This is a genomic window from Shewanella septentrionalis (genome assembly GCF_025370265.1).
Classification (GTDB): domain Bacteria; phylum Pseudomonadota; class Gammaproteobacteria; order Enterobacterales; family Shewanellaceae; genus Shewanella; species Shewanella hafniensis.
In genome coordinates this window covers 57,672-151,310 of the sequence record NZ_JAMTCC010000009.1, presented here as the reverse complement: position 1 = coordinate 151,310, position 93,639 = coordinate 57,672, and the positions used below count along the sequence as shown (strand labels likewise).

Annotated in this window: 91 protein-coding genes and 1 pseudogene (1 of these 92 cut by a window edge); 47 read left to right on the top strand and 45 right to left on the bottom strand. The window is 45.9% G+C overall.

Features of this window, described 5'->3' with window-relative positions; all coding sequences use genetic code 11:
* Positions 1-42 precede the first annotated feature (42 nt).
* The 3 genes from NE536_RS07285 to NE536_RS07275 form a co-directional block, all read right to left on the bottom strand.
* Positions 43-507 (bottom strand): YehS family protein, encoded by a 465-nt coding sequence (locus NE536_RS07285; RefSeq protein ID WP_006080239.1) that lies wholly within the window; start codon positions 505-507, stop codon positions 43-45.
* 152 nt (positions 508-659) lie between these two features.
* The gene (locus NE536_RS07280) at positions 660-1,934 is read right to left on the bottom strand and encodes an Nramp family divalent metal transporter (protein ID WP_261272282.1); all 1,275 of its coding nucleotides are present in this window, start codon (positions 1,932-1,934) and stop codon (positions 660-662) included.
* Between the two features lie 151 nt (positions 1,935-2,085).
* Entirely contained in the window at positions 2,086-2,625 is a 540-nt protein-coding gene (locus NE536_RS07275) for a PH domain-containing protein (RefSeq protein WP_261272281.1), read from the bottom strand.
* Between the two features lie 243 nt (positions 2,626-2,868).
* Between NE536_RS07275 and NE536_RS07270 the strand changes: the two genes are divergently transcribed.
* The gene (locus NE536_RS07270) at positions 2,869-5,427 is read left to right on the top strand and encodes a TonB-dependent receptor (protein ID WP_220591093.1); all 2,559 of its coding nucleotides are present in this window, start codon (positions 2,869-2,871) and stop codon (positions 5,425-5,427) included.
* Positions 5,428-5,586: 159 nt separating this feature from the next.
* Positions 5,587-6,219, top strand: coding sequence for a glutathione S-transferase family protein (locus NE536_RS07265; RefSeq protein WP_261272280.1), 633 nt, complete (start codon positions 5,587-5,589; stop codon positions 6,217-6,219).
* Positions 6,220-6,329: 110 nt separating this feature from the next.
* Here NE536_RS07265 and NE536_RS07260 read toward each other — a convergent pair whose 3' ends face one another.
* From NE536_RS07260 to NE536_RS07240, 5 genes are all read right to left on the bottom strand, one after another.
* Entirely contained in the window at positions 6,330-6,830 is a 501-nt protein-coding gene (locus tag NE536_RS07260; RefSeq protein ID WP_106651586.1) for a DUF4447 family protein, read from the bottom strand.
* Between the two features lie 30 nt (positions 6,831-6,860).
* Positions 6,861-7,268 carry an SMI1/KNR4 family protein gene (locus tag NE536_RS07255; protein ID WP_261272279.1) on the bottom strand — a complete coding sequence of 136 codons (408 nt, stop codon included), beginning with the start codon at positions 7,266-7,268 and terminating at the stop codon, positions 6,861-6,863.
* Positions 7,269-7,442: 174 nt separating this feature from the next.
* A complete protein-coding gene (locus tag NE536_RS07250) occupies positions 7,443-8,228 on the bottom strand; it encodes a RelA/SpoT domain-containing protein (RefSeq protein ID WP_261272278.1) in 786 nt (261 codons plus the stop codon).
* A gap of 220 nt (positions 8,229-8,448) precedes the next feature.
* Positions 8,449-10,533: a M13 family metallopeptidase gene (locus NE536_RS07245; protein ID WP_261272277.1), complete on the bottom strand. Its 2,085-nt coding sequence runs from the start codon at positions 10,531-10,533 to the stop codon at positions 8,449-8,451.
* A 262-nt stretch (positions 10,534-10,795) separates the two neighbouring features.
* The gene (locus NE536_RS07240) at positions 10,796-11,350 is read right to left on the bottom strand and encodes a sugar O-acetyltransferase (protein WP_261272276.1); all 555 of its coding nucleotides are present in this window, start codon (positions 11,348-11,350) and stop codon (positions 10,796-10,798) included.
* A 77-nt stretch (positions 11,351-11,427) separates the two neighbouring features.
* Here NE536_RS07240 and rsuA point away from each other — a divergent pair, with 77 nt between their 5' ends.
* Positions 11,428-12,180, top strand: coding sequence for a 16S rRNA pseudouridine(516) synthase RsuA (gene rsuA, locus NE536_RS07235; protein WP_006084084.1), 753 nt, complete (start codon positions 11,428-11,430; stop codon positions 12,178-12,180).
* Positions 12,181-12,256: 76 nt separating this feature from the next.
* On the opposite strand, the gene NE536_RS07230 is transcribed toward rsuA, so the two are convergent.
* From NE536_RS07230 to NE536_RS07220, 3 genes are read right to left on the bottom strand one after another with little or no spacing between them, the layout of a single operon-like run.
* Positions 12,257-13,213, bottom strand: coding sequence for a DUF4097 family beta strand repeat-containing protein (locus tag NE536_RS07230; protein ID WP_106651581.1), 957 nt, complete (start codon positions 13,211-13,213; stop codon positions 12,257-12,259).
* On the bottom strand, positions 13,210-13,794 hold the full coding sequence (locus tag NE536_RS07225) for an anti-sigma factor (RefSeq protein WP_261272275.1): 585 nt from the start codon (positions 13,792-13,794) through the stop codon (positions 13,210-13,212). Before NE536_RS07225 ends, NE536_RS07230 begins: the two co-directional genes overlap by 4 nt.
* Positions 13,794-14,327 carry an RNA polymerase sigma factor gene (locus NE536_RS07220; protein WP_261272274.1) on the bottom strand — a complete coding sequence of 178 codons (534 nt, stop codon included), beginning with the start codon at positions 14,325-14,327 and terminating at the stop codon, positions 13,794-13,796. Before NE536_RS07220 ends, NE536_RS07225 begins: the two co-directional genes overlap by 1 nt.
* 437 nt (positions 14,328-14,764) lie before the next feature.
* Between NE536_RS07220 and NE536_RS07215 the strand changes: the two genes are divergently transcribed.
* Positions 14,765-16,627 (top strand): methyl-accepting chemotaxis protein, encoded by a 1,863-nt coding sequence (locus NE536_RS07215; protein WP_261272273.1) that lies wholly within the window; start codon positions 14,765-14,767, stop codon positions 16,625-16,627.
* 182 nt (positions 16,628-16,809) lie between these two features.
* Here NE536_RS07215 and NE536_RS07210 read toward each other — a convergent pair whose 3' ends face one another.
* The 3 genes from NE536_RS07210 to lolB all read right to left on the bottom strand — a co-directional run bounded on the left by NE536_RS07210 (position 16,810) and on the right by lolB (position 19,370).
* Entirely contained in the window at positions 16,810-17,757 is a 948-nt protein-coding gene (locus tag NE536_RS07210; RefSeq protein ID WP_006080255.1) for a ribose-phosphate pyrophosphokinase, read from the bottom strand.
* A 112-nt stretch (positions 17,758-17,869) separates the two neighbouring features.
* Positions 17,870-18,724, bottom strand: coding sequence for a 4-(cytidine 5'-diphospho)-2-C-methyl-D-erythritol kinase (gene ispE, locus NE536_RS07205; protein WP_261272272.1), 855 nt, complete (start codon positions 18,722-18,724; stop codon positions 17,870-17,872).
* A gap of 1 nt (position 18,725) precedes the next feature.
* Positions 18,726-19,370 (bottom strand): lipoprotein insertase outer membrane protein LolB, encoded by a 645-nt coding sequence (gene lolB, locus NE536_RS07200; protein ID WP_261272271.1) that lies wholly within the window; start codon positions 19,368-19,370, stop codon positions 18,726-18,728.
* Between the two features lie 253 nt (positions 19,371-19,623).
* Here lolB and hemA point away from each other — a divergent pair, with 253 nt between their 5' ends.
* From hemA to prmC, 3 genes are read left to right on the top strand one after another with little or no spacing between them, the layout of a single operon-like run.
* On the top strand, positions 19,624-20,874 hold the full coding sequence (gene hemA, locus NE536_RS07195) for a glutamyl-tRNA reductase (RefSeq protein WP_012090153.1): 1,251 nt from the start codon (positions 19,624-19,626) through the stop codon (positions 20,872-20,874).
* A gap of 14 nt (positions 20,875-20,888) precedes the next feature.
* Positions 20,889-21,980, top strand: coding sequence for a peptide chain release factor 1 (prfA, locus tag NE536_RS07190; protein ID WP_261272270.1), 1,092 nt, complete (start codon positions 20,889-20,891; stop codon positions 21,978-21,980).
* A 2-nt stretch (positions 21,981-21,982) separates the two neighbouring features.
* Positions 21,983-22,831: a peptide chain release factor N(5)-glutamine methyltransferase gene (gene prmC / locus NE536_RS07185; protein WP_107403806.1), complete on the top strand. Its 849-nt coding sequence runs from the start codon at positions 21,983-21,985 to the stop codon at positions 22,829-22,831.
* Positions 22,832-22,965: 134 nt separating this feature from the next.
* On the opposite strand, the gene NE536_RS07180 is transcribed toward prmC, so the two are convergent.
* Positions 22,966-23,379 (bottom strand): GNAT family N-acetyltransferase, encoded by a 414-nt coding sequence (locus NE536_RS07180; protein WP_106651574.1) that lies wholly within the window; start codon positions 23,377-23,379, stop codon positions 22,966-22,968.
* A gap of 118 nt (positions 23,380-23,497) precedes the next feature.
* On the opposite strand from NE536_RS07180, the gene NE536_RS07175 reads away from it, so the two are divergent.
* The 6 genes from NE536_RS07175 (at position 23,498) to NE536_RS07150 (ending at position 29,779) form a co-directional block, all read left to right on the top strand.
* Positions 23,498-23,893 carry a SirB2 family protein gene (locus NE536_RS07175; RefSeq protein WP_006080263.1) on the top strand — a complete coding sequence of 132 codons (396 nt, stop codon included), beginning with the start codon at positions 23,498-23,500 and terminating at the stop codon, positions 23,891-23,893.
* Entirely contained in the window at positions 23,893-24,681 is a 789-nt protein-coding gene (locus NE536_RS07170) for a SirB1 family protein (RefSeq protein ID WP_115333920.1), read from the top strand. Before NE536_RS07175 ends, NE536_RS07170 begins: the two co-directional genes overlap by 1 nt.
* A gap of 153 nt (positions 24,682-24,834) precedes the next feature.
* The gene (locus tag NE536_RS07165; protein ID WP_261272269.1) at positions 24,835-26,082 is read left to right on the top strand and encodes a DUF819 family protein; all 1,248 of its coding nucleotides are present in this window, start codon (positions 24,835-24,837) and stop codon (positions 26,080-26,082) included.
* Positions 26,083-26,146: 64 nt separating this feature from the next.
* Positions 26,147-26,995, top strand: coding sequence for a 3-deoxy-8-phosphooctulonate synthase (gene kdsA, locus NE536_RS07160; RefSeq protein ID WP_071938555.1), 849 nt, complete (start codon positions 26,147-26,149; stop codon positions 26,993-26,995).
* A 228-nt stretch (positions 26,996-27,223) separates the two neighbouring features.
* Entirely contained in the window at positions 27,224-28,096 is an 873-nt protein-coding gene (locus NE536_RS07155; RefSeq protein WP_261272268.1) for a DMT family transporter, read from the top strand.
* A 165-nt stretch (positions 28,097-28,261) separates the two neighbouring features.
* Positions 28,262-29,779, top strand: a complete 1,518-nt coding sequence (locus NE536_RS07150) for an EAL domain-containing protein (RefSeq protein WP_261272267.1) — start codon at positions 28,262-28,264, stop codon at positions 29,777-29,779.
* Positions 29,780-29,946: 167 nt separating this feature from the next.
* Here the strand turns inward: NE536_RS07150 and NE536_RS07145 are convergent, their stop codons facing one another.
* The 4 genes from NE536_RS07145 to NE536_RS07130 form a co-directional block, all read right to left on the bottom strand.
* Positions 29,947-31,260, bottom strand: a complete 1,314-nt coding sequence (locus NE536_RS07145) for an ammonium transporter (RefSeq protein WP_261272266.1) — start codon at positions 31,258-31,260, stop codon at positions 29,947-29,949.
* Positions 31,257-31,595: a P-II family nitrogen regulator gene (locus NE536_RS07140; protein ID WP_006080270.1), complete on the bottom strand. Its 339-nt coding sequence runs from the start codon at positions 31,593-31,595 to the stop codon at positions 31,257-31,259. The genes NE536_RS07145 and NE536_RS07140 overlap by 4 nt, the downstream gene beginning before the upstream one ends.
* Before the next feature lie 351 nt (positions 31,596-31,946).
* Positions 31,947-32,885, bottom strand: a complete 939-nt coding sequence (locus NE536_RS07135; protein ID WP_261272265.1) for a ketopantoate reductase family protein — start codon at positions 32,883-32,885, stop codon at positions 31,947-31,949.
* A gap of 49 nt (positions 32,886-32,934) precedes the next feature.
* Positions 32,935-33,297 (bottom strand): VanZ family protein, encoded by a 363-nt coding sequence (locus tag NE536_RS07130; RefSeq protein WP_006080272.1) that lies wholly within the window; start codon positions 33,295-33,297, stop codon positions 32,935-32,937.
* Positions 33,298-33,452: 155 nt separating this feature from the next.
* Between NE536_RS07130 and NE536_RS07125 the strand changes: the two genes are divergently transcribed.
* Entirely contained in the window at positions 33,453-33,938 is a 486-nt protein-coding gene (locus tag NE536_RS07125; protein ID WP_006080274.1) for a YajQ family cyclic di-GMP-binding protein, read from the top strand.
* 121 nt (positions 33,939-34,059) lie between these two features.
* Here NE536_RS07125 and NE536_RS07120 read toward each other — a convergent pair whose 3' ends face one another.
* From NE536_RS07120 to NE536_RS07105, 4 genes are all read right to left on the bottom strand, one after another.
* The gene (locus NE536_RS07120) at positions 34,060-35,475 is read right to left on the bottom strand and encodes an AmpG family muropeptide MFS transporter (RefSeq protein ID WP_261272264.1); all 1,416 of its coding nucleotides are present in this window, start codon (positions 35,473-35,475) and stop codon (positions 34,060-34,062) included.
* Between the two features lie 316 nt (positions 35,476-35,791).
* A complete protein-coding gene (locus NE536_RS07115; protein WP_107949078.1) occupies positions 35,792-36,112 on the bottom strand; it encodes a hypothetical protein in 321 nt (106 codons plus the stop codon).
* Positions 36,113-36,185: 73 nt separating this feature from the next.
* On the bottom strand, positions 36,186-36,770 hold the full coding sequence (locus NE536_RS07110; RefSeq protein ID WP_261272263.1) for a peptidylprolyl isomerase: 585 nt from the start codon (positions 36,768-36,770) through the stop codon (positions 36,186-36,188).
* A gap of 29 nt (positions 36,771-36,799) precedes the next feature.
* A complete protein-coding gene (locus tag NE536_RS07105; RefSeq protein ID WP_261272262.1) occupies positions 36,800-37,366 on the bottom strand; it encodes a YajG family lipoprotein in 567 nt (188 codons plus the stop codon).
* A gap of 146 nt (positions 37,367-37,512) precedes the next feature.
* Here NE536_RS07105 and NE536_RS07100 point away from each other — a divergent pair, with 146 nt between their 5' ends.
* From NE536_RS07100 to NE536_RS07060, 9 genes are all read left to right on the top strand, one after another.
* Positions 37,513-38,076, top strand: coding sequence for a porin family protein (locus NE536_RS07100; RefSeq protein WP_107949071.1), 564 nt, complete (start codon positions 37,513-37,515; stop codon positions 38,074-38,076).
* Positions 38,077-38,298: 222 nt separating this feature from the next.
* Entirely contained in the window at positions 38,299-39,330 is a 1,032-nt protein-coding gene (locus NE536_RS07095) for a DUF2804 domain-containing protein (protein ID WP_261272261.1), read from the top strand.
* 143 nt (positions 39,331-39,473) lie between these two features.
* Positions 39,474-40,340: a sterol desaturase family protein gene (locus NE536_RS07090; protein WP_261272260.1), complete on the top strand. Its 867-nt coding sequence runs from the start codon at positions 39,474-39,476 to the stop codon at positions 40,338-40,340.
* A 169-nt stretch (positions 40,341-40,509) separates the two neighbouring features.
* Complete coding sequence (locus NE536_RS07085) at positions 40,510-41,133, top strand: hypothetical protein (protein ID WP_006080282.1); 624 nt, start codon at positions 40,510-40,512, stop codon at positions 41,131-41,133.
* Between the two features lie 198 nt (positions 41,134-41,331).
* Positions 41,332-42,726, top strand: a complete 1,395-nt coding sequence (gene mpl, locus NE536_RS07080; protein ID WP_261272259.1) for a UDP-N-acetylmuramate:L-alanyl-gamma-D-glutamyl-meso-diaminopimelate ligase — start codon at positions 41,332-41,334, stop codon at positions 42,724-42,726.
* A 1-nt stretch (position 42,727) separates the two neighbouring features.
* Positions 42,728-43,387, top strand: coding sequence for a flavin prenyltransferase UbiX (locus NE536_RS07075; RefSeq protein ID WP_212599735.1), 660 nt, complete (start codon positions 42,728-42,730; stop codon positions 43,385-43,387).
* 7 nt (positions 43,388-43,394) lie between these two features.
* Positions 43,395-43,925 (top strand): hypoxanthine phosphoribosyltransferase, encoded by a 531-nt coding sequence (gene hpt / locus NE536_RS07070; protein ID WP_011845844.1) that lies wholly within the window; start codon positions 43,395-43,397, stop codon positions 43,923-43,925.
* A gap of 206 nt (positions 43,926-44,131) precedes the next feature.
* A complete protein-coding gene (locus NE536_RS07065) occupies positions 44,132-45,070 on the top strand; it encodes an ABC transporter ATP-binding protein (protein ID WP_261272258.1) in 939 nt (312 codons plus the stop codon).
* The gene (locus tag NE536_RS07060; RefSeq protein WP_261272257.1) at positions 45,067-45,837 is read left to right on the top strand and encodes an ABC transporter permease; all 771 of its coding nucleotides are present in this window, start codon (positions 45,067-45,069) and stop codon (positions 45,835-45,837) included. Before NE536_RS07065 ends, NE536_RS07060 begins: the two co-directional genes overlap by 4 nt.
* A gap of 186 nt (positions 45,838-46,023) precedes the next feature.
* Here NE536_RS07060 and asnC read toward each other — a convergent pair whose 3' ends face one another.
* Together asnC and rluA are read right to left on the bottom strand one after the other, a co-directional pair.
* On the bottom strand, positions 46,024-46,485 hold the full coding sequence (gene asnC, locus NE536_RS07055; protein ID WP_006080290.1) for a transcriptional regulator AsnC: 462 nt from the start codon (positions 46,483-46,485) through the stop codon (positions 46,024-46,026).
* 95 nt (positions 46,486-46,580) lie between these two features.
* On the bottom strand, positions 46,581-47,258 hold the full coding sequence (rluA, locus tag NE536_RS07050; RefSeq protein ID WP_220591068.1) for a bifunctional tRNA pseudouridine(32) synthase/23S rRNA pseudouridine(746) synthase RluA: 678 nt from the start codon (positions 47,256-47,258) through the stop codon (positions 46,581-46,583).
* Between the two features lie 216 nt (positions 47,259-47,474).
* On the opposite strand from rluA, the gene NE536_RS07045 reads away from it, so the two are divergent.
* From NE536_RS07045 to NE536_RS07035, 3 genes are all read left to right on the top strand, one after another.
* Entirely contained in the window at positions 47,475-49,391 is a 1,917-nt protein-coding gene (locus NE536_RS07045) for a peptidase U32 family protein (RefSeq protein WP_259527341.1), read from the top strand.
* Positions 49,392-49,589: 198 nt separating this feature from the next.
* Complete coding sequence (locus tag NE536_RS07040; RefSeq protein WP_106651556.1) at positions 49,590-49,964, top strand: PH domain-containing protein; 375 nt, start codon at positions 49,590-49,592, stop codon at positions 49,962-49,964.
* A gap of 32 nt (positions 49,965-49,996) precedes the next feature.
* Positions 49,997-50,764, top strand: a complete 768-nt coding sequence (locus NE536_RS07035) for a CPBP family intramembrane glutamic endopeptidase (RefSeq protein WP_261272256.1) — start codon at positions 49,997-49,999, stop codon at positions 50,762-50,764.
* A 3-nt stretch (positions 50,765-50,767) separates the two neighbouring features.
* Here NE536_RS07035 and NE536_RS07030 read toward each other — a convergent pair whose 3' ends face one another.
* Positions 50,768-53,257 carry a toxin-antitoxin system YwqK family antitoxin gene (locus NE536_RS07030; protein ID WP_261272255.1) on the bottom strand — a complete coding sequence of 830 codons (2,490 nt, stop codon included), beginning with the start codon at positions 53,255-53,257 and terminating at the stop codon, positions 50,768-50,770.
* 180 nt (positions 53,258-53,437) lie between these two features.
* Here NE536_RS07030 and NE536_RS07025 point away from each other — a divergent pair, with 180 nt between their 5' ends.
* Positions 53,438-53,755 carry a cupin domain-containing protein gene (locus NE536_RS07025; RefSeq protein ID WP_261272254.1) on the top strand — a complete coding sequence of 106 codons (318 nt, stop codon included), beginning with the start codon at positions 53,438-53,440 and terminating at the stop codon, positions 53,753-53,755.
* A gap of 27 nt (positions 53,756-53,782) precedes the next feature.
* Here the strand turns inward: NE536_RS07025 and NE536_RS07020 are convergent, their stop codons facing one another.
* The 4 genes from NE536_RS07020 to NE536_RS07005 form a co-directional block, all read right to left on the bottom strand.
* The gene (locus NE536_RS07020; protein WP_261272253.1) at positions 53,783-54,955 is read right to left on the bottom strand and encodes an AAA family ATPase; all 1,173 of its coding nucleotides are present in this window, start codon (positions 54,953-54,955) and stop codon (positions 53,783-53,785) included.
* Positions 54,956-55,038: 83 nt separating this feature from the next.
* Positions 55,039-56,205 (bottom strand): dipeptidase, encoded by a 1,167-nt coding sequence (locus NE536_RS07015; RefSeq protein ID WP_261272252.1) that lies wholly within the window; start codon positions 56,203-56,205, stop codon positions 55,039-55,041.
* A 187-nt stretch (positions 56,206-56,392) separates the two neighbouring features.
* Complete coding sequence (locus NE536_RS07010; RefSeq protein ID WP_261272251.1) at positions 56,393-56,839, bottom strand: SufE family protein; 447 nt, start codon at positions 56,837-56,839, stop codon at positions 56,393-56,395.
* Positions 56,840-56,920: 81 nt separating this feature from the next.
* The gene (locus NE536_RS07005; RefSeq protein WP_261272250.1) at positions 56,921-58,270 is read right to left on the bottom strand and encodes a cysteine desulfurase; all 1,350 of its coding nucleotides are present in this window, start codon (positions 58,268-58,270) and stop codon (positions 56,921-56,923) included.
* Between the two features lie 347 nt (positions 58,271-58,617).
* Here NE536_RS07005 and NE536_RS06995 point away from each other — a divergent pair.
* Positions 58,618-60,318 (top strand): annotated as a pseudogene (locus NE536_RS06995) (methyl-accepting chemotaxis protein).
* A gap of 58 nt (positions 60,319-60,376) precedes the next feature.
* Here the strand turns inward: NE536_RS06995 and NE536_RS06990 are convergent.
* Positions 60,377-60,706, bottom strand: coding sequence for a ClpXP protease specificity-enhancing factor SspB (locus tag NE536_RS06990; RefSeq protein ID WP_261272247.1), 330 nt, complete (start codon positions 60,704-60,706; stop codon positions 60,377-60,379).
* Between the two features lie 458 nt (positions 60,707-61,164).
* Here NE536_RS06990 and NE536_RS06985 point away from each other — a divergent pair, with 458 nt between their 5' ends.
* Complete coding sequence (locus NE536_RS06985; RefSeq protein ID WP_261272246.1) at positions 61,165-61,608, top strand: hypothetical protein; 444 nt, start codon at positions 61,165-61,167, stop codon at positions 61,606-61,608.
* Between the two features lie 406 nt (positions 61,609-62,014).
* On the opposite strand, the gene NE536_RS06980 is transcribed toward NE536_RS06985, so the two are convergent.
* Both NE536_RS06980 and NE536_RS06975 read right to left on the bottom strand, forming a co-directional pair.
* Entirely contained in the window at positions 62,015-64,291 is a 2,277-nt protein-coding gene (locus tag NE536_RS06980; RefSeq protein WP_261272245.1) for a TonB-dependent receptor, read from the bottom strand.
* 54 nt (positions 64,292-64,345) lie between these two features.
* On the bottom strand, positions 64,346-64,642 hold the full coding sequence (locus NE536_RS06975; protein ID WP_261272244.1) for a hypothetical protein: 297 nt from the start codon (positions 64,640-64,642) through the stop codon (positions 64,346-64,348).
* A gap of 444 nt (positions 64,643-65,086) precedes the next feature.
* Between NE536_RS06975 and NE536_RS06970 the strand changes: the two genes are divergently transcribed.
* The 4 genes from NE536_RS06970 to NE536_RS06955 are packed head-to-tail and all read left to right on the top strand — an operon-like array spanning position 65,087 to position 68,315.
* Positions 65,087-65,926: a MipA/OmpV family protein gene (locus NE536_RS06970; RefSeq protein WP_261272243.1), complete on the top strand. Its 840-nt coding sequence runs from the start codon at positions 65,087-65,089 to the stop codon at positions 65,924-65,926.
* A gap of 10 nt (positions 65,927-65,936) precedes the next feature.
* The gene (locus NE536_RS06965; RefSeq protein ID WP_261272242.1) at positions 65,937-66,320 is read left to right on the top strand and encodes a DUF3019 domain-containing protein; all 384 of its coding nucleotides are present in this window, start codon (positions 65,937-65,939) and stop codon (positions 66,318-66,320) included.
* A gap of 1 nt (position 66,321) precedes the next feature.
* On the top strand, positions 66,322-67,026 hold the full coding sequence (locus NE536_RS06960; RefSeq protein WP_006080306.1) for a response regulator: 705 nt from the start codon (positions 66,322-66,324) through the stop codon (positions 67,024-67,026).
* Entirely contained in the window at positions 67,023-68,315 is a 1,293-nt protein-coding gene (locus NE536_RS06955; protein ID WP_261272241.1) for an ATP-binding protein, read from the top strand. Before NE536_RS06960 ends, NE536_RS06955 begins: the two co-directional genes overlap by 4 nt.
* A 97-nt stretch (positions 68,316-68,412) precedes the next feature.
* Here NE536_RS06955 and NE536_RS06950 read toward each other — a convergent pair whose 3' ends face one another.
* The 3 genes from NE536_RS06950 to NE536_RS06940 all read right to left on the bottom strand — a co-directional run bounded on the left by NE536_RS06950 (position 68,413) and on the right by NE536_RS06940 (position 71,084).
* Positions 68,413-68,871, bottom strand: a complete 459-nt coding sequence (locus NE536_RS06950) for a CC0125/CC1285 family lipoprotein (protein ID WP_261272240.1) — start codon at positions 68,869-68,871, stop codon at positions 68,413-68,415.
* Positions 68,872-68,892: 21 nt separating this feature from the next.
* A complete protein-coding gene (gene ompV, locus NE536_RS06945; protein ID WP_261272239.1) occupies positions 68,893-69,666 on the bottom strand; it encodes an outer membrane protein OmpV in 774 nt (257 codons plus the stop codon).
* A 377-nt stretch (positions 69,667-70,043) separates the two neighbouring features.
* A complete protein-coding gene (locus NE536_RS06940; protein ID WP_261272238.1) occupies positions 70,044-71,084 on the bottom strand; it encodes an NADP(H)-dependent aldo-keto reductase in 1,041 nt (346 codons plus the stop codon).
* Positions 71,085-71,538: 454 nt separating this feature from the next.
* Here NE536_RS06940 and NE536_RS06935 point away from each other — a divergent pair, with 454 nt between their 5' ends.
* The 6 genes from NE536_RS06935 to nqrF all read left to right on the top strand — a co-directional run bounded on the left by NE536_RS06935 (position 71,539) and on the right by nqrF (position 77,470).
* Positions 71,539-72,912 carry a Na(+)-translocating NADH-quinone reductase subunit A gene (locus tag NE536_RS06935; protein WP_261272237.1) on the top strand — a complete coding sequence of 458 codons (1,374 nt, stop codon included), beginning with the start codon at positions 71,539-71,541 and terminating at the stop codon, positions 72,910-72,912.
* Complete coding sequence (locus NE536_RS06930) at positions 72,912-74,144, top strand: NADH:ubiquinone reductase (Na(+)-transporting) subunit B (RefSeq protein ID WP_261272236.1); 1,233 nt, start codon at positions 72,912-72,914, stop codon at positions 74,142-74,144. Before NE536_RS06935 ends, NE536_RS06930 begins: the two co-directional genes overlap by 1 nt.
* Positions 74,134-74,940 (top strand): Na(+)-translocating NADH-quinone reductase subunit C, encoded by an 807-nt coding sequence (locus NE536_RS06925; protein WP_261272235.1) that lies wholly within the window; start codon positions 74,134-74,136, stop codon positions 74,938-74,940. The genes NE536_RS06930 and NE536_RS06925 overlap by 11 nt, the downstream gene beginning before the upstream one ends.
* Positions 74,937-75,557 (top strand): NADH:ubiquinone reductase (Na(+)-transporting) subunit D, encoded by a 621-nt coding sequence (locus tag NE536_RS06920; protein ID WP_006080314.1) that lies wholly within the window; start codon positions 74,937-74,939, stop codon positions 75,555-75,557. The genes NE536_RS06925 and NE536_RS06920 overlap by 4 nt, the downstream gene beginning before the upstream one ends.
* Positions 75,558-75,566: 9 nt before the next feature.
* Positions 75,567-76,175, top strand: a complete 609-nt coding sequence (gene nqrE, locus NE536_RS06915; RefSeq protein WP_261272234.1) for an NADH:ubiquinone reductase (Na(+)-transporting) subunit E — start codon at positions 75,567-75,569, stop codon at positions 76,173-76,175.
* Between the two features lie 77 nt (positions 76,176-76,252).
* A complete protein-coding gene (gene nqrF, locus NE536_RS06910) occupies positions 76,253-77,470 on the top strand; it encodes an NADH:ubiquinone reductase (Na(+)-transporting) subunit F (protein ID WP_115333946.1) in 1,218 nt (405 codons plus the stop codon).
* A gap of 134 nt (positions 77,471-77,604) precedes the next feature.
* Here nqrF and NE536_RS06905 read toward each other — a convergent pair whose 3' ends face one another.
* Positions 77,605-77,922, bottom strand: a complete 318-nt coding sequence (locus NE536_RS06905; RefSeq protein WP_261272233.1) for an ankyrin repeat domain-containing protein — start codon at positions 77,920-77,922, stop codon at positions 77,605-77,607.
* A gap of 167 nt (positions 77,923-78,089) precedes the next feature.
* On the opposite strand from NE536_RS06905, the gene NE536_RS06900 reads away from it, so the two are divergent.
* Together NE536_RS06900 and NE536_RS06895 are read left to right on the top strand one after the other, a co-directional pair.
* Entirely contained in the window at positions 78,090-78,407 is a 318-nt protein-coding gene (locus tag NE536_RS06900) for a hypothetical protein (RefSeq protein WP_173497308.1), read from the top strand.
* A 252-nt stretch (positions 78,408-78,659) separates the two neighbouring features.
* The gene (locus NE536_RS06895; protein ID WP_261272232.1) at positions 78,660-79,862 is read left to right on the top strand and encodes a serine hydrolase domain-containing protein; all 1,203 of its coding nucleotides are present in this window, start codon (positions 78,660-78,662) and stop codon (positions 79,860-79,862) included.
* A gap of 117 nt (positions 79,863-79,979) precedes the next feature.
* Here NE536_RS06895 and NE536_RS06890 read toward each other — a convergent pair whose 3' ends face one another.
* From NE536_RS06890 to yjjX, 3 genes are all read right to left on the bottom strand, one after another.
* Positions 79,980-82,442, bottom strand: a complete 2,463-nt coding sequence (locus NE536_RS06890; RefSeq protein ID WP_261272231.1) for an ankyrin repeat domain-containing protein — start codon at positions 82,440-82,442, stop codon at positions 79,980-79,982.
* Positions 82,443-82,683: 241 nt separating this feature from the next.
* Entirely contained in the window at positions 82,684-83,733 is a 1,050-nt protein-coding gene (locus tag NE536_RS06885; protein WP_261272230.1) for a bifunctional helix-turn-helix transcriptional regulator/GNAT family N-acetyltransferase, read from the bottom strand.
* A gap of 4 nt (positions 83,734-83,737) precedes the next feature.
* Entirely contained in the window at positions 83,738-84,298 is a 561-nt protein-coding gene (gene yjjX, locus NE536_RS06880) for an inosine/xanthosine triphosphatase (RefSeq protein WP_261272229.1), read from the bottom strand.
* A gap of 700 nt (positions 84,299-84,998) precedes the next feature.
* Between yjjX and NE536_RS06875 the strand changes: the two genes are divergently transcribed.
* Positions 84,999-86,294 (top strand): aromatic amino acid transport family protein, encoded by a 1,296-nt coding sequence (locus NE536_RS06875; RefSeq protein WP_261272228.1) that lies wholly within the window; start codon positions 84,999-85,001, stop codon positions 86,292-86,294.
* A gap of 126 nt (positions 86,295-86,420) precedes the next feature.
* Here the strand turns inward: NE536_RS06875 and NE536_RS06870 are convergent, their stop codons facing one another.
* A complete protein-coding gene (locus NE536_RS06870; protein WP_107949002.1) occupies positions 86,421-86,864 on the bottom strand; it encodes a GNAT family N-acetyltransferase in 444 nt (147 codons plus the stop codon).
* A 212-nt stretch (positions 86,865-87,076) separates the two neighbouring features.
* Here NE536_RS06870 and NE536_RS06865 point away from each other — a divergent pair, with 212 nt between their 5' ends.
* Positions 87,077-87,373, top strand: coding sequence for a hypothetical protein (locus NE536_RS06865; RefSeq protein ID WP_261272283.1), 297 nt, complete (start codon positions 87,077-87,079; stop codon positions 87,371-87,373).
* A 207-nt stretch (positions 87,374-87,580) separates the two neighbouring features.
* Positions 87,581-88,915: a dicarboxylate/amino acid:cation symporter gene (locus NE536_RS06860; protein WP_107948999.1), complete on the top strand. Its 1,335-nt coding sequence runs from the start codon at positions 87,581-87,583 to the stop codon at positions 88,913-88,915.
* A gap of 109 nt (positions 88,916-89,024) precedes the next feature.
* On the opposite strand, the gene NE536_RS06855 is transcribed toward NE536_RS06860, so the two are convergent.
* A complete protein-coding gene (locus tag NE536_RS06855) occupies positions 89,025-89,441 on the bottom strand; it encodes an META domain-containing protein (protein WP_220591044.1) in 417 nt (138 codons plus the stop codon).
* A gap of 71 nt (positions 89,442-89,512) precedes the next feature.
* Between NE536_RS06855 and NE536_RS06850 the strand changes: the two genes are divergently transcribed.
* Positions 89,513-89,743: a hypothetical protein gene (locus NE536_RS06850; protein WP_106651524.1), complete on the top strand. Its 231-nt coding sequence runs from the start codon at positions 89,513-89,515 to the stop codon at positions 89,741-89,743.
* Positions 89,744-89,814: 71 nt separating this feature from the next.
* Here NE536_RS06850 and NE536_RS06845 read toward each other — a convergent pair whose 3' ends face one another.
* Positions 89,815-90,831 (bottom strand): GGDEF domain-containing protein, encoded by a 1,017-nt coding sequence (locus NE536_RS06845; protein WP_261272227.1) that lies wholly within the window; start codon positions 90,829-90,831, stop codon positions 89,815-89,817.
* A 168-nt stretch (positions 90,832-90,999) separates the two neighbouring features.
* Here NE536_RS06845 and NE536_RS06840 point away from each other — a divergent pair, with 168 nt between their 5' ends.
* On the top strand, positions 91,000-91,542 hold the full coding sequence (locus NE536_RS06840; RefSeq protein ID WP_261272226.1) for a GNAT family N-acetyltransferase: 543 nt from the start codon (positions 91,000-91,002) through the stop codon (positions 91,540-91,542).
* A gap of 80 nt (positions 91,543-91,622) precedes the next feature.
* Entirely contained in the window at positions 91,623-91,973 is a 351-nt protein-coding gene (locus NE536_RS06835; RefSeq protein WP_261272225.1) for a hypothetical protein, read from the top strand.
* Between the two features lie 38 nt (positions 91,974-92,011).
* On the opposite strand, the gene NE536_RS06830 is transcribed toward NE536_RS06835, so the two are convergent.
* Both NE536_RS06830 and NE536_RS06825 read right to left on the bottom strand, forming a co-directional pair.
* Positions 92,012-92,416 carry a GNAT family N-acetyltransferase gene (locus tag NE536_RS06830; RefSeq protein WP_259565902.1) on the bottom strand — a complete coding sequence of 135 codons (405 nt, stop codon included), beginning with the start codon at positions 92,414-92,416 and terminating at the stop codon, positions 92,012-92,014.
* Positions 92,417-92,792: 376 nt separating this feature from the next.
* Positions 92,793-93,639 carry the 3' portion of a hypothetical protein gene (locus NE536_RS06825; RefSeq protein WP_261272224.1) on the bottom strand. Its footprint extends 470 nt past the window's final position, so only the last 847 of its 1,317 coding nucleotides appear in the window; its start codon lies off the right edge, out of view — the gene reads right to left on this strand; it ends in the stop codon at positions 92,793-92,795.

Here is a 93,639-nt window from a genome sequence, read left to right as displayed (position 1 = left end):
GCAGCCTAAGCTGCGTTTGATATGAAAAACTGATGTGTTGCGTTATTCACCGCGATACTTAAGTGATAAGCCGCGAATAAAGTTACGCAGGATTTGATCGCCGCACTCTTTAAAATTCTTATGATCCGGATTGCGGAACAGTGCGCTCAGTTCTGATTTTGACATTTGCACTTCGGCTAGAGCCAAGGCTGCAACTATGTCTTCTTCACGCATTTCGAGTGCCACTCTGAGCTTTTTGAAGATTAAGTTATTGTTTAAACGCGATACTGGCGCTGGGATTTCTGCACCTTCACGTAGGCCACGCTTTTCGATGATAAGGCCGTCTAGGAACTGACATAAAGTGGTGTCATTACAGGCTTTGTAACCTTCTTCCTCTTCTTTGTGCAGCAGAGCAATGATCTCTTCTGTTGGCACTTCTCTTCCAGCTTTGGCAAAAATTTTAATCATTTTGGCATTGTTGAAATCAAACACGAAGCGCAAACGGCGCAAAATATCATTATTAATCATGGTCATCTCTTGGCGCGGCTGCGCTGTCTGGTTTAAGAGGCGGTATTATATACCCAAACCGCCTCAAAAGCAGAATTTCGCAGGAATTTAACGCAGCGTAGCAAATGCAATTTATGACTCTGACATAAATTGCTGCCATGCCATCTTAGCAATCAACCTTTAATGACGTTGTACCAATAAATAAACAGCGCCGCGAAAATCAGTAGATAACTTAGGCCAAACCAAGAGAGTAGCTTCATCTTAGAGCCGTATCTATCGGCTTCGGGGAGCTGTTTGCTGGTCATTAAGCGGTAGTTTAACCAAGCAAAAATGACTGTGGTCATAAAGGCCAAGATCATCACAAACTCAAGCAGCGGTAACAGTGCGCCTTTAAAGAAGAGGATTAGCAATAAACCAAAGGCACTGATGGCGAGCATGATCCCAGTGAGGCGTTTGTCTGAACTGGCCTTTGAGGTGAGTAACTGCCAGCCCATATCTAAGGTGCGGCTGTAGCCATCGATAACGGTTACTGTGGTGCTAAAAATACAGAGAAAAGCCACAATCCCAATAAGATAACGACTTTCACCACCCATCACTTGGCTGTAAAGGTTGATCAATTGATTAGCAAATTGTGCGCCTGAATCAGAAAAGTGCTCACCACTGCCGTGCATCACTAAGGCGCCCAAGGACAGAAACACGATCGCGAGGATCGCGGTGATGATGTAGCCTAAATTAAAGTCGAGCAGCGCTTGCGCTTTTGTGACTGTCTGGCTTTTTTGTTTTTCGAGCAACCAGAGGGAATTCCAAGCGCTCACTTCAATCGGTGCCGGCATCCAGCCCATCATGGCGACTAGGAATCCCACATGGGCCCATTGCCAAGGTGAGGGAGAAACAAAATTGCTCGCTAATGGCTGAGCATGATCCCAAGCTAAGGCCACGGCAATTAAGGTCGTTAGCGTTAAGGCGAACATGATGATCTTAGTGAGTCTATCGAGTAGTTGATAATGACCTAAGATCAGCAAAGCCAATGAGCTCAGCAATACCAGCAGGGCTAACCAATCGATGGGAAGCGGAATAAATTGGGTCAACATAGCGGCGGTGAGCATGCAAACACCCGCAGTGCTCGCGACGGCGGCAATCACATTCAGTCCAGTAAACAGCAGCAAATAACCTCGGCCCTGTTTGAGGTAACCGTGCAGTAAACTCTCCCCTGTGGCGGCGGTGTAACGTGCGCCAGCGGCAAAGAAGGGATACTTAAGTAAATTTACCCCTAAAATGACCCAAGCCAGTTGCCAGCCAAATTCGGCGCCGGCCCGAGTCGAGGCAACTAAATGCGATGCGCCAATCGCCGCTGCGGCCATAAGCACACCTGGCCCCATAGCTTTAATGCCAAGCGTCAGGTGCGTCATCCAAGAGGATGAAGAAGAGGTTACCGAGGATTCTGTCATGTCGTTATCAAAAATACCTATTGAAAATTAATCTTGGGAATCGAACACGCCCTTATGTTAAGGCTGTACTCAAGTTAAAGCTGAGCTAACGCTAAGATAGTTGTTCAACATTAAAGGTAAAGTGATTGAACTGAAAGTCGTTTTATTTAATTTATCTATTTAATTGTTGGCTGAGCAAGGCTTCAATTCGTTTTAGGCTTGCTGCGATTTCGACTACGTTTTGTAATAACGCATCATCAGGTTGTACCGATGGGCTCGTTGAATGTAAGGGCATAGCAAGAAGCTCTTTTTGTTCTAATACGCGGGTTCTAAATTGAGGCGCATCAACTATGCCGACTAAGCTTATCAAGGCACCCGCTCCCGATTGCCCTGCGGTTTCTACCGTGAGTTTATGCAGACCAAATAGGCGCATAATTGGACCTTGGATCAATGCCATATCGGTAATTTTGTCCAAAGGTACTGTATTTTCGGTACGAGTTAATATTCCGCGGCGCACGATCAACTTATTATTGGTGAGCTCAGCACTCATATTGCGAATATAGCGGCGAGTTCCCCACAGCCCGATTGGAAACCAAAGCAATAACAAGGGAATACCGGCTATGCTGAGGCTGAAATAGGCGGCCCCTGAAAGCAACCAATACAAACCTAGATTAGCGGCAAACTCTGCTCGATGAATGATCTTGTCTTCCATGTATCTTCCTTAAATTCTGATATTCAAGCATCACGATTTGTCACGTGAGTGGAATGTTCTAGTGCCTAGACTTTTTTGATTCTCGCAGAAGGAAAGCATATTGTCTCAACATGTAACAAAAGTTTAACTTTCATTGTGATCCCATTGACTTTGGTTTGTAACTCATTACCTTGTGTATTGTTAATTTATGGTTTTCTAATGGTTAATATAATTTTAATAAAATAGATAAAACAAGGGATATGTATGAACAGACCTCAGATTCTACCCAGTGCTTGTGCCATCGCGATTGCTTTAGCATTTGCGCCAACAGTAGTCCATGCAGCCGATAAAGGCGCAGAAAAAGTTGAACGTATTGAAGTAACGGGTTCTCGTATTAAACGTACAGATATCGAAGGCCCTTCCCCGATCCAATCGATCAGCAAAGACGATATTGCTAATATGGGGTTCGATAACCTACAGCAATTGCTCGAACGTATGCCTGCGAACGGTGCTGGTGCGTTTTCTACCCGTGGTAATAGCCAAGATTCAACTGCCAACGGCGGTGCATCTATCAGTCTACGTGGTTTAGGTCCTGATGCTACCTTAGTCTTGATTAATGGCCGTCGTGTTGCTGCGAGTGCTTTTGCTGAAGGTATCACTAATTCTTTCGTGGATATCAATAATATCCCTGTTTCAGCTATCGAACGTATTGATATTCTTAAGGATGGTGCCTCGGCTATTTATGGTTCTGATGCGATTGCGGGTGTGGTCAACATTGTCCTGAAGAAAGACATTGAGGGCATTGAAGTCAACCTAGGCTACGGTGATGCTTCAGGTACGGGTTACAATGAAACTACGGCGAACATGGTTTGGGGGATGAAATCCGATAAGGGCAGTGCCTCTATCATTCTCGACTATTTTAAAAATGATACTTTAGCAGCAACGGATTTAGGCCGTTTTGGAACTGCAGATCAGAGTCCTTACGGCGGTGAAGATTCGCGTTCTTCCCGTGGTTTTCCTGGATATTTTTATGTGGATGGGGTGCCGACAGTTGACCCAGCTTGTCCTGCCGATCGTAATATAGACGGTGAAGTTTGTGTCTTTGATTATGGTCCGTATAACCTTGTTGTGCCTGCTGCTGAACGTGTGGGTGCTATTGGTCAATTCGAATATCACTTTAATGATGATTTAACCGCTTTTCTCGAGTTAGCTGCCCAGCACAATACATCGGAAGCGGGCGGTGCGCCGACGCCACTTGATGAGAAAGCTGGCTTAACCGTACCTGGAACTCATCCAAATAACCCTTGGGGTAAAGATATTGAAATCGGTCGTTTCCGTACTGTTGATGCGGGTGCGCGTCGTTGGGATATTGAATCTGATACTCTACGTTTAGTTGCAGGTTTACGCGGTGTAGTTAAAGACTGGGACTGGGAAGCTTCGGTGCAAAAGGGGCGCAGTGAGTCAACTCAAACGGGTGACCGCAGCCAAGGTTGGGTCAGAACCGATTACTTGCAACGTGAAATCGATGCGGGTCGCTACAATCCTTTCGGTGGCACCATGAACTCCCAAGATGTCATTGATGATATTACCACTAGTCTAGTGCGCCAAGGTTTGTCAACCATGACTTCTTATGCGGCGAATATCTCAGGTCAAGCATTTACCCTTGCCGATCGCGATATCATGATGGCGGCCGGAGTTGAATATCGTGAAGAAGCCATCAGCGACGAGCCGGATGAGCAATTTCAACGTGGATTGATTTTTGGTACCGAAGCTGTTTCAGCTAAGGGCGATCGCGATCAATGGGCGGCGTATACTGAATTTTCTATCCCTGTAACGGATAACTTCGAGCTGCAACTTGCGGGTCGATATGATCACTACAGTGATTTTGGTTCAACCACTAATCCTAAGATTGCTTTCCAATGGGGTATTAGTGATGAAATAACGGCGCGTGCCTCTTGGTCTACTGGGTTCCGTGCGCCTTCATTAGCGCAAATTGGTTTGGGTCCATCTGAAGAAAGTAGTTTCCTAATTGATAAATATCGCTGCGCAGCCGACGGTCAAGGTTGTACCTTGTCTGATGAAACGACTGAGTTTGCAGGTAACCCAAAGTTAAAGGCTGAGGAGTCAGAGACTTGGAATATCGGCATGATATGGGCGCCAAGCCAGAAGTTCGATATTGGTTTCGATATCTACAGCATCACTCAAGATAATAAGATTGATAAGTTGTTACTGCAGGATATTTATGACGCTAATTGTAACGATCAGAACAGCACTGTGTGTGTGCGCCTAGCACCTCAAGCTGGTCAAACATTTGGCGCACTAGATGTGATCCGCTCAAGCTTTGTTAACTTAGGTTCGCAAGAAGTTCAGGGGATGGATGTGTCGACCCATTATGGATTCGAACTCGATAGTTATGGCGACCTTAAGTTCGGTCTTGAATGGAGTTATCTGCATAACTTTGAAAAAGATGATACTCATCAAGTGGTCGATTATACCGGAGAGTATAAGTATCCGAAGAATCGTTGGTTAGCGACAACCAACTGGACTATGGATAACTTTGCCGCCAATTTAAATTTGAGTTATATCGGTGAGTTTGAAGATTTCAACAAAACTCGTACAATTGATGCTCAAATTTTAGTGGACATGTCAGGTACTTATCGCTTCAATGAGATGTTCAAGCTGACATTAGGCGTGAACAACGTATTTGACGAAGAGCCACCATTCGCTATCGGTGATGGTGATACCGACCTCTACGGTTACGTGACATCAGTACATAACCCAATGGGTCGCTACATCTACACTAAACTCTCAATGAACTTCTAATATCAAGCCTACGAGTTCTATTGCTCAGTGTTTTATATCAAAGTGTAGTGAAATCGAAACGGCGCATTAAGCGCCGTTTTTTATGGGCAGATTTGCACTAACGCAAACTCAGTGTATCTTCGTTAGGACACGAATTAACCGGACTAAAAGGACGTTGCAATGATCACTTTATATGGCACACCGCGCAGTCGCGCATTACGAGTTGCTTGGGTGTTGGAAGAGTTGGGCGTTGATTGGGATTTTTCCTTTGTGGATATGACCAAAGGTGAGCATCGCAGCGTGGCATTTTTAGCGATAAATCCCTGCGGTAAAGTGCCTGTGCTAACTGATGATGAGTTAGTGTTATCTGAATCAGCGGCGATTTGCCTTTATCTAGCAGAAAAGTATGGCGAGGGTAAGTTGTTGCCACCCGCAGGGAGTAACGCATCGGGTTTGCACCATCAATGGGTGAGCTTCATCATTACTGAGCTTGAGCAGCCGCTTTGGACTTTGGGTAAACATAAGTTTGCCTTGCCTGAGGCGCAGCGTCATCCGCAGATCATGCCTTGTGCGGTATGGGAGTTTGATAAGGCGGCGGCATTGGCCGAAGCCATGTTGCCTGAGAGTGATTTCTTGCTCGGTGATGACGTTTCGGTGGCGGATATTTTACTGGCCCATACCTTAATGTGGGGCACATTGTTCGAACAAGCCATTCCACCTAAACTCGCCGCTTATCGCGATAGGTTGTCTGCGCTGCCGTCGCGTCAATCGGCTTTACAGAAGATGGATGCTGTGGTGGCAGCTAAGGGGTAATCATTCTAAGTCACTGATTATCTGAGAATCATTATGAAAATATAAAAATGGCAGATAGTGATATCTGCCCTTACTGTTAATGCGAGTGCTAAGCTTCTGGATTTGCACGCTTATAGCTGAGTCGCGGCCCATTTAGCACGGCTTTCGCGGCTTTCGCTCATTTTGGTCGGTTCACGGAAGGCTTTATAGGCTTCCACGTCCAGTGCGATTAAGCTGACGTCGACTTCTAGGACCAGTTTGCACTCTTTCTTGATGCGCCAAGCTGCCGTGTTGTACAGCTCAGTAAAAGGCAATGAACTTAAAAATTCGGGGTTGTATTGAGTGTAAATGGCTTGAGTGGGGTACACCACAAAAGCTAAATGACGCTTAGGTTCTTTTTTAAATAGTTCTTCGATACCATCGCAGGTGTTGAGCACTTGCATCTCAATGATGTCATCAATATCAAGCAGTTTCTTTTGCGCCAGCTCAGGTGCTGCTTGTTCGCCACTTTCCCAGGCTAATACATCGGCTTCGCTATGGTTAGTTAGCGTGCCAACTTGAGCCGCACTTAAGCTCAATGATTGGCGTAAGTAGCTCATTTCGATGGCATTCAAGCCAATGTTTTTAGACATAATCGTGTTCTCAATGCAATAAAAGTAAAATTAGTATTTAATCTTTAGCCAGATTTCTTCAACCCATTCCCAGAACGACTCCCAATAGATATCGGTAAAGACGCCGTTTTTCCAGAAATGCACTTGGCCATCTTGGTCTATACAGTAAAAAGCATCGCCTTGCTGACAAATGGCAATCATGTCCCTTGGCATACCGATAGACCAAGCATAACAAGTGACCTCAGGCAGATAGGTGTGTGAGTAAGGATCCGATGCAGTTACTGGCTCTATCGTGCCGTAAATCACATCACTGGCATACAGCAGGTATTCTTTTAGCTCCCGTGGTAATGAAATCAGGATTTGCTCTTCAACTTCGACGAGCTGCTCAAATGTGGGTAATTCGAGTGGTACAGGAACAGTTTCGCTGCGTTCTTGGAGTTGCTCAATGATGTCGTGCATGGCGTTTCCTGCTGATAGGGCTATGGCGCGGGATTATATACTTAAAAAGACGTTCGATGCGAGAGAGTGCTTTTTTCAGCTGATTTTTAATATGGTTTTTCAGGCGCTGTAAAATATAAAAAAAGCGCTGGCACCTTTGCAGGAGACCAGCGCAAGAGTGGAAGCGGTTGTGGGTTAAGCGACTGAGACTCTTAATAAACTGGCTTCATCGACTCGCTTATAGTTAAGCCATGCTTTGTGGTACAGCTTGTGTGATTCTTGGCGTAATTGGGCAATCTGTGCCAGCTCAAACTCACTGAGTGATCTTTGCTGTTTACGGGCATTGGCCTCAATCCTTTGCACTTTTTCATATACCTTGTGCTCTGGGCCACTTTTGATATCGGCGATTTCCTGCAAGTGTAATTGCACCTCGGCAATCATCCCCGATTGGGGTAAACGTACCAGCAAGTTGAGATCGCGATAGCCTGAGGCTTTAGGTTCAGCAAAGCGGTTTTTTTGTTTAACCACTTGGGTCTGTTCGTTCAAAGTTTGATAAGCCTTCATCAGATCTTGAATGCTGTCGGTCACGATACTTGCCCTTGCAAGGTCGGTGATTTGACTGGCATCACCGTTAAATTTTGTCGCCACTTTGTCGGCAGCTCTTTGATAACTTTTCACCGGAGGAATAATCACTTGCGTCTGTGAATGATGGCCAATTCGGGTAAGCAACTGAGCCAGCTCAGCCTGAGCATCATAGGCTTGGTGATGGAGAACAGATAAGTCATTCGAGGCTTGACGAGGCGCATCAAAGGTCTGACTGCTGAGTGCGTATAGACCTTGTAGATCGTGGCTTTGTGCCTGCCGTGCACTGTAATTACCACGTTCTGTTTTAGTGTCACTGACGTCGAGAGAATTTGCTACACCAGCGCGGCTCGATAATAAGAGTAGAAAAATAAAAAAGGTACGAAATAACTTAGTCATGCGGCCTACTTCCTTATGGGTGAGTGGTACAGGTCACACATCCACCATAGGCTTCTTTTGCTTAATTAAAGCTGAATCAATCATGAAGACTTGTTCATCTTGCGCATGGGGTCACTTTCATAACTCAGTGGTTTAAGGAAATAAAAATGGCGCCACCTGTGACAGTGAGCGCCATTGTTGTTGCTCAGCTTATGCAGCCGAGCGGCGATTTAAATTAGGCTTACCAAATTTTTACGCGTTTTTCAGGGGCGATATACATAGCATCACCGGGTTTCACATCATAGGTGGTGTAGAACTCAGGCATGTTAGATAGGGCACCCAGAGCGCGGAATTCCGCAGGTGAGTGTGGATCGGTCGCTACGCGATTACGCATGGCTTCTTCTTTGGCCTTTGCACGCCAAATTTGCGTGAAACCGATGAAGAAACGTTGATCACCCGTTAAGCCATCGATGACTGGCGCTTCTTGACCATTGAGTGATTTTTTATAGGCGCGGTATGCGATAGTCACGCCTGATAAATCACCAATGTTCTCACCTAGCGTTAAACCACCGTTGACGTGCAAGTCGTCAAACACATAGTAACCATCGTACTGTGCGATCAGCGCTTGGCCGCGAGCAGAGAACTCTTTTAAATCTTGCTCTGTCCACCAATCACGCATGTTGCCTTCGCCATCGAACTTAGCGCCTTGGTCGTCAAAACCATGGCCCATTTCGTGACCGATTACCGCACCAATACCACCGTAGTTGACTGCATCGTCAGCCGCCAAATTGAAGAATGGTGGTTGCAGAATGGCCGCAGGGAAGACGATTTCGTTCATGGTTGGGTTGTAGTAAGCGTTAACCGTTTGTGGGGTCATGTGCCATTCGTCTTTGTCGATTGGCGCGCCCAGTTTGGCTAATGACTTAGCATGTTCAACTTCGCTGGCACGAGTAGCGTTACCGATTAAGTCGTCAGCTTTAATGCTCAGCTTACTGTAATCTTCCCACTTGTTCGGGTAACCGATTTTCGGGTTGAATTTTGCTAACTTATCCGCCGCAGCCACTTTAGTGCTGTCGCTCATCCAGGTTAAATCTTTGATGCTGTCGCCGTAAGCGCCACGAAGATTTTCCACCAGTGCTTGCATGCGGTCTTTGGCTTCAGGGGTAAAGTGACGTTTAACGTACACTTTGCCGACAACTTCACCCAGCATACCGTTAACAGAGGCTACGCCGCGTTTCCAACGTGGTTCTTGCTCTTCTTGACCGTTTAAGGTTTTAGAGAAGAAATCGAAGTTTTCGTTGTCCAGCGCTTCACTCAAATAGTTCGCCGCATGCGTCAGCACTTGCCATTGCATGTAGGTTTTCCAAGTAGCTAAATCGGTCGTTTTTAACACCTCGTTCAGACCTTGGATATAGCTAGGCTGGTTAACAATGATGTCGGTTTGCTTATCCGCACCCAGCGCTGTTAAGTAAACAGTCCAATCGATATCCGGTGCCAATGTTGGCAGATCTTTCACTTGATATAGATTGTAAGTTTTCGTGCTATCGCGGTTTTCAACCACATCCCAATGCTTAGAGGCAATTGCTGTTTCTAGGGCAAGAATAGACTCAGCGCTGGCTTTAGGATTAGCAAGACCCGCAAGAGTAAACATCTTTTCTATGTGGGCTAGGTAAGCCTTACGGATATTAACGAAGCGTTCTGACTCGTTAAAGTAGTAGTCTTTTTCTGGTAGGCTTAGGCCATATTGATAGAGATGAGTCGCGTAACGGCTAGAGTTTTTCGCATCGATATCGATATAAAATGCCATAGGTGTACCCGCACCAGCGATTTGGCTGTGGGCGAAGTACTTCACCAATTCATTCTTATCTTTTAAGGCGTTAATGGCATCGAACTCACCTTGGATTGGTGTCACGCCCAGTTTGTTGAGTGTGTCAGTATCCATAAATGAGCGATATAAGTCGGCTACTTTTTGCTCGTCTGTACCAGTGGCGAGATTTGGCGTTGCTGCCACTTCTTCGATAATGGCTTTTACATCGTCACGTGATTTTTCACGTAAATCGTAGAAAGCGCCAATGCTAGTGCGATCGGCTGGGATCTCAGTGTTTTTCAACCAAGTGCCGTTAACATATTTGTAGAAATCGTCCTGTGGACGAACCGCTTTATCAAAATTAGCGAATTCAATACCAGAACCCAGTACTTGAGTTACAGCAACTGCGGTGGCTGTTTTAGCGGTTTCAGGTGCTTTAACGTCGGCTGGCTTGTCATTACAGGCAGTCAGGCCTGCGATAAGTGAGGCACACAGTCCCCCAATGAGTACTTTTCTCATGTCGTTTCCTTCGAGTTTATTATTGTGCCCATTATTGGGGCTGTTATTTTTTGCAAAATGGGATTGCTTCAGGCGCAATGAACTATGTTAATGCCTTACTAGGAATCTAAACAAGGTCATTACAGTGTTTATCGCGGATTTATCTTGAGTCATATGTAACTAAAGGTTACCAATTACAGTCTTAAGCTAATTAGCGGCAAAGTTACCGTATGCAAGCCTTTTCAGGTAAGCGAGCACTTAGCTTTCTCTTTTTTACCCGCGATCAAATTAGCTGCCTGATCGGCTTCGCGGGATTACCTGCGACCACGGTTTTGGCGGCTACATTTTTTGTAACTACGGCGCCAGCGCCTACGATGGCGTCATCACCAATAGTGACGCCTGGCATTATGATAGCGCCGCCACCAATCCATACCCGTTTACCGACCCTAATTGCTTTCGCGGTTTCTATACCTGAGCAACGCAGCTCGGCATCGAGTGGGTGACTCGAGGTATAAAACTGTGCATTGGGGCCGACCATAGTCTGCTCACCAATAGAAATAGGTGCATTATCCTGCAAGGTGACATTCACATTGATAAACACTTTGTCAGCAAGGGATAGGTTGGCGCCATAACTGATAAAAATCGGCGTGGATATCGTTGCGGCTGGTGATTTATGGGGAATTAGCTGCTGACAGAGTTGGCTGTACTCTGGGGTATCTTGGTCAATTATTTGATTTAATTGTCGATTCAGCCGTTGCTGTTGAGCTCGTAAACTTAATAGTTCGCTGGCAAGGCAATCATATTCTTGGCCAGCGATCATCTTTTGGAATTCAGTCATGTCATCTTTCCCTAGGGTGACTGTCGTAAATGCGTAAGGGCTAAATAGAAACACATCGCGTGCTGAGCAGCAATTCTTTGCCCTTTGAAGTGGTCGGCCTCATAATATGGCAGTTTTCTTTATTGAAGTTGAGTATTAACGTGCGTTTAGACAAATTTATCTGTGAGAGTACCCCACTGACTCGCTCATTAGCGAAAAAAGCCCTGCATCGCGGTGATATCACTTGCGATGGCATAGTCGTCAAAGACTCGGGCTTTAAAGTGACTGAAGGTATGCGTGTTTGTCTCGAGGGCGAGCCTATCGCCTTAGTGGGTGTACGTTATTTAATGCTTAACAAACCGGTCGATACGATTTGTTCAACGATTGATGAAACCTATCCATCGGTATTGAGCTTAGTGGATGTGCCAAAGCCTGAAACCTTGCACATTGCCGGTCGCTTAGATGCCGACACCACAGGGCTAGTGCTGATCACGACCGACGGCCAGTGGTCGCATAAAATTACTTCACCGAAGAAAGAATGCGGTAAACGCTATTTAGTGCAACTCGCCGACCCTGTGGATGCTGGCTTGATTGCTGTGTTTGCTGCTGGTGTTGAATTGCGCGGTGAAGATGGCTTAACTAAGCCTGCATTGCTGGAGATTATTGAGCCGCAATTAGTGCGACTCACCATCACTGAAGGTAAGTACCATCAAGTGAAACGTATGTTTGCTGCGGTGGGCAACCACGTGCAAGGATTGCACCGTGAAAGTGTCGGCCAAATTGAATTGGATCCCGCCTTAGCACTGGGTGAATGGCGATATTTGACGGCTGAAGAGATAGCATCAGTCTAACGAGTTTAATATAAAAAATGCCGCCCGAGTTTGACTTGTGGCGGCATTTTTTATTTGTGCTAACAAGCTTTTATTATTACTGTTTCTTTAAAATCAGATTACCGCTGATGGTATTCATCTTCACGTTTGCTGCGCCAGAGCCTGTTTGAAATGACAACTCGGCGCGTGGCACGTATTTCTGCTTTTTAGGCTCATCTTGGGTTAAGGTGTTTTTGATCTTGCCACCTGGACCACCGTCTAAGTCAAAGCTGGCATCTGGCATATCGGCAAACGTCACTATGATATCGCCGCTCACACTTTCTAAATTGGCTCTGTTGAAGTTTTTCGCCAGTGATACTTTTGAGTCACCGCTGACGGTTCTGAGTACGATTTCCTTTGCGAGGCTAAAGTTAGCATTCACTTCGCCAGAAACTTGTTCCACCGTGACTTTTTCTGCCTGAGTTTGGCTATTTAAGTCGCCGCTAACGAGGCGATAGTTCATTTCCCCTTTGCTGTCAGTGTCTTGAATCGTGCCGGATACGGTTTCTAATTTGATTTTCCCATCAAGTGCTTTGGTTGTGATATCGCCAGAGACGGTATTTAACTCAGGTTTACCACTGAGGTTGTTAGCTTTGATATCGCCACTGACGGTATTTAAATCGAGTTCACCTTGGGCTTCGGCAACTTGCAGATTCGCTGAAATAGTGTCTGCATTGAGTTTTACTGTTTTTGGTACTTTAATGGTGAGCTGCGAGCCCTTGTCATTATTGCCATTATAGTGGCGAGGCATCTTGTCTTCGATATTCAGACTGTTTCCCTGTTGCTCGAACACAAAACCTTCACTCAATTCATCGAGTGTGCCTGTGACACTGACTTCACTCTTATCCCAGGTTTGAATCGTCACATCGCCGCGCTGGACTTTGATCTGCAGTTGGGTGTCGCTGCCAATACTAAGCTGTTTATCAATGCTTTGCGCTGCAAACACATTGCCCATTAAACCTAAATAGAGTGTCGAAACTAATAGACTGGTTTTAGTGAGATTGAGGTTACTCATAGGGTATTTCCTTGTGTCGAGTTTTTAATGGGTAATTTTTGGCCCTGTTGTAATAGGTCGAGCTCACGCTGCTGTACCCAAAGCCAGAGTTGCCAAAGTTGTTTATCGGTTGGATTTGCTTGTAAAGCTTGGTAAATCTGAGTTGCCGCCCGTCTTAGTTCAGCCAAACCTTGCTCAACGGGCGCGCTAAAGCTGCTGGTCTGCCAAGCTAGTGCATTCGTTGTTTGCTCTAGGTTATCCACTTGCACTTGGTGCGATGCTGCAATTTGAGTGAGTAATAACTGTAAGGCCGCATCCCCTGGTTGCGCTGGCATAGCTGAGTTCTGAGCAAGCTCTGTCTGCTGCGTGGTTAATGGATTGAAATAGGGTAATTGGGTATACCCCAATGCCACCAGAAGGATAAAGGAGGCGGCTATTGCCCACTGTCTGCCGTGCTGGGATTGGCGCGTTGGCGACATAAGCAGTTTGTCCATGCGCTTTTCAATGCCTTGCCACAGATCATGGCTGGGCGACATTTCTTTGGGGGCGCTATTGATCAGTTGCTCAAGCTGTTGTTCACGGGAAAGCGGCGTTAACGTCATTACAGCATCTCCTGTAGTAGTTGCTTAGCTCTATGGTATTGGGTCTTGCTAGTACCGACCGCAATGCCAAGTAAGTCAGCGATTTCATCGTGTTGATAACCTTCAATGGCGCAGAGTACGAAGACTATGCGAGCCCGCTGCGGCAGTTTGAAAATCAACTTGTCTAATCCGCTATAACTTTCATCTGAACTCATAGGTTCAGTTTCATTTTCAAGTGGGATAAATCGTGCCCAAAATGATTGTTGTTTACGAATACTGCTCAAGGCTTGATTGACACAAATACTGTGTAACCAAGTGGAAAACCGACTCTCACCTCGAAATTGCGGCAACTTCTGCCACACTAAAATAAAGCATTCTTGGGTAATGTCTTCCGCCATGGTTTTATGACCACAAAGGCGCAGTGATAGGGCATAGATACGTTGGTGATGGCTTTGATACAGCAGTTTAAATGCGGCTCTGTTGCCTTGGCTGGCTAAGGTGGCTAGTTCAAAGTCAGACATTGCGCTATTGAGTGGGAGTATCCCTGCTGTCACTGTCATTCCCTGCCATAATTATTAAGTGTTGTAGTTTTGACGCACTGAATGCAGCAAAAGGTTTGGAGTCGTAAAAAATATATTTTATTAAGATTCATTATTCAGCGTAACATTTTTGTAATCTGTAGTAGAATCCGCGCGAAATTTACAGTTAAGTTGATGAAGTTATTCATTTTATACCAATTGGTACTTTAACGTTTTTATCGGCGTTTAAACGGTATCGTTACCAAGGTTAACACGCATTACTTTGTAAACTATGCCGACAGTATCTTGATGAACTAAGCTAGAGATAATGAGGTGCTCACGGTATGGGAGCTTAAATCCACAAATTGTCAGAGTATTTGATATGAACTTTTCATGTATTGCTACACTTGCGCTGTTAAAGGCCTAATTTCCAGCTATCTTTTTAAGATAGATTATTTATTCGGGGACTTTCTATGTTTATCCGCTCAAAGTTGTTACTCAGCGCAGCTGTGTCTATCTCGGCATTAGTTGCCATGTTTGGATTACAACTCCATTCAAATTCGGTTAAGTCTGAGCTCTCCCATGCCGTTCAAAATGTGCTTGAGTTAGAGCGCGATGTCTTAATTCTGCGTAAAAACGAAAAGGATTTCTTCGCGCGTAAGGATTTAAAATATGCCGAGCTACATAAGCAAAGCCACATGGTAATCGACAGTATTGTCCCAGAATTAGAGAAAGTCTTTAAAGAATACGGTGTGTCCAAGGCATCGCTTGAAAGTTTTGATAGTAATTTAAATCAGTATCAAGCTGCTTTTTCTGAAGTGGTGCAGCTACAGCAGGAAATTGGCTTAACGCCTAAAACAGGTTTGTACGGCACATTGCGTTCGGCGGTGCATAATGTTGAAACGCTGCTGAAGCAATACAATCAGCTCGAACTCGAAGTGGCTATGCTGCAACTGAGACGTAACGAAAAAGATTTTATGCTGCGTCGAGAGCTAAGTTATGTTGAAACCTTCGATGCCAACATTGGCAAGTTTAATGACAAGCTACGTTCATCGAGCTTAGATGCCGATACCCAAAATAAAATTGCAGAGCTTATTACTCAGTATCAGAAAGATTTTAAAAGCTTAACCAATAAAGAGCAGCAACTCGGTTTAACCGAGAAAGATGGCACTATGGCGCGTCTTGTCGCTGCCAACCTACAAATTGAAAGTAGCGCGAATGACTTACATAACCTAGCGCTTAAGGCGATTGATGATGCTGAGAGCAGCAGCGTTAATGTAGGTATTGCTGTGTTTATCTTTATCACGTTGCTGCTATCTATCATTACCTATTTGATTATCCGCAGTATTATCGCCCCGGTTGAGCGCATCACGCAGATCATTGCTCGTATCGAAGTGAGTAAAGATCTGACCTTGAGATGCGATGCATCAACGCAAGATGAACTTGGCGAAATTGCGCAGCATTTCAATAGTATGGTGAGTAGCTTCCAGCAATTGATTGAGCAAGTGATTGAGTCGGTCGCAACGATTAACACCTCCTGTAAGCGCGTATCCGAAAATGCCATGCTTGCCTCTGAAGGCGTAGGTCAACAGCTCAATGAGACTGATATGGTTGCAACGGCGATAACAGAAATGGGCGCAACCATTGACGAAATTGCTAAAACAACTGAGTTAGCGGCATCAAAAGCGGGTCAGACCCACGATAATGCGCAAAGCGGCCAATTAGAAGTTGAGCAAACGATTCATAAAATCCAGTCACTTGCTGAGCAGCTCAATAGCTCGGCTGCGGTCGTTAATGAGCTGGAACGTGACAGCGAGACAATCGGTAGCGTGTTAGATGTGATCCGCGGCATTGCTGAGCAAACTAACCTTTTAGCCTTGAATGCCGCGATTGAAGCTGCACGTGCAGGTGAACAGGGCCGTGGTTTTGCAGTGGTTGCCGATGAAGTGCGTAACTTAGCGATGCGGACACAATCGTCAACCCAAGAAATTGCGAACATTATTCAGACCTTACAGACGCGGACTCGCTCGATTGTGCAATTGATGGAATCGAGCCAAAAACAAGGTGTTGAGAGTGCGGAGCAAGCGGCAAGTGCTGGTGCCTTACTCAAGCTTATCAATACAGATGTGCGTAACATCATGGACATGAGTACTCAAATTGCCGCGGCGATTGAAGAGCAAAGCATGGTGGCGGCCGAAGTGAATAAGAACGTGGTGGTGATCCGCGACATCGCCGAAGAATCCTCCCATGCGGCAGATGCGAATGCGTCGGCATCGGATGAGCTGAAAGCGCAGGCTGAATTCTTATTCCGTGCGGTCAGTAATTTTAAAATCTAATATTTAAAAGCCAACTCTAATCTAATGAGCAGAAGCTAGCTTAGAAAATACACTAACAAAAACGCACTCCGAGGAGTGCGTTTTTATGTCCGAGTGATTAGCTCTGCAAGCTTAGTGATTCGTTAAAACAGCACACTGTGTGGAACCACTCAGATTAGTCAGAACGTTCAGTGACAGAACTATTAGTGACGGAACATGGCAGAAATAGACTCTTCGTTGCTTACGCGACGAATTGCCTCAGCCAGTACCGCAGACATAGTTAACTGAGTCACTTTAGCCACTTTTAACATTTCTGGGCTTAAAGGAACAGTGTCAGTCACAATCACTTCATCAATCACTGAGTTAGCGATATTTTCAGCCGCTTTGCCAGAGAACACTGGGTGAGTTGCGTAAGCAAATACGCGGTTCGCACCATGTTCTTTTAAGGCTTCAGCCGCTTTACACAGAGTGCCGCCTGTGTCGATCATATCGTCAACGATAATGCAGTCACGACCTTGAACATCACCAATGATGTGCATAACTTGAGCAACGTTTGCTTGTGGGCGACGTTTATCAATGATCGCTAAATCAGAATCATCCAACAGTTTTGCTACTGCGCGAGCGCGAACAACACCACCGATGTCTGGAGAAACAACGACTGGATTATCTAAGTTCTTCGCTAACATATCTTCTAGCAGCACTGGGCTACCAAATACGTTATCAACAGGAACATCGAAGAAACCTTGGATTTGCTCAGCGTGCAGGTCACAGGTCAGAACGCGGTCAACACCCACGCTAGACAGGAAATCGGCAACGACTTTTGCAGTAATAGGTACACGGGCGCTACGAACGCGACGGTCTTGACGAGCATAACCAAAGTAAGGAATAACGGCTGTGATACGGCCAGCAGATGCACGGCGCAGCGCGTCAACCATCACGATGAGTTCCATCAGGTTGTCGTTTGTCGGCGCGCAAGTGGATTGGATGATGAACACATCGGCACCACGTACATTTTCGTTAATTTGGACACTGATTTCACCATCGCTGAAACGACCAACCACTGCGTCTCCGAGTTTGCAAAATAGACGATCGGCTATCTTTTTAGCGAGACTGGGGGTGGCGTTCCCAGCAAAGAGCTTGATGTCGGGCACTGTATGAACCTCAGGCGTTTGCTTTATATTTTAGTGGCTAGAGTAACGACGATATAGGGACGGGAGGAACCCGAGGCGTTATCGTTAAGTGGTTACTCTAGAAGAAAGTAGTTTAAGGGTGACTGAGTCGCGTGATGAGCGGCGAAAGATTCATCCCTTGTGCAACAAATCCTTGCATTTCAGACGGTAATTTCGCCAAGGCTGCGAGAGCTTGTTGCTGTTGTGTGAATTCCCCGAACACGCATGCGCCTGTTCCTGTCATTCTCGACGGCGCATATTCTAGCAGCCAGCCTAATGCCTTGGCAACTTGAGGGTATTTAGAAACGACTAGTTTTTGACAATCATTTTCCCAAGGTTGGCTCATTAAGGTATCTATGGCCAGTTTCGGGGTATCACGCGGTAAAAGTGGATCTTGGAATACGTCGGCGGTGGAAACATGGGCATCGGGTGCTATGACTAAGTACCAAGGCTCACTCGGATTTACCGCTTGTAAGCGTTCACCCACACCTTCGGCAAAAGCGGCGAAACCATGAATAAAAACAGGAATATCGGCACCCAATTTAAGGCCGATTATTGCCAATTCTTCGGTTGATAATTGGGTATGCCATAACTTGTTCAATGCCACTAATGTGGTGGCTGCATCGGACGAGCCGCCACCTAAACCGCCGCCCATGGGCAGCCGTTTATCCAGCCAGATCTCAGCGCCGCCTTTAAAGCCTGTGGTTTGCTGTAATGATTTTGCGGCTCGCAGAATTAAGTTATCGCTGTCAGCGACAACGCCCGACATATTGGAGTGCAAAATCAGTTCAGGGGTTTCAGTGACCTTAAAATCGAGCATGTCGCAGCAATCGATAAACTGAAACAAGGTTTGCAGTTCGTGGTAACCGTCGGCGCGGCGGCCATTAATGTGTAAAAACAAGTTGAGCTTGGCTGGCGCAGGCCAATTGCGGGAAATTGCAGTGGGCATCTTAAGGTTGTTCTCCGACTAAGATCGCGGGCTTGCCAAGAGCTTGCCATTGATTCAGCTGTAGTTTGAGTTGTAAATCGCCACGTTCAAGCTTTAATTGATGGGGCACGTTGGCGCCGCTCTGGGATTGCCAACTTAAAAATGCGACCTGCCAAGGTGGCGGGGTTTGAGTATTGGTGAGCTGTTTAGGTTTACCTTGGCTATCGCGTTCGACGATCTCATCGTTGGGGCCAATTTGGCCTGTGATCCACAAAGGTAAATCGGCCAAGGGGATGGACCAACCGCTGACGCGCTCGAGTAAACGCTGGGCGTTATCATCGCGAAAGTCTTTGCCATCGATATGCAAATGGGCCGAGTTCGGGGTTGAGTTAAGCGTCAACACAGTCGTACCCAGCATAGTGGTGAGTGTCAGCTCATCGCGATCTTCACTGTGGCGCCAGTAGATATTCGCGCTGAGCTTATCGTCAGGGGTTTTTATCGCCAGTTTACCCTGCAATTCCCAAGCTGTTGCTTGGCGCGCATCCGTGACTGTGATTGGGCTTAGGTCAGTCATCGGCGGCAAGGTTTCACACCCCGTCAGCAAAAGTAGGGCGCTTAAGGTAAAACAAGAGAAAATGGTTTTTGTGAGGCGCTTCAAATTATTCATCTATGACTGATATACCAAAGTCCTTATGATACGAGGGCTTGGAAAGAATACCAATGCCAAACGTAAAATTTCCATCGGCGGTCACTTAGATTTGCTCCCTTGGGACAAATTTTGCCTTACCTATTATTGATAGAAAATTTAGGTAAGAAGTTAGACCTTTATTCGGTTTTGTTAAGCGTATTCTGTTTTTAGTTGGGCCAATTCAGTAGAATGCCCTTATTAAGAGAGTCGCCAAGAATCTAGAAAGAGTCAGATGAGCCTTGTAGCAATCGGTATTAACCATAAAACAGCCACGGTAGACCTGCGTGAGAAAGTTGCCTTCTCTCCGGACAAAATTCATGACGCTATGAAGAGTCTGGCCAGTCGTACACGCTCAGGTGAAGCCGTTATTGTCTCGACCTGTAATCGCACTGAGTTGTATTGCAACAACGGCGATGAGGCCGATATTATTGCGTGGCTTGAAGAATATCACGGCCTTGATCATAAGGACGTCGCGCCTTGTCTCTATAATTATCACGGTCAGGATGCCGTCAGGCATTTGATGCGTGTGGCTTCTGGGCTCGATTCGTTGATCTTGGGTGAGCCGCAAATTCTCGGTCAAGTTAAGCAAGCGTTTGTTAAGGCCAAAGAGGCTGGAACGGTTGCGCTAACCATAGATAGACTCTTTCAGAATACTTTTTCAGTCGCTAAGAAAGTCCGCACCGACACTGAAATTGGCGCCGCTGCAGTGTCTGTCGCATTTGCGGCTGTTAGCATGGCGAAACATATTTTCTCATCGATATCGACCACTAAAGTACTGTTGATTGGCGCAGGTGAAACTATAGAACTGGTTGCGAAGCATCTTAAAGACAACGGCGTGGCTTCAATGGTCGTAGCAAATCGGACGTTAGAACGTGCCCAAGGCATGTGTGAGGAGTTTGGCGCAACAGCAATTACACTGGCGCAGATACCAGATTATCTCCCAAAAGCCGATATCGTGATATCCTCTACCGCCAGCCCTCTGCCTATCCTAGGTAAAGGCATGGTCGAAAAAGCGCTAAAGCAGCGTCGCCATCAACCTATGTTATTGGTTGATATAGCAGTTCCCCGGGATATTGAGCCGGAAGTCGCCGATTTGGATGACGCGTTTCTGTATACAGTGGACGACCTGCATAGCATTATTGAACAGAATATGGCTTCTCGAAAAGAAGCCGCCGAGCAAGCTGAAGTAATTACTGAAGAACAATCTTTCTTATTTATGGATTGGATCCGTTCTTTAGAGTCGGTCGACAGTATTCGCGAGTATCGCAGCCAGAGCATGGCGGTAAAAGATGAGTTAGTAGAACGTGCCCTGAATAAACTAGCCCAGGGCTCAGACACTGAGCAGGTATTGATTGAACTAGCCAATCGCCTGACTAACAAACTTATCCACGCACCGACACAGGCCCTCACGGCAGCGAGTCGTCAGGGCGATTTGAATACTCTCGGTCAGTTAAGATCAGCGCTTGGATTAGATAAACACTAAGGTTAGCGAGTTAAATGAAGGAATCCGTTATCCGCAAGCTGGAAGGCTTGCTCGAGCGCAATGAAGAAGTCATGGCTTTGCTGGGTGATGCTAGCGTCATTTCTGATCAAGACAGGTTTCGTGCGTTATCAAAAGAATATGCCCAGTTAGAAGACGTTGTTGCTGGCTTTAAAGCCTATCAGCAAGCGCAGGCTGATCTCGATTCTGCCAAAGAAATGCTGGAAGAAGACGATGCTGAAATGCGTGAAATGGCGCAGGAAGAGATGAAAGCCGCTAAGGCCAAACTCGAGCAGCTCGAAGACGAATTGCAAATTCTATTATTGCCAAAAGATCCTGACGACGATAAAAATGCCTTCGTTGAGATCCGCGCTGGTGCTGGCGGCGATGAAGCGGCTATTTTCGCCGGTGACTTATTCCGCATGTACAGCCGTTATGCTGAAGCAAATCGCTGGCAGATCGAAATCATGAGCTGTAACGAAGGTGAACATGGTGGCTTTAAAGAAGTGATCATGAAGGTCAGCGGTGACGGCGTATACGGCAAACTTAAGTTTGAATCCGGCGGCCATCGTGTACAGCGTGTGCCAGAAACCGAATCCCAAGGACGTGTGCATACTTCTGCGGTTACTGTTGTGGTACTGCATGAAGTGCCTGAAGCGGAAGCGATTTCAATCAATCCAGCCGATCTGAAAGTCGATACTTTCCGTTCATCAGGTGCGGGTGGTCAGCACGTTAACAAAACTGACTCAGCTATTCGAATCACCCATATTCCTACTGGGATCGTGGTGGAATGCCAAGATCAACGTTCGCAACACAAGAACCGTGCCCAAGCCATGAGTGTACTGGCCGCACGTATTCAAGCTGTTGAAGACGAAAAACGCCGTAGCGCCGAAGAATCGACCCGTCGTAGTTTGGTTGCCAGTGGCGATCGCTCCGAACGTGTACGTACTTACAACTTCCCGCAAGGCCGCGTGAGCGAACACCGCATCAACTTGACCTTATATCGCTTGAACGAAGTAATGGAAGGCGATCTCGATGCTATTTTATTGCCTCTGATGCAAGAGCATCAAGCTGACCAGTTAGCCGCACTGGCTGACGAGCAGGGGTAGTTTTGTCAGATCAATCTAGCATAGCCGAAGCCCTGCAATGGGCTTATGTGCAGTTAGCATCAACCTCTGAATCCGCTCATCTGGATGCAGAGGTTTTGCTGTTATATTGCCTCAATAAAAGTCGCAGCTATTTATACACTTGGCCTGAAAAATCCCTGACGGTTGAGCAGTGGAAACGTTTCCAGCAAATGGTACAGAAACGTCAAAAGGGCGTGCCTGTGGCACATATTGTTGGTGAGCGTGAATTTTGGTCGCTGCCTTTTATCGTTAACGACACGACTTTGATCCCGCGTCCTGACACGGAAATTCTGGTTGAAACCGCTTTGAACCTGCCGCTTTCAACCTATGCCAAAGTGCTCGACTTAGGTACTGGCACTGGGGCTATTGCGTTGGCGTTAGCGTCTGAGCGTGAGTCATGGCAAATCACGGCGGTCGATAAAGTCGATGATGCCGTGGCTTTGGCTATCGCGAACCGTGAGAATTTAAAGCTGCCGCAGGTCGATATTCTTCAAAGTGACTGGTTTAGCGCGGTAAAGTCGCGTGACTTTGATTTAATCGTCTCAAACCCACCTTATATTGATGAAGCAGACGAACATTTGCACCAAGGTGATGTGCGTTTCGAGCCCCAAAGTGCGTTAACCGCCGCCGAGGAAGGCTTTGCCGATCTTTATTATATTGCCAACACTGCCCGAGATTACTTAAAGCCTAATGGCTATATTCTGCTGGAACATGGTTTTGAACAGGCTGTAAAACTCAGGGCTAAACTTATTGAACTGGGCTATGAGAATGTCGCCACAGTGCGAGACTTTGGCAGCAATGACAGATGTACTATGGGTAAATGGGCGGAATAACGCGTTGCTTTAAGTGAAGATATTTACCCTGTTATACCGATTTATCGAACGCCATTGGTTATTGCCAATGGCGTTTTTGTTTTCTAAAGAGTCAGTTTAAGCTGATGTAAGGTTAAAATCGCCAACCTCAAACATTACAACACTTTCACCATAAAGAATTTACTGCCGGTTTCTGGGTAGGCTTGTTGTATCCACTGTACGCGATAGCCGTGGCGCTCATAGAAGGGCTTAGCTTGAAAATCTAAGGTATCGAGCAGGGCAAATTGGCAGCCGCGCGCTTTTGCTTGGCTTTCTGCTTCTAATAGCAAGCGCGTGCCGATTTTTTGGTGTCTTAGGGTGCCATCGACCCACAGATACTCAATTAACAACCAATTGCCGAAGGTTTTGCCGCTTATTCCCGCTAACAGTTTACCTTCGGTATCTTGTAATTTGAGGCCGAGATTTTTACGGCTAAGCCCTTGCCATTGGACTTGGTTGAACTCGATGATTTTTTGTTTTATGGCATCGGCGAACTCGGTTGATTCATCATTAATTAAGCTTAAATTCATCGTCTCTTCTCGTTTGATTTTTTATGATGTTAGCTCTGACTATCAGGCTGATAGGCATTGGTATGCCGTCACGGATTAGGGTAAACTAGCGCCTTTGTCACTGACCATAAGTATCGTAATGGAAACTTTTTACAGTCTATATCCTGCGGTTAAACATCTGCATTTTACCTTTATCGCGTTAAGCGTGTTGCTGCTTACCGTGCGCTTTGTTCTGCATCTGCGCCAATCGGCTTTGATGGAGAAGAAACTGCTCAAGATAGCGCCCCATGTTATCGACACTTTCTTATTGCTGTCGGGTTTAACCCTGTGTTTTATGATCCAACAATTTCCTTTTGTGGATCCTTGGATGACCGAAAAAATCGGTGCTGTAGTTGCTTACATTGTCCTAGGTGCGATTGCAATAAAGGCAAACAGAAACAAGTTGTTCAAAGTATTTGCTTACTTAGGCGCGATAGGCTGGCTGGTTTATGCTGCTAAATTGGCTCATTTTAAACAAGCGGTATTATTGGGTTAATGGGTAACTACACTCTGCAAGATGGCATTTCATTGCCCGAGTCGGCATTGGATGTAGGTGCGCACCTTGGATTTTCTAAACTAGAAGCCGCTAAATGGGCTTGGTTTGAAATGGCGGGAGCCGTATTAAGTCATTACTTGGTTGACCAACAACAGCGTTTTAATGCGCTGTTGCATTGGTTTTACGAGGATTTAGGCTTTTGTGTCCGTGATAACTACTTCAGTACAGAGGCGGCGGATTTAGGCACTTGCTTGATTAGCCGCCAAGGGAATAGCACTACGCTGGCAACTGTCTTGATGTTACTGGCGAAGCAGTTAGATCTTGAGCTTGAACCGATATTGCTACCTGGTAATACTGTGCTGCGTTGCAAGATTGCCGGTGAAGTGAGTTATCTGGATCCTTTGACAGGCAAGAAGCTCAACCGTCACCAGTTGCATGTGTTAGTGCGCGGCGAGTTAGGCAATGCGGCCGAGCTTAAGGCGAGTTACTTAAAGCCAGCAACGGTGAAAAAACTGCTGACGCGTATGCTGCATGAGCTAAAAGCGGGTTGTATAGTGTCGCATCAATTTGAGGCGGCGATGGAATGTTGCAGTCTGCTGTTGCAATGGCATAGCGATGATGTGCACCTCAATCGTGAGCGAGCCTTTATCGCCCAGCAGCTGGGTTGTATCAATGTGGCAGCTGCTGATTTGCAGCATTTTGTCGATAACAGCCCCCACGATCCCGTGATCGAAATCGTGAAGATGCAGCTCAAAGAATTAAACGAGCATGCCGAGATTTACCATTAAAGCAGAGCCTTTCGGGGCTCTTCTTATTTATCAACTATTCAATCCAATCAGCAAAATAATAATACTGGGCAGATGGAAGTTTGACCCAGGGACTTAAAGGTTAAGTCTCTAATAAAAATAAAATAATAACTGTATTAACAGGGAGAAATTAGCATGACAAGCACGGCTTTAGTGACGAACGATGCCACGGCGTTAGGGATACTCGCGACAATTCTAGGTTTTGTATTTTATACCAGTAGCAGTAGTCATCCTTTTTGGCAGAAGTTTTATCGTTTCATTCCCGCCCTTTTATTGTGTTATTTCTTACCCTCTTTATTGAATACCTTTGGGGTGATCGACGGTAATACCTCACAACTGTATTTTGTGGCGTCACGTTATTTACTGCCAGCGTGTTTAGTCTTATTAATATTAAGCGTTGATTTAAAAGCTATTTTAAGTTTAGGGCCGAAAGCCTTAATCATGTTTTTAACCGGCACTGTCGGTATTGTTATCGGTGGCCCGATTGCCTTGCTGTTAGTGTCGATCATCGAGCCCTCTTTAATTGGAGTTGATGGTCCTGATGCGGTATGGCGCGGCATGACGACCTTAGCCGGAAGCTGGATTGGTGGCGGCGCAAATCAAGCCGCGATGAAAGAAATCTATGCGGTAGGTGGCAATATTTTCTCTGTGATGGTGACAGTCGATGTGATTGTCGCCAATATCTGGATGGCCGTGTTGCTATTTATGGCCTCAAAGGCGAAAGAAATCGATGCCAGAACGGGTGCCGATACCTCAGCAATTGAAGCGTTAAAAGAAAAAGTTGAAAAGTATCACGCTGAAAATGCCCGCATTCCTAATCTGCGCGATCTTATGCTGATTGTCGCCGTTGGCTTTGGGATCACAGGTATCGCCCACATGGCCGCCGATTTTCTTGGGCCATTTTTTGAAGCGAACTACCCTTGGACCGAAGATTACAGCTTAACCTCTAAGTTTTTCTGGTTAGTGGTGATAGTCACAACCATTGGTTTGGCGATGTCCTTCAGCCCAGTACGCCATTTAGAGGCGGCGGGGGCATCGAAAGTGGCGTCGGCCTTCCTTTACATCTTGGTGGCGACGATTGGTCTGCATATGGATGTGAGTAAAGTGCTCGACACACCTTTGTACTTTTTAATCGGTATTGTGTGGATGATAGTGCATGCTGGCTTTATGTTATTGGTGGCTAAGTTGATAAAAGCGCCGCTGTTTTACATGGCCGTGGGTAGTCAAGCAAATGTCGGCGGTGCGGCATCTGCCCCTGTTGTTGCTGCGGCATTTCACCCCGCTTTAGCGCCTGTTGGTGTGTTGTTAGCCGTATTTGGTTATGCGTTAGGGACTTACATGGCGTGGCTCTGTGGTCAACTTTTACAGCTAGTTGCAGCATAGCGGCCTTAGCCCTATATTCAGTTCATCGCTGGGAAAGGTTCCAGCATTTTAGAGAGAAGTTGCGATGAGTAATAAAATCATAAACCTAGGTTCAATCGAGATTGCTAACGATAAACCTTTCGTGTTGTTTGGTGGCATGAACGTGCTTGAGTCTCGCGATCTCGCTATGTCGATTGCTGAAACCTACGCCGAAGTGACCCAAAAACTGGGTATTCCTTATGTGTTTAAGGCGTCCTTTGATAAGGCGAATCGCTCTTCAATCAACTCTTACCGCGGCCCAGGTATGGAAGAAGGTTTGAAGATTTTTGAAGAAATCAAAAAGACCTTTAACTTACCTTTGATCACTGACGTGCATGAAGTGCACCAGTGTGCACCTGTTGCTGAAGTGGTTGATATCATTCAGTTGCCAGCATTCTTGGCCCGTCAGACAGATCTGGTTGTCGCTATGGCAAAAACCGGCGCTATCATTAACGTGAAAAAGCCACAGTTTTTAGCGCCGCACGAAATGCGCCACATCATCACTAAGTTTAACGAAGCGGGTAATGACGAGATCATCCTGTGTGAACGTGGTTCAAGCTTCGGCTATAACAACTTAGTCGTTGATATGTTGGGCATGGATGAGATGAAACAATCTGGTTACCCTGTCATTTTCGATGCGACCCATGCGCTGCAACGTCCAGGTGGCCGTGCCGATTCTGCGGGCGGGCGTCGTGCTCAAGCGACCGAGTTAGCGCGCAGCGGTATGGCGCTAGGTTTAGCGGGTCTATTCATTGAAGCGCATCCCGATCCTGATAACGCTAAGTGCGACGGCCCATGTGCGCTGCCTTTGCATCAGTTAGAAAATTATCTGAAGCAGATGAAAGCAATCGATGATTTGGTTAAGTCTTTCGATCCCATCGATACCAGCAAGTAATCGCAAGCTAAGACTTATCGATACCAGCAAGTAATCGCAAGCTAAGACTTAATGAATTAGTGACTTAGTGATTAAATCTCAAAGCCCCGACTCGTTCGGGGCTTTGTTTTTCAGCAGAAACAATTAGACTGCCATCACCCCATGGCTATCTGAAACATGAATGTTTTATGATGAGGCTTGCCTTACTCTCGTCTCTATTGCCGACCTCATTCTTTACGGAATACCTACATGTGGATCTTATTAACTTTGCTGGCGGCATTTATGCAGGCTTGGCGTAATGCGTTTCAAAGCCAACTGAGTAAAGAGGTGAGTGTTGCGGGCGTGACCTTGGCGCGTTTTATTTGGGCAGGGCCTATTGCTGCCGTGTATCTAGCAGGTTTATATCTTTGGCAGGATGTCGGTATCCCCGATTTTAGCGGCCGTTTTATCGGTTTTATTTTAGGTGCATCGGCGATGCAAATCCTAGCAACAGGCTTGATGGTAAAACTGTTCAAGCAACAGAACTTTGCCATTGGGGCAGGGCTAGCAAAGAGCGAAGCTGTCGTTGCGGCGATATTAGGGACAGTGTTTTTTGGGACGCATTTATCGCCATTAGGTTGGTCAGGTGTATTGCTAGGTGGTGTGGCAATTTTTTTGATGAGTGCCAAACAAGGCCTTCGAAGTCTGTCGCTCAATACGGTATTGATTGGTTTAGCCTGTGGTACTTCGTTTGCGCTAACATCGCTTTGGGTGCGGGAGGCGAGTTTGCGTTTGAATATCGGCTTTCCCCATAGCGCCGCTTGGGTGCTGTTATTCGTGATCAGCTTACAGACGCTGTTGTTAGTCAGTTATCTGTTACTCAAGGATAAATCCACACTGACAGCGTTATGGCAGCGTCCCAAGCTAACTTTACTTACCAGTACCGCCAGTTGTTTAGGTTCTATCGGCTGGTTTAGTGCTATGTCGCTACAGGCTGTGCCTTATGTGAAGACTTTAGGTCAAGTTGAAGTTTTCTTTATGATCTTGATTGCCACCTTTTGGCTGAAGGAAAAAGTAAAGATAAAAGATATGCTAGGGTTAGTCTTGATCGCTATTGCCGCTATTTTGGTTATGTGGGAATAGGTGGGTTTTATATGTGTAGAAAGCTTGTGTTGTACGGATTGATTTGGCGCTGGTTAATTTTTTTGTGAACATCTTTAAACTTTAAGTTGAAAATACATATTGTTACAACAATATAATAGTGGATTTGCTAGGATGCGAACCCGTTTAAACTTTATGCAGAAAACTATGCGGCGATTTATCTCCACATTTAGTCTCACATCTAAGCAATGGGGATTATTGTTATTACTACCTATTTTTTTTTCTATGAGTATAAGTTATGTCATCACTAGCTATATCGTGCATGGCAAAGCACGGGAAGTGGGTAACTTTAACTTAGAACGGCTTGAGGAATTATTAGCACAATCAGAAAGTATTAACCAATTTGCCATTACACTTAAGGAAGGCGATTGCGGCAAACTCAGTGAATACATGAGATTTAAGCCTTATTATCGGGGAGTCATTTTATTCAATGAAAAAGCAATGTACTGCTCTTCTACCGCAGGGGACATTGATTTACCCCTCAATTCTCTTTTGCCTGAAAATAAACTAGCTGACTCTGCACATTATATTGTGCCTGAAACTCCAGCTCGTTCTGGTGTGCCCGCCATTATTTCTATCTCTAAAAATGTTGAAACACATCGTGGATCGATTGTCGTGATCGAAGGGGAATATTTCGTCGATGCTTTTATTCAACCAGAGGTATTTCCTCGGTTAGTCAGCAATGTTGTGCTCGGTTTACATGGGGCAACATTACCAAGTGTGCCGAATTTTGGTGATGGTGAAATTATCAGTGTACTTGCCGACGATAAAGAGTTTGTTATTTTGTTAGAACTATCGCGGGAGTTTTTTAGGCATTTTTTCTGGATTTACTTCGGTGTGTCCTTACCTATTTGCTTCATTATAGTCTTGCTTTCTGGTCTTTTATTTTTGCGCAAAAAGTATCGTCACTCCCTTGCTGATGATATTCGTAGCGGGATAGAGAACGAAGAGTTTTTCTTAGTTTATCAGCCAGTGATTTGTGCCGAGGACGGCAAGTCAAAAGGCGTTGAGGCATTAGTGCGTTGGCAGCACCCACAAATGGGCTTAGTGCGGCCTGATTTGTTTATTCCCATTGCCGAAGAGGGCAAGTTAATTGTCCCATTGACCAACTATATTTTTGAGCGGGCATTAAAAGATTTTGCTGATATGAAGGTCGAACCGGGCTTTAGAATTGCGTTTAACGTGGCGCCAGAACACTTTACGCAGGATGATATTGAGTCGAAATTTATTCATCTGCGGGATTCTCTGGAGCGTATTGGCGTTAAGCCGTTGATTGAAATCACCGAACGGCAATTATTAACGCCGGATATTTTCCAGTGTATTGAAAGCTTGCGACAGTTAGGGATTCTAGTGGCAATTGATGGCTTTGGGACTGGGCAAACCACTTTATCCCTGCTGCAAACGATGCCGTTAGACTATCTGAAAATTGATAAATGTTTTATCGATACCATAGGACAAGATTCTGTCACTTCCCATGTGCTCGATACTATTATCGAGCTTTCCCACAAGATGAATTATGTCGTGGTGGCAGAGGGGGTTGAGACGCAGGAGCAGGCGGATTATTTAACCAGTCGCCAAGTGCATTTTCTCCAAGGGTATCTCTTTGCTAAGCCGATGAAGCTGGCGGATTTAAAGCTATGGTTAGTCGAGCATTTTAAACATTAGCATCATAAAATCAGTCAGCAATAAGGGCACCTAGGTGCCCTTATTGCTGTTCAAGCGTTATAGCCAAAAGTGCGTGTTAAAGGTTTTGGTTTAAGCCTCTGGTTGAAAGCTTAGCATTAAAGCCTCTTTTTAAAGTTTCTGGTTAACTGCTCTGGCTAGAGGCTCAATCAAAGGCTGTAGCCCGTTTCTTCGTGTTCCGATAAATCTAAGCCGTTAACTTCTTGTTCTGTGCTGACACGAAGGCCGCCAAGTAGCTTACGGATGATCACGAACAGTAACCAAGTGACCACAGCTGTATAAGTGAATGTTGCCGCGACCCCGATAATCTGTACCCCAAGTTGGTCTATCATGGTTTCGTTCACGGCTGCAAAACCGTAGCCGCTAAAGACGCCTAATTGGGTTGAGCTAAACACGCCGGCCAAAAGAGTTCCGAGAATACCGCCAACCCCGTGTACGGGGAAAACGTCTAAGGAGTCATCGATTTTAAGTTTCTGTTTGATATAAACCGTTGAGTAAAAACACACGATTCCACCGAGTAAACCTATGACTAAGCCGCCTGCTGGGCCAACATAACCAGAGGCGGGAGTGATAGTGCCTAAGCCCGCTACCATGCCTGTGACTATGCCAAGGGCGCTGGGTTTACCAAACTTAATCCACTCAATTGCCGCCCATGTCATCGCGCCCATAGAAGCGGCGAGATGAGTGGCTAGAATCGCCATGGCAGCTGTGCCATTGGCGCCAAGCGCGCTACCACCATTAAAACCGAACCAACCGACCCACAGCATGCCCGCACCAGTAACCGTCATGGTCAGGTTGTGTGGCATAATCGCCGAGTTTAAAAATCCTTTGCGCGGACCTAGCACTTTAGCCGCCACGAGCGCTGCAACCCCGGCGGTAATATGTACTACGGTTCCGCCAGCGAAATCGTACAGTCCTAGCTGTGCTAACCAGCCTCCGCCCCACACCCAGTGGGTGATCGGCGCATAAACCAATAATAACCAAGCCCCTGAAAAGATGAGCACGGCTGAAAATTTCATTCGCTCGGCAAAGCCACCGATGATTAAAGCTGGCGTTATGATGGCAAAGGTCATTTGAAATAGCATAAACAGGGGCTCAGGAATATCCCCACTGAGACTATCGCGGCCAATGCCTGACAGTAATGCTTTATCTAAGCCACCGATAAAACTATTGCCCGCATCGAAGGCGAGCGAATAACCTATGGCAAACCATAAAACTGAGACAAGGGCGGCGATAGAGAAGCACTGCATCAATATCGAAAGTACGTTTTTACTGCGTACTAAACCGCCGTAAAATAAGGCTAATCCGGGTAAGGTCATCAATAATACCAGCGCGGATGAGCTTAAGATCCACGCAGTATTCGCGGCGCTGAACTGACCCTCATCGGCGACAGCATTGGTCGCCAACATACTGAATAATATCAATAGATATTTAAAACTGAGTCTGAAATTCGCTAGCATCATAGGGCATCCACTCCTTCTTCCGAAGTGCGAATGCGCACGACTTGTTGGAGTTCGGTCACAAAGATTTTGCCATCGCCCACTTTGCCTGTATGGGCCGCGGCAATAATGGCTTCGATAACGGCTTCTTCTTGATCGGAGTGAATGGCGACTTCGAGCTTCATCTTAGGCAAAAAGTCCACTGCGTATTCGGCGCCACGATACAATTCTGTATGGCCCTTTTGGCGGCCAAAGCCGCGCACTTCAGTGACTGTCATGCCATGGACGTTGAGCTGAGTTAAGGCTTCACGTACATCGTCTAATTTGAACGGTTTAATGATTGCGGTGACCAGTTTCAATTTTCTCTCCAACAAACTTCAGACTCAATTTATTGGAATAAAGCAGGAATCAGGCCATATAAACAAAGCATTTATTATCATTGCGTTAACATTCAGTCGCACCGAAATAGCATCAAGAATTGATGCAAAACGGTGCAAAACAGAATCAAATCGCCCTGATTTGGTGCGTTTTATTGGTGCAAGATGAGTTCTGCTGGCAAGTATCAGTGCAGATAGTGTCGAGTGGATATAAAGCGAGGGGAGTCAGCGTTTTAATACGCTGCATGAGTGCGGGAAATCAAATCGTGATTTACAGATTATCTTTATTAAACAGCGAATTAACTTTGGTTGTGCTAGGCTAGTTGTACTCGGTTAAACTGCTAGCTGTTTGACTCGCGCCCAGAGCTCGGCATTGACTGGCGCACTTAAACCGTGCGCTTGTGCGCGCCCACAGATATAGCCGTTAATTTGGTCGATCTCGGTTCGCCTTTGATGCGCAATATCTTGGTGCATCGACGAGAAGTTCCCCGCAGTGAGACGGATCACTTGGTAGACCCTGTCGTGCAAAAATGATTTATCAAGCGACACGCCATCATGTGCGGCAACCATGACCAACTCATCGAGAATACTATTTATCATTTCACTAAAATCTGGCTCAGCTAGTTTGCCATTGGGGCATTGATATAGCGCCGTAAGCGGATTGATGGCGGCATTGACTGCGAGTTTTTGCCACAGGCAAGGCACAATCGCATCGACCCATTCACTGTTCGGAATAGCCGCCAGCAAAGCGTTGCGATAATGCTCTGTCAGCTCTGCGCCTGTGAAATGCCCCAGCTGAGTCAGCCCTTGTCCGGTTTGCTTAATCTGCCAAGGGGCTTGGCGTAACACCCCTTGGGACGTTGTCCCTAAGCTTAGCCCTCTGCCATTAGCTTGTGCATCAATGAGCGGTGCCAGTGCTAAATGAGGTCCCATGCCATTGTGTAATAACAAAATATGACATTGATTAGGCAGTTGCTTGAGTAAGGGAGAAAGCGCATCAAGCACTTGATAGGCTTTAACGCAGACAATCACAAGACGGATATTGTCGAGCGCATCGGCAGTTAAGATAGGCGCCGAATACGGGATAGCGTGTATCTGCTGTTGCTTGTCATCGGCAGACGCTAATGGGGTGAAACTCAGTACCTGCTGGCTAGCTTCGAGGGCACTACGGCCGATAAAACCGACATTCATGCCCGCAACTGTTAATTGGCGACAGATCAGTTGTCCAACGGCACCTGCACCTAAAATGGCAATATCCACAGCATGAGTCATATTCGCAGCCTTAAGATTTCTGTATCAGCGCCCATGTATTGCGTTCGAACTAATCTTCCCGCAACTGAGCCGCACGAAAGTATTTGCCATAGGCCCAATTACAAAAGTAGAACAGCGCTATGCCGGCAAAGTCGGCGATAACATCCGCCACAGAGGCGCTTCGATAGGGTAAACGCGATTGCACTAGCTCAATTAAAATGGCATAGCTTGCCAATGTGAGCGATAGCCAATACCACTTAGGTTTGAAAGCGAGGTAGGAGAGATAGGAGAGGCAAAAAAAGCTCCCAAGATGGCCTACCTTATCGATATTCGGAATACTTTGCGAATAGGTTGGTCTGGAAAATACCAGATAACTGATCACGACAAAGGCTACGGCTAAAGCCAGCTTAAATAGGGTATTTTTAGTTATCACAAATATGTTTGCATTAGCTTAGAGTGAGGCAATGATAGGAAAATCCACCACTAAAGTCATCCATGATTACGCTTTTATTCTAGGCTTAACCTTCAACTTAGGCCTGTGTGTGGGTAAACTAGCTGCATATTAATTTGATATGGGACATAAAAACTATGCCTTCAATGGATATTGTGTCAGAAGTGAATGAAGTTGAACTGCGTAATGCGGTTGATAATACTAAGCGTGAGCTGGCGACACGTTTCGATTTTCGCGGTAAAACGGCTGACGTGGAATATAAGGATCATGTGGTCACGTTAACCGCTGAAGATGACTTCCAATGCCAACAATTAGTGGACATTTTACGTATGCAACTGAGCAAACGTAATGTGGATCCGTCTTCGATGGAAGTCGATGAGAAAGCCATCCACAGCGGTAAAACCTTCTCCCTAAAAGTGAAGTTTAAAGAAGGTATAGAAACCTTAATCGCTAAAAAACTGGTCAAGCTAATTAAAGACAGCAAACTTAAAGTGCAAGCGTCTATTCAGGGCGAGAAAGTACGAGTTACAGGTAAAAAACGTGACGATTTACAAGCTGTCATGGCGTTGGCACGTGAGTCTGAGTTAGGCCAGCCTTTCCAATTTGATAACTTTAAAGATTAATCGAGCAGAATTGGTTTAACGTGATGCAGTATCGCGTTAGCCATTTCGTCTTTAAATGTAAAAGCCCTCACACTAAGGTGTGAGGGCTTTTTTATATTGATGACATAAGTGCTATGAGACCTTAATCCGATTTTGCTGGTGCACTTTTTGACGAATCATCCATTAATGATGTGCTGGGGTGCGGTGCATACTTGTTGACTAAGATAACCAAAAACAACACAGGAAAACCAATAACACTGGCGGCGATAAAGAAGTTCACATAGCCAAATGCGTCGACATAAGCCCCCGAGAAGCCCGCGATAAATTTAGGGAACAGCAGCATAATCGAAGACAGTAAGGCATATTGCGTTGCACTGTAGCCGCTGCTGGTGAGACTCGATAGATAGGCGATAAAAGCCGCCGTGGCGATTCCTGCGCTAAAGTTGTCTACGGAAATGGCAAAGGTTAAAAAGGGCACGTTGTAGCCAATCACCGCCTGCCACGCGAATAACAGATTGGTTACGGCAACCAACAAAGCGCCAAGGAAAAGGATCTTCATCGTGCCATAACGCGCTAACAAAACACCGCCGAATGCTGCGCCGACTAAGGTCATGATCAGGCCATAGATCTTACTCAAATAGGCAATTTCTTCTTTAGTGAAGCCCATATCCACATAAAAGACGTTCGCCATAATGCCCATCACAATATCTGAGATCCGGTAGCAAGAAATCAGCAATAGGATGAGGATAGCGCTGCGGCCATAGCGTTTGAAAAAGTCGATAAAAGGCAAAATACTGGCCGTGTATACCCAAGACATGCCAGCGGCGATAATTCTTGGATAAGTGGCGCTTAAGCGTTGCTTTAAGGCTAATTCGGTGGCATCGGCGGCGCGGGTATCGACTTCGGGCTCACGGCTAAAAAGTGTGGTCAAAATCCCCACGGACATTAATCCCGCCATAATCAGGTAAGAGGTTTGCCAGGCGACTAAGTTGTATGCTGTGTTACCGGGTTCGACCCAAGCCGCTATGGTGAGTGCACCTGCGGTGGCGATAATCATAGCGCTGCGATAACCCACTTGATAGGCGGCGGCTAATGCGGCTTGCATCTTTTCTGGGGCGGATTCAATCCGAAAGGCATCAATCACAATATCTTGGGTGGCGGAAGCAAAGGCGACCATTAACGCGAACAGTGCCAAGCGTTCGAGATCCTTGAGCGGATCGCTGAACGACATACCTAATATAGCCCCCACCAATAACAGCTGAGCGAACAGCATCCAGCTGCGGCGTCGGCCTAGAAAGCGGGTTAACAGTGGTAGTGAGAGCCGATCGACTAAGGGAGACCAAGCCCATTTAAACGCATAGGCCAAGGCTATCCAGCTGAAATAACCGATTGAAGTGCGATCAACACCGGCTTCACGCAACCAAAAGGATAGCGTTGAAAATACCAGCATCAATGGTAGACCTGCGGAAAAACCCAGTAATAACAGGATTAAAACCCGCTTGTGATAATAGACACTGAGCGCATCGAGTGTACGTTGAATAAAACCTGTTGCGGACATAGGTATGAGTCTAGGTATTTAATCCGCCTAGCTTACGGGTAAGGTGCCATAGGGTTCAAGGGCTAATGGCATTCCTTTTATATTGAGCTCTCGTTTTGGCGCATTTTGGTGATTGAATATGGCTTAAGCGTTAATCTTCTGTTGCTAAGCGTGAGCCGCGGGTTTATATCGTCAGCGTTAAGCGTCAGGATTAATCATCGGGATTGATTGCCTGTATGAATAGAAAAGATGACAAAAATGAAGGGGGAGGAATCAATTACGCGATATAAAAAGGCCCTGATAACAGGGCCATTTTCTATTGATAGGCATGCAGAACTTAAGGTCTTATCCCAACGCATCCCTGTGGCACTCGGCCGCCTAAACTCAGAAAGTCACAGCAATCATTTACTTGCTTACGCAGATATTGATTACCGCGGATCACACAGTCAGGCCACCTGTTAAAGCTGTGAAGCAAGTGCCAAAACACTTTTTCAGTTTCCGTTTGCGCTTCGCCAGTCGAATTCAATTGCTGCCATTCTTCTAACGTGTCCCATAAGTAAAGTTGCACTTCATGGAAGTCGAGTTCTTCACTCAAAAACGCTTTTCCATAAAAGGCGAGTTGGGGCGCTTTATTATCGATGAACTCAGTTGCTGTCATCGTTTGCCTCCTTTCTGTTTGCTATCACAGTATAGATGCAAAATTAGCGCTTTTGCTCGAAAATATTTTTGGATTACTGTTTTGGTAATAATTTAGCGGTTTTCAATATGATAGGTGTCACAGGAACATCGGGCCAATTGAGCTTAGCGTTCGTCCCTGTCTCAACGACAGCCATAGCTTCGAGGACAGTTTTACCTTCAATCACTTCACCAAATACCGCATAACCCCAACGGCGTTTGGATGGGTCGAGTTTAGTATTGTCGGCCACGTTGAAGTAGAACTGGCGTGTGGCTGAGTGCGGTTCATTTTCCCGCGCCATGGCGATAGTGCCTATGCTGTTGGTGAGCCCATTCCCCGATTCGTTGACTATCGGTTTGCCGTCTGGCAGCTCTTCATACTTAGGGGTGAGTCCACCGCCTTGCACCACAAAGTCACTGATCACACGGTGAAATATCGTGTTGTCGTATTCGCCTTTGACGACATAAGTTAAAAAGTTATCGACAGTGATAGGTGCGCGTGTTCTATCTAGTTCGATCACTATTTTGCCTAAGCTAGTGTCAAACTCGACTCTGGGATACAAGGTATCGGCCTGAATGTCGAGTGCGAAGCTATTGTGACTCATAAAGAGAAATAAGAGGGCTGATATCCAACGGAGCATATTGATTTCCTTATAATAAACTGACGCTGTTATTGTTGTAGAAACTGATTAAGCTCAGGATCATTGAGAATTTCGCCTGTGAGTTGGCCGAGTAATTTATTCATATCCAGCTCCAAGGTCGCAAAATCGGGTGTTAAAGGGCCTTTCAAGGTGCCTTTTGCCTTATAACGTTTAACCAGTTCTTGGGTTGAGTTTTTGGCTTGCACTGCGATTAATACACTGTGTTTTGCCTCATAGCCAAAAGTCTTTTTAGTGACATCCATTTGCAATTCTTCTAATTGAATTTGCACTGAATTGGTTGCACTAGGATCGATTTGATAACCGGCTTGGTTAAAGCCTGCGCGGAACACTTCATCGAGCAGCAACTTAGGCGGTTCACTTGGGCCGACCAAACGTGTTTTTGTCCCTTCTTCAATAAAACGCGCCACGAAATCGACGGTGCGTGTATCGACGGTTTCAAGAGAGATAGGAACACGTTGCGCCGTTTGTTGACTGATATTGGGCACTTGGGGACTGAAAGCCATATGAGTCGGGTTTTGGCTGGCACAGCCCGCAAACAGCAGGGGAAAAGTCAAAGTCAGTAATAGCCGTTTCATGGGATCTCTCGTACAAGTAAAAGTGGCTACAGCATACCAGAAATCACTTTTGATGCCACAGAACACCTCGATTCAGTTGGAGTACAGCTTACAGTGATAACATCCAGTGTTCACTATGGGTTAGTTCATTTCATCTGGAGCAAAACATGTCAAAACTGTCGTTAATTTCGATTGTTGTGGGTCTGACAATGGCGTCAAGCATCATTAGCACCAATGCATTCGCGGGGGATTCCGCCCATATACTCGGCGGCAGTTTAGGCTACGGTACTCAAGAATTTGAAACCAACAGCGGTAAATATGATGCAGGTGATACCTTCACCAGTGACTTGTATTATCGCTTTATGCTTAATGAGCATTTTGGTTTTGAAGCGGGGTATTTAACGGGGACGGGTGGAGTGGCGAGTGCACTTATTAGTGGTATCAGTGAAATCAAAGATTTACATTACCAAGGTATCAGAACCACTGCTTATGGCGAATATGCGTTGTCTCGTGGTAATAGTCTGTACGCCAAGCTCGGCGCCGCTTATACCAAAGTGAGTTATGAGATGGATAAGCAAGAGATGGATTCGGATGATGTAGGATTTTACGGCGCTGTAGGTTGGCAATATCGTTTTCGCTCTGGCTTTGGACTCAATCTTGAGTACCAATATGTGCCAATGAAAGAGTTAGAGCTGCAAGGGGTCAACTTTGGCGTGAGTTATCGATTCTAACTCGCAAATATTATCAATTAGCCTCAATTAAGCGCCCTTGGCGCTTTTTTCGTTTTAGAACCTTGGATATTAGAGCTGTAAACAGAATACTCGCCCGCAACAAAGTGACAACATTTTAGCCTTGCACTCTTTTAATGCAAAGGGGGACGGGTTAGAGTAAAAGTTCGATGTTTAGAATGAGAGAGCACCGATGCTCCCGCGTTATTTCTGTAAGGCTTAGTCATGTTAACGATAGCAACGCAAATCGCCCCAGATAGCCTGATCAATCCGAAGGGGTTACCCCATTTCGGCCATTTCGATGGCATAGTCAAAACCTTAGGTTTAGCGGACTTTACTTATTTCGATACTATGGATAAACCCGCTTCTGCGTGGGCCAAGCATTTCGATTATAAACAGTTTCAGTTTGTCTCTTTGGTCACGCCGCGTTATGTCCTTGGTATCGCACTCGCCGATATTGCATACGTCGGCAGTGCGTTTTGTTATTTATACGACATAAAAACCAACACTCTCACTCAGCTTGATTGGCTAAAACCTTTAAGATTTGGCTATCAGATGACGCCATCGCCCGCCGAGGGGCGAAGTAGTATTGGCCGTAAAGGGGCGCAGTTAAGCTTTGAGATTGTAGAGGGCGGTTGGCGGTTAATCATTGATACTAAAAATATTCAAGCCGATGTGACTTTGCACTCAGCACCCTTAAGTTTGCCTATGGCCATGTGTAGTCCTACTGGATACAACGGCTGGACTTACACACAAAAGCATAATGGTTTGACGGTTAAAGGTAGTTTGACTGTAGCTCATGAGCCGCAGCCGCTGAATCACGCTTTAGCTGGTTATGATTTTTCGGCGGGTTACATGCGCCGCGATACGAGTTGGCGCTGGGCGTCGATCAACGCGCGGATCCATGAGGGCATTATGGGGCTTAATTTAGCTGCTGGCGTCAATGAAACCGGCGCTACTGAAAATGTCTTCTGGATTAATGGCGAGCGTCATTTACTCGGGCCAGTGCAATTTGAATTTGATCGACACGCCACGCTCGGCGCCGAGGTTTGGCGAGTCTACAGCCAAAATGGCCAAGTGGATTTACAGTTTGCGGCGCGTAATTGTCGCCGTGAAAAGCGTAATTTGCTCTTGCTTAAGAGCAATTTTCGCCAATTCATCGGTCATTTCAGCGGCACGATTACTGATAATCAAGGGCGCAGTTACCAGTTGAATAATGTGCTGGGACTTGCCGAAGATCACTATGCCCGCTGGTAACCGAATGCAGGTCGTCAAACGCGACTAATCGACCACTGTTGTCTGTGTTGTGGCGTTTAATGCGGATTATAACATTCGCTCAGAATCGATATAAAAAACACTAAAAATAATCATAAAACAACAAGAGAACAGGACGACCTTATATGGATATCGCCTCGCTGATCCAGCACCCCGAAGTGTTACTGCTCGTGCTCGCGCCGTTGTTTTTCGTGTGTATTTTACTGGAATGGTATTTTGGCGATAAAAGACAAAAGCTACCGTTAACGGCACGCTATCGCGGCCAAGAAGTGCTGTGTAATTTCAGCCTCGCGGCCATGCATCAAGGCGCCGATCTGCTCACTGGCTTGTTGATCGCTAAGCTGTATCTGGCGATGTTTGGTTGGAAGTTATTCGATATTGAAATGGGCCCATTAAGCTTTATTGCCTTGATGATCGCGCAGGACTTTTGTTATTACTGGTTCCACAGGGCGAGCCATAGAGTGCGCTGGATGTGGGCGGCTCACGTGGTGCACCATAGCTCTGAGAATATGAATTTTAGCACGGCGTTTCGCCAGAGTTTAATGTATCCGTTTGCGGGCATGTGGGTGTTTTGGTTGCCGCTGGTGGTCATAGGTTTCGACCCAAACTGGGTGGTATTTGTGGTATTACTCAATCTGGGATTGCAATTTTTTGTGCATACCCAAGCGATTAAATCACTCGGACCGCTGGAATGGGTCTTCAATACACCGTCACATCACAGGGTGCACCACGGTCGTAATCCCCAATATATAGATAAAAACTATGCGGGTGTGCTGATTATCTGGGACAAGCTGTTTGGTACTTTTGAGCCCGAGGTAGAGACTGTGGTTTACGGTATCACTAAGCCTGTGAATAGTTTTAATCCCCTTAAAGTGACGTTTAGCGAATGGCGAGACATGTTTGCTGAGGTCACCGCGACAGGCTTGAGTGTTAAACAACGACTACGTATCTTGTTTGCTCCGCCTTCCAGCAGTTTAAAAAGCGAGGAATAACAATCCACTGCATTTTCCAAGTTAAATAGCGCAAATGGCTAATAGAGTCTTGAATTTAGCCTTGCTAGCCTATATTCCGTTTTTTGCCACTGTTTTGGTGTAAAAATGTACAATCCCATACTTTGGTGGTACTTTTTGGGATAAGGAATTTAACTTGGGAGGACTTATCATGATGGATGAACCTCGATTATCCGCGGAGGAGCTTGCTTGTTTTAGCGAACTTTTTTCGCCGACTCGTGTGGGCACTGCCTTGACTAACGATCCCCTGGTCAATCACGTGCTCACAGTCACAACTGAAGTGCCGCAAGTTATCGCTTCGATTCTCGGTAAGGCAAAACTCACTCTATTAGCCGAAGTCGGGCCCTATAAACTCTGGTTTCCGCTACTGATGAAAGTGGATGACTTTGGACAGTTTCAACCCACTTTAGGCGTGCCTGAAGTGCTCGATGCTTCGGGAGTGGAGCGCAGTTGGCGGTTAACCCAAGCCGATGATGTGTGGATATTCGACCACGATCAAGGTGAGCAATGGTCAGTTGCCTCGTTATCCAGTTCTGGCATGGCTATTCGCGCTAAATCGCAGCAGCAATTTAAACAATTGTTAGGCAGTAAAGATCTGCAATTACAACTGCCTAATGGCGAGACTATGCGCGTCGATATCGAGCCTATTCGTAGCGAGAAAGGTCTGGCCTTTGTTAAGTTTCAGGCTGAAACCGAAGAGCGCGAAGCGTTACGTCAATTCTTATTTAGTCGTCATCGTAGCCAGCACGCTCAGCTCTACCGTGACTTACGTTAGTACCTGCATTGCAACAGTTTTCGGCCTTGTGTTAGTTTTCCTGTTATCTAAAAATCTCAGTTCTGCAACTCGAATGTGAAATCCACGGATTTAAAAACTGTCATTTGCGATTGCAGTGCTTTTCGCCGATTGTTACCTGCCAATCTGTCGCCCGATGGATTAGAATGGCATTGAATTCAAAACATCAGAGCGAGCGGTATGCACGTACATATTTTAGGAATTTGTGGAACCTTCATGGGTGGTCTAGCGTTATTGGCTAGGGCAAAAGGGCACAGAGTGACGGGCTCGGATGCCAATGTCTATCCTCCAATGAGCACGCAACTAGAGGACCAAGGCATTGAGCTTATTCAAGGTTTTGATCCCAGCCAGCTGGGTGAAGCAGGGCATTATCCTGACTTAGTTGTCATTGGTAATGCCATGAGCCGTGGTAATCCTTGTGTGGAAGCCGTGTTGAACATTGGCATCCCTTATACCTCTGGCCCGCAGTTTTTAGCCGATCATATTTTGCCTGAGCGTTGGGTGCTGGCTGTGTCTGGCACTCACGGTAAAACCTCGACTTCTAGCATGTTAGCTTGGATTTTAGATGATTGCGGTTATGAGCCTGGATTTTTAATCGGTGGCGTACCGCAAAACTTTGGTGTGTCGGCGCGTTTAGGCAAGACGGCTTTTTTTGTGGTTGAGGCCGATGAATACGACAGTGCCTTCTTCGATAAACGTTCGAAATTCGTGCATTATCATCCACGTACCTTAGTGATCAACAATCTTGAGTTCGATCATGCCGATATTTTTGCCGATTTGGCTGCGATTCAAAAACAGTTTAATCATTTAGTTCGCACTGTACCTGGCGAAGGCAAGATCGTTTGGCCCGCCGATTCCCATGCTGTTAAGCAAACGATTGAGATGGGGTGCTGGAGCGAGCAAGAAAACTATCATTTAGCCGAATCGAGCAGTGGTTGGTATGGCAAAGCCTTAAGTGATGATTGCCATCGCTTTGAAGTGTTTGTTGATGGCGAGTCTCAAGGTATTCTCGAATGGGATTTGATTGGTCAACACAATATCGAAAACGCCATAATGGCGATTGCTGCCGCGCGTCATGTGGGCGTTAAGCCGAATGCCGCGATTGACGCCTTGGCTAAATTTATGCCACCTAAACGTCGACTCGAATTACTCGGAACCGTTAATGGCGTGAGCGTATATGATGATTTCGCTCACCATCCAACGGCGATTGCGACCACGTTAAAAGGCATGCGGGCTAAGGTTGGGCAGAGCAAAATTACTGTGGTACTTGAGCCGCGCTCAAATACCATGAAGAGCGGTGTCCATAAAGACACTTTAGCTTTTTCTATGATGCAAGCCGACGAAGCCTTTTTATATCAAGCCGATACCATCGACTGGAATATGAAAGAAGCCATGGAAGCGGCGGTGATCCCTGTGACTGTGTTACATCAAATTGATGATGTGGTCGCGAAAGTCGCAGCAACCGCCAAAGCAGGCGACACCATAGTGGTGATGAGTAACGGCGGTTTTGGTGGGTTACATAAGAAGCTGCTGGCCGCATTAGAACAGGCTTCAACTGTAGAGCAGGTTAGCTAAGATGGCCTACGCAAAGTCGACTAAGGCGATTAGCTTAGCTTGGACAGGTGCCTCGGGTGCACCCTATGGGCTTAAGTTACTCGAGTGTCTATTGGTATCGGGTTATCAAGTGTTTTTGATGATCTCCAGTGCCGCTCGAGTGGTATTGGCGACGGAACACGGCTTACAGTTAAGCGCCAACGGTGACAAAGCCCATGCCCAGCTGTTGGCTTTGCTGCACGAAAAAGGCGTGATTATTGCTGGCGAGTTAGTGGTATTAGGCAAAGATGAGTGGTTTTCGCCGCCTGCATCGGGTAGCGCTGCACCTAAACAAATGGTGATTTGCCCTTGCTCGACGGGGACGTTAGCGGCTGTAGCCACTGGAATGAGTAATAATTTACTCGAACGCGCCGCCGATGTAGTGATTAAAGAGCGCGGTCAGCTTATCCTAGTACCGAGGGAAACTCCTTTTAGTGCCATACACTTAGAGCATATGTTAAGCCTTTCTCGCCTCGGCGCGACCATTATGCCCGCTGCACCCGGTTTTTATCACAATCCCAAATCGGTAGAAGATCTGGTAGACTTCATGGTCGCTCGAATTCTCGATCATTTGGGCGTTGACCATGCATTAACGAGTCGCTGGGGTTATGACAAACAGTCTAACCGCGACCTCGACAATTGAGACTTATATGAAACACACCACCGAAGTGATGATCTCTGCAGAAGAGATAAGCCAGAAATTGGATCAAATGGCCGAGCTAATCAATGCCCATTATGCCCACAGCGAACGTCTGCTGATGGTAGGCTTGTTAAAAGGCTCAGTGGTCTTTATGGCTGACCTGTGTCGCCGAATTAAAGGCCATGTTGAAATCGATTTTATGTCGGTTTCCAGTTATGGCAATGCTATGACCAGCTCACGGGATGTGAAAGTGCTGAAAGATGTGCAATCAGATATCGCCGGTCGCGATGTATTGATTGTGGAAGACTTGATTGACTCAGGTAACACCTTAAGCAAAGTGCGCGAGATGCTGTTACTGCGCGAGCCTAAGAGTCTGGCCCTGTGCACCTTGCTGGATAAACCTGAACGTCGTGAAGTGGATGTGAAGGTCGATTTTATCGGTTTCACTATCCCTGATGAGTTTATCGTGGGTTATGGTATTGATTATGCAGAGCAATATCGCAATCTACCTTACATCGCGAAAGTCGTGCCACTCGATTAAGTGTCCGATACCGTTTAGAACTCCCGCAACAGGCGGGAGTTTTGCTTTTTACGGCTATATAAAAAATAGTATAAATAATTGAATCATTAAAGATTGGTTTTTCAATCAATTAGCTAACTTTTTGCGTTAGTTCTGCAACCCATCATTGTAATTGTGTTTTTTAGCACCATCTTATTACTTTCTAATGTGTAAGGATCGGTACAAATATGGCGAATATTACCCATGCTCTGGTACTCGAAGGGCTCAAAAAAACCTATAAAGATGGCGTCGAAGCGGTCAAAGGCATCAGCCTCACCGTCAATCAAGGGGACTTCTTTGCCTTGCTCGGCCCCAATGGTGCGGGTAAATCCACCACAATTGGTATTATCAGCTCCTTAGTGCAGAAGAGTTCAGGCACGGTCAAAGTCTTTGATTATGATATTGATAAACAGCTAGAACACGCCAAGCTCTGCATTGGTTTAGTGCCGCAAGAGTTTAACTTCAACCAGTTTGAAACTGTGCTGCAAATCGTGGTGAATCAAGCGGGTTACTATGGTGTGCCAAAACCGGTTGCCCTTGAGCGTGCCAAAAAATATTTAAGCCAACTGGATTTGTGGGAAAAGCGCAATAGCCCTTCGCGGGAATTATCTGGTGGCATGAAGCGACGGTTAATGATTGCTCGCGCCCTGATGCACGAACCTAAATTATTGATTTTAGATGAACCTACCGCAGGTGTGGATATTGAACTACGCCGCTCTATGTGGGAGTTTCTCAAACAAATTAATCAGCAAGGCGTGACGATCATCCTGACCACCCATTACCTTGAAGAGGCTGAAATGCTTTGCCGTAATATCGGCATTATCGACAAAGGCATTTTAGTGGAATGCACTAGCATGAAGGCGCTGCTCAGTAAGCTGAATATGGAGACGTTTATTCTTGATTTGCGTAGGGATACAGCTACAGCACCCGTACTCGATGGCATGACTTGCCGCTTAACCGACCCTCATACTTTAGAGGTGGATGTGGTGAAAGAGCATAATCTCAACGATGTCTTTAGCCAATTAAGTGCGGCCAATATAGAAGTGCTATCGATGCGCAACAAGTCTAATCGCTTAGAAGAACTCTTCGTCGAACTCGTGAAGAAAACTCAGGGAGTCTCTGCATGAACCAGCTCTACTTTATTGCCTTTAAAAGCATCTTAAGCAAAGAAATCAATCGTTTTACGCGAATTTGGGTCCAGACCTTAGTCCCGCCAGCGATTACCATGACCTTGTATTTTTTGATTTTTGGTAACTTAGTCGGCAGCCGAATTGGAGAGATGGGCGGCGTATCTTATATGGAGTTTATCGCCCCGGGTTTGATCATGATGTCGGTGATCACTAACTCTTACTCGAACGTGGCGAGCTCATTCTACAGTGCTAAGTTTCAGCGTAATTTAGAAGAGCTGATGGTGGCTCCTGTGCCCCATTATGTGTTGATTGCAGGTTATGTTGGTGGCGGCGTGGCGCGCGGTTTATGTGTTGGCCTAATAGTGACGCTTGTGGCCATGTTCTTCGTTGACATTAGCTTACATCATGCCGGTTTAGTGGTAATGACGGTATTTTTAACCTCAGTGCTATTCTCCTTAGGCTGTTTGATTAACGCTGTTTTTGCTAAAAGTTTCGACGATATCAGTATTATCCCGACCTTTGTGCTTACTCCATTAACCTATCTTGGCGGCGTATTTTATTCCCTGTCACTCTTGCCCCCTTTCTGGCAAGGCGTGTCGGCACTCAACCCTGTGGTCTATATGATCAACGTGTTCCGCTATGGTTTTTTAGGTTTCGCCGACATCAGCGTGCCACTATCCATCGCCATTATGATCGGTTTCTGTGTCGCCCTATGGACCTTGGCGTATTATCTAGTTTCACGGGGAATTGGGTTACGTTCGTAGTATGCAATGTGTTTATAGAGCAACTATATAAGATAAGAATGGAGCCCAAAGGCTCCTTTTTATGTCCGAGGACTTAATAGTGCATATGCTGAGGTCGTAATAGGATATTTTTAGTGGTTGCCGATGAAAATGAATCAATTCAGCATTGGAATATATTTCTGTTGTTGGCTTTAAGGATGTTTTTATTTAAGGCTTAACCGCTCTGACTATTGGATTTTGTAGGCTGATTAAGGTTTCTGTTGACTGGATTTCATCGATAGATTGAATGCGATTGATGAGTACATGCTGTAAACCATCGATGGATTGGCACATTACCTTTACGAAAATACTGTAGTTGCCTGTGGTGTAATAGGCTTCGACGACTTCTTCGAGTGCATTGAGTTTGGCTATGGCGGCAGGATAATCACCAGCACTTTTAAGATTGATACCGATAAAACAGCAGACGTCATAACCTAAGGCTTTAGGATTTACTGTGATCTGCGCGCCTGTGATTATCCCCGCTTGCTTCATTTTTTCTACCCGAACATGGATAGTGCCGGCGCTCACGCTAAAGCGTTTAGCTAGCTCAGCAAAGGGCGTGCGGGCATCCTGCATTAAGGCTTCGAGGATATGATTATCGAGTTGATCGCGCTGAAATGCGGTATCCATAAATAAATTCTCTATAACGTAATGAATTGTCATAAAGTTACGTTTTTTTATGGGGAATTGCTACCGATTTTGCCCGTCTTAGTTGATTTTAGTGATCATTGTTCGCCCAAAGGCTCACAAAAAGGCACTTCTGCGCTAAAAGTCATACTGACACCCGTGTAGGGATGTTTGATGGTGAGTTCTGCCGCATGCAGTAATAGGCGAGGGGCTAAGGATTTGGCTAATGGGTCGGCGTAAAAACCATCGCCTAAGATCGGATGACCGAGCGCCATCATATGTACCCGTAATTGGTGTGAGCGGCCAGTGATTGGCGTGAGTTTCACCAGCGTTGAGCGTTTGGCGCGACTTATTACTTGGTAGTGAGTCAACGACGGTTTGCCCACAAGATGATCGACTTTCTGTTTGGGGCGATTTGGCCAGTCGCAGATCAGCGGATAATCAACGCTGCCAGTGTCATTTTTGACATGTCCAGCGACCCTTGCAAAGTAGGTTTTGCTGGTTTCTCTATCGTGGAACTGACGTTTTAATTCACGTTCGGCGCTGCGAATAAGGGCGAGAACGATCACGCCTGAGGTAGCCATATCGAGGCGGTGGACAATTTGGCAATGGGGGTGTTCAGCTTTTACTCGGGCATAGACACTGTCGTAATGAGCTGGGTCGCGACCTGGCACAGACAACAATCCTGAAGGTTTGTTAATGACGATAATGTCTTTATCTTGATAAAGAATATCGAGCCAAGGGGTTGTCGGTGGTTGGTATATAAAATCAGTCATAATGGGGCCTATTCGTCAATGCGCCGCAAAGATACTCTGCTAGGCTTGAGGGTGCAAGTGTGACGCCCAAAGATTGCTTGTGAGACTAAGCTTCCTGAGATAACTCAAGCGCCGCAGCAAAGCGCATTAGTTGATGATTTGCTGATAGAGCTGGATTTGAGTTCTTGCTATAATTACGCTCTTTTTTGTTAATGACCCTGTTGAGCCTTTGAAGCCATGAGCCAGCCAGAGATATACACTCCCGAGAATCTTTCTCACGTCCATAACCGCCTTGAGTTATTGGCGCCTGCAAAAAATGCTGACTATGGTATCGAAGCCATACGCCATGGCGCCGATGCGGTATACATTGGGGGGCCCGCATTCGGTGCGCGGGCGACGGCAGGTAACAGTGTTGAAGATATCGCGCGCCTGTGTACTTATGCTCATCAATATCATGCTCAGGTATTCGTCGCCCTCAATACCATTTTGATGGACAACGAACTGGCCGACGCCGAAAAACTCATTTGGCAACTGTACGAAGCCGGTGCCGATGCGCTGATTGTGCAGGATATGGGCGTCTTGCAACTTAATTTGCCGCCGATTGCCCTGCATGCCAGTACCCAAATGGATAACCGCAGCCCTGAAAAAGTGGCGTTCTTAGAGCAAGTTGGTTTTTCTCAGGTAGTGCTCGCCCGTGAATTAGGCTTGAGCCAAATCCGTGATGTGGCCGCACATACGAATATGCAGCTCGAATTCTTTATCCACGGCGCTCTGTGTGTGGCTTACAGTGGTTTGTGTAACTTGAGTCATTCCTTTAGTAACCGCAGTGCTAACCGCGGCGAATGCTCGCAAATGTGCCGCTTGCCGGGCAATCTTAAAACCCGTCAAGGCGATGTGTTAGCGCAGAATGAACACTTATTGTCTTTAAAAGACAATAACCAAACCGAAAACCTCGAAGCGCTCATCGACGCGGGCATTCGCTCGTTTAAGATTGAAGGTCGCTTAAAAGATTTAAGTTACGTTAAAAACGTCACCGCGCATTATCGCCAAAAGTTGGATGCGATTATGGCGCGTCGCCCTGAGTTTAAGGCTTCGTCCCACGGCCGTTGTGAACATTCTTTTATTCCCGATCCTGAAAAGACTTTTAACCGTGGCAGCACAGATTACTTTGTTAACGAACGTAGCCAAGGCATTAAAGATTTCCGCTCGCCAAAATATATCGGTGAAGAAGTCGGTAAAGTGGTCAGCATAGGCAAAGACTTTATCCAAGTGAGCTCAACCCATGAATTTAATAACGGCGATGGCTTAGCGTTTTTCCCCGCGAATTTTGCCATGGCAAAACAATCCGATGACAAGCTGCAAGGTCTGCGGGTTAACCGCGCTGAAGGGTTAAAACTGCATATATTGCAGGTGCCAAAGGATTTAAAGGTTGGCATGACTTTATATCGTAACCATAACCAAGCCTTCGAAGCCCTGTTATCGAAAGAATCTTCTAAGCGGATTATCGGCGTCGATTTACGGTTGAGCGACACCGAAGACGGACTCGCACTGACATTGACCGATATCTATGGCATTACAGCCACAGTGAATTTAGTGGTCGAGAAGACGCCTGCGACAGATGTCGATAAGACCTTACAAAATACTCGCACTCAGCTGGGTAAGCTCGGCAGTACCGACTTTGTTGCCCGTAGCATCAGTATCGATACGGCCCAAGCTTGGTTCTTGCCTGCATCTGTACTCAATGGTCTGCGCCGTGATGGTGTGGCCGCCTTAGAGGCTGCTCGTGTGCAAGGCTATGTGCGTCCACTGCCGTGGAAGCATAATCAAGATGCAGTCTATCCCGTCAAGCATTTGAGTTACTTAGGCAACGTTGCCAACGAAAAGGCCAAGGATTTTTATCAACGCCACGGCGTAATTGAGATCCAAGACACCTATGAGAAAAATGGCGTCACCGAAGACGTGCCATTGATGATCACTAAGCATTGTCTGCGCTTTAACTTTAATTTGTGTCCGAAGGAAGTACCAGGCATCAAGGCCGATCCTATGGTGCTTGAAATCGGTAACGATGTGCTCAAGCTGGTCTTTGACTGTCCTAAATGCGAAATGATGGTGGTCGGTGAAAACCGTCAAGTGCGAGGCCAGAAACACCTTTAACATCTGTCATTTGGAGCATTGCAGAGTGTAATGCTCCTCACACCCATTCAGCCTGCATCCGCGCGCTTAATTTGTCTACCTATATCTATGTTACCCTCACCATAGCTACTCCCATATTTTCATCAAAGCCCAATATTGCACATTCGGTTATCAGCAGATATCTTATTGAAAATAATATCAATAATAAGGGATGTTAAAATGGGACTGTTAGACGGTTTACTCGGTAATGCTGCTGAGGTTGATTTACAGGAATTAGCCGAAGAATTAAGGCCTATTATGGGCATTCAAGAAGAATTAAAACTCGCCTACAAAGTGATCCGCGATTTGTTTATTTTCACCAATAAACGTTTGATCTTAATTGATAAGCAGGGGCTTACTGGCAAGAAGGTCACCTACCATTCCATACCGTATAAATCTATTACCCATTTTGAAGTGGAAACCACTGGCCATTTTGATTTAGATGCTGAGCTCAAAATCTGGATCTCAGGCCAGAGCGAACCTTTAGTCAAAGAACTCAAGCGTGGCACGGATGTCGTCGGTATTCAAAAGACCATCGCCACTTTTGCACTTTAGTTTTTTAGCAGAGTAAATCGGAGATCGTATATATGGAAGTAAAAGTTATGAGGTTAAATCTAGCGTTATTCTTTGTTGGTTTTTTAGGGATAATGTCGGTTATCCCTTTTGTTTCACAAATTTTAGCTATGCAGCAAGGGGAATTACCCATGCCCTTATTTTTGCTGCAAATTATTTCGGTAGCGCAGTCGTCGCTGATGTTACTTTTGATGGTTTTTATGGGTTCTATTTTTGCTAAAAAAGTGGGATTAACCGCTCCTGTGATTTCGGCTATGGTTCATTCAAATAGTATTTACACAGCATTAAGGCCTCAGCTTATTCCTGCTTTAGTGGGTGGTGTTCTCGGAGGGGTCTTTATCCTTGTTTTTCTGGGGATGCTATCGGGTTATCTTCCTGCAGATTTTATTCAAGCAGGAGCAAAATTAGCACCTCCTTGGTATACAAAAGTATTGTACGGCGGCATTACAGAAGAGCTCCTGATCCGCTGGGGATTGATGTCATTTCTTGTATGGTGTAGTTATCGCCTTACCCAAAGAAAGGGGGCTGACATTAAGGTGCATAATTATGTTTTAGCTATTATTCTTTCTGGAATTATATTTGGTGTTGGGCATCTTCCTGTCGCTTTTGCTTTAACTTCTGAAGCCACTATACCCTTAGTTCTGTACATTATTTTAGGTAATGCAGGCTTTGGATTTATTGCTGGTTACCTATATTGGAAGTATGGTTTAGAGTGTGCAATGGGAGCGCATATGCTCGCACATGTGACCATGATTATTTGTGCACTGCTTGTTCCGCTATAGCACCTAGTTCAACAATATCGCATTCGTGCTGGTGGTGTGCTCTATCGGCTCTCCTGCCATAGTGTAGGTTTCGGAGAGCTTGAGCTTACCTTGCTCATCGTATTGATTATGGATACCGACCCAGAATTGTTCTTCTCCTTGGATCTGTAAATTACCTTCTTCGGCAATGTGGCTATTGGGATGATAGCGCTTCATTGCATAAAGCTTACTTTCGTCGTCAAATTTTAAGTGGTAAGACAATATCGGCTCTTTGGCGTCGACATCCGCTGTGGCTTGAGTTTGTGCTTGTTTCGCTGTGGCATCGCCATTGGGCCTGTGATACTTGTGGCGGGACAAATATGCGCTATTGCTGCTATGGTTAGCTGTGTGTAAGTGGTTAGTTGAATGTTCATTTAATCCGTCATGTTCCCAATCTGCATCATCGTCTTCATCATAGTCACTGATATCACAGTCATCATAGCCATAATGACGGGGCTCTGCGTCTTCCCATTCTGCTTCGTCATCTTCTTGAGTCGATAGATACTGATTAAAATCAAAGTAGTGACGGCTTTCTATAAGCTGGCCTTCTTCATCTAGCCAGACTTCGCGATACACTTGTCCTTGGGGCGTAAACCGTTGCCAATGGCCGACATCGAGGTAACGGCCATCGATAATTTGAATTGTGCCAGTTTCTAGAATTAAACCTTGAGGGGACAAAGATTTAGAGCTAAATAAATCCCCTTGAGTTCGTGTGAGCAACCAGCGAATGGCACCATCTTCATAGTATTCGATGCGAGTATCGGCAATACCTTCTTGATAGTATTCCCTTTGATTATTCTCAAGATGATAGCCACAGCGGGTATTTGAGTGACTTTGATAGGATTCGAGGACCCCTTTTTTGTTATAAAAACTGGATTCTCTGAGGTAGCCTTGGCCGTCGCGCACTTCATACTCAGAGATAGTGCGTATCGTGCCATCTTGGTAAAACCAGCGGGCAGTGCCATCACGGTTGCCTTGGGTGTGCGGTAAATACATTTGAACTTGCTGGTTTTCGTAATATTCGATAAAGGGGGCTACCGAGAGGTTATTTTTATATTGGCCTTCAGCCGAGAGCACGCCACTTTTGTAATAGCTTTTAAACAGGCCTTCCCTGAGTCCTTTCTCTAGGTACATTTCGAGAGACAGTTGGCCATTGTCATGGTACCAGTAGGCCATGCCTTGCTCTTTACCTTGTTCAAATGGGATTTTTGCCTCAAGCTGGCCATTGGCGTACCATTTTTCACGATTTCCCTGTGCGAGACCGTTGTCGAAGTTAAGTTGTAATGCGAGCTGTCCATTAGGGTGCCATTCTTGGCGAATACCATAGATAAGCCCCTGCGGATTAAATTGCTCACGCCATGACAATTGACCATTTTCAAAAAAGGTTTCAAAGCTCTTGCCCGCGTCATTGACGAGTATTTTTTGTTTGAGCTGGCCATTAGGATGAAACCATACCTCTTTAACTAAGTTGCCATGCTCGTGACTCAGTTCGGCCTGAAGGGCGCCACATTCATAGTACATATATTCAATGCCGTGGATTTTATTCGCCAGCATAGGTCGAGTCAGCCAGCGTTTGCCTGACTCATAATAGCGACTCAAGGTATTGACGTAGTTGCCATCACGATCAAGTTCAGCATCCTCTCTGACTTGCCCATTACTGTAATAGCGTTTGACTAATATGCCGTTCGTACTGCGTTCTTCACTCTGGGTTATGTTGCCCTCATGATCATACCAAGCTTGCTGTCCAAGTTGTTGATCATTAATAAAGTTACCTTCAAATAACAAGGTCCCCAGAGCGTCGAACTGGCGGGAAACGCCATGACGTTCACCAAAGTAGTTTGAGTCAACGGCTTCTGTGAGATTGGGCGTTTGGGTGACAATTCTGAGCATACCCGCGCCGTCTTCAGAATCGAGTTGATGATAAGTGCGATGTAGTTGGCCAGTTAAGCTGGCGTAATCTTGAATGTCGCCTTGTACTTTATAGTCTGCATCGAGCGTAAAGTGGCTTATTAACAGAGCATCTCGATTGTTAAGTTCAACCTGCCATAATGTGGTTTCCTGGTGGTTATTTTGAGCTGTGATACTGCAGACTTTTTCTGTGCCGAGCCAAAAATGTTGCTCTGGAAACGGGAGTTGATTGCCCATTTCGAGTCGGTCAAATTCGGTATGATGAAATTCGCAGCATTCATTAGCCTTTTCCCAGCCTAAGAGTTCTATTGCTTGGGGCGCATCGTAGTGATAGAGAGTTAAGTTGTAGTCGGCATTTTCTTCACAAGCGGTCGCGTCTGCCTTTGTCGCATAGATTTTTAAGCTGAAGTGACGCTGGAATAGCGATACAGCGACTGACGGCGCCTGAGTTAGCGCTTGTTCTTGGCAGGCTACAGGTGATTCAGTTTGAAGCTGAATGTCTTTTGGATCGCGGCTAGTTTGGCTTGAGGGGAATAACTTGGCTTTGAGTGCGCGAAACAACGACATCAGGGGAAATCTCCATATCCATATGTAAAACAATAAGCTTATCTGAGGGATACTCATGGACCTTGAGTATTTCAGTGCGCATATCATAGCGGTTAATGGTTTCGTTTCTCAATGTTTGATTGTTAAAAATACTGTTTAATCAGCAGAGAGAGCGAATAAAAGCAGAGGAATAAACACAAAATGCTTGATAACTTTTTTGCAAAATTACCCACTGATTTATCGGCGGAAGTGTTTGAAAAACTGGCGGGTAATGACACTGTAACCATAGAGCGCATTGTCTCTAATGGGCAAGCTACGCCCGACGGTCAATGGTACGATCAAACTCAGCATGAATGGGTGATGTTACTTAAAGGGGAGGCGACGCTTGAATTTGAACAAGGTGAACCCGTGACGCTAACCCCAGGTGATTACTTAACGATTGTGCCCCATCAAAAACACCGCGTCGCTTCGACTTCTAAAAGTTCAGAAACCCTATGGCTCGCGGTATTTTACGATTGATGAGGGCTAACGAGTTAACACCGCCGACTAACGATTCTGCCATAGCCAACTGGGCGTATTGAGCAGGTCTTGGCCTTGGATCTGCGTTTGACCTAAGGTTTTGTCTAGGGCCAAGGTATTGCAGTGTTCAAATTGACTTAAAGCATTGATAAGCCGATTGGCGTGGGATACCACCCATAGCTGGCAATCCTTAGACACCTTAGCGATTAAGCGCGCAAGTGCGGGCAATAAATCCGGATGCAGACTGGTTTCTGGCTCGTTTAACACCATAAGTTCTGGCGGTCTTGGCGTCAGTAGGGCGGCGATTAACAGCAAATAACGCAAGGTGCCGTCCGACAATTCACTGGCATTGAGTGGCCTTAATAAACCATGCTGATGAAATGCGAGCACTAAAATGCCGCCCTCTTGCGGCTCGATTCGAACCTTAGCACCGGGAAAGGCATCACTGACCGCATGATCGAAAGCGGTTTTATCACCAATCTCAAAAATGGTTTGAATTGCCGAGGCTAAATCACGGCCATCGTGGTGCAATACTGGTGTGGCCGTGCCTAATTGTGGGCGCCGTGCAGGGGCTTCGGCATCGGTTCTGAAGTGATCGTAAAAGCGCCATGCGCGAATACTGTCGCGAAGCTTGAGCACTTCTGGGCAGCGCTCTGGATCGGCAAGCTCGGTAAAAATACTGTCGCCAGTTTGCAGGTGGGCGCCTAATGTTATCCAGCCTTGCCCATCAGTGCTGCGGCTTTTCACCATAGGACCACGGCGCTCGACTAACACAGTAGAGGGGCGATATTTAGGCCCGTTCCAAATGGCTTCGCGCTTGATTTGTGGATCTAAGCCAAATAGCGTTGTGACGTCGGGTTTAGGCAAACCGAGTTCAATAAGATAGCTAAAGTCCTCACCGGCAAAGCCGAGTTTTAAGCGTTTCGGCGCTTGCCTGACGGTGGCTTCAATGGCGGTGTCGCCCGCTAACATGCCTTTGGTGAGGTTTTCTGGCCCCGCCCAAAAGCTGGAGTCGAGCCCGCCTTCTTGGGCTAAAGCATTGACAACGCCACCTTGTGCCGTTTGTGCGAGTAAACGTAGCGCCTTGTATAGATTAGATTTACCACTGCCATTCGCCCCAGTGATCAAATTGAGTTGCCCTAGGGGCAAGACGATTTCACGCAGAGAGCGATAATTGAAAATGGCGATTGTGGTCAGCATAGAATATCCAAGACTGAAGCGGGCAGATAAGCCAGTAAAATTATCGACAACGTAAATTAAACAGAGCGATAAAACAATGGCGTTTACACTAGTACTTTATTGAGCACGCGTTGCCAGTTACCACCCATGAAACGGTCGCGATCGGTAGCTTTAAAGCGCGCCTTGGCTAAGGCATCATCGATACGGCTCATGCGATCGATATGATTTAGCTCAGGGATCACGACATGCCTTGGCTCTGCATCGAAACCTAGCACGCCTTTCGCCCTTAAGCTGTACCACCATTCTTGATATTCTTTAATGCCTTGGGCGTTGTCATTATTAAGAGCGAGCAAGTTTTCTTGGCCGCGCAGTGGGAAGTCGTTGGCGATTGCCACGCTATCTACACCGCCGACGCGCGATACGTATTCCAACTGGCGAATATAGTCATCGATCGTAGGCACAGCATTATTAGTGAGCCAGAAGCTCATCATAAATACGCCGAATACGCCGCCGCTATCGCCGATGGCGCGGATCACTTCATCAGGGGAACAACGGGCATGGTTTACTATGCCGCGCGCCGCGCCGTGACTCTGCACTATGGGAGATTTCGTGATTTTTGCGACATCTAAAGCGGTTTGAGCGCTGGAGTGACTCACATCGACCAAGATATTGGCGTGATTGAGTTTGGCGATAAGTTCGCGTCCGTTGGCGGTGAGCGGCCGATTGAGTCCGCCATTGGCATCATTGTCTAACGCACCACCAGCGAAGGTGTTGCCATAGTGGTGGGTGAGCTGCAATACGCGCAGCCCTTGTTGATGAAACTCATCCACCCGTGCCCACTGGTTAGCTTCACTGTCTGCTTCGACACAATCTGCGCCTTGGATTTGAAAAAACACCGCAGTGCGCTGGCTGTCGCGGGCACGTTGAATATCTCGTCCACTCAGGCCTTGCAACAAAATGTCAGGATGTTCGCTTACCCGTTTTGCAGCCTGCTTGATACTTTCCATACAGGCTTTATAGGTGCGTTTGTAGTTTTGAGTGCCATCGGCTTGTTCTATAGTCTCAATCGCCGAAATATCGCAAAGATAGGCATCGAGTTTAGCGGCGGTTACATCACTTAAGTCATCGGGTAGGAAGGATAAACCATCGACATATATCCGCCTCTGTGCGGCGGCAAAGCTAGGTAAACTGGCGAGTGGGCTTAACAGGGTTGCTGCGCCAAGACCTTTAAGGAGTGTACGACGGTAGTGATTGACTGCCTTGATGGGCATGCTCGATTCCTATCAATAACGCAAATGTAACTTCTTTATACCTTTTTAGGGCGTAGAAGTCTTTGATTAAATCCCTTTTTTGGCCTTTGCCCCTAGGCTGGAGTGATGATGATTTATTGTTGCAGAGCTGTGTCCATTATCGTTTGTGCCAGTACTTGTGTCAGTAAATGAAACCCTAAGGTTATGATCATCGAGTGGCTTCAAGCATGGCTTTGGCGAGGGAGTTAAGGCCGTTGGTGCGTGATGGGCTGAGCTGGCCTTCTAGTCCCAATTGTTTGAAGTAAGCTGCAGGATCAAATGCTTGGATCTCAGCGCGACTTTTGCCATGGCAGGCGCCAAGTAATAAGCCAATCAATCCCTTGACGATGCGGGCATCGCTGTCGGCTAAATAATAGTGTTTGCCAGCCTGTTCGAGATGATAAATCCACGCATCACTTTCACAACCTTTTACTTGAGCGGCTTCGACGCGAAGTTCTGGGCTTAAACTCGGTAAGTCTTTGCCTAGAAACATAATTTGGCGATATCTTTCCTGCCAGTTAGGTGCCTGGGTAAAACGCGCTAGCAAGGTCTCGGCATCTTGCACTGAATAGTGAAAATCGGTCTCGCTTGGCATAGGCATAGTCGAATCAGTCATAGGGCTAAATCCTGTCTCACTTATTTGAGCGTAACTTATCTTGAGCGCATGAGTCGCGTGGTTCAGTCGTTAAATACTGGATCACAGCAGTAAGTCTTTTACCGAGGCCAACGCAGCAATAAAGCGGTCGATGTCGTCTTTATTGGTGTAGATACCGATAGAGGCGCGGCAACAGCCCTTAAGATTCAGACTCTGCATTAATGGCATGGCGCAGTGATGGCCGCAGCGTACGGCAATCCCTTGTTGGTCCAGCAAAATGCCCACATCTTGATGATGTTCATCGGCAAGATTAAAGGCGACGACGCCGATATTGTCATCAAAGGCGCCGTATAAATGCACTTCACCGAGCGCGCGCAATTGGCTTTGTAAATAGTTAACTAATTCAGCTTCATAAGCTTGAACCTGCGGTGTAAGCTCGGTTTGTAAAAATGTAATGGCCGCGCCTAAACCTATGACTTCGGCAATTGGTGGCGTGCCCGCTTCTAAGCGATTCGGTAGGCTGCCAAATTCTGTTACCTCAAAGCTCACACGTTTAATCATCTCGCCACCAGTTAATAGTGGCGCGATAGTATCTAACACGTCGAAACGGCCGTAAAGCACACCAACGCCAGTGGGACCATACATTTTATGCCCCGAAAAAACGTAAAAATCGCAATCGATTTCAGCCACATCCAGCGTTAAATGTGCCACTGCCTGCGCACCATCAACTAAGGTTATTGCACCTTGCTTCTTCGCTAACTGCACTAGCTGAGCCACTTGATTGACTGTGCCTAGGGCGTTGGAAACATGGCATAGGGCGACGATTTTTGGCTTTAACTCGAGCAAGGTTTTATAGGCGCTGAGATCTAAGCGGCAAGCTTGATCGAGAGGGATAGGCTCAATCACAGCGCCCGTGCGTTTCGCCAGCTCCTGCCAAGGTACGATATTGGCGTGGTGGGCGGCGGCGTCAATTAATATCACATCACCAGCGTTGACGTGTGCAGTGAGTCCAAAGGCGACTAAGTTGATTGATTCTGTGGTGCCGTGGGTAAAGATGATTTCTTCACGGCGTTCGGCCTTTAAAAATTGCTGCAGTTGATCGCGTACTTTTTCATAACTTAAGGTCGAGCGCGCCGATAACTGGTGCGCCGCGCGATGCACATTGGCATTGTCGTTAGCGTAAAACTGCGCCATAGCATCTAACACCATTTGCGGTTTCTGGCTGGTGGCTGCGGTGTCAAGATAACACAAGGGATAGCCATCAAGCATTTGATGTAACGCTGGGAATTGCGACCGGATCTGAGCATTTTGCTTTTCTGCCTCTGATGAGCAAAGTGTCACTGTGGTATCAGGCACAGCATTCGCCGAGGCATGGGATGTTTCAATGTCGGCCATTGTATTCGTTGCTGTGTGAGTCACAGTATTTGGCGTAGGTGATGCAGCTTGAGTCATGAATGAGGCTAAAGGCAAAGAAAAAGGCCAAGGGATCTTCTGTGATCTACCATGTTAATGCAAGTTTTAGCAGTTTGTTGAGGTGTAGGTATTGGAAGGCGGTATTGAGCGTCTAATTTCACCAACGTTTGTTCAAACTTCTGCCCTCTAGTATTTCGCGCGCCTTAAACAGGTTTTGACTTTCTAACGTATCATCGAGCTTAGCTATGATGCGATTTTTCTAATGTTTCAGTTTTTCTTTTAAATTCAGCTAATACTTTAGGCTCAATTCAACCACCCAAAGTGAAAACTGCGACTATTCTAAATGTGACGTCCTTTGATATCTGTGTTTGTTGGAGACCCGTTTTATGGTGCAGTTTTTAAAAGATTTACGGATTAAACATAAGATGATCGCCCTCGTTGGGGTGATGTTAGTGCTGATCCTGATTTTGTCTGGTTTTAGTCTGTTGAAGATGCAGCGAGTTTCTGAGGAAATCCAAGGCATTGCAAAGGAAAATATTCCATTAGTGAGATTATCAACCGACGTCACCATTAAGCAGCTCGAAAGCTCAGTGATTCTGGAGAAAGCATTTCGTGCCGCTGATGTTGACGCCGTATCCAGTCCACTCATTTTAGCGGCTTTTATTACGGATGTTATTCAGCACAATGAAGACATTAGCAAGGAGTTGCTCTCGACTCAAACCATGCTTGGAGAGGCATTAAAAAACGCTAACACTCCTCAAGTACGTGAGAAAACACAGCAGCTAAATCAAGATATTGACACGATCATTTAACATTTTACAGCTTATAAAGCCCTGCTTGGCACCGTTATTTCGGGAATTCAGCAAAAAGAAGACCATACAGCTTTGGCTAAGCGGGTTGAATCCTTAGAGGTGGCGCAAAATGTGTTTAATGCTGAGCTAAGTCAATTCGTTGAGCGTTTAGCGCTGATGACTCAAGCTGCAGTTTCTGTAACAGAGGAAGAAGAACTCAGGGCGATTTATGGTTTAACGATTATTTCTATCGTGTCTTTAGTCATTGGCTTATTGATAGGCATAGCTTGCAGTCAATACATGGTCAAATCTATCAATCGGTTACGTAATTCTGCCGCTAAGATGGAACAGGGTAACTTTAACCAAGAGCTGCGCGTCGACTCTAAGGATGAACTGGGCGAACTTACCGTCAGTATGAATCAAATGGCGTGGACCTTAAGTAAAACCGTCGGCCAAGTGATTGCTCGAAGTGAAGAAATTGCCTCTATGGTGACTGAGCTTAATGCGGTGGCCGAAAATAATCGTGAGGCCATGTTAAGGCAGCAAGATAATACCGACCAAGTCGCCGCCTCTATGACCCAAATGGCGGCAACGATCACTGAAGTGGCGAGTAGTGCCGAAACCGCTTCTTACTCAGCGGGACAAGCCGAGCATAAAGTGAAAGAAAGTTGCGAGGTTGTCGATGCGAGTGAAAAAATTTCCAAACAGTTAGTTACCAGCGCCCAGTATTCTAATCAACTTATTCAACAGGTTCAGGCGAGTACTGGAAAAATCCTCAATTTTGTCTCTGTAGTCGATGCGATAGCGGGGCAGACGAACTTGTTGGCCCTAAATGCATCGATTGAAGCGGCGCGGGCGGGAGATCAAGGTCGTGGGTTTGCTGTGGTCGCTGAAGAAGTGCGGGCGCTGGCAACTCGTAGCCAAACCGCCACGCAGGAGATCAGCGATCTTATCCAAACACTTGTGAAAGATGCTAAGTCCTCAGTCGATTCCTTTGCCAATAACGATAAGCAAATCAGTGAATCGTCACTGCTTGTTAATCAAGCCAAGCAGCACCTATTTGAGATTTTAGATGCCTTAACTGAATTGACTCAGGCCAATGCTCAGGTCGCGACCGCAAGCGAGCAGCAAGCCGTCACCGCTGAGGATATCAGTGAGCGTATTAATGAGATTCGAGATTCAGGGGAATTGGTACTTGGCAGCGCCAATGAAACTGCAAAAGCCAGTGAGTCATTGTCTCAGCAGGCCAATTCACTAAGGGAAACCATGCAGCAGTTTAAGGTACGCGCTGTTTAGTCATATGATATAAAAAGGTAATTCTCTTAATCCTAATTCTCTTTCTTATATTGGAGAGTTAATGTGAGTTATCTTCACCGAATTCGATACCTATCCCATCTTCTTTGGCGTACAAGGCTTTGAACGCGGTAATTGGCACAATGACTTCTGTGCTTATTTTATCAAAGGTTGCATGAAATTTGAGCGTATTGTTTTGATAGTGGGCTCCCCTTATCGCGGCAGTGTGTATGCTCAGTGTTATTTCATCTTTTACATGATCTATTTTCGATTCAGGTACCGAAAAAGCATAATGATTTGTATCGATAATAATATAAGGCGTTTTGCTAGCTTTAATGATATCAGAATAAATTTGATAGAATTTTCTGGCATTATCAGTACTTTCTAACATATCTCTCATTCGGTATAAGTTAAGGCGTGTTGACCAGGGAAAGAATCGATTCCGTTTATAAAAAATAATTATGAACGGCAGTATTAACAAGGTGATTAAAATTAGTTCCATTAAATTTTATCCTACATTTTTCGCTTTTATGTTCACAGTGAGATATTCCTTTACTGTTTTTGTTCTTCAGCTCCCATGGCATCAAGTCATTGAACTTTAGGCGTTACTATGTGAAAAATAGTCATTTAATAGGTATGTTGAGTTAACTTAAGTGTTCCATTATCGACATTTAATGCCACTAGATGCTCATATACAAACTAACGTATGAGCTGATTTTTTCGCTGCTCATGTATGATAAGAAGATTCAGAAGGGAAGGAAAGTTTAGTTGGTGATAATCAACCTTGGTGAACTGACTTTACTCTGGTATTTGAACATTAATTGCCAGTTTTTTAAACGGAGATTTATCATGGCAGGAAAAAATAAAGCATCTTTGAAAAGTCTGTTCAAGATTGAGACTCAAGAACAGTGTCAGTCTGCAATTAAAAATGGTTGGATAGTGACATTAATCTCACTCAGCATAACATTAGTTTTTAGTACCATTGGTTTCTTTACCCAAACTGAAAACGCGACGCTGAATTATTTCCTTGATCCATTTCTTATGATCGATGTCGTGCTAATGGCAGTGATGGCTTTTTTTATCTATAGAAAATCGAGAATAGCAGCCACTTTGATGTTGTTTTATTTTGTCTTATCTAAGATTCTTCAATGGAGCGATCTGGGTAATGTTCAAGGTCTTCCGTTAGCCATCGTTTTTATGTTCTTCTATTTTAATGCCATGCGCGCGACTTTTTTATGGCACTCAAAATATAAAATAGTTGATGAATCGTTATCCCTCGATACTGACATTTAACCAGATCATACCTTGCAATCTAGTAGCTTATATTGCGTGGTGTGTTCTATGGTTTTGATTAATATTACTTATTTTTATGTTTCCATGGCGATGACGTTAAATGTAGCCTTATAACGACCTAACGGGTCTCAACGTTAACGGTGATTGCCAGATAAACGTATTTTGGACAGCTCATTGAAGTTGTTTATTGGCCGTGTCTGGCTGGTTACTTGTCGATAATCTGATTTTGTCTAAATTGATGTAAAATTTTTGCTAAATCAGCCTCGCGATAATAGCCGCTGTGATTTGCTACTGATGTGAATATGCCTGTAGTAACTTGTCTTACTGTAGTGACCAATAGAAAAATAAAAGCGAAGTCTAGGACTTCGCTTTGGGCTTAACTTATTGTCTTTTACAACTCCTGTTTTTAGAAGTTATAGGTGACACCTAACATAAAGTTGCGTCCCATCAGTGGAGCGTAATCTTTAAGTAACGAGGTGTGTGGCCGCGCGTCTTGGTCGAGTAGATTCGTGCCTTTGACATAGAACAGCATGTCACCCGCAGAAGTATATAAACGGTAGGTGACGGCGGCATTCACTAGCGCATAGCCTGCTGTTTCGGTTTCATTTTCGGCGGTATCCGTTTGTTTAGCATAGCCAATTGCGCCGACTTCAGCGTGCCATTGTTGTTGGTCAAAGTTTAAAGTTGAACCGATACGCATGGGCGAAATGAGTGGCAAGTTACCACCATCGACCAACTTGCCGCGGGTGTAATCGCTGAACATATCCAATGACCAAGTATCGTTGAACGGGATACTGGCTTGGGCCTCGAGGGAATAAAGCTCGGCATCGCCTTGGGTGTATTGGTAAACCGGTAAATCACCTTCAGCATCGCCGTTGATTATGTCAGAGGCGATTAAGCCCGTATTTTTCTCGTAATAGAAATTATTGACTCGGTTGTAGGCCATGCTCAATGAGCCTGTCCACGCACCCTCTAATTTGCGCAGGGTTAAGTCGATATTGTTGGCGACCTCTTTATCGTTATTGCCACTATTAGTGATGATTTGACCATTTTCAACGCTGAACTGCGAACCAAGCTCAAAGCTTTGGGTGGCATCGTGGGGACCATAGCTGTAAAGCTCTTCTGCGGTGGCCGAACGTTGTGCGCGGGTGAGCGATAGTCCCAAGTTATAGGCAGGATCTAAGTCCCACACCATGCCCGCTGATACGGTGAGATCATTATCGACTAGGTCTTCGGCTTGGTAGGTTTGTTCGCCATTTAGTGTGTCTAACGTCATGCTGTCTGGCGCTAAGCGGTAATGCTCTAAGCGGCCGCCAAGCTCGAAGCGAAAATCTCCGACCTTACGTTCTTGCACGATAAAGGCGGCTAAGGTATCGGTTTTGCTGTCTGGTGTCAGCGCTTCTTCGCCTTCAACGGCAAAATCACGGTGTACAGCATGCAGCCCCATAGTGCCTTGCCACTCACCCCAAGGACGATTGTTAAGGCTTAAGCGCGCTTCACTTTGCTTGTTAAAGAAAGTCGTGCCGGCAACCCCATCTTCTTCCTCAGCATGTTGATAATCGGTATACCCCGCATCAAAACGCAGTTTACTGAAGCCGGCAAATGGATCTAACAAACCACTGTGCAGCTGCCATGCGGTTTTCTTTAAATCTATGGTGATATCGGGCGCATCGGCTTCGCCGCGGCCGGGAATACCGTAATTCGATTCAGTGCGCGCGCCGGATACGCTGACAAATCCCGTGTCACCGGTAAAGCCAACCCCCGCGGCATAGTCGTCGAGTTTTTGGTTACTGTTCGCCAGTTTTCCATGGGTTTCGGGCAGATTGGCAATGGCATTTCCCGGAATATCGACATCGTCGGTAATGCGGTGGGTGCCATCTACATGCCAATTGAACTGACCATTGCCACCATCGATATCCCCGTTAAAGGTGCGGCCATTGCTGGCTGTGTCGTAGCGAGTGCCAAATTGCCCCGACAGCTCATCGACTGGGCTCTCGTGGTAGCGTTTATCCACCACATTGACCACGCCGCCAATGGCGCCGTTCCCGTAAAGCAATGTACCTGGGCCGCGCAGGATCTCAATTTGCTGCGCCGAGGCAGCTTCTGCTGTTACCGCGTGATCGGCCGATACCGTCGATGCATCACCAACAGACAGGCCATTTTCAAGCACTTGTACTCGAGGACCGCCCATGCCGCGAATGATGGGGCGACTCGCCCCCGCGCCAAAGTGGGAGGCTTGAACGCCGGGCAGTTTTTCTAAGGTGTCACCCAGCGTCGGCTCGATATTGAGCTTGAGTTGATCTTCGGTCAGTACACTAATTGGCGTAGTGCTTTCGAGCGCAGAGCGGGCGAGCGGCGATGCGGTCACGACAATGTTTTCCATCGCCGTTTTCGTCAGTGAAATATCCTGCGTCATGGCGCCAGTGGTTATCTGCAAATCCCTGTCAACGTGCTTAAAATCGGCATCGCTAATGTGGAGGTGGATATGGCTATTGTCAGCCACGGTTAACTGATACTGGCCCTGAGGATTGGTGCTTGTGCTCGTCCCACCGTCGATGCTGACGAGGGCGCCAGCGATAGGTGCGCCTTGCAGATCGGTTACTTGACCTTGTAATTGAGCGGCCATAACCGGTGAACACACGCCAGCAACTGCTAGCGCTATTGAAGATAGTGCAAGTTTCATTGTGCCTTTCCTTTAGATAAGCAAAAAATAGATTTTTTAAATGATTGAATTTGCTTAAGACAGTAAGGGCGGTGCACGCACGTTGAAGTGACGTAACCAAGGTAAACTCGGTTGTTGATAAGGTTTCTGTGGGATGCTTTCAGCTTGCTGCAATTCCATGGGTGGCATAAGCACAGACGATGGGCCCGCATTTTGCTCATGACCAAAATCGCACAGGAAACAGTGGGCATGCTCATGTTCCAAACTGTGTTCAGCAGAATGCGACAGCGCAACCGATTGGATGACAATCAGCCACACGCCGAGCAGTAGCCAAAGCCACTTTCTGTGAGTTGGGGAACTTGAGTGAGTCATTATTCTTCTATGGGTCAGAGTTATCTTAGCGTCGCACCAGTCGAACGCGAGATACAGTTGATCCTAATTTGTGACTCGACCCTACTTGAATTGTCAGTATTGGGTCTAGTTAACCTTTGTTAATAAAGAATATTTAATCGGTTTCGATGATGGGATGATTTAATCTATTAATTTGTTTTTATTATGGATTCTATCATCCTGATTAATGTTGAATGACGAACATGAAGGTTTTAAGGCCTCAATCGTTTCAGCGGATAAGCGTATTAGGTGCGAAGTTTCCCCCTCGCTTAAGTTCACTTCCTTGCGCTTTGCTGACTGTTCTTGCTATCTGACGATATTTTCGTCGCAAAAATGCAACGGGTTGAGCAGTGGCGGATAAAAAGACTAACAAACTGTTGTAATATGTAGCGCTAAATAACGACTAGAAATGTGGATTAAATGGGCATGCGTATTCTTTGGCTTTTTGTGTTAACGCTCAGCATTCTTCCCGGTGCCGCTGCCGCATCTGATATTGCCAGCAGTGTCAACGGAGGTTCAAATCGCCTTGCCGACGGCGGTGATTTTGAACTGGGTATGAGTGTTTACGGGATCAATCAAATTGATGTTCGGCAAACCGGTTCCGGCACTGCGCAGTTGTCGTTGTTGATTAGTGGCATGTATCAGTACAAAGGCATGTTTGTTGAGATGATCCACCAATCTCAGGATGGGGTTAATCTTGGGGTTAATCTTTGGAGTTCAGAGGATTGGTCCTTTGATCTGTTACTGGCGAACTTACAAGGTTCATGGTCTCGTCCAGATGTGGATCCCAGCACACTCGATGAAGCTGGCCGCAATGCTTATCTACTATCGGAAGATTCGCTCTATATTGGCGCAGGTTTTCGTGCGACGCGTTACTGGGGCGATAACTACGTTTTTCAGTACAGATTAGTATCTGATTATTATGATGATCAGGGTATTCAGAGTTCCGCCAGATTGGGTAAGTCTTGGCAGGTACGTAATTGGAATTTTCACGTATTGGGGAGCGTAGGCTACTCATCAGCCACCTTGAATCGTTATCTTTTTGGTGTCAGTAAAGAAGAAGCAACTGAACTCTTTCCTGAATATCACCCGAGCAGTTCTTTTAGCTATGGCATGGAGCTCGGTGTTGCCTATCCGCTGAGTGAAAATTTTGTCTTCCGGGCCATGTATCGCTTCAATGTATTATCCCAAGAAGTGACCGATAGTCCCTTTAATCAAGCTGGCTATGCATCGTTTTTTAATGCCTCTATCAGCTATGTGTTTTAGGGGCGTGGGCATGAAGCGATTTTATTTATGGCTAGTGTTACTGAATGCGCCTTTTTTTGCTTGGGGTCAGGACGATTCGGTGATTTTTACTGCGACCCCAGAGCGCTGCATTGCGCTCCATAAAGGGCAAACTTGCTATCAAGATGTGTTGTTTCGATGGCAAACACCGACGAGCGGCGAGTATTGCCTCATACTGACAGACCGCCAGTACCAGCTAATCTGCTGGAGCGGCAAAGCTATGCAAGAATATCAATATAGTTTTGAAGGCGATAAAACGGCGACCTTTAGTTTGATCCGTAATGATGATGTGCAACCACTGGCGCAGGTCAAAGTGGTAGTGACTTGGGTTTATAAGGCCCCTAAACAGAGTCAGTCAGGTTGGAGGTTATTCTAATATGTCAGTTGAAAAGCACATCTTAGTGGTCGAAGACGATATCTCGCTGGCAGAGTGGATCAGTGATTATTTACTGGATCACGGTTACGAAGTCACGGTTGCCAGCCAAGGCGATTTTGCTTTAGAGATGATAGCCGAAGAGATACCTGACTTAGTGTTACTCGACGTAATGTTACCCGTTAAGAATGGTTTCGATGTCTGTAAGGAAGCGAGAGCATTTTATGCTGGGCCCATTCTATTTATGACGGCTTGTGTTGAGGATGGGGATGAGATCCGCGGATTAGATGTCGGGGCAGATGATTACCTGACAAAGCCGATCCGGCCACAGGTGTTGTTAGCGCGGATAAAAGCTCTGTTACGCCGTGTGGGTGATGAGGAGCAAAAACAGCAGTTAGTGTTTGATTCGCTGGTGCTCAATGCCACGGCAAAATCGGTCACTATCGATAAACAGCCGCTGGATTTGAATGCCAATGAGTTCGATGTGTTGTGGCTACTGGCATTGAAGGCGGGCACGATAGTGAGTCGTAATGAACTGGTGGCTCAGCTGCGGGGCATTGAATACGACGGCCTAGATCGTTCAGTTGATATTCGCATATCGCGTTTACGCAAGAAATTGCAGGAAGCCTTGAGTCAGCCCTATAAAGTGAAAACCATTCGTGGCAAGGGATACCTTTTTTGCCGCGACGAGGGTGAGCAAGCTTTATGAAGAAGTTGATGACTTCTCTGGTGCTGGTCGTGCTGGTGGCCATTGCCAGCCTAGGCTGGTCGATAAGCGAGTTTGCCAGTCTGCTAGATCCTGATAATGACACGCAAACCCCAGCCACTCACCTCGCCGCATTAAAACTGCTGGGCAGCACACTGGCGCAAACGCTCGATAACGATAGCGTTAACAATCAAAGTTTTATCGCAAACTGGAACCAGCTAAATTCAGAGCAACTCTCTTTAGCGAGTGAAGCCGATTTCGTTTTACCCTCAGATCTAAAAACCGCGTTTTATGCGGGAGAATCACTCCTGCTGGAGTCCGATGACGGTATCTCCTTGCATTATTTACTGCCGAAAACGGGGCAGGTATTGAACATCAATACCGATATTGTCACGCCCACCGATGGCAACTTTGACTTGAATAAGCTGTATACCATGCTTTTTTATGGTGGTGTGGTGCTGATATTGTTGGTGTGGGTGTCGCCCTTGATCCGTCAGTTGGTTAATCTCAGTCAGGCGACCCAAGCGTTTGGCATGGGGGAGTTGCAGCAGAGAATTCCTGTTAGTAAAACGTCTTACATAGGCACTATTGAAATCGAATTCAACCGCATGGCGGATCGTATTCAGCAATTGATCGATGATAACAAACTGCTCAGTCGAGCGGTTTCTCACGATTTAAAAACCCCGATAGCGCGGTTAAGATTTGGTATTGAGGCGCTGGAAGAAACCCAAAGCGAACAGCTCAGAGTGAAGTATTTCCAGCGCTTGAACCGCGATTTAGACACTATGGAAGACTTGGTGATGACGCTGCTGAGTTATGCCCGCCTCGATGAAGCGAATATCCAGCCCGATTGGCAGTCGATTGAACTCAATGCTTGGCTACTCGAAAAGTATCAAGGTCAAGTGTACCCCGATTTTTCAGTTGAACTGGTTCCCTATCCCACAGCACTTAAGATCAAGACAGACCCTAAGTACTTATCAATGCAGGTGAATAATTTGCTCAATAATGCGCTGCGTTTTGGTAAGGCAAAGATCAGGCTGACGTTGGCAGTCGAGGAGGGCGCGATTTGGTTACACGTTGACGATGACGGTCCGGGGATTGATGAACAGGAGTCTGCGCAAGTGATTAAACCTTTTGTGCGTGGTCAGCATAGCCGTGGAAATTCCGGTCATGGCATGGGATTGGCGATTGTCGACAGAATAGGTTGTTGGATGAATTCCCCATTACGAATTGGTCGTGCTCCTGAGCTCGGTGGCGCTCGCATGTCACTAAAATTCAAGGCTGAAGTTTAAGCCTGAGGGCAGAGTTGTTTTCATCGGCAGTCTAAGGATAAAACGCACCAGTCTTGATGCCTGACGAGGATCTAGACTGGTGCATTTTGATGAGCAATTAACTTTTTACATTGACATTGTTAAGTATGTAATCCGTTTCATAGATGCGAGAACTCGCATTTTCTGGCTTGCTATGTAAACCTGTGACTTCGACCATGACAGAAGTTTCTTGATTCATCGTCGAACTCCCCCACAAAATGTCGTTACTGCTGTTTTTTCCTACCCCAAATTGGCCCACTGCATCACGATCGGTTTGTTCGCGAGTGAAAGTGAAGTAGCTATAACCAGCCTGTTTGCATAACTCGGCCGATTTACGCATGACGTACTTTCGGGCCAATGCGCGGTCAGTGTTGGTATTGCCAACAAAGCTAATCTGCCAGCTATCGGGTGCAATCTGTGCGGTTTCAAAGCCTTTACCGAAAGACCAAAATTGTTTTTCGGTATCGTATGAAGTGGCGCAAGCTGAAAGCATCAGGGCTAATCCAGCACATAAAAACGTTTTTTTGATCGATGTCATGGTCTTGTCTCGTCAGGTTAGTTAGAAGCTATAGCTCACGCCAAGAGTAGTAACCCACTGGTTGCTACTGTCGATTAGCGGAGAGTCAGCCATGTTGGCAGCTATGTGCGAGTAACCAGTGGCTTGAGTAATGTCTAAATGCTTAGTGACTGGAATAACCAAAGCGTAACCTAGCTTATAGGCAAAGGTGCCGTCGGCTTGATAAGCAGGGCGCTGCGCCGTGGCTTCAGATGACGTCACACCTGTGTAGTAGTTTGCGAAGTCTTTACTGAAATAGTGCACACCCGCATAAGGCACCAGATCCCCAAAGCTCAGATTTATTGGATGGTAGTAGGTGATATCAGCTTGAAAACCATCATAAACATTTGTCACATCGTGTTGGAATTTGGTTGATAACGTGCCTGTGCCTAAATGAATGTCGGCGTTTAAACCCAGATCGCCACTGAATTTGCGATCCTTCATGCCAGTTAAAATATCGGCGTCATTGGCATCAAAGCCAGGATTAGCAACCACAAAAATGCTGAAGTTGACGGCACTGTCGTTGGTGCCTAAAAAGCGGTAGTTGATACCGGACAGATCGGCGTTGAAGTCCTCTCCGTGGTAGCCGCCATTGAGGTAGATACCTGTCTGGTGATCTTGACCCTTATAAAACTGACTGCCAGTAGCTACACCTGCGCCAGCAAAGAACTGATCTTGATGACTATAGATATTACCGTTACGAATGTAGGTATTGCTTTCAGCAAGCGCGTGGCTCGACATCAAAACACTTGTGATTACAAAGCAAAGTTTTTTCATTTTTTGATCCTTAAGACATCTGTCTAGTGACTGTGGCGCCACTATATTTCAGTTCTTAACAGGACTCTGTATCCGAATGTAACCTGAAGCATTTTGCCGGAGGACCGTCGAAGGGTATCGGGCTGAGTATGCTGCTGGTGAGTTTAACGGGGGTAATACGATAGCTTTGTGCTTGGTCAGTGCAAGAGAGTTTGGGGCCGATGGTTTGCCGTTAATCTAAAGCGAGGAGCGAAAAGGAGGCGGTATTTAGAATGGGAAAGCGGCGTTGAGCTGAATGAAATCAATAGCATCAGGTGTATTGGCCTGATGCTATTGGTAATTCAAACGACTTAGCCGGCTAAGCCTAGGGGTTAAGCCTAGGGGCTGAGATTCGGGGGCTAAGGGCAAGGTAATCTAAATTTATCGGACAGTTCGTTTAATCGCACTAATAGCTCGGGCGATAAGGTAACTTTCAGGCTGTCGATATTTTCTTTAAGTTGATACAAGTCGGTGGCGCCAATGATGTTGGAGCCGACAAACTGACGTGAGTTAACAAAAGCTAACGCCATTTGTGCGGGCGAGAGTTTGAACTCGCGGGCCAAATCGACGTAGGCTTGTGTGGCCTCCAGTGCCAGTTGCGAACCTGTGTAACGGGCGAAACGCTTAAACAAGGTCAGGCGCGCACCTTCGGGCCATTGGTCGTTGCAATATTTTCCGGTTAGGGCACCAAAGGCTAGGGGCGAGTATGCGAGCAACGGCAACTCTTCACGGTGGCTGATTTCGCTCATGCCGACTTCGAAGCTGCGATTGAGCAAGTTATAGGGGTTTTGCACACTCACAATACGCGGCAAGCCGTGTTTTTCGGCCAGTTGCAGGTACTTCATCAAGCCCCAAGGCGTTTCGTTCGACACACCGATATAGCGCACTTTACCTTGGCGAATGACTTCGGCGAGGGCTTCTAGGGTTTCGAGGATCGGGGTTTGATGTTCTTGATCCTGTTGCTCGTAAAACAGTTCACCAAAGAAGTTGGTATTTCGGTCGGGCCAATGGATTTGATAAAGATCGATAGTGTCGATTTGGAGGCGTGCTAAGGAGGCATCGACCGCTTGGTGGATGTTGTTCCAGTCCAGCGCCATATTCTTGCGAATATAATCACTCTTACCACCCGGTGCGGCAATTTTAGTGGCAATCACTAGGTCGTCACGGTTGCCGTGTGCCTTGATATATTGCCCCAGAATACGCTCGGTTTCCCCTTGGGTTTCGGGCTTAGGTGGGACGGGATACATTTCCGCCGTATCGATAAAGTTGATGCCATTTCCTATGGCGTAGTCCAGCTGTGCAAATGCTTCGGCTTGGGTATTTTGTTCGCCCCAAGTCATAGTGCCCAAACAGATTTTGCTGACCTCGAGATTAGAATGCGGTATGCGTCTGTATTCCATCTATTTCTCCTACGAAAACTCTCTTAGTTTGAGGCTACCAAGCTTTTGCTGTAAAGCAAAGGTTAAACCATAGGTTGAAATGTTAGTGCGCTAAAAATAGCCAGCCCGCTAAACGGTATTGCGCCCTGTTGAGGCATGCCATTGGTTGAAGTTTGTTCTCTGAGTCGCGCTTTTAACGGTTTTATCGCTTTGCTGCACTGAGATGGGGATTTTGGCTTATTTTTGTAAACCTTAGGTATGACTAAATCAGTAATAACATATTTATGAATAAATTGTTATAAAACTACATTTATAGATCGCGGCGAGTTTGGAAGTGAACCTGCGTCACAAAACGGCGTAAATTTACGTATCTAACTTACGAATTTACGGCGGAATGTGACGCCAATATCGGAAACTGGGTTAACAAATCTCTACCCTGAATTTATCTAAAAATTTTTCATGGTTGATATTTGTGATGGCAGATTTTTCAAACCAAATTGTAACGATCAAAAAAGGCCTCGACTTGCCGATTGCTGGCGAGCCGCGACAGGTCATTGAACTCGGTGCTAAGCCATCCCAAGTGGCTGTTCTGGGTGAAGAATTCGTTGGGCTTAAGCCGACGATGTTGGTCGAAGAGGGCGATTGGGTTCAAAAGGGCCAAGCCCTGTTTGAAGATAAAAAAACACCGGGCGTGTTGTTCACTGCACCCGCTAGTGGCCAAGTCGTAGCGATTAACCGCGGCGAGCGTCGAATTCTACAATCGGTTGTCATTCGTTGTGATGACGGCGAGAACCGCGATGGACAGATTTCCTTCGAGATCCATCAAGACATCGCCGCTTTAGCAAGGACAACCGTTCAGGCGCAATTAGTGAAAAGCGGTCTATGGACTGCACTGCGTACTCGGCCGTTCTCGCGCGTGCCTGCGCTCGATAGCACGCCCGCAGGGATTTTTGTTACCGCGATTGATACTAATCCACTGGCCGCCGATCCGCGTTTAATCATCGCCGAGCAAACCGAGGCTTTTAAAGCTGGCTTGCTGGTGTTGAGCCGCTTAACTGAGGGTAAGGTTTACCTGTGTCAGGATAAGGGCGAAGCGATGGTGAAAGAGGCATTGCCGCAACTTGAGGTTCGCCGCTTTGATGGGGTTCATCCTGCGGGTTTAGTCGGTACTCATATTCACTTTACTTTACCTGTGAGTTTAGAGCGTCAGGTATGGCATATCGGCTATCAAGACGTGATTGCCTACGGCAAGTTATTCCAAACCGGTGAGTTATATACCGACCGTATCGTCGCCTTAGGTGGCCCGAGCGTACTGAATCCGCGTTTACTGCGCACTCAGTTGGGTGCCGAGTTAAGTGCCTTAGTCAGTGATGAGATTAAACCCGGCCATAATCGCGTGGTATCAGGCTCTGTGCTATCTGGCCATACCGCAGTTGGCGTGCATGACTTTTTAGGCCGATTCCACAACCAAGTGTCAGTGTTGAGTGAAGATGCGCAGCACCATGTACTTTCTTGGGTACGGGGTGGCTCGGATAAATTCTCTATTACCCGCGCGGTGACATCACGTTTGTTTGGTGCCACTAAGTTGTTCGAATTTACCACCCATCAGGGCGGCTCAGCTCGCGCCATGATGGCCTTTGGTCAGCTAGATCGCGTGATGCCACTGGATATTTTACCTACCTTGCTCGTTCGAGACTTAGTGGTGCGTGATACCGATGAGGCGCAAGCCTTAGGTGCATTGGAGTTAGATGAAGAAGATCTGGCGCTGTGTACTTTTGTGTGTCCCGGCAAATATGACTTTGGTAAAGAATTACGTGCCTGTCTAGATGTTATCGAGAGGGAAGGTTAATGACTAAGCAAGTTAAAAAACCTGATTTACAGCAAGCCCCAGATTTACAAGAAGAATACTACGCCACTGGTAAGTCGATGAAGGGCTTTTTGCGCTCACTCGTCATTGCCAATGGCCGCAGCACTAAGGGTAAAGTGCATGTGCGTGACGCGATTGACGTGAAACGTACCATGACGTTAGTCGGTTTGTGTTTACTGCCTGCCATTTTATTCGGTCTATATAACATTGGCCTACAGGCGCAGCTTGCGCTCGCGGGCGGATTATCGACCCCAGATGTGTGGAAGTTAGAAATCTTTAATACCCTGTTTGGCGGCCTTAGCCAAGACACTGGGGTATTGGGTTTATTCCTCTACGGTCTTAGTTTTTATCTGCCGATTTACCTGACGGCGCTGCTGACCAGTTTGTTTTGGGAAGTGGTGTTTGCGCGGGTTCGCGGCCAAGAGTTGCACGAAGGCTTCTTCGTTACAGCCCTGCTATTTACCTTAATTTTGCCAGTATCGACACCGCTATGGCTGGTGGCCATGGGGATTTCCTTTGGTGTGGTTGTGGCTAAAGAGCTGTTTGGCGGCATGGGATATAACTTCCTTAACCCTGCGCTGGCGGGCTTGGCTTTTATCTACTTCGCCTATCCCTCTGAAGTTTCAACCATTAAACAGCTGGTTGCCGTTGATGGTTTCTCTGGTGCAACGGCGCTGGCACAAACCGCAGCGGGCAAGCTGAGCTTTACCGATTACGCTTGGTTTAGCGCCTTTAGCGATCCTAACTGGTGGAACAACTTTTTTGGCTTTACCGTGGGCGCGATTGGTGAAACTAGCACCTTAGCCATTTTGATCGGCGGTTCACTATTGCTGATCAGCCGCTTAGCCGACTGGCGCATTGTGCTTGGTGTGCTGCTGGGCATGATTGCGACTGCAACCATCTGTAATTACATCGGTTCTAGCAGCAATGACATGATGGCAATGCCGTGGACTTGGCATCTGGTCACTGGCGGTTTTGCGCTGGCGATGATGTTTATGGCCACCGATCCTGTGACCACTTCCTACACTCGCCAAGGCAAATTTGCCTACGGTGCCTTGATTGGTTTTATGACAGTGCTTATCCGTGTCGCTAACCCAAAAATGCCTGAGGGCGTGATGTTAGCCATTCTGTTCGCCAACCTTTGGGCGCCGCTGTTCGATTATCTGGTGGCCCGCGCCAACATCAAACGGAGATTAAAACGTCATGGTCTTTAAGAAAGATACTGTGGTGGGGACCATGATCTTCACCATCACGCTCTGCCTCCTGTGCTCGTTTATGATCACAGGCACAGCAGGCATATTGAAAGAACGTAAAGTCGCCAAAAAACGTGACGAAGTGAAGCGTTATGTGTTGATGGCCGCTGATGTGAACTTAGGTCAGGACACTGACTTTAGAGAGATTTTCGCTAAATCGGTTAAGCCATTATTGATCAACCTAGACACAGGTAAGGTGGACTCAGACGCTAACGTGCTCGATTTCGATGAGCGTATGGCGGCGATTAATCCTGAGACCTCTAGCGCACCGAAAAAGGACATCGCCAAGATTAAAACCCGTGCGAACGATGCCCGCGTATTTAAAGTGCTTGATGCCGATGGCAAGTTAGACAGTGTAGTTGTGCCTTTCTACGGTAAAGGTCTGTGGTCGATGATCTACGGCTATGTGGCGGTTGAACCCGATTTCAACACCATTAAAGGGCTAGTGGTGTACGAGCACGGTGAAACCCCAGGTATCGGCGACTTTGTGACCGATCCCCATTGGTTATCGCTGTGGAAGGGTAAGCAATTATTTGATGAAAAAGGTAAGTTTTCGATACGTCTTGTTAAAGGCGGTGCCAAAGAAGGCGATGTTCACGGTGTGGATGCGGTCAGTGGCGCGACCATGACAGGCCGCGGCGTGCAGCGTGCGATGGAGTTTTGGTTTGGGGTTGAGGGATTTCAAACCTTCTTCAATCAGCTGAAAGCGTCGGCCGCGCAGGGTGAATTGCAAGGTGAGATGGGAGAGGCAAAATGAGCAACACTTTATCCATGCGTGACATGCTAACGGGGCCAGTGTTTGCCAATAACCCCGTCGCGATGCAAGTGCTGGGCGTATGTTCGGCGCTGGCGGTCAGTAACTCAATGCAAACCGCTGTGGTGATGACGCTGGCAGTGACCTTTGTGTTGGTATTTTCCAACCTGATTATCTCTGCCATCCGTAACTTTATCCCAACCAGTGTGCGCATTATCGCCCAGATGACGGTTATCGCCTCTTTGGTGATTATCGTCGATATGGTACTGCAGGATGTGGCCTACGAGTTATCTAAACAACTTTCTGTATTCGTTGGGTTAATTATCACTAACTGTATCATCATGGGCCGTGCAGAGGCCTTCGCCATGAAGTATCCACCGCATTTAGCGGTCGTCGATGCGCTGGGTAATGCGACAGGTTATGGCTTGATTTTGATCAGTGTTGCCTTTGTACGCGAGCTGTTAGGAACGGGCAATTTATTCGGTCATAGCGTGTTTACCACCATTGAAAATGGCGGCTGGTACTTGCCAAACGAAATGTTCAAGTTACCACCGAGCGCCTTCTTCCTGATTGGCGTGCTGATCTGGACTATCAATGTGATCCAGCGGAAACGGGGTTAAGGAGCAGATATGGAACACTATATAAATCTATTTTTGCAGGCCACTTTTATCGACAACATGGCGCTGTCGTTCTTCTTGGGCATGTGCACTTTCTTGGCCGTGTCTAAAAAAGTGTCAACCGCCTTTGGTTTAGGCGTCGCCGTGATTGTGGTCATGACCTTAGCCGTGCCGTTAAACCAGCTGATTTACGTCAAAGTGCTCGCACCTGGTGCATTGTCTTGGGTGGGATTACCCGGTATCGATTTAAGTTACCTGCAGCTGATCACTTTCATCGGTGTGATTGCGGCGTTAGTGCAAATCCTTGAAATGTTTTTGGATAAGTACATTCCTAGCCTGTATGACTCCCTTGGGATCTTCTTACCTTTGCTCACAGTAAACTGCGCGATTTTTGCTGGGGTGATCTTTATGGCGAACCGTGATTACAACTTCGGTGAGTCAGTGGTGTTTGCGATGGGCTCGGGTTTTGGCTGGGCGGTGGCAATTGTGCTGCTGGCGGGGCTGCGTGAAAGAATGAAATTCAACGCGATTCCCGAAGGCTTACAAGGTATTGGTATCACCTTTATCACAACAGGCTTGATGGCGCTGGGCTTTATGTCTTTCTCTGGGATCTCGCTGTAAAGCAACAGTAGGCGAGCCAAGAGTTGAGAAAGTGAAACCAGATTCTTTTTAGAAAAGAGCTAGAAAAGGGTAATACGATGGAAATGGCAATTGGCATAGGCATGTTCACGCTAGTGGTCTGTCTATTGGTGATAGTGATTCTAATCGCCAAAAAGCAATTAGTGGCTACGGGTGAAGTGACAATAAGCATCAACGAAGATGCCGAAAAAAGCATTCAAGTTGCGGCGGGTGACAAGTTGCTCGGCGCTTTGGCGAGTCAGAGTATTTTTATTCCGTCAGCCTGTGGTGGCGGCGGAACCTGCGGTCAGTGCCGAGTGAAAATCAAATCGGGCGGCGGTGACATTCTGCCGACTGAAATGGGCCATATCACCAAGAAAGAGGCTAAAGAAGGGTGTCGTCTCGCCTGCCAAGTCTCAGTGAAAACCGATATGGAGCTTGAGCTCGACGAAGAAATCTTTGGGGTGAAAAAGTGGCAATGCAAAGTGATCTCTAATGATAACAAGGCGACTTTTATCAAGGAGTTATTGCTTGAGTTACCCGAAGGTGAAGATGTTCGCTTTAAAGCGGGGGGGTATATTCAAATCGAAGCGCCAGCCCATGTGGTGAAATACGCCGACTTTGATATTCCTGAAAAATACCGTGGTGATTGGGATAAATACGGCCTGTTTGACATTGTCTCTACCGTCAACGAAGAAGTGTTGCGCGCTTACTCTATGGCCAACTATCCCGATGAAAAGGGCCGCATTATGCTGAACGTGCGGATTGCGACGCCGCCATCGGCCAATGTGCCAGCGGGTAAGATGTCATCTTACATCTTCAACCTGAAAGCGGGCGATACAGTGACCATTTCAGGGCCATTCGGTGAGTTCTTTGTGAAGGAAACCGATGCGGAAATGGTGTTTATCGGTGGCGGTGCGGGCATGGCACCTATGCGTTCACACATTTTCGATCAGCTTAAGAGTAAGAAAACCACACGTAAAATGAGCTTCTGGTACGGCGCTCGTTCGACCCGTGAAGTGTTTTACCAAGCGGATTTCGATGCACTAGCGGCCGAGAATGACAACTTCGTTTGGCATGTGGCGTTATCTGAGCCATTGCCTGAGGATAATTGGACTGGCTACACTGGCTTTATTCATAATGTGATTTATGAGAATTATCTTAAAAATCATAAGGCACCAGAAGACTGCGAGTACTACATGTGTGGTCCTCCAATCATGAACTCTTCAGTAATTAAGATGCTTGAAAGCCTAGGCGTTGAGCCAGAAAATATCCTACTCGATGACTTTGGTGATTAGGTTGTAAGTGAGTAATAAAAAAATCGCGTTAGGCAGAGTGACTACTGCTGAGCCTAACGCGATTTTTGTTTATAGGGCTTTTTATCATTTCGCAGTTTTTAGCTTTCGCATTTTGATGCTATTTAGCTCCTCACCTAGCTAAAGGATTTACCACCATGGCGCGTTAAATAACTCACCATGCGCTCACTCTCAGCGGTATAGCATCCCATGCGAAACTCACCATGCCAGTAAGCAATATCGAGCGGATGATACCCCTGCGAGTTTGGATGATTTACATCGGCCCCCGCATCCACCAATAATTTGAGCAGTTCAAAAGACTGCAACTCACAGGCATGCAAGAGTGCCGTCATCCCGCCATCGTCCACGCCTTCAAGATTCGCGCCATTGGCAATAATGCGCTTAACAGCAAGCGTATCTTTGGCTTTAACCGCATCGATGAGTTCAGTGCTCATTTGATCGCTATTTAACCTCATCCAAAGGATTTAATTTAAGTGGATTTAGTCTAGGTTTATTTAACTTGTGGGCGAAACTCCGTAAGCTGAGTAGCATATACCTAAATGCTTATGTCTACAGGTATAACTTATCATGGATGTAATAGTTGTGGGATTAGGAGGCTTGTTTGAAAAAGTTAGCAGTAGTATCACTTATCTGTTTCTCCCTCTGCGCATGCTCTTCACTCAATGAAGTTAAATTGGATTCTCAATCGGTATCCAGCTACATAGGTGAAAAGGTCAAAGTCACCACAATATCTGGCGAACAAATGGAATTTCAAGTCGAAAGTGCAACGGAACAGCAGATCGAGGGAGAAGGGCAACTAGTCAAAATTGAAGATATACAGACGTTGGAAGTTGAGGAGTTTAGCCCACTAAAATCGATATCACTTTCAGCAGGCTTATATATGTTAGGTGCGATAATTATTACTATTGTCGTTTTATAGCCATTTTGAATGTGTATTCGCTGCAACTTGAGATATTCAGTCTACAAACTGGGGCAGACTGCCACTTGGTTTATACTGCTCGGATTAGCTTCGTCGCCCTAGGTATCACTTTGTTGTGTCATTTTTATATGGAATATTTCCTTTATAATTCAATTGTAAAGATTAAATTGTATTATCCATAAAAAGCGCTTGTGATAAGCTTGCTTTTTTCTAGCAGGCAGCATTATTTGTTAATTATGTTAAGGATAACCCATGCGTTTGAGTGTTATCAGTACCCTGTTGACTGGTTTTTTATTATTCCCAAGTGCCAATAGTTTTGGTCTGTTATTAGAAACAGGTGCTGAACAAGAGCAAATCGGGCAAGGCAGTAACTCGATTGCCGTTGAAAGCCAAACCACATCTTCAGTATCGAAGGTGGCGGAGATCAAGACCTTAATCCAAACCGCAATAAAGGATTCGCCGCAGCCATTTAGTGGCAGTGTTATCCTGCTTGAGCAGGGCAAGCCGCAGTTTGAACTGCAAAAGGGTGAAGGTATTAGTCAAGATTCGCGCTTTGTGATGGCATCGCTCTCTAAGCAGATTACTGCAACCTTGATATTGCAGGCACTCGATGCGGGGAAACTTGATTTAACTCAAACGCTTAATCATTATCTTTTTGGTGATGCTGAAGGGAAGAATAAGGCGCTAAAAGGCATGGATGCAGGTGTAAATCCAAGTGCGGATGCATTGAATACCAGTCAATATGATGAGCTGATTACGCTACACCAACTGCTGACTCATACATCGGGCGTCGATAAACTGGGTAAGGCCAATCGATTCGAGCCGGGAAGCCAATTTGAATACTCCAACTTCGGTTATTCACTTTTAGGGCAAGTGCTTGAGAAGGTTAATCACCAATCCTTTGCCGAGCAAGTGGCGCAGTTTGCAACGCGATACCAGTTTAATGGCTTGAGTGCTGAGCTTGGCAGTATTGAGGCGATTCACGCCAAAGTGCCTTCACTCGCCGTAGGTTTACAGGAAAGCGAGGTGATTGCCCCTGCTGACTTAGTGCTTGATGAAGCTTTGTTGCCCGCAGGGGGATTAATTGCTTCAGCGCCAGCTTATGCCGCCTTTCAGCATCTATTACATTCTGGCAAGTTGATGAGTGCAAAGAGTTATCAACGGATGACAACGGCGTATACCGAGATCCAATTCTTATGGCCGAATATGCGCTATGGCTATGGGATGAGGATCAATAAGGACGATGGTCTCGTCGAATACAGTCATACGGGCTATTTATCTGGCTATATGTCGATGACACTGCATTATCCTGAATTCAATTTGGATCTGGTGATGCTGGAAAATCTATCGCTAAATCTTAATGATCGCGCTCGAGTATTTGAACTGCATAATCAGATACGTCAAATCATTCGTAGCCAGTTACTGCTTGCTAAAGCGTCTAATGTTAAGCCTTAAGTCTTGCCATCATGTTGGCTAATAGGCGGCTAAGTCAGCTGGTGTGAGTCTCGAAAGCATAAAGCCCCAAAGTTGGGGCTTTATGCTTGGTCTCATTGGTTACCAAGGTGCTAACTGCTACCAAAAGCGCTTTCTAAGTGCGGTCTCGATATCAATCTCAACCCTAAAGTACTGCAAAATAGTCCAAACTGAATCGACTAAGGCTTCGGTAAGCGCTGGATAATCATCCTCGATAATTCCGTTAATTTCTTCGACGGTTTCATCGATATATTCCTGAACACCTTCCTCAAATTCGGCCTTTGTCGCTTGATTGCGGAAAAAGCTAAAGTTATCGAGCTTTTCTATCAATTGATCAATAAGGACTCTCACCGAATTGAGTTGCTCAACTGTGATCGTCGGATCGGTGGCGATCAGTTTAAAAAAGCTCTGCACTTTGGTTTTGAGATCGAATAGCGTTGGGATTTGATCTCGATTTGCCGCCGCATTACTCACCTCTAATTTGGTTTGCTTGACGGGGGCAGGTGTCACATCCCCCTCAGATGCTTGCGGATTGGCCGTCATAGGCTCGGCATTGCTCGAAGCTGTTGCTGGTATTGCGTGATTGTGGGCTATGGTTGTGGGCGCTGGCGGTATCTCGCGCCCCAGTGTTTGTAGCAGGCGGCGCTGGAAATAGCTTTGCGGTAGGGCTTTGCTGAGTGCTTGCTCAAGCTGAGTTTCACTGTAGGAGGCTATTTGCAGCAGCGCTTCGAAAATCTCCTTATATTCCTGCTCTATAGCTGCGACCAGCGGGCTATTGCCGCGGCAGTTCTCAGTTGTTAAGTCGGTGCCATATTGTTGCAATAGTCTTAAGATCCGCACAGCTGTTGATTCAAAGCGGGGGAACTCGATTGAACTGCCACCTATCACAGCGCAAAGGGCGGGGGTGGTGTCTTCGGCATTGATGGCATTGGGGTTTGCGCCATGTTCGAGTAGCGCCTCTACGCAGGACTGTGCGCCGTAGTAACTGGCGCACATTAATGGCGTAAATTGCTCATCTACTGAGAATTCTTCAATTTTAGCTCCGTGGCGCAGTAAGAGTTCCACGGTATTGCGCCGCATGGGGCCAGAGATTTGATCCCACCAGTAGGTCGAAATCGCCTTGTGTAGAATGGGCGAGTTATCATGGCCGCAATGGGTAAAAATATCCCCGCCTTGGTTAATAAGCCATTCAAGTAGTTGGGTTCGACAGGAGATAGCCGCCGCAGACACATAGTTAGTGTTGTAGATATTGGTGAGGCTTAAATCCAGCCCCTTGGTGAGCAGATATTCCATCACTTGAATAAGTGTTGCTTGATCTTCTTTACCTGAACCACGCTGGCAGAGGGTGAGTAAGGTCGGTTCATCCACCGCACCAAATTTTTTATTGATATCCATGCCATATTGCAGGAACAGATCGAGGAACTCGGGCAGAAAGGTTTTGTTTTCGACCATGGGATAAATCAGTAGTCGTAAGTTCGACCAGACTAACATCTCATAGGCTTTACCCGTATTCACAAATTCGGCATTAGGATTAGCGCCATATTTGAGCAAGAGTTCAAGGGCTTGATAGATGTAATTCCGTTTGTTTACATCGGTAAATTTGGCGTGATCAAGATATTGGTTGAGCAAGGGGGAATGGTCGGCCTCGGGCGGAGCCATCCTATAGATGCGATTGATATCGACGGTGGCCTTAATTAGTTTTTCGATAATCCTAAGGTCAAATTCTGAGGTCAATGCCGCATAGACTAAACTTTTGGCGTGGGAGTCGGCTTTGAGCTGCGGATAATGGTCTAGCAGATATTCAGTATATTCTTGTGATTTAGCATAAACACAAAGCTCGAGTAAATTGGCATCGTCCCAGAAGCTACTGTCATTTGCCATAATATAACGGGACTTTTTATATTCAGGAAAGCGTTTTACTAAAGGAGCAAAGGCTTCAATCCCCCAAAATCCACTCGAAAAAATAATATTTTCAATTAGACTTAATTTACCTATTTCTAATGGGATGTCTTTATTGATGATATGCAGGAATAGATCTTTACTTCGTTCATCATATAATATTTCTAGCGGGTGGTTTACTTCACCATTGGTCCAGAAACTCACCGGTTTATTGATGTCTAACTTAGCTGCAAGTAGAAGATCTATCATATCTCTACGTTGATGATCCTGATAGATATACTGTGGATTAGGATGGAATAGATAGTTGAGCCAGCAATTATTGTATTGATTTTGAAAGTAAAGATTGGCACCAGAGTCTAGGTATAGGGTAACGAGTTCAGAGTTGTTATATTCAATAGCCGAATGCAAGGCACTGAAACCATTACATTCGATTTTAGCACCTTTGCTGAGCAAGTATTTTATAAGCACTAAATCGGACTGAGGACTGCAAGATAGTGGAACTAATATATTGCAGGGCGAAACATTGAGATCAATAAAGTTGAGATCTCCACTATCGGCAAGAAATTGATCAATTTTCTTTATTTTAGCCGAGGTCGAAAGCGTGTTATCTAGGCATATTTCCCGAAGTGTGAGTTTCTTATCACTAAAAATCCAACTGAGCATAATGTTCCCTATTTAATGCCGTTAACAAAATGATATCAAACACCTTTCAATTTATTAAAAATTGAGTGAGGTAAAATTGCCATATATTAATGCATTTAAGTTAAGAAAAACTATGCCCTAAGACTGATAATTAAAATGATCCTGTTTGAATAACATTTTGTGATACAAATTGATAATGCCAAACAAGTTGCATGATGACATGTTTGGCATTGTTACTTTGATTGGAATTCTGCTTCATATCCTATTGATTAAGATCTAGCAGCATCGGCATTTCGCAGGCGTCGTGGCCTGTGTTCCCTAGGGGAGCCGACAGATGTACAAAGCCTAATTTCTCATAGAGTTTTACGGCTTCATTTAGTACAGCGGTGGTTTCTAAATAGCAGCTTTGATAACCCGTTTCGCGGGCGAAATCGAGTGCCAGCAGCGCTAAACGTTTGGCTAAACCTTTACCGCGAATTTCGGGCATGAAGTACATTTTTTGCAGTTCGCAGACGCCATTATTGTTAGCTAAAGGCGCAATACCGGCGCCGCCTAAAATGCGGCCCCCTAATTCAATAATCCAATAGTTGGCGCCCGCTTGGGAGTAAATCTGGCTTAGGCAATCTAAGGTCGGGTCCGCTACGCTATAGCCTTTATCTGCGGTTAAGCCGTATTCGGCCGAAACATCGCGGATGACTTTGGCAATTGCGGCATCATCTTGGGCTGTGGCTTGGCGAATGTGGCAACCACTTTGCTGCTTGGCGTTATGTACGGCTTGGTTATATAACACGAGGGCCTCTTCGATTTGTGAAGTTTGCAATGGAGTCAGTTGGGCTAAGATCCCTTGGAATAATTGATTCTGCTGAGTATCCAATTTAACGAGTAACTTCTTACCCGCAGGTGTCAGTTGCACAACTAAGCAGCGACTGTCCCGTGGATGTACCTGACTCTGGGCAAGATGTTTATCGATCAAATGCTTGATAGCGCGGCTTGCATTGGACTTATCTATGCTGAGTTTGCAGGCAAGCTCTTTGATGGTCAGGGGCTGCTTGCCTATCTCAAACAGGGCATGGGCTTGCACGGGCGAAAGGGGTAAATCCCCAAAGGCGGCGTTGAGCATGCCTAAATTTCTCACCAGATAGCGAGACAAATGCCTGAGTTGGGCGGATGAGCCTGACTCAGTCGTTTGCTTAGTTTGAGTCACAGGCTTCGCAGGATCTTGAGCCAATGGTGCGTCTGTTTGAGCCATAGTCGAATAGGTTTGGTTGCATGTCACAACTAAGTTAGCGGGCTTTAATTCCTCTTGCAACATATTACTAACAATCTACTGTGTAAATATCAGGATTCAATAATGGCGCCATGGCGAGAATAATCGCCTGGGTGTAATTACTTTCACGGGTCGCATGGCCGTCTGTGAGTAAACCTATGGCACCGCCTTTTTGCTTAATATTGATTGTATTGAACAACCTATCCATGACATCCCCGAGTTCTTCCCCCGCTTCTAATGCCCGATAAACTTGCATTGGTAAAGGTAAAATCGCACTGCGGCCAATGGCAAGCTGGTCTTTATGGCCAATAGCGATATAAGCGAATGTGGCAGGACCAAAGTCGAAACAATCGACACCGCCTTCCATCGCAAAATAGTAGTCGGCTTTAGTCTCTTGCGGGTCCTGCTGTTGACAATAGCGCACCCGATTGATCGCCCCTTGGCGAGTGTCTTTATCTGTCATTGGCTGCGCCGCAACACCTGAAGGTGCATCCATACCGCTGGCTTCTATTATGCTGTCGGGGAACAGTTGTGCCATCGCTTTGGTTGCCGCGTTGATTTTTACTGGGTTTTTAGAACCCACTTTTATCTTGATAATTTTTTGTTGCATATAGGTTGTTTATTTCAGCTTTTAATGTGGACGCTCGTTTGAATCATTGCTTAAATGGTCTGAGGTGTCTAAGCGTTTGGGTTTTCTATTCTGCCACAGTCGTCGGCGAAGCTCAGTAAAAAGCCAACAGTAGGGGAGGCAATAGCCATTCATTAAAGCGGTGAAGGCTCGGTTTACGATCTTACCCGGTAATACGTCGCTGTTTAATTTCGCTACCCAATACCCTATGCCAGTGCGCCAAAGCTCAAGCGAACTGATTTTGCGTTATTCGTTAACGGCTCACTCCGGCGTTGGTTCCGCAGTGAGCTGTTTTTTATGGCGTTTGCGACTGATAGCGATTTGTAAAAATTTAACATTAGCGGATGTGATCTTGATCGACTTTAGCTGTCGATATGCGGCACTGGATCATGTTTTGCTGATTTTCGTGACTTATCTCCGAATCGGTGTTTTTCTCGGCGCTTATGCTTTGTCACTGGCTTTGGTTTGAGGTGAAAATATTGTGTCGTTAAGCGGTTTTTTATGTGTGTTTTTTGATGCTATATTGAAAATTTATTACATTAAATCAGCGATCTAGATCTCAATATCAGTTTATTATGAAATTCCCTTACATAAAGCCGTGTCAGATCAACTTTTATGGGCTTTTTTTGGTTATCCTTAGCGCGAATTTATTATGCTAGTCACACCGTAAGGTAACTTTTATATGCAAAAAGATGCGATCAGTGTTCTTGGAACACCTCAAAGCACACAGAATCTAGATTCAACGAAACACTTACCTTGGACTCGCCAAGACACGACTTGGATGTTGAGTTTGTTCGGCACTGCCGTTGGCGCTGGAATTTTATTTTTACCTATCAATGCGGGCATGGGCGGCTTTTGGCCTCTTGTGTTAATGGCAGTGATCATTGGTCCTATGACCTATCTTGCCCACCGTGGTTTATCTCGTTTTGTTTGTTCATCAAGCATTCCTGGTAGCGACATTACTCAAGTAGTTGAAGAGCATTTTGGTGTTGGCGCGGGTAAAGCCATTACCGTACTGTATTTCTTTGCTATCTATCCGATTGTATTAATTTACGGTGTAGGCATTACTAACACAGTCGATAGCTTTATCGTCAATCAGTTGGGCATGGCCTCGCCACCACGCTTCATTCTATCGGGTGTATTGATCCTCGGTATGATGGCTGTGATGGTTGCGGGTGAAAAGTTCATGCTGAAAGTGACACAATTACTGGTGTATCCGCTGGTGGGTATTTTGGCCTTTATGTCTATCTACCTGATCCCAGAATGGAAAATGGATGCCTTACAAGTTGTGCCAGAAGCGGGTGCATTTTTAGGTACAGTTTGGTTAACGATTCCTGTGCTCGTGTTCGCCTTTAACCATTCTCCTGCGATTTCACAGTTCTCTGTGTCACTAAAACGTGATCATGGCGCCAATGCTTCTCGTAAAGCCGACGTGATTTTACGTAACACTTCGATGATGTTAGTGGGCTTTGTGATGTTGTTTGTGTTCTCTTGTGTGCTGTCGTTATCACCAGCCCAATTGGCAGAAGCGAAAGCGCAGAACTTACCGATTTTGTCTTACCTCGCCAACGTGCATTCAAGTGGTTTTGTAAGCTACTTTGGTCCGTTTATCGCCTTTATCGCGATTGTGTCCTCTTTCTTCGGCCATTACATGGGCGCGACAGAAGGCATGAAAGGGGTGATTGTTAAGCAGTTACGTTCAAGCGGCAAATCAGTGACTGATACTAAGATCGACAAGTTCATCCTAGGCTTTATGTTTGTCACTATCTGGGCTGTGGCTGTGATCAACCCAAGTATCTTAGGCATGATTGAAGCCTTAGGTGGCCCAATTATCGCGGCTATCCTGTACTTGATGCCTATGTACGCTGTATACAAAGTGCCAGCGTTAAAAGCGTACCGTGGCCGTATCAGCAATATCTTAGTGATCATTGCAGGCTTATTGGCGATGACGGCGATTTTGTTTGGTTTCTTCCGTTAAGTTTTGTGAGTGCAGTGAAGCTTAACGAGGAGTTAACGTTAGGCTTTTACTCTGAATCTTGACCCATAAAAAAGGATCGTGCCATTGGCCCGATCCTTTTTTATTGTGAATAAGCTATTGAAGGGATTATTTTTCTTCGTACATTAAGTAGTAACTCTGCTTCATCCCTAATGCTTGATAGGTCTGCTGGGCGGCAAGGTTTTCTTGCTCGACATATAAACGGAAGCTGGCGGCGCCACCATTGGCTTCGGCCAGTTGTTTGACTTCACTGTAGAGCTTGCCATAAATGCCTTGGCGACGATTTTGCGGGCGAATATACACACTCTGGATCCAGTAATAATCCTTGGCGCGCCAATCGCTCCATTCAAATGTCACCATCAGCGAGCCGACTATCTCACCTTCAAGTTCGGCGACAAGGTAAAAGCCTTTTTGCGGACTTTCAAGTAGCGTGCCTACGCCGCGTGTCAGTGTTGCTTCATCTAAGGCTAAGCCTTCAGTTTCTTGGGCCATCGCCTGATTAAATTGGACTAAGGCACTGAGGTCCTGAGCTTTAGCTTTACGGATCAACATACAACAACTCCTAGGCGGTTATTGAGTAATACCGCTCTTGTTTAGTGAACAACCATTTTGTGGCTCACTTTAGCATGGAACATTGTGGGATAACGAGTTCGGCAGTGGCAGGTTTGGCAGTGATATTATTTGTTGCTGCTGATTTTTGTACGACTAAAGTCTTATCTGCTAGGCTTATCTCTAGTGCCCTTTTTGAACTAAGTGAGCTAATGATGGGATTCGTTAAGTCGACACGCCGCTATAAGCTTAAGGTTTTATCTGCCTTTGATCTTGGTGCTGATGAGAAAATTAATCATCGTTTACACTTTGTATTCACTTTATTGAGCTTTGGTTTATGGGGATTAGTTTGGTGGTGGTTGATCTTGAAAGCTAAGGGTAAGTCTGACTTTATTTTCAGTGGTTTTGATGACGATTACTGGAGTTATTTGATTGAACGTGAGCAACCGCCAGCAGCGCTTTATCGTCAGCAAATTGCACCTGTTATGGTGACAGTCTATTTTGATGCTTAATATAAAGGTTAAGTATGCAGTCGCGTTGGTCGATGTCGTTGGCATATTTGGCTGGTTTTACGGCGGTTGGCATCAACGTGATACAGATCATCCTTAGATTTTTGCCCGTTATGCTAGACTCTGCGCTCAGCTAATTTGGGGAATAAATTAGTGCCAGCCAAGGATAGGCATTCGCCCGTTCTTCATTACAAATTCAAGGTTATTAACATGTCAAAACAAACGTCATCAATGTTAGGCCGTACATGGTCCTACTGGATGTCAGTGCCTCTGTGGCTACAAATTCTAGTCGGTATGGTGCTCGGAATTACGGTTGGCGTAGTATTAGGTGAGCAAGCGACGGTGTTAAAACCGATTGGAACCTTATTCGTCAATATTATTAAGATGTTGATTGTGCCGTTAGTGTTTTGTTCACTGATCGTGGGTGTGACTTCGATGGAAGACACTGCCAAGATGGGCCGGATTGGTTTTAAGTCCTTTACTTTCTATCTTTGTACTACGGCAATTGCTATCAGTATTGGATTGGCCGTTGGATATGTTATCCAGCCAGGTGCGGGTCTTGATTTACCCCTACCCTCAGGTGTTTCTGATGTAGCGAAGGAAGTGCCTTCGGTAATGCAGACTCTGATTAATATAGTCCCAACCAACCCTATCGCGGCGTTAGCTAACGGTCAGATCTTGCAAGTTATCGTTTTTGCGGTTGCCTTAGGGATTGCCTTAGTGTTGATCGGTGACCATGGAAAACCAGCGATTAAAGTGTTCGAGAGTCTTGCTGAAGCCATGTACAAGTTAACCGATATGGTGATGAAGCTGGCGCCCTATGGTGTATTTGGATTGATGGCTTGGGTGGCGGGAGCATACGGGATTGAAATGTTACTCCCTCTGCTTAAGGTTATTGTTGCCGTCTACGTTGGCTGCATTATTCACGTATTAGGCTTCTACAGTATTGTTTTGAGTATGTTTTCTAAGCTGAATCCTTTACATTTTTTCAAGGGGATCAGTAATGCAATGGCTGTGGCATTTACTACCTCTAGTTCAGCAGGTACCTTACCTGCGAGCATGAAATGCGCCAGCGAATACTTAGGTGTTAACAAGAAAATTTCCAGTTTTGTATTGCCGCTGGGTACAACTATTAACATGGATGGCACCGCTTTATATCAAGGTGTGACGGCTCTTTTTGTCGCCCAAGCTTTTGGTATTGACTTAACTTGGGTAGATTACCTCACCATCATTTTAACGGCGACCTTAGCCTCAATTGGTACGGCGGGCGTACCTGGCGCGGGTTTGGTGATGTTGACGTTAGTATTATCGACAGTCGGTTTACCCTTGGAAGGCGTGGCGTTAATTGCTGGGATTGACCGGATTTTGGATATGGCACGCACGGTAGTTAACGTATCCGGTGACTTAGTGGCGACAACTGTGATTGCTAAATCTGAGGATGAATTGGATATGGAGCACTACAATGCCGATATGGTGCAAAGTGCCGTGCTAGCCGAGCAGAATATCGCCCTCGAAACCGCGGCTGAGCAAAGCGCTAAAGTCTAGTCGTCTTCGGTTGCTGGTTGTAGAACGAAAAAACCGCCAATGGCGGTTTTTTTATGCGAGTCAATTGTACTTTGCTGAAGCTTATCTCGTTGAGTTTACTTCAGTTTGCTTACTTCAGTTGGCTTAAGACTAGCACTGGCTTGCCGTCGCTGTTAAGTAGCGTCAGGCGACCTTGCACTAACTTAGCTTTGGCCACTAATGGCATTGCTTGCATGACTTTATGCTCTTGCTGCATTAGCGCATCGACACAGGCTTTCATTGTGCTACCAGCAGGAGATAGCTTAAGCTCTTGGCCTTGCTGGGTATATTGACCGAAAAAGTTATTACAGCTGTTGTTGCCGTGTAATTTGCCTTCGGCCTCAAAGGTGATTTGCGCTGGGCTGTAATCGATAGTCGGTAGGCCTTGAACCATCTCAATGTGCCAGCTGCCCTCTAATGGAATGGTCTCATTTTGGGCGACATCGGTACTTTGGCAGGCGGTGAGTCCCAACAGTAGCGCACCTAAGATGAATGTTTGTTTTAACATCGTTACGGTTCCTTTTTCCATGGTTATGGCCATAGTGTGACAAGTTTTATCAAAGATCTAAAGAGGTTTATATGTCGGACTCATTTAAAAGTACTATGAATTTGTTGAAGTTTTTACATTGGTTAGGCGTATTGATGCTAGTTTGTGGACTTGGGTTCTATATGTTGACTCAATGGAGTTTAGAGATAAGCGGCATGTTACTGATCTCAAGCCTGATTGGCTTAGGATTGGTCCTGATGTCACCCTATCCCGTGGTGCTGTTTATCCAATGGGCGAAGCGTCAGGATGAGCAATCTAAGTGATTTTGTACTGCCTCAAATTAAATCTATATTTCAGTTAAGCCTAAAATTGATTAAATCACTGCTTGATTAACTTAAAGCGCCGCCGAATCTGCGGCGGGATTATCGTATAAGCTTGAGTCTATGGCGGGCTTAATTGGCGAGTCTTCAATCTCAGGCATAGCTGGGCGCATAGAATCGAGTTTACCCCGCGCGAGTTCCATCATGGGCGCGAGTTTGGCGCTGGATTCCGGGGTGAAAAAACTGTAGCTCGCATCGAGTCTAAGTAGATGATTTTGCTGTTCAAGCAGTTTTTCAACCCGCTTCATAATATGTTGAATATCCCGTTCACCATCCACAAAGGCCAGTACCACAAATTGCGTGGTGTTGTAGTGGGCGGCTACGTCGGCGGTCCGTATCGTATCTTGGATCAACTTGCCTAACAGCCTGTGATGATTATCCTCAAGCGGGACTGGCGCGTTATCCGGACTCAATAATTCAAAGAAGATGATGCCTGCATGGGCACCAAAGCGGCGACCTAAATTGAGTTGTCTTGGCGCCATCATCAAAAAACCATAATGATTGAGCATGCCGGTTTCTTGATCGCGCATCGAAAGGGATTCAATGCGATGGTTCTGGCACAGCAGAGATAATTCCTGTTGCAGCAATATCTGGAACGGTTCGAGCATAGCGGCATTGGCTAGCGGCTCTGCCATATGTGGGTTGAGTACGCACAGGGCGCCAAATTGGCTGCCATCGGGCCAAGCGATTGGGCGCGAGAGAATGTGCTGAATGCCATCAAAATCCCGTGGTAAATCATCCAACATAAAACTGCCAAGGTTGTGATATAAGCCATCGGGTTGGCTATTTTGGATTTGTTGGAAAAGTTCGAACTCAGCGGGGTACAAAGTACCCGCTGTAAATTGTGGTGTTTCAGTGATTGCACTGACAATGATCTCAAATCCGGCGCTGGTCTTTTGGAATATAAAAACCGTGTTAGCGTTGTAATAGCTTTTGATTAGCTCACATTGGTGCATCCAGCGAGTGAGATTCACTTGCTGATTGTCGCTATCAAGTAAACTCAGGTTGGGATTGATGGTCTCGGGCAACATACAAACGCCTAATTAGGGCTAGATATCCATTAAGTTTGGGAAATAAAAGGGGATTTAGCAAATCAAGGCACTAAATAGCACCTTGTTCTAGCTGTGCCTACTAAGCCAACCGAGTATACTGACGGCCTTAAATTGGGCCTAAAGCCAAGATGATGTCGTGAGAAGACTGTGAAGATTAGATTAGCCTTACCCCAAGATGTTGATTTATTAGCGATGCTAGAGAAAAAACATCTCAATGACGAATTAGCCTCCGCCAATATGGGACTGCAAGGGCAAGCTTTTTCCCACAGTGAATTGAGCGAATTAGTGCTGCATCATTGGGTCGTAGTGGCGCAGGTTGAGCAGCAGATCGTCGGTTATGTGATTGCCGGCCGTTGGGGATTTTTCGAACATTGGCCCATTTATCGCACTTTGTTGAATCGTTTGGGGCAACTCGATTGGGATGGACCAAAATTAACTAAGACTAACTCATGCCAATACGGGCCGATTTGGGTGCAGCAAGCCTACCGTGGACAAGGGATTTTTGAGGCGTTAGTCAGTGAAATTCGTCGCCAAGTTGCTCCGCATTTTAGCTATATGTTGACCTTTATTGCCGAAGATAATGAACGTTCCTTTGCCGCCCACTCGGGAAAAGCGCACATGCAGGTGGTGGATTTTTTCACTGTGTCAGCGCGGGATTACTATTTAATGGCGGCAACGACCCAAGTTTAGTTGTTCGATGATAGACATTAAGGATTCAATCTCTACTGTGTAAATAACCCGAGTTCAGGTTAAATAACGGAGATAAATACATGAAAGTACAATTTGTTGAGTCACTCTTAACGGCCTATGCTGAAGTCAATTTATCGGCTTGGGACAACTTGAGATTGGTCCTATCTGAGTGCGCTCACCATGGGTGTGAGGCAAGGGGATTTGAAGTCGAGTTTGTTTCCGATTCAGGGCAAGCGCAGCATTATTGGGTCGAAGTAGGGGATATGTGGCTCGATTGTGGCCGAACCAATGCCTATTCGGCGACGATAACGCGACTGAGCGATGCGCAAGTCAGCCGCGCGAATACAAAAAAGGCGCTAGAGTGCGCCATTTTATCCCAAGAGCAGATTGGTCTACTGTGCATGCAAAACGCCCATTTCGACCATTGCTGAGTGCGCTTATTCAGCCAGTTTCTCAATCGCTTTTTTGATCAATACTTCTTCATCAGAAAGATGCGCTGAGGGGTAGTGGTGACTGTGCCTATGATCTCAAACCCTTGTTTTTCATAAAACACAGGGGCTTGAATCGATAAGGTATCCACTTGAGCTACCAGGCATCCCCGTTGCTTCGCCTCCGCTTCGGCAAGCGCCATCAGTTTATGCCCAAGCCCTGTGCCTCTGGTTTGGTCATCAACCCAGACAACATTGATTAAGAAGTTTTTATAGATAGTCCGTCCACCCACACCACCAATCAACTTGCCAGTTTCATCACGTGCTATGACAGTCAAAGGCACTGATTTCTCAGGCCCTAATAGCCCAGCATTAAATTGCCGAACGCCGTCTACCAGCGCATCCACAATCGCGTTATTTTCTTCATGAATAACTTCAAATTTCACTTAAATTTCTTCCTTAAAAATGTTTTTTTGCTTTTAAATCATATAGCAACTATCAGTAAACTCAATGTTGGACATAAACGAGTTAGAACGGAGACCTAAGCTCAAAAGTTTTGATTAGGTAAGTTTTGAGTAATTTATAAGATAATGCGCCTGATTCATTAGCAATAATAAGCAGGAGCCTGTGGATGTTTTTCTTGAATATGCGCGTTTATAATTTGTCAGTCAGCACTTACGTTAATACTAAGCAACATTGTCTTCAATTTTTAGATTTTAAAGATTCCTGCTAATTTGTCATTACCCAATATTTTAACAACGAAATTAGCAGGCATCTAATTTATCTTAGAGAAAAAACATGACAATTGCTTCGCTGCAATACTTAAAGTATCTCATAATGATTCATTGGAATTTGTGATACATGGTCAAGGCGCCATGCTCCCTCTTCGTATATAAAGCTCACTGAATGTAACTCATCTTTAAAATGATATTCTGTAGCAGAATCATTTAATAAACCGTAGTAGTTACGCTGGATATTCTCATAGCCTTTTTCGATATTCATCATCGCAAAATAGCCAGGCATAAATATTAATTGGCTCAACGCTTTGTCAGATTCTCGGCTTATGTTCGGCACATCTTCACGCTTAAAACGTTCAGAAAATAACGCAGAGAATACTTGTTCATCCTTGTAATTCAAATAGGCTGAAATTGTCCAATTAGCGAGTAGTAGGTCAAATGATTGCTTAGCATGATTCAAGTCCTCAAAAGGCGTGTCACCTTTGTTAGAAACATAATCTTGATAATATTGCTCAGCATCTACTACGGTTTTCTTTAACAGTAATGCCATTTTTAGCTCAGTTTCAGAGCCAGATTTATTGAGAATATCGACGAACTGATCGACTGCATTAACTTGTTCTGCCCAACTTTTGAAACCTCCCTGAAGAAATGGTGCGAACTCACTTTTATACTTTTCTGCAAGATTTCTCAATTTGAGTTCCTCAAATTTTGCTTCTTTAACGCCTGTGGCAAACCTATCTTTAAATTGACCCATTTTAGTATTTTCGGGTTTTAGCAACCCATAACTTGAACCGCTATAAGGGTCGGGCGTGTCAGAAGAATTCTCTTTTGCTATAATTGATTGGATTGGTCTTTCGCCTTTGAAAGCTTTATCTAATCCTGACTGAGTTGCCGAATTTATTGCTATTTTAGCTTCAATATCATCATCGGAA

Bases quoted from the DNA above. Each gene is read 5' to 3' on its own strand.
- NE536_RS07180 (WP_106651574.1), bottom strand. From the start codon at position 23,379: ATGAATTTAAGCTTAATTAATGATGAATCAACCGAGTTCGCCGATGCC.
- NE536_RS07030 (WP_261272255.1), bottom strand. From the start codon at position 53,257: ATGTCGTTGTTTCGCGCACTCAAAGCCAAGTTATTCCCCTCAAGCCAA.
- NE536_RS06835 (WP_261272225.1), top strand. From the start codon at position 91,623: ATGAAAGTACAATTTGTTGAGTCACTCTTAACGGCCTATGCTGAAGTC.
- NE536_RS06870 (WP_107949002.1), bottom strand. From the start codon at position 86,864: ATGTTGATCCGTAAAGCTAAAGCTCAGGACCTCAGTGCCTTAGTCCAA.
- kdsA (WP_071938555.1), top strand. From the start codon at position 26,147: ATGAGTAATAAAATCATAAACCTAGGTTCAATCGAGATTGCTAACGAT.
- NE536_RS07230 (WP_106651581.1), bottom strand. From the start codon at position 13,213: ATGAGTAACCTCAATCTCACTAAAACCAGTCTATTAGTTTCGACACTC.
- NE536_RS07240 (WP_261272276.1), bottom strand. From the start codon at position 11,350: ATGACTGAATTCCAAAAGATGATCGCTGGCCAAGAATATGATTGCCTT.
- NE536_RS07225 (WP_261272275.1), bottom strand. From the start codon at position 13,794: ATGACGTTAACGCCGCTTTCCCGTGAACAACAGCTTGAGCAACTGATC.
- NE536_RS07135 (WP_261272265.1), bottom strand. From the start codon at position 32,885: ATGACTCATGCTGTGGATATTGCCATTTTAGGTGCAGGTGCCGTTGGA.
- NE536_RS06985 (WP_261272246.1), top strand. From the start codon at position 61,165: ATGGCAGGAAAAAATAAAGCATCTTTGAAAAGTCTGTTCAAGATTGAG.
- NE536_RS06960 (WP_006080306.1), top strand. From the start codon at position 66,322: ATGTCAGTTGAAAAGCACATCTTAGTGGTCGAAGACGATATCTCGCTG.
- NE536_RS07085 (WP_006080282.1), top strand. From the start codon at position 40,510: ATGATGGATGAACCTCGATTATCCGCGGAGGAGCTTGCTTGTTTTAGC.
- NE536_RS07265 (WP_261272280.1), top strand. From the start codon at position 5,587: ATGATCACTTTATATGGCACACCGCGCAGTCGCGCATTACGAGTTGCT.
- NE536_RS07120 (WP_261272264.1), bottom strand. From the start codon at position 35,475: ATGTCCGCAACAGGTTTTATTCAACGTACACTCGATGCGCTCAGTGTC.
- NE536_RS07275 (WP_261272281.1), bottom strand. From the start codon at position 2,625: ATGGAAGACAAGATCATTCATCGAGCAGAGTTTGCCGCTAATCTAGGT.
- NE536_RS07255 (WP_261272279.1), bottom strand. From the start codon at position 7,268: ATGCACGACATCATTGAGCAACTCCAAGAACGCAGCGAAACTGTTCCT.
- NE536_RS07035 (WP_261272256.1), top strand. From the start codon at position 49,997: ATGGAAGTAAAAGTTATGAGGTTAAATCTAGCGTTATTCTTTGTTGGT.
- NE536_RS06895 (WP_261272232.1), top strand. From the start codon at position 78,660: ATGCGTTTGAGTGTTATCAGTACCCTGTTGACTGGTTTTTTATTATTC.
- NE536_RS06950 (WP_261272240.1), bottom strand. From the start codon at position 68,871: ATGACATCGATCAAAAAAACGTTTTTATGTGCTGGATTAGCCCTGATG.
- NE536_RS06970 (WP_261272243.1), top strand. From the start codon at position 65,087: ATGCGTATTCTTTGGCTTTTTGTGTTAACGCTCAGCATTCTTCCCGGT.
- nqrE (WP_261272234.1), top strand. From the start codon at position 75,567: ATGGAACACTATATAAATCTATTTTTGCAGGCCACTTTTATCGACAAC.
- NE536_RS07280 (WP_261272282.1), bottom strand. From the start codon at position 1,934: ATGACAGAATCCTCGGTAACCTCTTCTTCATCCTCTTGGATGACGCAC.
- NE536_RS06930 (WP_261272236.1), top strand. From the start codon at position 72,912: ATGACTAAGCAAGTTAAAAAACCTGATTTACAGCAAGCCCCAGATTTA.
- NE536_RS06980 (WP_261272245.1), bottom strand. From the start codon at position 64,291: ATGAAACTTGCACTATCTTCAATAGCGCTAGCAGTTGCTGGCGTGTGT.
- NE536_RS07245 (WP_261272277.1), bottom strand. From the start codon at position 10,533: ATGAGAAAAGTACTCATTGGGGGACTGTGTGCCTCACTTATCGCAGGC.
- NE536_RS07090 (WP_261272260.1), top strand. From the start codon at position 39,474: ATGGATATCGCCTCGCTGATCCAGCACCCCGAAGTGTTACTGCTCGTG.
- NE536_RS06845 (WP_261272227.1), bottom strand. From the start codon at position 90,831: ATGTTGCCCGAGACCATCAATCCCAACCTGAGTTTACTTGATAGCGAC.
- NE536_RS07145 (WP_261272266.1), bottom strand. From the start codon at position 31,260: ATGATGCTAGCGAATTTCAGACTCAGTTTTAAATATCTATTGATATTA.
- NE536_RS07155 (WP_261272268.1), top strand. From the start codon at position 27,224: ATGTGGATCTTATTAACTTTGCTGGCGGCATTTATGCAGGCTTGGCGT.
- NE536_RS06885 (WP_261272230.1), bottom strand. From the start codon at position 83,733: ATGTTGCAAGAGGAATTAAAGCCCGCTAACTTAGTTGTGACATGCAAC.
- ispE (WP_261272272.1), bottom strand. From the start codon at position 18,724: ATGCCCACTGCAATTTCCCGCAATTGGCCTGCGCCAGCCAAGCTCAAC.
- rluA (WP_220591068.1), bottom strand. From the start codon at position 47,258: ATGACTGATTTTATATACCAACCACCGACAACCCCTTGGCTCGATATT.
- NE536_RS07005 (WP_261272250.1), bottom strand. From the start codon at position 58,270: ATGACTCAAGCTGCATCACCTACGCCAAATACTGTGACTCACACAGCA.
- NE536_RS07125 (WP_006080274.1), top strand. From the start codon at position 33,453: ATGCCTTCAATGGATATTGTGTCAGAAGTGAATGAAGTTGAACTGCGT.
- NE536_RS07260 (WP_106651586.1), bottom strand. From the start codon at position 6,830: ATGTCTAAAAACATTGGCTTGAATGCCATCGAAATGAGCTACTTACGC.
- NE536_RS07045 (WP_259527341.1), top strand. From the start codon at position 47,475: ATGAGCCAGCCAGAGATATACACTCCCGAGAATCTTTCTCACGTCCAT.
- NE536_RS07250 (WP_261272278.1), bottom strand. From the start codon at position 8,228: ATGACTAAGTTATTTCGTACCTTTTTTATTTTTCTACTCTTATTATCG.
- NE536_RS06935 (WP_261272237.1), top strand. From the start codon at position 71,539: ATGGCAGATTTTTCAAACCAAATTGTAACGATCAAAAAAGGCCTCGAC.
- NE536_RS07060 (WP_261272257.1), top strand. From the start codon at position 45,067: ATGAACCAGCTCTACTTTATTGCCTTTAAAAGCATCTTAAGCAAAGAA.
- NE536_RS07110 (WP_261272263.1), bottom strand. From the start codon at position 36,770: ATGCTCCGTTGGATATCAGCCCTCTTATTTCTCTTTATGAGTCACAAT.
- NE536_RS06860 (WP_107948999.1), top strand. From the start codon at position 87,581: ATGTCAAAACAAACGTCATCAATGTTAGGCCGTACATGGTCCTACTGG.
- lolB (WP_261272271.1), bottom strand. From the start codon at position 19,370: ATGAATAATTTGAAGCGCCTCACAAAAACCATTTTCTCTTGTTTTACC.
- hemA (WP_012090153.1), top strand. From the start codon at position 19,624: ATGAGCCTTGTAGCAATCGGTATTAACCATAAAACAGCCACGGTAGAC.
- NE536_RS07105 (WP_261272262.1), bottom strand. From the start codon at position 37,366: ATGAAACGGCTATTACTGACTTTGACTTTTCCCCTGCTGTTTGCGGGC.
- ompV (WP_261272239.1), bottom strand. From the start codon at position 69,666: ATGAAAAAACTTTGCTTTGTAATCACAAGTGTTTTGATGTCGAGCCAC.
- NE536_RS07150 (WP_261272267.1), top strand. From the start codon at position 28,262: ATGCGGCGATTTATCTCCACATTTAGTCTCACATCTAAGCAATGGGGA.
- NE536_RS06850 (WP_106651524.1), top strand. From the start codon at position 89,513: ATGTCGGACTCATTTAAAAGTACTATGAATTTGTTGAAGTTTTTACAT.
- NE536_RS07020 (WP_261272253.1), bottom strand. From the start codon at position 54,955: ATGCTGACCACAATCGCCATTTTCAATTATCGCTCTCTGCGTGAAATC.
- NE536_RS07010 (WP_261272251.1), bottom strand. From the start codon at position 56,839: ATGACTGATTCGACTATGCCTATGCCAAGCGAGACCGATTTTCACTAT.
- nqrF (WP_115333946.1), top strand. From the start codon at position 76,253: ATGGAAATGGCAATTGGCATAGGCATGTTCACGCTAGTGGTCTGTCTA.
- NE536_RS06975 (WP_261272244.1), bottom strand. From the start codon at position 64,642: ATGACTCACTCAAGTTCCCCAACTCACAGAAAGTGGCTTTGGCTACTG.
- prfA (WP_261272270.1), top strand. From the start codon at position 20,889: ATGAAGGAATCCGTTATCCGCAAGCTGGAAGGCTTGCTCGAGCGCAAT.
- asnC (WP_006080290.1), bottom strand. From the start codon at position 46,485: ATGGATACCGCATTTCAGCGCGATCAACTCGATAATCATATCCTCGAA.
- NE536_RS06940 (WP_261272238.1), bottom strand. From the start codon at position 71,084: ATGGAATACAGACGCATACCGCATTCTAATCTCGAGGTCAGCAAAATC.
- NE536_RS06920 (WP_006080314.1), top strand. From the start codon at position 74,937: ATGAGCAACACTTTATCCATGCGTGACATGCTAACGGGGCCAGTGTTT.
- NE536_RS07215 (WP_261272273.1), top strand. From the start codon at position 14,765: ATGTTTATCCGCTCAAAGTTGTTACTCAGCGCAGCTGTGTCTATCTCG.
- NE536_RS06855 (WP_220591044.1), bottom strand. From the start codon at position 89,441: ATGTTAAAACAAACATTCATCTTAGGTGCGCTACTGTTGGGACTCACC.
- NE536_RS06890 (WP_261272231.1), bottom strand. From the start codon at position 82,442: ATGCTCAGTTGGATTTTTAGTGATAAGAAACTCACACTTCGGGAAATA.
- NE536_RS07165 (WP_261272269.1), top strand. From the start codon at position 24,835: ATGACAAGCACGGCTTTAGTGACGAACGATGCCACGGCGTTAGGGATA.
- NE536_RS07170 (WP_115333920.1), top strand. From the start codon at position 23,893: ATGGGTAACTACACTCTGCAAGATGGCATTTCATTGCCCGAGTCGGCA.
- NE536_RS07175 (WP_006080263.1), top strand. From the start codon at position 23,498: ATGGAAACTTTTTACAGTCTATATCCTGCGGTTAAACATCTGCATTTT.
- NE536_RS06990 (WP_261272247.1), bottom strand. From the start codon at position 60,706: ATGTTAGAAAGTACTGATAATGCCAGAAAATTCTATCAAATTTATTCT.
- NE536_RS07285 (WP_006080239.1), bottom strand. From the start codon at position 507: ATGATTAATAATGATATTTTGCGCCGTTTGCGCTTCGTGTTTGATTTC.
- NE536_RS06865 (WP_261272283.1), top strand. From the start codon at position 87,077: ATGGGATTCGTTAAGTCGACACGCCGCTATAAGCTTAAGGTTTTATCT.
- NE536_RS06955 (WP_261272241.1), top strand. From the start codon at position 67,023: ATGAAGAAGTTGATGACTTCTCTGGTGCTGGTCGTGCTGGTGGCCATT.
- NE536_RS06925 (WP_261272235.1), top strand. From the start codon at position 74,134: ATGGTCTTTAAGAAAGATACTGTGGTGGGGACCATGATCTTCACCATC.
- NE536_RS06965 (WP_261272242.1), top strand. From the start codon at position 65,937: ATGAAGCGATTTTATTTATGGCTAGTGTTACTGAATGCGCCTTTTTTT.
- hpt (WP_011845844.1), top strand. From the start codon at position 43,395: ATGAAACACACCACCGAAGTGATGATCTCTGCAGAAGAGATAAGCCAG.
- NE536_RS07115 (WP_107949078.1), bottom strand. From the start codon at position 36,112: ATGACAGCAACTGAGTTCATCGATAATAAAGCGCCCCAACTCGCCTTT.
- NE536_RS06905 (WP_261272233.1), bottom strand. From the start codon at position 77,922: ATGAGCACTGAACTCATCGATGCGGTTAAAGCCAAAGATACGCTTGCT.
- NE536_RS07015 (WP_261272252.1), bottom strand. From the start codon at position 56,205: ATGCCCATCAAGGCAGTCAATCACTACCGTCGTACACTCCTTAAAGGT.
- NE536_RS07065 (WP_261272258.1), top strand. From the start codon at position 44,132: ATGGCGAATATTACCCATGCTCTGGTACTCGAAGGGCTCAAAAAAACC.
- NE536_RS07025 (WP_261272254.1), top strand. From the start codon at position 53,438: ATGCTTGATAACTTTTTTGCAAAATTACCCACTGATTTATCGGCGGAA.
- NE536_RS07100 (WP_107949071.1), top strand. From the start codon at position 37,513: ATGTCAAAACTGTCGTTAATTTCGATTGTTGTGGGTCTGACAATGGCG.
- NE536_RS07040 (WP_106651556.1), top strand. From the start codon at position 49,590: ATGGGACTGTTAGACGGTTTACTCGGTAATGCTGCTGAGGTTGATTTA.
- NE536_RS07095 (WP_261272261.1), top strand. From the start codon at position 38,299: ATGTTAACGATAGCAACGCAAATCGCCCCAGATAGCCTGATCAATCCG.
- mpl (WP_261272259.1), top strand. From the start codon at position 41,332: ATGCACGTACATATTTTAGGAATTTGTGGAACCTTCATGGGTGGTCTA.
- NE536_RS06875 (WP_261272228.1), top strand. From the start codon at position 84,999: ATGCAAAAAGATGCGATCAGTGTTCTTGGAACACCTCAAAGCACACAG.
- NE536_RS07075 (WP_212599735.1), top strand. From the start codon at position 42,728: ATGGCCTACGCAAAGTCGACTAAGGCGATTAGCTTAGCTTGGACAGGT.
- NE536_RS07270 (WP_220591093.1), top strand. From the start codon at position 2,869: ATGAACAGACCTCAGATTCTACCCAGTGCTTGTGCCATCGCGATTGCT.
- yjjX (WP_261272229.1), bottom strand. From the start codon at position 84,298: ATGCAACAAAAAATTATCAAGATAAAAGTGGGTTCTAAAAACCCAGTA.